Below are 115,343 nucleotides of genomic sequence, written 5' to 3'. Positions count from 1 at the left end.
CATGAAATCTATAGTATGCTTCAGGGATTCCAAGGTGCTATACTTTGTGTAACTCATGATCGTTCCTTGATTGAGAACGTATTTGATACGGTCATTGTTATGACCGAAGATGGCTTTGAACCGGTGAGCGAGTAAGGATTTAAAGCTCTGCGAGGAAAGGATATCCAAACCTATGAAAAAGAAACTTAGTCTCTACGGATGTTACTTAGTATTGGTCGGGATTCTCTATGGCATCGAGCATGGCCTTGGATGGTTTGTTTTCAGTAATTATATTGGAATCGGGATTGGATTGGCACTACTTATAACATTGTTTACATCCGTACCGTTATTCCACAATCATTTTGAGACTGTAGGAAGCATCGCTGATCGAGCAAAAGAAAGTACACCCATTATGTCGATAGGAACTGCGATTGCACTTATCATGCCGCTGGTAATCTACATATATTTATCGTAAAGAACCGACTCAGATCGGTTCTTTTTCTGATTGCAATGCAGAAGTTATGATTAGACTCGTTTTAAGCGTTCAAAACGACAACATAATCACTGTGAGTCGTCTTATAGAAATTAAACGGTGTAATAAAAATAGGTAGAAAGGGAGGGGTTTGAAATGAATGGGACACTTATGGTGTATCATTCGCTTCTTGAATTTATACGAAATATAGATCCGGTTATTGTATTTACAATCAAAATACTGATAATCATCATTTTGATACAAACTGTTATCCTTCTTCTAAAAATGAGTAAGAAAATGCATGAATCATAGAAGCGAAAGACACGACAAAACGTGTCTTTTTATTACAAACTAATGAAAAGTGGTTACGAAGCCTTCGTGTTACGGGACTGTTATCCAATGAGACAGGTTCGTCGTATTCACAATGTGGCTGAAGATTTGGTATAATTACATAAAGGTGGTATGGCTTATGTGGGAAATTCTAGGAATCGATGCAACAACAGATATAGAACAAATATTTGAGGCGTATGCTTCGAAAGTCGCAGCAAATGGAGAGTCGGATGAACTAACAAAGGCTTATGAAGATGCGCTTGTTTATGCGGAAGGTACATCCGATACGCGGTTTGACGATCTAATGCAAGAACTATCCTTGATGGATGTTAAAGAGCGCTTTGTCTGGCAAAAATGGTTTGATGCCTTAGATCGGTTAGAAGTGTATGAGCGTTTTGAGGATGTTGAAATGCTCAATGCATCGCTACAACGGGTGGATGTTCGCTTGATTCCAAGTGGTGTCATGTTTGAAATTATCTTACCGCATTTGCGAAAAATAGCACATTATAATAATGATAATGAAACCGAATTAAAAATGACGATGGACCACTTTGAATCCTACGTCCGTTTCCGTGAAGAAAGTCGTATCGGGTGGCGCGATCAGGGGAAATCAAAACGCAAGAATCAGTCGAATGCGAAACAAGTATGGTCCGTTGTTCAGATGATTGTGCAGTTTATCGGATGGGTGACTGTATTCTTGTTGATATTCCAATTGTTAGGTGTTTTTAATATCTTTGGCACACGTCAAGATACACGGAAACCAGAGCAAGAAATTACGCCACCAACCAGTGAGTTTGTGCATTATGACGCGCAGTTTTCTGATGCGTTGGTTGACGCAGTTCAAGAGGGAGTCCGTGATCAGTCACTTCAAGCGTATCTTGATTTTGATTCTTTGAGTCGGTTAGAGACGAGTTCATGCTTCGATCAAGGTGTCGCTTTCGATGCTTGCGAAGGGGCATTTTTGTTAGATCTAACAGAGCGACAATATAAACGAATGATGACAGAATCGTATCTTCAAGAAGGGTTAAATGATGCCTTGTACGATGCTTATCCGGCTGAAAGTATCTTCTATTATGAGACGTATTATGATGCTTTTGCAGCGCATCTTAAGAATAATAAATCCTATACTGTAAATGAAATTACACAGGAGTTGCATCTCAATGAAGCACTCTACGAGGAAGCATACCAGGCACATTCTAATGATGTTTATGACATCTTCTTCAAGCAGCTTGTGCAGGAGAATCACAATATAAACTTGCAAAGATTTACCAAGGATGCATTATAATCATTGACGTTAGGAATATAAAACGTATAATGAAGGCGTACAATTGAATCCATAAATACAAGGGGTGCCCGCATTAGCGGCTGAGACTAAACGCACGTTTTAAACCCTTAAACAGGAAGTCCTGTTTAGCACTTGATCCAGATAATACTGGCGGAAGGATGTATATCGTAGTCGTTTATTAACGTATATACATATACCTCTTTTCGAAATGAAAAGAGGTTTTTTTTATGAAAGATGGAGGATTTGCTATGAATGCAAGTATCGCAATACAAGTATTACCCCACGTAGATGGGAACCAAGAAGTCGTTCGCATTGTTGATGAAGTTATTGACTATATTAAAGGAACAGGACTACATTACACGGTTGGTGCATTTGAAACTGCAGTCGAAGGTGATTATGATACCTTAATGGAAATCGTGAAACAATCGCAAATTATTGCACATCGTGCAGGTGCTGATAAAGTTTCAGCATACGTAAAAATCGTGTATGCACCTCAAGGTGAGATGCTCACAATTGATGAAAAAATTACGAAGCACCAACAATAAGCGTTATGCGCTTATGTCGGTTGGTCTTGTCATAGTACTGTGGCAACTCATAGTATGGAGTGGTATTGTGCCCCAATTCATGCTTCCAGGTCCCGCATCAGTTATTATGGCATTATATGAAGACCGTGCATTGTTATGGATGCATGCTCAAACAACACTTCTAGAAGCCTTTCTTGGGCTTTTAGGCGGTGTTGGGTTGGGAATCACGTTAGCGCTACTGATGGACCGTTACGATCGCGTTTACCGTATGGTTTATCCGCTGATGATTCTCACGCAGACAGTACCAACAGTCGCTATTGCACCACTTCTTGTATTATGGTTAGGATATGGAATCTTACCGAAAATTGTACTCATCGTTTTAACATCATTTTTTCCAATGGCCATTGGATGTTTCCAAGGTTTGCAGGCTGTCGATCGCGACAGTATTCAACTTTTACGAAGTATGGGTGCGAATACGGTACAACAGTACCAGCATGTTCGAATTCCAGAAAGTTTATCGCCATTTTTTGCCAGTCTAAAAATAGCCGTTTCGTATGCTGTTGTTGGTGCTGTTATTGCAGAATGGCTTGGGGGAACAAGTGGACTGGGAGTCTATATGACACGTGTTCGAAAAGCCTATGCCTTTGATAAAATGTTCGCAGTAATTGTACTTATTTCACTATTAAGCCTACTCTTAATGGGGTTGGTCAATATTTTGGAACATAAAACGATGCCATGGAAAGATGTGGAATAAAGGAGATATTATGAAACGAATGGTAGTGAGTTTATTAGCTTTGCTAGTTTTAGTGGGGTGCAGTACATCCAAAGATACTCAGAAAGTACGCTTCGTACTTGATTGGACACCCAATACGAACCACACAGGCCTCTACGTAGCGCTTGAAAAAGGGTACTTTGAAGAAGTGGGGATTGCCTTGGAAATCGTTCAGCCCCCTGAAGATGGTGCTGTAGGACTGGTTGCTGCCAATGGTGCAGAATTCGGTGTCGGATTTCAAGATACTTTAGCACCAGTATGGGCGCGTCCAGAACCTTTACCTGTGACAGCAGTCGCAGCAATGATTCAACATAACACATCTGGAATTGTCTCGTTGAAAGACAAAGGAATTGATCGCCCATCTAAAATGGAAAATCATACTTACGCAACATGGGATATTCCTGTTGAACAAGCAATCTTGAAGTATGTGATTGAACAAGACGGTGGCTCATTTGACAGTGTAGCGTTAATTCCAAATACTGTAACGGATGCTGTGAGTGCGCTCCAAAGTAATATCGATGCTATTTGGATTTATCGTGGTTGGGATGGTATTGCGCTCGAAGTAGCGCAACAGGAGATTAACTACTTTGCTTTTGCAGATTATGCGAAAGAATTGGATTTCTATAGCCCTGTAGTCATTGCAAATAATGAGTATCTTAAGGAGAATCCTGATCAAGCAAAAGCGTTCTTAGCAGCGTTGGGTAAGGGATATCAAGATGCAGTTGCGAATCCAGAAGAAGCTGCACAAATTCTTATGAAACATGTCCCTGAATTAAAAAGTAATGAAGCGTTAATCGTTGAAAGTCAAAAATACCTTGCAGGTGAGTATATGCGCGGTGAAGCGCAGTGGGGGAAATTTGATGCAAATCGCTGGAATGCATTCTACAATTGGCTCGGTGAGAAACAATTAATTGAGCAACCGATTCCTGCTGGATTTGGCTTTACTAATGAATTCCTTGCTTCATGAAACCGCTCTTAAAAATTCGTAATCTTAATAAATCATTTGGAAATCACGTAGTCATTGCGGACGTAAATTTTGAAGTGTATCCTGAAGAAACCGTAGCCATTTTGGGGCAAAGTGGTGTCGGAAAATCAACACTATTTCAGATTGTAGCGGGCTTAAGCCAACCAGATACTGGTGATGTGCTGCTTGAAAATGTGTCTATTGTGGATAAACCAGGATCACTTGCGTATATGCTGCAAAAAGATTTATTACTGAATCATAAAACTGTAATGGAAAACGCAGCACTTCCTTTGACCATTCAAGGTATGGATAAAGCCACACGACATGCGAAGGTTATGCCATACTTGGATACATTTGGTCTTGCGCAAACAGAAAATAAATACCCCCGTCAATTATCAGGTGGTATGCGTCAAAGGGTTGCATTTCTTCGTACTTACATGATGAATAAACCGATTATGTTACTGGATGAACCATTTAGTGCGTTGGATCCGATGACAAAGCACCAAATTCATCAATGGTATCAAAATCTAAGTCATCAATTTAAAATTACGACATTGTTTATTACTCATGATGTTGAGGAAGCTATTAAACTCTCTGATCGTATTCTCATTTTGAATGGGGCCCCTGGACGCATTCAGGAAACCATCGATGTTGCATCGATAAAGAAAAGTCATCCTGATTTTTTACAAACGGCTGCCTTCTTGGAATTGAAGGCATCAATTCAGGAAAACTTTATGATGAAACCTTAATAGCGTATTGAAACAAAAAGATGAGCCCTAGGGCTCATCTTTTTGTTAGATTATGACACGGTTATTGATGCTAAGATGTAAAATTTCAGCTTGCTCTGCTGAACCATTCCAGAGGAAAATCAACTTGGAAATGTTTGGGCGACCCCGTTGTACGGGTTCTTTAATAATGACAGCAATCTTGTTTGGTCCTTGGTTATCAAATTGCCATTGACTGCGTTCAGGAGCGGTAAAACCATAATTAGCAAACGTTTGAACGACAAATTCATCTTGTGTTAGACCGACAGGCGTTTCGAGTGGTACTTCTTGAGGTTCCTCAATGGGTGCTTCAACGACTTCAGGTTCTGTAACTTCTGGTTTCGTAGCGGGTTCTTGTACCGGTTCCTTGGGTGTCTCAACGATTTTTTCGACGGGAACTTCAGCAGGTGTCTTTGTACTGCATCCTGAGAGTAAAGCAGCTACGATAAAAAATACTATAATACGTTTCATATTCTATCCTCATTTCTTTCATCGCAAATCACAACCTTTAGGTTGCGCAAGAACATTTACTATACGTGTTTTAATATCAAAACACTCAAGGTGTGCCTAAAGTGCATGATTTGTGTTCCAAAATAAAAGGGCAGTTATTTGTAAGTGCCCTTTTGTCCTTTATTGATCTGAACCAAATTGAGTGGTGTTGTTTATCATAACATGAAGTAATTCGGCAGATTCAGCATCATCATTCCAAAGAAAAACAAGTTTTGAAATATTAGGTTTTCCTTGTCCGACGTTTTCTTTAATAATGACCGCAACTTTATGAGGTCCTTGTTGGTCCACAATCCACTGAGAACGCTCAGGTGCTGTGTAACCATACTGGGCAAAGGTGTCAATGATGTATGCATCTTGTGCAGTGCCATTCTTGGTGGCACCTTCACGTGTTTCTGTTTCTTTAGCAGGTGTATTATTGGGTGTTTCTTGCTGTGTAATTGGTTCTTTGGATTTCGAATCATCAGCAGGTACGTTCACACTAATACATCCCGTTAGCAAGATTGTAAACAGTGCTAAAGTGATTAGTTTTCGCATGATGTGTGTCCTTTCTAAGAAGCCCTGGACATAGTGATACTATGATTCGACTATTTATAGACTTTATCATATAATTAAGAATGATTAAAGGATAATCCTTAGGAGGCACTATGAAACGTTGTACTTGGTCGACACATACAGAAAATGAAATGGCATATCATGACACAGAGTGGGGTAAGCCAAATCACGATGACCGTTATCTCTTTGAAATGTTAAATTTGGAAGGCCAACAGGCGGGTTTGAGTTGGTCAACCATCTTAAGTAAACGCGATACGATGCGTGCGGCATACGCAAATTTTGAACCTTCAGAATTAGTTAAATTTACGGAAGCGGATGTTGACCGTCTACTCTTAGATGCTGGCATTATTCGTCACCGTCTCAAAATTCAAGCTGTAATCCATAATGCGCATGCATATCAAGATATAGTTGCGAAGCATGGAAGTTTGGATGCTTTTTTATGGGCATACGTTGATAATGCGCCACTTGAAAACAATGTACAACATTACACGGACGTACCTGCAGAAACAGATCTATCGAAACAAATTAGTAAAGACTTACGAAAACTAGGTTTCAAATTTGTAGGACCCACTACGGTGTATGCTTTTATGCAAGCCGTTGGTATGGTGAATGACCACGAGAACGATTGTGCTTTCCGCCACAAATAAAAAATAGGTCAAGCGACCTATTTTTTTTCGTTTTTATGTAATTGTTGTTTGTGAATGTATGCATCATATCGCGCATCTAATTTGTCCACATGCATTTTGAAGATATCCTCAAATGAAAGATCATAATGATTTGCAATAACCATGAGATTTCCAAGCACATCACCAATTTCTGATGCCAACTCAGCCTTTAAATCTGTATCCACACTTTCGTGATCTTCACGACCAAGTTCAATTGCTCGAACAGAACGGGCAACTTCACCTGCCTCTTCAAATAAAAAAGTAACCCGAATAAAAATATCAAGATCCGACCACCCACGTTTTTTGTAATAGGTATCAACCCATTGTTGGAATAATTCGACGTTCATATATACCCTCACATTCTTTCCGAAATTATACAATTATTTCCTTCATAAATAAATTAATTTAGTGGTATTTTCACGAGAAACTGATGTCTTCGGTGTTGTTACGGGTCTAAGTTTGATACAATATAATCATAACTTAGCAAAAGTCTAAGCATATAGGAGGTATTATGGATTTAAGAAAAAAAATTGACGACATCTTTGCAGACTATCAAAGAGATTTAGGGCGTCTGGTTTCAATCCCTAGTGTCCTAGAAGAGGGCGGCGATGCACCGTTTGGCGCAAATATCCAACGTGCATTAGAAGAAGTATTAAAAATTTCTGAAGAACTCGGATTTAGAACTTTCATTGATCCAAATGGATACTATGGTTACGCAGAAATTGGTGAGGGTGATGAAATGTTCGGTGTTCTTGGACACATGGACGTTGTGCCTGCTGGTGATGTGAAAGCCTGGGATTCAAACCCATTTGAGTTAGTGGAGAAAGATGGTTTCTTGGTAGGACGTGGATCGTCTGATGATAAGGGACCAACACTTGCAGCTATGTATGCTCTTAAGACTTTATTAAATGAAGGAAAAACACTTAACCAACGTGTTCGATTTATCTTCGGAACCGATGAGGAATCACTATGGCGTTGTATGAACGCATATGTTGAAAAAGAGGAATTGCCAACAAAAGGATTTACTCCTGATGCAGGATTCCCACTCATTTATGCAGAAAAAGGCTTAATCGAATTTATGTTATATTCGCATCAGATGTCTGATGTTCGTCTCGAAGGTGGTGGAGCACTTAATGCCGTTCCTTCACAAGCAACAACGGACTATGATGCTGATGTAGCAGCTGCCTTAGATGAATTAGGATATACCTATACAGTTGATGGTAATGATTTGACTGTTGAAGGGATGGCTATTCACGCTAAAGATGCAGACAAAGGTAAAAATGCTATCGTTTATCTTGCTGAGGCATTGCACAAAGCAGGTAAAACAAATGACATGATTCGCTTTATTGTTGAGAAAATGTCGAATCCAAATGGAACCCTTGTCTTTGGTGAAGTCGAAGATGAAGTTTCAGGTAAATTAATGTTGAATGTTGGTAAAGTCAGTTTCCGTGAAAATGTTCAACAAATTGGTATCGATATTCGTTTCCCAGTAACCTATCCAGTGGAAAACGTCAAAGAACTCTTAACTAAAGATGCACATAAATATGAAATTGTTGTTGAATTGTACGACTATCTTAAATCAATTTATGTTGAAAAAGAATCTGACTATATTCAGTCACTCATGAAAGCATACCAAGATATTACCGGTGATACGGTATCACAACCAATTACAAGTGGTGGGGCAACGTATGCTCGTGCGATGGATAATGTAGTGGCATTTGGTGCTTTACTTCCAACAGGATTAAAGACAGAACACCAAGTTAATGAACGTATTAGTATTGAAGATATGAAAGTCGCTATGCATGTTTATGCACAAGCATTCTTAAACATCGTCATCAAATAACACGTGAACGGGGGAAATATTGATGGAGAAGAAAAAGAAATTTTCGATGCCGAGTTCGTATACGATTGTGTTTATCGCATTAGTCATCACGGCAGCTTTGAGTTATTTTATTCCACAGTCAGTATTTGATAAACAGTCTGGTGAAATTGTCTTTGATGCAATTTTCGGACCACAAGGAGAAATTCTTCAAGGACAAGGAATGCAACCTTTTGGACTGTGGGATGTCTTAATGGCACCAATCAAAGGATTTCAATCAGCAAGTGATGTTGCTATAGGAATTCTATCAGCAGGTGGGTTCTTAGCCGTCTTAAATCATGTTGGCGCGCTGGAAGCGGGAATTGGAAGTCTTCTTTCCAAATTTAAAGGAAATGTACTGATTGCGATTATGATGTTTGTTTTCGCAGTTCTTGGAACATCCTTTGGATTCTGGGAAGAAATTACAGCCTTTGCAGTTGTCATTATACCGATGTTTGTATTAGCTGGTTATGATGTTATGACTGGTCTGGCAGTCCTCTTTATTGGAGCATCAATTGGAAATATGGCAAGTTTGGTTAACCCATTTTCCACCGGAGCTGCTGTAGCAGCAATCGGAAATCCAGATCTTTCAATTGGATCAGGAATTGTGCTACGATCAATTATCTTTGCAGCACTGTATGTCGTTGGAACAATAATGGTCATTGGATATGCATCTAAAGTTAAAAAAGACCCAAGCAAGTCAATAACCGCAGACTTGGACAACGTCAATACACTGGTTGATGCAAAAGAAACCTTGCCTGAATTTACAACACGTCGAAAATGGTCAGCGTTTGTCTTGATCATGGTTGTTATTATTGTTATTTTAGGGTATTTCCCTTGGGCTGATCTCTTAGGTCAAGGTGTCTCGGATGCAATCAATGCACCGTTTACGATGCTCGCTAAAGTACCGGTTCTTGGAAATCTACTCGGAGCTGGAAACATTACACCCTTAGGAACATGGGGCTTTGATGAATTTGCCTTCCTATTCTTAATGGGAGCATTCTTACTCAAGGTAATCAATGGCTTGGGTGAAATGGAATTTATCAACAAATTTATCGAAGGAATGAAAGATCTCTTCGGAGTTGTTGTAGTTCTTGCGATTGCTCGTGGAATTGCAATCATCATGGGGAGCTCAACTGAGGGGATGTCAATTACCTTCATTTACTGGATTTCAAATGCACTATCAAGTGTACCGTTATGGGTATTTGGAATCTTCGCAATTGCAGCCTACGTCTTAATTGGAATTTTCTTGCAATCCACAAGTGGTGTTGCGGGAATCTCAATGCCAATCTTGGGAGCTGTTGCAGCTGCACTCTTTACTTCAAATGTCATCGGTGCCGAAGGGGGTCAAATTATTCTTATTTCAGCCTTTGTCGCAGGTGTTAACTTTATGTCCGGTGTTTATCCAGGAGCAACCTTGATGGGGACCTTGGAACTTGTTAACGTCCCGTATGACAAATATTTGAAGTTTACATTAAAAATATTAGGAACATTATTATTCGTCGCTGCAGTCATTATTGCAGTCGCACCATATATAGGAATCGTACGATAACATGAACATTACATATAAAAAATTTACACAAGAAGATATACCGTTTTACTACGCATGGCGTAATGATCCAGAAGTTGCACAATATGACCAAAGTGGATTCTTACGTCCAATGTCGTTTGAAGAAGTCGAAGAGTGGAGTCAAATCCTTGTTAATGGGATGACATATACTGTTCTTGCAGATGACAAACCCATCGGAACAGTTGCATTCATGAACCTTGATCAAAGAAATCGCCATGCAGAGCTTGCAATTGTCATTGGTGATAAGAATTATTGGGGACAAGGATTAGGTCCACAACTGATGAAACAACAACTTGAGTGGGGTTTCAATGGTTTAAACCTAAATCGCCTCTATCTTCATGTTTTTGCGTTCAATGAACGCGCCCAAAAACTTTACAAGAAAATGGGATTCAAACATGAAGGAACAAAACGTGAAATGCTATTCCGTGACGGAAAATACCAAGACGTTGAAGTCTATGGCCTCTTGCGTCGTGAGTGGGAAACTCAAAATTAGATTTATCCAAAAGCACATTCGAATGAGAATGTGCTTTTTCTTTTCCCTAAAAATAGGTGTTCTGGGTTATCTGGGGCATCGAAACGTCATCTTGGAACATTATGTGCCTTATATGAAGATGCGCTTGATAACATTAACGTATAGTTGTGTGCGAGCACAAAGAGAGGAAAAGAATATGAGGAAACATATAAAAAGTATAATTGCGGCGTCACTTGTTGTGGGAGTCACATTGGGGTCACTTCGAATTCACGCTGATGATATTACAACGTCACCAGTTACTCAAACAGAAGTTGCAGATGAAGCATCTGTAATTGATCCTACATTTGATGACATCGTGGATGTTCAAGAGCAAAAAGCAGAAGACAAAGAACGTGATAAAGCAATTTCAGTCGATGCTGATAATCATGAAGTTGCACAACGTAACCTTGATTTAAATAATGAAGACAAAGAGGTAACAACAACTGATGAGTCAGAGCAGGAAAATCAAGTTGCGGTTCCAACGGAAGTTGTGAAGCATACTGCACGGCTTCAAGTACTTGCTGAGGATACAACCTTAGAGGTTGGGAAGACAGTTTCTTATCGTATTGTGTTTGGCGTCGATGGCGGTAATAACGTGATACCTAATCTTGATTTGACACTGCAGTTACCATCAATTGTTGGGGAGCAAGGCGTCATCTTTAACCAGGACCTTGAAACACTCGCAATTCGCGGTGTTGTTCCAGAATATGATGCGGTTACCAAACAAATTACCTATCATTTCCAAAACATAAGTGGTGGATTTGATACATCAATGATTCTAAAACTTGAAACAGAAAACGGATCTGCACTTAACTTAGAAAATTTGACAGTTACGGCATCCGTTGCGGGTTCAACGATTTCAGAAGTTACAAGTGAGGCAACGACTACTTTGATTGCCAATCAAAACGCTTCAATTAGTAACAAACTTCGTGGAATTATTGTTAATGGAGTTCCAGTAGACCGATCAAGCATTCGCTATTTAGATGATGCAGTATTTGCGGTTGGTTTTTCCATCAGTAGATTTGAAACAGGAACTGTTGCTCCAAGTACTGAGGGTACCATGCGCTTCGATTACACACTCCCTGAGGGTGTAGATTATGTTAGTGATACAAGTGGTGTGACACCAGAAATTAATGGTAAAACAATCACATGGCATTTTGACGCAAATCAAAATGCTGACGAAGAGTATTACTTTAATGTGAACTTTAATATTGTCACTAAAGTGTCTGGTAATTTAGCGCTTTTTAGTACAGTCGATACTGTTGCATCATCTAATGTATCATTCATAGACGGCAGTTCAAAAGCATTCGAAACGAAAGCAAGTGTTATGATTTCACCAAACTTTGAATATGCACCAGATGCACTATTTGGTGGTGGTCCTTTAACATCTGTATTTAGTGGACCTGCGGATGGAATCGGTGGTGTTGGCTGGATTAATAATGATGATCCAAGTGTTACTGATGGTGCTACGCTTGGATGGCGTCTCTATCTAAGTTCGCTTGATGCAACAAGCCCAATTCATGGTATTAATAGTTACGACGCGTTTTTCATGCCTGATGAAGCACTCAACGTCACACAAATCTATACCGGAACATTCTACCAACGTCCATCCAGCGCTTTCCCAGCAGGAATCCCAGTTGAAGAAGATGTCTTCTTTTCATTGAGCTACCGTTATGTTGGTGAAACAGAATGGCAACGTTCTGTTGCTGCCTTACAACCAGAAAGCTACTACCATGCTGAAGATATTGGCATTGATCCAAACAAAAAAATATCTGAGGTTTGGTTTCACTTTTACGACGGTGAGCACAATGTATTTGCCGATACGGTAGATTTTGATCGAGATTCAATCTTTAAACTACCTAAAGGTCTAACGAACATGAACTTAACAATTTTTACATCGGTTGACCAAGGGTATGTGGGTCCGATTCAATCCAATGCAGGTATTGCATATTCAGGGTGGTATCCACAAAAAGATGACTTAACGAACTCGTACCGTACCGACCAACAATCAAAATATGTACCTGAAGACGTAAAAGTGAGTTGGTACTCCGACGTGAATAGTCAGTATGAATCACGATTGGCACCGAAGACGGCTCAAGTTGTAACGGCACCTGAAGGCATCAGTCGATACATCAAATCCAATATTTCACTCAGCGATTCAAAATATAATTTGATCAATAGTGGTGATAACTATTTACGCTTGGATATCAACAATGATGTTGCTTCAACACAGGCATTAAGTGGACCATTTACAATGTATGCTCTCATAGACCATGGCGTAACCGTAAAAGATTTGGAAGCAATTCCAAATGCGACTGTCACGGTTGTTGATGAGAACTATCACGATGCAAATAAAACACTGTTAAAAATTGAAATGGCTGTCGATCGTCTAGAAATAAACCGCCGTGCAGTGGTTCGTATTCCGGTTCATATTGCGGAGAATGCGCCAAATAGAATCAACGTTGAACTCTTTGGTTATTTAAATGAAGATTTCTCGGTATCGGATGTTTCAAATGTTGACGGATCATTCACGATTCGTGAATCAGACCGTCACGATTTTAATGGAAACGGAAATGTTGAGGAACTTATCTATACGACCAAAAATACATATACATATCGAAATGCGTATGACTTTGTCGCTACCAATACTGTAGACAGCAACGTTGTAACATCCGTCAATCCGAATTCGACCCAAGTCGTTGATCTCACAGTATTTAACGAGAAAGATACACCGTTTACGAGTTTAGAACTTATTGGTGTCTTACCAAGTATTGAAGATACATTTGTACTCAGTGATACTGAACGTTCATCGAAGTTTGATCTCTCATTATCAGGTCCGATCATCTTACCTGAAGGTTATGAAGATGCTTTCGATGTTACTTATTCAACATCAAAAGAACCGAACATCGTTAATGTACTAGATCGTCATACTGATGCCGATTTAAAACCAATTGATTACCCATCACAAGTAGATGATCAGCCATGGGTCGATGCATCGGAAGTATCAGACTTTAGTACCATTAAGTCTTTCAGAATAAGTTTGAAAGCGGGTGCTGGACCGATATCACAAGACGCACTTAATTTTAAACTACCAACGCAAGTGCAAACACCGCAACTTACGGGTGATGAAGCACTGAACGACCGTACGGCTTTCTTAAGCTTTGCAGTTGGTGCAAACCAAGCCAATGTCTTTGAAACCCAAGCATTGTCCTTTGTTTATGAAAAAACGCCGATTTATACGATTGAGGGTGACAATGTCACGATGTATTTAAAAGATGTGCAAGCACATGTGGATTCAGGAAACTTGATTTCAAAAATCATTGAATTTGCGAATCCTTTAGTTCAAAAAAATGATATTACGATTCTCAACCCGAATGTCGGTGCAGTCATTATCAATGCACCAGAAGTTTATACGGCAGGAGTTTATGAAGTGCAATTAAGTTATTACGATACTGCACGTGCAGCACGCGTTCAGACTACGATTACCTTAACAGTTCTTGCGGATCCTACTGCTCCGATTGAACCTATCGACCCAACAGATCCAACCAATCCAACAGACCCAGTTGCACCAACGCAACCGGAAGTTGGTGAAGATGTGTTACCAAATACCGGTGTCGCATCAAACAATGTGGGTTACATATTGGTTACGCTTGGTTTGGGAATGATTGCTTTCACACTCATTAAACGAAAATATCAGTATCGTCGATTTCAAGCTTAACGATAATAGGAGTTAATTATGAAGAAAAAAATAATGTGTATCGTCGCCGTGGCGATGCTAGTTTTAGCGGGTTGTACCTCGAAAAATATCGGATACGCGATTGCGGAATCGATGAATACAGAAGATTTAGAAACAATCTTAAGGAATTCTTCCGTGACCCCAAATGTTGGAATTTTGGATACCGATTCTTTGAAAGATGTCTACGAAGAACTTGCATTTGAATTGGATATGTTTCAAGACGAACTCCAACTGTTGGATCCTGAAGATATGGAAGCATTGGATGGTGAACTTCTAATCGATGTTTTTTCATCATTGGGAGACTATACAGACCATGTTATTCATCTTATGGATTTGGATCCAAGTTTTAAAGCATTTTATCTGGGTGATGATCGTGATATGGATGCAATCTATGGTATTTCAGTCTTTATCTTTTCAGAAGCTATTTCATTCGATAATGACCTTATTGATTTTATGAATGAATTAGCCAAAGAAGAAATCGGTGAAGCTGTATTAGTTAAAGATAACGTTATGGTTATTGCTGAGTCAGATTACATTACGGATGTAGATCAATTTCTGACGCTTGCAGAGAAAGCAGTAACCAAGCATTTGAAATCCTAGTTTAGATACGTAGGTGTTACTAAGAGTGTCGGCATGTATTGTTGTGTCGACGCTCTTTTGCGTCATTTTTGGATATGCTATACTTTATGAGAGTGTGATGTCTGCATGTAAATGCATAGGAGGACATCAAGTCGAGACCTACTAAAGATTTAGGGGAAAATGGGGGAGTTATTAATGGCGTTTTTAATGAGTATTGGTGCATTACTTTTGGCCATGAGTGTGGTTACTTTGTTTTTCTATGGTGTCGTCAATGGCTGCTTATATTTCATGAAAAAGAATACGTCAATGGACCCATCAAATCGCAAAGTCAAAATCCGACAATCTTCGAGTATAAAATGTCTAACGAGTTTCGTTTTATTCGTCTTAATCGCGTTTGGGATCCATCAAACGATGACTTATTACTTGAAATCAGGAGTATATTTTTGGTTTGTTATTTTTACCTTTGGCTTGCTCTTAATCATGTATTATGCGCCGTTAGGAGCAATCTTGATGCCGTTTGTAAAAAAAGAATACAAGACTTGGCACCGTGTGTCCAAGTTCTTTTGGTATTATGTCGGAGGGACGTCGTTGTTTTGGGGAATCTTACTGATTATGGATACAAGCACTAAAATCTATAGTGACGAAAGTGGATCAAATTTTTATTATGGAAACCTTCCATTAAAAGTCATGGGCGGCATCAGCCTAATCATTGTCGCACTCTATATGGCATTAACCTTGGCATCCAAGAAATATACAGTCGACACAAGGGACAACATTTAATAAGTAGCACCTACATAAAAAAAGCCGAACTCGAAAGTCGGCTTTTTTTGATAGAATTCTAAGATTGCGTTTATTCGGCTTTAGTGAAGATTGCTTCAAGGAGTGTCATGAGCAGAGCAACGACGGGAAACATAATCCATCCAATCGCAAAGAAGTCACGATTGACAATACCGATACCTACATAGACCATGGCTGTAAGACCCATAAGAGCACCCGTGATCTTGCCGAATTTTTTTTCTTGTGCCGTTGTGTGCATCGTATCACCGTGATTCTCAGGATTTAAGAATCGGCTTGGCATTTCTGCTTTAATAGGTACTGAGATTAGGAAGAAGACGCCAAGGGCAACAAACAATAGTAGTGCTACGCCCGATATATCATCCTTGATACCAAGTTCTTCCATTACGACGGCGATAAGAACTCCCAGTAAGATCAATGCGATACCGCTTGGAATTGCGATAATCATTTGTTTCTTGTAGGGTTCTTTAAAAGCGTTCACACGGTCTCTGTCTTGTGGCGTAAGTTCAGAACCAATGATTTCAATATTTGCTAAACGAAGTCCGTAAACGATAAACAACGAGACGCCAATAATCACAGCGGTTAAGAAAACCACATAACCGATAATTTCAAGATGCAAATACTCGAAAAGTGGAAAGAGTGCCGTTCCAGCGATAATCGTTGAGACCCCACCTGCGACTGCTGTTGCAAATTTCGGAATATAATTTAAATATGTTTCAACAGTTCTTGAATCAAACGCATCAACAGCTGGTTCTTCTAGGTTTAATGCTTCTTTTAAGTCATCGATTGAACCAAATTCTCCAATAACTCTACCGATAGCTGTTGCTTCATTCATCCCTTCTTGGCGGTATTGCTCATATTTAGTCTCCATGGAATCTAAGATGTTAGCTTTAATGCTGAGGACCTCTTGTGTTTGCGGTAACGATTTAAACATTACGTCCACATAATCTCTAATTTGTTGCATAATCCTTCTCCTTTGTATCTGTAAAGATATCAATGACTTCTTTTACCAGTTCCCATTCCGCTTGTTTTTCTTTGAAGTATTGGCGACCTGCATCTGTAATACGATAGTAAGTACGAATGCGCCCCTTTGTTTCATCGCCTTCGTACGATGCGATATAGTCATTTTTTTCCAATCGCGTAAATGTTGAGTAAAGTGTTGTCTCTTTGATAACGTATTTCCCTTGACTCATGGTTGCGATACTTTGTCCTATTTCATATCCGTAAGAATCGTTGTTGAGTAAGATGTAGAGCACGATGGTATCGTTGTAACCACGAATAACGTCACTACTGATCATGATTGCCTCCTTTACTTCATCTGTCGTAGTAATCGTAGCACAAAGTACTACGACAGGTAAAGTGCTTTTTTTAAAATAGTGATAAAAGGTGCAAAAAGTGAATGTTTACGATAGAATATAAATGGGAAAAGGGGAAGAATATGAAAAAATCTATTATAAGTGTCCTACTTGTGACACTCCTATTATTTGTAAGTGGTTGTACTCAAGCTGGAGATGGTTATAAAGTTGCACGGACAATGAATACTGATGCTTATTCTGCAATTGTTGTGGATGATGCAAAACAAAATGTAGGGATTCTTGATAGTCAATCGGTCATTGATGCCTATAAAGAAGCATCGTCAAACCTTGATGATATTTACATGGAATTGGATGACGAAATGATTGAAGAAGGACTTGATTATGTTTTTGCGGCCATGGGCTACTATTATGAGACAGTCTATCAACTACTCATCGGGGATTCCAATTTTGAGGCAGTGTATTTAGGTGATGATTCAAACCAAAATTCAATCGACGGTGTCACCGTGCTTAAATTTACAGAAGCACCAGAAATTGAAGTAGAACTTATCGAAATCATGAATGACATCGCGCGTGAAGAAATTGGCGAAGCTGTTTATGTCCAAGATAACTTCATGGTAGTTGTTAACGCGGAATACATTAATGATGTTGATGCATTTTTAGCATTAGCGAAAACGGGCGTTGCAAGCGTCATAAAAAAATAACCTCATTGAGGTTATTTTTTCAATCAAACGTTGGATAATTAAGAATCCGAATGGAAAGTTCTACGACAAAATCATCGACACTTGAGACGGTAATCTCGTTTAGAAGTAAATCTTCATAGAAATAAGCATCCAATTTGAATTGTCGACTTTGAGCATATTCCAAAATTGCATCATAGCCCACATAGAGCGTATCGAAATCTCCGTGGTGATAATAGGTGATGTAGTGGCCTTCAGGTTTTGAAGTGATGTTTGGTGTTGATTCAGGATCAAGCGCGATAAAATAGAAATACGAGTGATTGCGATAGTTACCATTGGTAATATCTTCGAGACTGGTCATTGTTCCGATAGAGTTTACAAAAGTAATATTCTGTTCTTGGGCAAACTGCGTGTACTCAGAAACAAAACTACGATGACTTCGTGTTGGAGACGGGTCACTTTGGACAAGCCATTCCTCATGAAGATAGGTGACACACGGTGTATTCGCTGGCGCATTCGCTGCCACATCAAGATTCGCTAAGGTTTGATCAATATAACGTTGACTTAAAAGAAGATGATGAATTTGATCTTGAAGTGACTGGCGTCGTTGGGCAAGAAGATCGGTAAGATGTTGTGGTGATCGATGATCAAGATAATTTTGAATATCACTCAATGACATACCCATCTCTTTAAAAAAAGAAATAACTGAAAAAGCATAATATTGGTGATATGCGTAGTAGCGATAGCCATTTTCAGCAATGACTTCAGGCTGAAAAAGTCCGATTTCATCATAATAAAATAAAACATGTTTTGGGACCCCGGCAAGCTTTGCAAATTGTCCGGTTGTTAATTTATCATTAATTCTATTCATAATGCATTAATCTCCTTGACTATAAGGTTACCTTATACTTTATTATAATGCAGTTATGAGTTTTCGTACAGGAGGAAAAATATGAAATTAATCATTAAATATTTAAAAAAGTATAAACTACTATTTATCCTCAATCTTATTGCGATTATTGCTTTCTCTATCACAGAGTTAGGGATGCCGACAATCATGGGAAACATGATTGATGAAGGTGTCGGAAGCGGTAATCTTGATATCATCAGAAATCAAGGTTTGATACTGCTCGGTGTCGCATTTATTGGGGGATTGGGTAATATCTTACTTGGATTTACGTCGAGTCGTATCGCGACATGGATGACACGTGATATCCGTAATGACTTGTTTAAAAAAGTTCAAGAGTTATCTCATTCTGAATATAATGAAATTGGAGTATCATCATTAATTACACGTATCTCAAATGATGTTTATCAACTTCAATTGTTTGTACAAATGTTTTTAAGAATGGGTTTAAATAGCCCAATTATGATCGCTGCTTCAGCGTGGATGATCTATGATACCAACCATGCACTTGCATTGATCGTTGCAGCAAGTATTCCGTTTATTCTTATTGTTGTGACCTATACAGGACTGAAATCAGGTCCGATCAGTCGCGCCCAACAAAAACTAATGGACGTTCTAAACCGAATTACGCGTGAGAATATTACGGGTGTTCGTGTTATTCGCGCATTTAGAAAAGATAAGCATGAAACAGAACGTTTTGAAGCGAAAAATGATGACTATACCCGTACCTCGAAGAAACTATTCTTTATGATGTCACGTGTTGAACCAATTTTCTTCTTCATTCTAAACGTTGCCGTACTCTTTACAATTTTTGTGGCCGCACAAATGATCGATATCGGTGCGCTTGAAGTCGGTAGTTTGGTTGCATTCTTGGAGTATCAATTCCATGCATTGTTCTCCTTATTACTCTTCTCAATCGTATTCGTAATGTATCCACGTGCAGCAGTTAGTGCTCGTCGTATTCAAGAAGTTCTCGACAAAGAACCCCTCATTGTGAATCCAGAAAATGGAGTTACTGAAGGAACTGAAGACACAAGTATTGTCTTCGAAAATGTTGACTTTGCGTATCCTGATGGTGAAGCAAACGTTCTAACAGATATTTCATTTACAGCCAAAAAAGGTGAGACAATTGCTTTTATTGGATCAACTGGATCGGGAAAATCGACACTGATAAACCTAATCGTTCGTTTCTATGATGTGACCAAGGGTCGTGTCTTAGTGAATGGTGTCGATGTGCGTGATTATGATATGTATGCACTTCGTGACAAAATTGGCTTTATCCGTCAAAAAGCATTGCTCTTTAGTGGTAGTATCAATGAAAACATTCGCTATGGAAAAAAAGATGCCGATTCAACGGAAATTATGGCCAGTGCTGAAATGGCAGCAGCCCGTGACTTTATTGAAAAGAAACCTGATCAATATGAAGAATGGTTAAGCGAGGGTGGAAGCAACGTTTCTGGAGGACAGAAACAACGTCTATCCATTGCACGTGCATTAGTCCGTAAACCAGAAATCTATATCTTTGATGATAGTTTCTCAGCCCTAGATTATAAAACCGATGCACTCATTCGTAAAAACTTACGAGAAGAAGTGCAAGATTCTGTAATGTTGGTTGTCGCACAACGTGTTAGTTCAATCGTTGATGCCGACCAAATCATTGTTCTTAATGAAGGAAAAATTGTAGGAAAAGGAACACACCTTGAGCTTATGAAATCTTCCCCAATCTATGTTCAGATTGCAGAATCTCAACTCAGTGAAAAGGAGATGGCAAAATATGAGCAGCTTGCGTAAAATGTGGCGTTTTTTAAAGCCCTATAAAATTAAATTAATCCTTGCAATCACATTCATCTTCATTGCCGCTATCTTAACTGCAGCAGCACCAGCGATTGAAGGTTTCGCAACAACCCAACTTGCAAAGGACGTCGCAGCAATCAATGCTGGCGTTGCAGGTGCACATATCCAATACGATATCATTTGGAAAATCATTTTTATCTTACTTGGAATTTACATTGCGAATGCAGGTTCGCGAATGCTTTATCAATATCTTATTACAGAGTCTATTCAATCTTCAGTTTATGATTTACGAATGGCTGTCAAAGAAAAAATGGTTCGACTCCCAATTCGTTATTTTGATGAACATGCGGCTGGAGATTTAATGGCACGTATGACGACCGATATCGAAGCATTATCAGCAGCCTTGCAACAAGCCTTTGCGCAAGTTGTAATGGCAGCCTTAAGTCTAACCATGGCTGTCATCATGATGTTTGTGATTGACTGGCAAATGGCTCTTGTAGGGTCCTTAATTATTCCAATTAGTTACTTCTTTGCACGCTATATTATTAAGCAGTCACAATCACTGTTTGATGTACAACAAAAAACATTGGGAGATATGTTTGCGGTGGTTCAAGAGAAACTCACTGGGTTCAATGAAATTAAACTGTATAACTATCAAGAAAATGCAATTGAAGAATTTAAAGAAACCAATAGCAATCTCTCTGAAGCAGGTTTCAGAGCCAACTTCATCTCAGGACTGATGAGTCCTGGTGTAACACTCGTAACGTATATTGTTATTGCGATTTCTGTCTTCATGGGTGCAATGAAAGTGGCTCAAGGCGTCATGGCTGTTGGGGCACTCCAATCGTTTGTTCGCTATATTTGGCAAGTAAACCAACCTTTAGCACAAATTACACAATTAGCACCAACCATTCAGTCAAGTATTGCTGCAATGGACCGTGTCTTCGAGTATCTTGAAGAAAATGATGACGTCGCTGACGTTGCGAATCCCGTTGTTATTGATTCCTATCAAGGAGCAGTTTCGTTTGATCATATTAACTTTGGTTACGGCGAACGTCCGATTATTCAAGATGTTAGTGTTGAAATTAAACCGGGTGAAATGGTTGCGATTGTTGGTCCAACAGGAGCTGGTAAAACGACCATTATTAACTTACTCATGCGTTTTTACGATGTTGATTCAGGATCAATTCGTATTGATGGCGTCGATATTCGTGATATGAAACGTGATGATTTACGTTCCTTGTTTGGAATGGTACTTCAAGACACATGGTTGTTCAGTGGTAAGATTAAAGAAAATATTGCTTATGGAAAACCGAATGCTAGTGATGAAGAAATCATTGATGCAGCAAAACGCACGAACGTTCACCACTTTATTACAACATTACCTAATGGTTATGATATGGAACTCAACGAAGAGTCATCAAACATTTCCAATGGTGAAAAACAATTGATAACGATTGCTCGTGCCTTATTGAGTGATCCTCGTATATTAATTCTTGATGAAGCAACAAGTTCAGTCGATACACGATTGGATGCGATGATTCAAGAAGCGATGGCGGAACTTATGAAAGGTCGTACATCATTCGTAATTGCCCACCGTTTATCAACAATTCGGAATGCTGACAAGATTCTTGTCATGCGTGATGGTAATATTATTGAAACAGGAAACCATGATGAACTTATGGAACAAGAAGGCTTTTACGCTGATCTTTACAACAGTCAATTTGCAGAAAACTAAACCAGCTTCGGCTGGTTTTTTTCTATTAAGATTTGAAAAAAGCCAGAGGATTCTCTGGCTTTATATGTTGATGTCACGCGTTTTAAAGTGATGAAGACCGAAACTAAAGATTCCTATTGTAAGGATTGTCCAAAGACCAATTGAGAGACTGTTAAAAGTTCCGGCATAGATTTGATCAGGCATGGTAGTATGCAAGATGGAAATAAACTTAAAGGATGAAAGTGCATCGACCATTTGTGCCATCATACCGAGTACATAGGGGATAAAGACAATTCCCATGGCAATACCCATTGTTGATAATGATGTGGGAAGGATTAAGGAGAGTCCGGTTCCAAGTACTAAGAACAATAATGCAAGCAACCAAAAGGATGCGAAGACAGGTAGCGATCGGATTAGTAAATCACTGAATACTGTTCCAGCAGGAAGAAAAACCCCCAATGCGAAACAACTGACAAGAATCATGACACACGACACGCCGGTTAGAATCAAGATATTTGCGCTCAATTTTTGTACGATAAGCTCTGTTCGTGTTATAGGCTGAGCGTAAAGGAATTCAATGGTTCCATCAGTAACTTCTTTGCTAAATGTATTCAAACCTAAGACAATCGCATAAACTGCGATACCCATCATGATATACTGCATGATGTAGCCGTAAAAAACATCAATTCTACTGAAATCTGGAAAATGCTCAAAACCAAGGACTTGCAGCATCGAGTCAGGAACACCTTGAATTAACGCTTGCATTGATGTGTCGGCCATAGTTGGGTAGAAGGCCATGAAGCCAATAATCATTGTCGATAATGTAACCATCCATACGATCATACTCTTATAATTAAGCTTAACGTGTAGTTTCATGAACATCCTCCTTATAGTACTCAATAAACTGGTGTTCAATGGATACATCTTCGATGACTAAATCATCAATCGTACGATTTTGAAGAATCTGGATGAGATCGGGTAGTGGTATCGTGAAAATCGCTGCAATGCTATCTTCAGTTAGTGATAGAACTTGGGATGCGAGGTGTTCAAGCCCATGAATATCGCCCTTAAGCTTCACAAATTTTCCCGAGAGTTGCAACGTGTTTAAATCTATTGATTGAATGATTCTTCCTTGTTTAATAAAAATAACACGGTCACAATGTTCTTGGATCTCTCTCAAGTTATGACTTGAAATAAGAATGGTCGTTTTGTTTAGGGCTGCTTGCTTTGTATATTGAAACAACACTTTTTGGATCAGTGGATCAAGTCCATTGGTAGGTTCATCCATAATAAGGACTCGAGGTTCAATCACCAAGGCACTGACAATAGCCACTTTCTTTTTGTTGCCAAGAGATAGTTCTTTCATTTTCTTATGTTGATCTACGTGGAAGTCTGCACATAAGGTGTCTCGAAATGCAGTATTGGTGCAGCTGTGCATTTGCATCGTGTAGTTAATGACTTCTAATGCGGTGAGTTCTGGGTAGAAATTAACTTCGCTTGGGATATAGCCTAAAGTTTGTTTGATGTCTTTGGCATGCGTGATGCAAGACATGCCTTGTATTGAAGCTTCTCCCTGATCGGCGAAAATGTAATTGAGTAAAATTTTAATAGTTGTTGATTTACCAGCCCCATTAGGCCCTATGAAACCAACGATTTCGACAGGTTTTACATCAAACGATACATTATCTACTGCTTTCACTGACTGGTACGACTTGGTAATGTTTTGAATTGAAATCATGCGCGTTCCTCCTGATATTTTCATTATAGTCCTACGTCCATTTTTTACAATCAATTTCGTGTTTTGAGGCATAACGGAAATGATGGATTTTTATTAAGAAAACGTATACAAAGATGTAGTTTATGCAGTTAAATACAATTACCTAAGAATAATGTGATATTTATGTGAAATTAGATGTGATTTACTGTGAATCATAAGGGTTTGGGTTTATGATAGACATATATAAAAGGGGGAAAACAAAATGGAATATACAAATGAAAAAGATAACAAATTGAAAAGTGTTATTGTTGGTATCTTATATGTAATCTTCGGAATCATCGTCGTGATGAACCCAATGACAACACTCTTATCAATTTCACTTATTATCGGGTGGGGAATGCTTGCAGTTGGAGCAGTCCTAGTATTAAACGGAATTCGCTTACGTGCGTTCCCACAGATTTCAACAATGAATACAATTGAAGGAATCTTGTTATTACTCTTGGGGGTTATGTTCTTATTTACAGACTTCATTAAGAGTACACAAATTCTTGCATACCTTATGATGTTCTGGATTATTACAGATGCTGCTTTACAATTACAGTTTGCATCCATGATCCGCACAGCATGGGCACGCTATGTTGTAATTATTGTGGATATCATCGTGATTGTTTATGCCGTTTCAATGTTATTCAATCCATCAGCAGTTGAGAGCTTCATGGTTCTAATGCTTGGATTTGGATTTATTGTTCAAGGTGTGAACCGCGCATTATCATCACTTTAATCGATAAATAAAAGAGGAAGTACATTCGTACTTCCTTTTTTTTGTGGATTCATTCAAAGAATTTCTGGAACTTCAGCTGTTTCTTATTAGAAAGATAACCATTGTGCTGATAAAAACCGTGTGCGTTAATCCGGTTTTCTGACGATAACAAACGGACGCCTTGCGTATGTTGTTCTTGTGCCCATTGCTCTGCAGCATCAAGTAGTATCTTCCCGATACCTTGGCCTTGGTAGTTATGATTAATCGCAATAGCCATGATATTAGTCATTGCAGGACCAAGCAATGAGTCATAGCGGTTCACATGAAGATAACCGACCACCTCATTTTCAAGTGTTACGACCTGAATCTTATGGTTTGAATCATTTCGTAGCATTTGGAAGGTAGACTGAAGGGTATCAAAATCGTGGTCGTATCCGAGTTCAACTCGCGAGAGATTGTGAATGGCTGCAAGATCTTCCGGGGTTGCAGGCCGTAGAAGTACTGTATTATTCATTGATAAGCCTCCATATTATGTATTACTATTGTAACCCAATTTGGTGTGAATCGCGACCCTAACAAAACGGTAACTTTCTGAAATCATTTCACGCAATACTCACATAAAGCGGTTACAATTGAACTTGCAGAACAAACTTGTTAAAATGTATGAGCATTAAATACACAGTTTAATACAGAAGCGATTTACGCAGAGCTCAAGTAGTTCTTTTTCAGTCATAAAAGGAGAAAAATATGATTAGACAAGCAACGAAGCAAGATGCAGAAGCCGTTAAGCTTATTGTCATGCTCGGATGGGAACAAGCGTACAGCGACCTCATTCCCCAAGATGTGCAAGAAAAATTTATGGAACGATTCTATACAATCGAAGCCATCAAAGAGCGCATTGAAACTCAAGAATTTATCGTAGCGACCCAAGACGACTATGTTGTGGGATTTGCGAACTATGATATTCGTGAGGAAGACACCCGTCTTTTATCCCTTTATGTGTTACCGACCCACCAAAAAGATGGCATTGGAACACAACTTATGAACTATGTTGAAAATGACCCCCGCGTTCAACATCGAATCCTTGTAGTAGAACTCGAAAATGGTAATTTTATCGGTGAAACGTTCTATAAACGTAAAGGCTTTGAAGAACTTGAATATTTAGCAGATGATGTTTTCGGACATCCTGTTAAAACGATTATTCTCAAGAAAACAATTAAATAACTAGAAACTAGAGGAAACTATGAACAAATTGGTTCGATATGGGTGGCTCGCTTTAGGGGCCTTTTTGTCTGGATGTGGTATTGCGATTGCAATGAATACAGGTTTGGGTGCGGATCCAATTACTGTATTCTTTGATGGTTTATCCAAAACGTTTGGGATAACGGTTGGCATGGCCAGCAATTTTACGATGATGGGTATGGCACTGATTGCGCTTATCCTTGATCGTAAACAAGTAGGGCTAGGGACCCTGATGACCCCATTCTTTGTTCAAGCGGGTATTGATCTTACCATGCCTCGTTTTCCTCAAGTTCAAATGTTACCGTGGAATTATGTCATGATGTTTACAGGGTTGGCGGTATGTGCATTTGGAATTGCGATGGCCATCTATGCAAATGTCGGACAACAAGGGACAGATGCGATGATTTTGTCTTTGAGTCATCGCCTCAATCAACCGTATCATCGGATTCGATGGGGAACTGATTCGAGTCTTTTGCTTATTGGTGTGTTGTTAGGTGGGCATTTTAACCTTGCAACCGTGTTAGCGACGTTAAGTCTTGGAAAAATGATCAGTTTCATCTATTCTAAAGTTTTTGATCGAAATCATACAATTTAAGCACGTCCACGATAAGGTCGTGCTTTTTTATGTGTGGAAACGCAACAAACGTTAACGCAGAATTATCAATGTTTTTTCTTTGTATTCTTTGACTATACAAGGTTCATTTGATAGAATTATAGACATAAAGGGAGTAGAAGCCTGTCATACAGGTCGCGTTGTCGTCAATACGACTGAGAAGTCCGGGAGCGCGTTCAATTCGAGACTTTATCCATGTATTAAGGGCGCGGATAGAGTTTTTTTTATTGCTATCCAAGTTGAAAGAAGGAGGTTGCCCATGGAAGATAAAAAACTATATACGAAATCCTTAGACGAATTGTCAAAAGAGATGGATCTCGTAAACGGTTTGACTGAACAACAAGTCATTGAATCCCGCGAAAAAAACGGTGAGAACAAACTTGTTGAGCCAAAACGTCGTTCACTAGCAATGCGTTTTATAGATCAGTTTAAAGATGTAATGATTATCATCTTACTTGTTGCTGCTGTAATTAGTGGTATTGCAGGTGAAGGTGCTGATGCAATCATTATCATCGCAATTGTTGTGCTAAATGCAATTATTGGTTTGGTACAAGAGGATAAAGCAGAAAAATCATTGAAGGCACTACAAGATATGTCGACACCACATGCGAAAGTCATTCGCGGTGGACACGAACAAACGATTAGCTCACCAGAATTAGTGGTTGGTGATATACTCGTTCTCGATGCAGGGGATTTAGTTGCAGCAGATGTTCGCGTCATTGAATCGAACTCATTACAGGTGCAAGAAGCATCCCTTACAGGAGAAAGTGTTCCTGTAGAAAAAGAAGAAGATATTGTACTTCCAGAAGATGCCGTTTTAGGAGATCGCAAGAATATGGCGTACTCATCAGGAACGGTAACTTATGGTCGCGGTCGTGGTGTTGTATCCGCCGTTGGAATGAATACCGAAGTTGGTAAAATTGCGACACTTCTAAACGAAACAAAAAATGATCCAACACCGTTACAAGTTCAACTGAACCAATTAGGTAAAGTACTGGGTATTGGTGCTGTGATTGCATGTAGTGTTATTTTAGTTGTTGGGGTGTTGAATAATCATGACCTACTCGAAATGTTCCTTACAGCTGTTTCCTTAGCGGTCGCGGTTGTTCCTGAAAGTTTACCAGCTGTTGCGACAGTTGTCTTAGCTTTAGGTGTTAACCGTTTGGTTGAACGTAATGCTATTGTTCGTAACTTACCATCTGTTGAAACACTAGGATCTGCAACAGTTATCTGTAGTGATAAAACAGGAACGTTGACACAAAATGTCATGACCGTTCAAGAGTTTTGGACTGAGAACACGCAAGAAGAACTATCGCGTGGATTACTCCTTTGCAATGACTCACGCAAAATTGATGGAAACTGGGTCGGAGATCCAACTGAAACTGCACTTTCTGTATGGGCAGAAGTAGTTGGTCTTGATGCTACTGGACTTCTTGCAAAACATACACGTTTAAATGAAGTACCGTTTGACTCAGGACGTAAACGTATGAGTACCATTAACGATATTGACGGTGTTAAAACAGTCTTCGTTAAAGGTGGAGTAGATGAAATTTTAAGTGTTGTGAAGTACATGGAAGTGAACGGAGAAGTTCTTCCAATTTCTGATGACTACATTGCACGTATTCAAGAAAATAATAAAGCAATGGGTAGCAAAGCACTCCGTGTTCTTGCACTCGCTAAAAAAGTTGTGAATGATTCAGACCTTGAAGCATCCGCAATCGAGTCTGACCTTATCTTTGTAGGGATTGTGGGAATGATTGACCCTCCACGTCCAGAAGTTACAGAAGCTATCGCATTAAGTAAAAAAGCTGGAATTCGTGTTGTCATGATTACCGGAGACCACGCAACGACTGCGGAAGCAATTGGTCGTGACATAGGCTTATTAGAAGATGGCCAAATGGTTGTGACAGGTAAAGAAGTTGATGAAATGTCAGACGATGACTTATTCAATCAAGTACAACACATTGGTGTTTATGCTCGTGTTTCACCAGAACATAAAATGCGTATTATCTCAGCATGGAAACGTCATGGCGATATCGTTGCGATGACCGGAGATGGTGTTAACGATGCACCTGCATTGAAACGTGCTGATATTGGTGCGGCAATGGGCGTTGTTGGAACTGAAGTTGCGAAAAGTGCAGCTGATATGGTCTTAACAGATGATAACTTTGCAACCGTTGTTGTTGCAGTTGAAGAAGGTCGTCGTATTAAAGACAATATTATCAAATCAATCGCTTATCTCTTATCATGTAACATGGGTGAATTAATCTTACTCATGGTTGCAATCTTAATGAACTGGGATTCACCATTATTACCAATTCACTTATTGTGGATTAACTTAGTAACCGATAGTCTTCCAGCATTAGCACTTGGTGTCGATGAAGCTGAAGATGATATTATGGATCGTGCACCTGACCGTAGTAATTCAATTATGTCAAAAGAGTTAATGTGGCGTGTTGCATACCAAGGTATCGTAGTCGGTGGTGCAGCATTGTTTGCATACATGTACGGTGCTGGCTTACTTTGGGAAGCAGGTAATACGGAAATGGGACGTACAATGGCATTTATCACATTGGGATTCTCTCAATTAATTCATGCATTTAGTGTCCACTCAAAATCAAAATCAGTATTTACATCATTCTGGAAAAACAAATACCTCATTGGTGCAGTTATCTTAAATGCCGCAATGATGTTAGGTGTTCTCTTTATTCCAGCAGTTAATGATATCTTCTCATTGGGTTACTTAGATGGCCATCACTGGCAAGTCGTTCTTACAATTATGTTTACACCACTCGTAATTGTTGAGATCATGAAGTTACTCAAATTAAACGGAAACAAATAATCAAACCAAAAACACCGCATAAAGCGGTGTTTTTATCATATTTAAGAGACTTACACGGATTGTTCATTCCAAAATATGTGATTCTATAGTATAGTGTATGTTCATATAGAATCCTGGGGGGGAAACAACATGAAAAAAATATTACGCAATTTTCTGTCATTTTTTCTTGTAACGTTGATTGCTGTCTCATCACTGAGTGGTGTTGCAGCAGAGTCAGCAGCAACAAAAGATACAACTGTTAATGTTCGATTTACAATACCATCGGACATTGCAAAGAAAAAAGCAAATTATACATTCTCAATAAGAGAAAAAGGTACAGCAACATGGACAAACCATGGCTTGTATGATATTGAAGGTGGCATTCAAGTTAACTTGAAACTAACACCAAAGACTGATTATGAATATGTTGTAAACTATTTCGATAACCGAACCTACTACAAAGTTATTGGTGACAGTTTAAGCATCAACAGTAGTAACGAACTCACGCATGAAACCCAAGAGGCTTCGCTTGTGACATCAGAGTATGTGACCAATCAAAATGAGTCTTACTGGAATCTGACGCAAGTCAAACATCCTGAAATGAATCAGTTTGATGCAAAGAGTACAGTGTTCTTTGGGGTCGATCCAGATAATGTCCAATCATACTTCAATCTATTTGATTATGATGGTACTTTAATGCCACTTGAAAAAGAATTCCGATACACTTTCTATAAACCACTATATCCAAATATGACGGATGGTGTCGATTTCAAGTATGAAATAAAAGCACCGGGATATACCGAAGCTACGGGTACATTACACTACGATAAAGGCAGTGACGGCAATGGTTCATTCATTGATGTCGTTGGCCATGAAGCAAAACTCATGGGACCTTTCGCAACATTAACATTGCAAAGAGGTCATGAGAGCGTGGATGTTATTGTGCCAAACTTGATAAATAATACAACAGTAGCTACAGCGACCGGTAAAGATACCACAACAGTTATTTTTGAACAAGACCGCTTTAATATTGATTTAGGTGGTGAAGCTGAAGATCGGATTACGATGCGCTTTACACTTGAAGGGTATGTTCCGGTTGAGGTGGTTGTGGATGTAACAGCGGACGGAACCGTTACCGTTGTCAATCAAACACTCTTAGAGACAATGGTCAAAAATCTAACTATTGACGCAAATACCATCACCTTTAATCAATTACGTCAAAGTCCAATTACGCAACATGAAGATGGATCAGGGTATGCAGATTTTGGGAGTCTGAAAGAAATGTTTGGACATCTTGGAAGCGTTACTCCTGGTGAAATTCGCTCACATCAATTCCGTATTACGAATCCAACTGAATATCGTTACCGCATCATAGGCGCTGAATTGATTCCAAGCATTGAAAGCATTAATGCAAACGGTATGTATCGTACCGGTTCTGAAGTCATCAAGTCATACTATGAACATTTTAATCCATCGTATGAAATAAAAGCAGGAAGTGCAGCCTATCTCTTTGACTTTGAAGCCGTGAATGGGATATCGCTCTATGATGGAATTTTGAAAGAATACCAACGTACGATGCCTGAATTAAAACGTCTCGAAGACTTACCAGCTTCAGAAATGCTCAAAATATTTACCATGGAAGATGGTTTCAATACGGAAAGTTGGGAAGGGGATCCTAATGCTGACTATGCCGTTCAATTATCGCCAAGTCGTTTCGCGATTCGTGAACAAGATCCCAAAATGTTAGCGCTTGGTCAACACCACCTCTTCAATAATGCGTTATACCTTTCATTTGATAAAGATGCCTATCCATTAAGTCCAGTAGGTGAAAACATGTCACGCGCATTACAATTTACATCCTATGTTGAACGAACATCTGAAAATACCGCCATGCTGCAGTCAATTTTTGATGAAGTGGGTATTATTGATGGGGAATCATATATTGATTTTGATGCCTTTGGATATGTACTTGATGGAAACATGGTACCGAATGCTTATAAGCCAACATTTAATGCCTTTGACTTTGGTTTTAAACTTAAATTAGGCATTGTTGGTATCGACGGTTATGCGTTCCATGACCTTGATCGTGATGGATACCATGATGATGTTGAAACAGTTATGGCGGGTGTCGATCTTGAGTTACTTGCGAACGATACCGTCATTGCAACAACTCGAACATCTGAGAATGGTTATTATGCATTCCCAAATGTTGATCCAGGAACGTATCAAATTCGTGTTAAAATTCCAGCAAATTATGCAGTGACGACTCAGGTGAATGATTTACTTGGGAACCGTTTTGATGCTTCTGGGCTAACACAAGCGTTTACAGTCACGGATGATGGAAATTATCATTACCGCGTTGGGTTTGTGCAATCTGAAGCAGCGGTAGAAAGTAATGTCGTAGCCAAACATGTTCTCGTGGATCAAGAGGGGACTGTTACTATGACATTGGATACTGAAACCATAACGGGTAAAGTAGGAAGTAACTATACACTTTCTGCAAAAACGTATCCATTGTTTGAATATGTACGCCATGAAGGAGCACCTGCTTCGGGAACGTTCATTGAAACAGACCAAAGCATGACGTTCATCTATCGTACAAAAGACGCAGTCCTAAAGGTTAATTATGTTGACCGTGATGGGTATGCTGTTGCACCATCCACATCCAATGTATATCCATTAAATGAAGCTTACAATGTGACGCCATTAGCAATTGAAGGGTATACATACAAAGAACTTCAAGCTGGATCAGCGCCAATGAGTGGAACATTGAGTGTCTTGGAAACAAGTGTTACGCTTGTTTATGATAAGAATGAAGGTCCAGTTATTGCTGAAAAAGTCGTACTTGAAGTGAACTACGTTGACGAAGACGGTGCTGTGATTGCACCACAAAAAACAACGTCTCATGAGATTAACGCAGCATATACGGTAACACCAATTGAAATTAAGGGATATACCTATAAAACGGTTAATGTGTCGAACGATCCATTACAAGGAAATCTTACAAAACCGAAGACTGTCGTAACGTTAATTTATACAAAAAATTCAACGACCCCAGAGGGTGAACTTCCAAATACAGGAGTTGCCGCATCAACAATTGGGCATGGAATCCTACTCATAGGAGTGATGTCATTGGGGGCTGGCTACATTTTTAAACGTCGCCAACAATTCTAATCACTGGAAACAAGATTAAATCTATAATATACTTGCTCAAAAAAAGTGTATCGATGCGATACACTTTTTTATTTGAAAGCTGAATAAAGTCATAATACCAATCATAAATAAACCCGACACTTCATATATAAAGTCTTTATAAAATAGGAAATTTTGTTCAAATCATAATTTGTGGAATTCACCAAATTCGCATATAGTTTATATATAAAGGAACTGGTGAAAATATGAACATGCAAAGAAGTAAACATGCACGTCAATCTGGTTTACTGACTATCGTATTGGTTTGGGTTGTGCTTCTTACGTATCATTATTCATCAGTTTCGGCCAAAGGATCTGATTCGAGTAATGTTACGGTTTACACCATGAATAATCCCAATCAAGACGAGGACCCGCTTGAACTTGATCGCATTGTCATTATTGTGACGCTGGGTATTGCCATGATTGGCGTTGGTCAGTATCTCATTTCTCATGGGAAATATCGGATTCGATAAAAAAAACATAGCACTGCTATGTTTTTTTGTGCTCATGAAGAAATGTAGTGAGTGGTGTTTCAATGTCTTTGAAAGCGATCGTATCAATCTCATGAATGCGTTGGGTGCTGTGATGCAACTCGGCTTGGGGAGCATGGTCAACGATGTATTTGGATTCACGGAACGGTACATCGGGGTCGAAGATACTGTGCCAAAGAAAGGTTGGTGGCAAGTCTGTGGGGTCAATGGATGAGGGTGTAGTTTGGAGTTGTTGTAACCATGTGCCAGTTTGTCGGGCATTCACATACAACGCGTATCGCGATTCAATGGTTGATCGATAGGGCGGAATCGTTTGAACCATACGTGCTAATGATGCGGGGTTTAACGTTGGGTATTGACTGTAATGTTTGTTAGGCTCTAGGAGCCATTGACGATCACTAATCGTATAGCCGTAGAATGAGATAATAAATTCAGGGGCAAAATAACGGTGTAATTGAAAGGCGAGAAAGGCACCTGCGGAACGCCCAAAGAAACTATAATGCGTGAGGGCATAGGTATCGATACATAATTGGATCGTATTTCGTAATGATCGTATGATGTCATCGAGTGTTGCTTCAGGTGCAAGCGGATAATCTACTGCAAGAATGTTATATCCTTGATGATGCCAATAATCTCGAATCTCTTGGGGTAAATCATCGCGATTACCAAACATCAGTCCACCACCGTGAAAGTAAAACAGCGTTGCGTGTGCATGAGGTGCACGATCATATGTTGTGTGATTGAGTATCATAATCCAAAACCATCCTTATACCCGTTATCATAATCCTAATACGAGTGAATGTCCTTAGCCATTTAAGGGAAAATTTCGGGATATATTGCATATTATGAGCAATGACAGCATGATTTTTTAGCACTAGTGTATAATAAAGACTAAGGACAGGTGATTGTATGATTTATAGAGTCAAAGATGTACTTGATATTCCATCACTCAAAACCGCAACGTTACTCTCGGGTAAAGAAGGTTTATACAATGAAGTTAGTGATGTGATTGTCATGGAGGCGCATGATATTGATAACTGGCTAAAACCCGGGCAACTTGTGTTAAGCAGTTTGTATTCGTTGCAAGAAAGTACACGTCAGGAATATACTGATTTTGTTGCGGGATTGCGCAAACATGGTGCAAGTGGCATTATCGTTAAGATGGGTCGTTTTATCGATGAAATTCCTGCAGGGCTCATTGAAGGGTGTTCAGATCAAAACCTTCCATTAATTCAAATTGATGCAACCGTGTCATATCGCAACATTATTCTGGAAATCATGCAAAACTTGATAAATCAGAAAGCAGATATGCTTGATGTATACCAAAATGTCCATCATGAGTTCAAATCGCTCGCAATGAAAGAACCAGAATATGTTGATGTTATTAAAGTACTAAAGAAAATAATAGGGCGTGATGTTTCAATTTATGATGAAAACAATCATTGTCTTGCATCGACGGAACTTCACCCCATTGACTTCGAAATCACCAACGCTCGTGAACTATTCCCAGAAAAATACATGCATTACGATTACTCACGTGAATTGGTTATGGTATCGGATACCCTGCAATCACGTCTAATCTGTAAAGTACCGGGCATGGACGGGCATACTATCTTTTTAGCCATTCGAGAAGCTCAAACTTTTGTGGAAATGATTGATTATATGGCGATTGAAAATGCCGCAAGTACCCTTCAGTTTGAAAGTATCAAGCAGGTTGCGTTGTCACGAGAAAAAGAAAGCCATATTAACGATGTCGTTGATCATATCTTAAACGGTAAGTACAAAAATACTGAAGAATTGAATGAAAATGCACTAATTCTCAAATTATCGCTGGATAAAAAATATCGAGTTGTAACATGGCAACATTTCCAAGGGAAAGTTGCCAGTGGTAAACGTTCCTTCCAAGAGCATACCGATTATATGGCATGTACGACAGGACTCATTCATGCCATCAGTTCAATTTGGCCCAAAAATGCATATCGCATCTTCTCGAATCGGATTACGTTAATTGTCGAGGATAATTTTACGACTGACCAATCCTTCAAAGATTATGTTCAAGAAACGCTTAAACCTATTTATGAAAATCATAATAAGGGAGATCTTGTATTACGGGTTGGAATTAGTGATCAAGGACAACTGATAGATATTCCTAAGCTTGCAGCACAACCGTTGCGCGTCGTACAGTTATCAAACATGATTAAACAAGATGCCTTTGTCATGCTCTATAAAGATCTTGGGATTTATCGAATCCTACTGGAACTATCGAAAGAAAATGACCTGAACGATTATATTTCCGATAAGATTCGGATGCTTCAAGAATATGACCCAGAATACTTTGAGACGGTTCGTGTGTTCTTGGATTCGAATCAAAACTATAAACAAACATCAGACATTCTCTTTGTCCATCCCAAAACGGTACGTTATCGTATCGAGAAAATTAAAGAGTTAACCCAACTTGATTTTGATAATCCCGATGAAATGTTGCAAGTGATGATTGGTATTCGTATCTCTCAACTTTTAGGTAATTACAATAAAGACTGAACTGTTCATGATTGAACAGTTTTTTCACATTATCCATAATGGACAAAAAAGAGTTTTTTTTTATCTTAATACGGAAAAGCAATAGACCAGTACCTAGGATAGAATAAAAATACAGAACAAACACTATGTCTCTGTAGCGTTATGAACTCATAACAAAGGAGGAATTTATGAGACTCAAAGGGAGAAAGTTGTGGATGTCTTTAACTCTTGTCTTTGCATTAACTTTAATTTCGATGCAAAGTGTGCTCGCACTTGAAATTAGTGAAATCGGTGCACCTACAGGAATTCAAGCATTCCTAGTATTAATACCACTTATTCTGGTATTGGTGCTACTGTTTTTAAAAGTTGATATGGTACTTGCGGGTGCGATATCAGCAGGGGTAGCGATGCTAATTGGGGGAATTACAATAGCCCAAGTGAATAAAGAGGTATTGTCAGCGATTCCAACCATGATGACAATTACAGTTCCAATTATTAACTCTGCTGTCGCGATGGCAGTCTTTACAGCTGGTAGTTACACATCATCACTGGAACTTGTTAACCGTGCTACAAAAGGAAAAGTGGAATATGTTTCCGCATTCTTAGTTATCTTAGTCGCTGCCGCAACTTATATGTCAGGTATTGGTGGTGGTAGTGCAATGGTTATCGCACCGCTTGCTTTCGCAGCTGTTGGTGCTGTACCAGAGCTTATTGCTGCGATGTCTATCGCTGCTGCTGTATCGTTCACGACATCACCAGCGTCGCTCGAATCAAGTATTACATCACAATTAGGTGGTTTTGAAGTTTCGACATATGTTAGCACCATGATGCCATACTGGTTGCTCTTCTTAGGACTTGCTATTGTCTTAGCATTCTGGGGAGCAAAACGTCGCAAACTGGGATTCCGTAAATCTGAAGACGAAACGTATGCAAAAATGTCAAACGGTCAACTCTTCAAAAATACTATTCCTGCAATCTATTTACTCTTTGCCGTAATCTTTGGACCGCTCGTTGATAAAGCTACAGGGTTCCCACTATTCTCACCTGTAATGTATATGCTTGTCACTGTTATCCTAATCTTCGTATGTACGGATACAGGGATTAATAAAGCATTTAGCTCAATGATTGACGGATCAAACTATATTCTGACACGTCTTTTCCAAGTGGGTATCTTCTTAGGATTTATTAATGTTATTGCAAGTACTGGTACGTTTGCAGTTATTGCTAACGTTGCATCAGCAGCGCCTGCTGCATTGGTGGTTCCAGTTGCGGTACTCACAGGGATTCTTATTGGTATTCCTGCCGGTGCGTACGTTGGATCCATTCTAACCTTGGTGCTGCCAGTTGGTGTGGCATTAGGTTTCTCCCCACTTGCACTTGGATTTGTAACCATGGGTGTCGGAATGGGAAGTCAAATGAGTTTTGTTAATATTACGATGCAAGCCTTGTCATCAGGATTCCAAATTCCGATTCTTGATGTTGTTAAAGGAAACGTTAAATGGGTATCAATTGCTGCAGGGATACTCATGGTTATTTCATTTATTGCAGTTTAATTTAGAGGAGGACATGAAACATGGATTTAATTTTTAAACAAGTTCGTATTGATCAAGATGGTGCATTGAAAGATGTTGCAATTGAAAATGGTAAAATTGTTGCGATTGAAGATACAATCGATGCTAGCGCAACACGTGTGATTAATGGCGAAGGCCGCGTACTCGTTCCAGGATTTGTTGAAAGTCACATTCACTTAGACAAAGCCTTGATTGCAAACCGCAAACCCAATTTATCCGGTACCTTAAAAGAAGCTATCGAAGTAACAGCATCACTCAAGCCAACATTCTCAGCTGATGATATTTATACACGTGCTAAAACAGCACTTCAAGAGCTCATCATTCCGAATGGTGTAACATTTATGCGTACGCATGCAGAATTCGACCCATCCCAAGGATTTACAGGATTCGAAGTTATCATGAAACTCAAAGAAGAGTTTAAAGATTACATTGATATCCAAGTTGTTGCATTCCCACAAGAAGGTATTTTTAAAGCACCAGGAACAGAGGCAATGATGGTTGAAGCAATGGAACGTGGCGCAGATGTAGTCGGTGCAGTTCCTTACAACGATCGTGATGCAAAAGAGCATATTGACTATGTCTTTGAACTTGCGAAACGTTTTGATAAACCACTAGACTTACACCAAGACTTTGCTGATGATGCTGATAAAATTTCAATTGAATACCTTGCGAAGAAAACAATTGAAAATGGCTATCAGGGAAAAGTATCAGTTGGTCACTTAACCGCTATCGCAGCGTTACCACCTGAAGAACTACAACCGATTCTTGAATTAATGGCTGAAGCAGGGATTAGTGTTATGGCCCTTCCTGCAACAGATTTACACTTAGGTGCTCGTAATGATACTTACAATGTACGTCGTACCGTAACGCCAATGCGTAAACTTCGTGATGCAGGGGTCAATGTATGTATTGCCACAAACAATATTCGTAACGCCTTTACACCTTATGGAACTGGCGATATTGTCCAAACCGCAATGTTAGCAATTCCAGTTGCCCACCTAGGTGGTGCTGCCGACTTACCAACAGTCTTACCAATGATCACATCAAACCCAGCGAAAGCATTGGGTCTTGAAGGATATGGTATTGCAGTTGGCAATAATGCCGATATGGTGCTTCTTGATACAACATCATATGGTGATGCAATTATCGATTTACCCATTAAATCGGTCGTTGTTAAATCAGGTCGCGTCACAGTTGAAACAGAAAAAACTGTTCAATTCGGTCTTCAATAATCAAAAGAAAAAGACGTTCTCGGTTTCCGAATCTGAGCGTCTTTTTCTCATTTTAGATAGCCATATTTTCTAAACAAATCGTCGATTTCGGATAAGAATTGCCCATTTGTTTATCTAGATTGGATAATGACTCATGTGCATTGACCGATTAAGATTAAAGTACATAAAGCAGGAAAGGACATGTGCTATGTTAAAAACAATTATTAAAAAGAATGCATATAAAGATTCAGTTGTACTCATGTTGTTGACAAATGAAATTGCCGCACTTGAGGGTGTCAATCGTGTGTCAATCATGATGGCCACAGCTGCCAATAAAGATATCTTTGGCCAAGCTGATCTCTTAACAGAAGATGTTGCGAGTGCTGCAGCAGATGATATCGCAATTGTTATGGACGTCAATGAAGCAGAAACTGTGGGTGTTGTCATGGATGCAATTGAAGAATTTCTCAACAAAAGTGATAAAGAGGATGGCGCAACGCAAACGACTGTTGTTCGTAATTGGGACAATGCACTCAAAGCGTTACCGGATGCAAATTTAGCCGTATTCTCGATTCCAGGGATATATGCTGCTGACGAAGCGGATACAGCATTAGACAAAGGCCTTAATGTATTTTTGTTTAGTGACAACGTTTCGCTCGAAGATGAAGTGCGACTAAAAGAAAAAGCACACCAATTGGATCTGCTTGTTATGGGTCCAGATTGTGGAACGGGAATTATTGCTGGTGTTCCTATCGCCTTTACAAATAAAGTTCAACAAGGGACAATCGGCGTTGTTGGTGCATCAGGAACGGGAATTCAAGAAGTAACAACTCTTATCGATAAAGCGGGCGAAGGTATTTCAAGTGCTCTTGGAACCGGGGGTCGTGACCTTAATGAAGCTGTTCAAGGTATTACAATGCTGGATAGTATACACCATCTTCAAGCACAAGCTGATACAAAGGTGATTATGGTAGTATCCAAACCACCTTCAAAAGTCGTTCAAGAAAAAATTGAAAACTACTTACGTACGTTAGACAAACCGGTCGTCACACTATTCTTAGGGGCGAAACCAACGCATCATGAACGTAATATCTATCATGCGTATACCTTGGAAGAAGCTGCGAAAGCAGCAGTCGCTTTGTCTGAAGGTAAAAATCCACGTGAATTGGATATGAACCGTCCTGCTGTAGCACCGATCGCAAGCTTAGAAGGATCTGTCATCAAAGGTTACTATTCTGGCGGAACGTTAGCATCGGAAGCAGCAATGCTAATTGAAGAAGCACTCGAGTTACCAAAAGGTGGTAAAAAACCACACGGATTCATGTTGAACCATGATGGCTTTGAAGTTATCGACCTAGGGGATGATGAATATACCCAAGGGCGTCCGCATCCAATGATTGATCCAAGTAAACGGATTGAATTAATGAAAGAAGCGGCTAAAGATCCACGAACAGGTGTTGTATTGTTTGATGTGGTTTTAGGGTATGGATCTCATGCCGACATGGCTGGTTCACTTGCACCAACCATTCTTGAATTAATGCAAGAAGCACGTCAAGCAAACCGTGATTTACAGTTTGTTGCAACAATTTGCGGTACACAACGTGATCCTCAAGACCTTGCTGCCCAAACTCAAATTCTTCAAGATATCGGTGTTTTTGTCGCAGAAAGTAATGCTCATGCAGTCTTGACATCATTACAATATCTTGGCTTTAACGTTCAATACACACAATTACCAGTCGAAGAGAACGCAATTACCGAAAAGATTGAGTTACCATATTCAGAAGCTATCACTGACCTTATTTCAGCATCACCTAAAATTATTAATGTTGGACTAAAAAGCTTTGCAGATAATCTCGAAGATGCTGGCGCAACAACCATTCAATTTGATTGGAGACCGTTAGCTGGTGGTAATCCCAAAATGATTAAAGCACTAAAATTCTTAAATTCATATCACTTTAACTAAGGAGGCCTCACATGACATTTAAAACAATTGAAGATGCAAACCAGGCAGTTATCGATCGTATTAAAGCAGGAAGTCCTGTCTTAGTCGATGTTGTACCTGCTAAATCAGTAATTAATGAATTAAACGGAAAAGTACTCTTACATGCGGGTCCTCCAATTGAGTGGGCAAATATGCCTGACCCAATGCAAGGATCATGCGTTGGTGCTGTTCTCTTTGAAAAATGGGCAGAAACTGAAGCTGAAGCACGTGAGTTATTAGCAACAGGACGAATTGCCTTTATTCCATGTCACCATGTGAATGCAGTAGGTCCAATGGGTGGTATTACTTCAGCAAATATGCCAGTGCTTGTTGTTGAAGATCGAAAACATGAAACAACAGCATACTGCCAAATGAATGAAGGAATTGGTGCTGTCTTACGTTTTGGAGCGTATTCCGAAGAGGTTATCACACGTCTTGAATGGATGCGTGATGTTCTCGGGCCAGTTCTTGGTAAAACGATTCGTGCGATGGAAGATGGTCTCAGTGTAAACCCAATGGTTGCACGTGCGATTGCGATGGGTGATGAGTTCCACCAACGTAACATTGCAGCATCACTAATTTTCTTAAAAGAAGTAACACCTGTTATCGCAACACTTGATATTACAGAAACAGAACGTGCCCAAGTGCTCAAGTTCTTAGCCGATACCGATCAATTTTTCCTAAATATTATGATGGCATCTGCAAAAGCTGTAATGGACGGTGCCCGTCAAATTAAAGAAGGCACAATCGTTACAGCAATGTGCCGTAATGGCGAAAACTTTGGTATTCGTATTGCTGGAATGGGTGACGAATGGTTCACAGCACCAGTTAATACGCCACAAGGTCTATACTTTACAGGATATTCTGGTGATGATGCGAGCCCTGATATGGGAGATAGTGCGATCACAGAAACATTTGGTGTCGGTGGAATGGCGATGATTGCAGCCCCTGCAGTTACCCGTTTCGTAGGAACTGGTGGTTTTGATGATGCACTTCGTATTTCAAATGAAATGGATGAGATTGTCATGGATCATAATCCTAACTTTATTATTCCAACTTGGAATTTCAAGGGAACACATTTGGGTATTGACGCACGTAAAGTCGTTGCCACCGGTATTACACCAGTAATTAATACAGGAATTGCGAATAAGAAAGCAGGCCTTGGTCAAATCGGTGCGGGAACAGTACACCCACCAATCGAATGCTTTGAAAAGGCAATTGCTGCATATGCACAAAAATTAGGAATGGAAGGATAGTTATGATTCGCTTAAAGGCACAGTCAGTATCACAATCTGTGGCTATTTGGTTAACACCAATCCCACTCAAAATAACGGTACACAGTGTTTTTAAGCATGGTTTTAACCTTCTTGTGAATGAACGTTTAATCTTTATCAGTGAGGCATCCGTGCCTCATGGCATCACGCTCATGAAAGGGTCGATGTCAAAACTTGCAACGGTAGATCTTCAAACTGTGGTCCTTTATACCCACAACAGCCTTCACTTTCGTAACATGCTTACACCGATTGTGATTGACTTGCAAGATGTACCAATTGAAACCTATAATCCACAACCGCTTGTACCAGCGCGTGCCACGCTAAGACAGCGGTACCAACAAATCGTGCATTACCCATCAATGACCGGATTTGACCAAACAATAAACGATACATTACATATACCCAAACTCCAATCGATAGCTCCAGAAACTTTTGATGATGTTATTGCATGGCTCCTTGGTAGAGGGCGTGGTCTAACACCAACTGGAGACGATATTCTCTTAGGTCTATCCATAGTCCTACATACTTTCAATAATCCGTATCGTAACGCATTTGATGCAGCCTTAACATGCCAATTAAGTCCCTCTGCAACAACTGCTGTCTCGTTTGAATATTTAAGCCATGCGTCAGAAGATATGTTCAGTCATAGTCTCCTTAACTTTATATCAATCATGAACGATGATGATGACGCTGCGTTCCAACGTGGCCTTCTTAATCTCAAACATTATGGTCATACATCCGGCATTGATACACTTACAGGCATTGCAATAGGACTTGCAATGCTCTTATTTTAGAAGAGGTATTTATTGTGAAACAAAAAATAGTTATAGCATTAGGGGGAAACGCCCTCGGGGATAACCCTCAAGAACAAAAAGATGCGGTTGCAGTTGCAGCGCAAAGTATTGTTGATTTAATTGCAGGTGGTGACGAAGTCATGGTGGTTCACGGGAATGGACCACAGGTAGGAATGATTCATCTTGCATTTGATGAAGCACACCATGCAAACAATGCCGTACCAGAAATGCCATTTCCTGAAGCTGCTGCAATGTCGCAAGGTTATATCGGGTATCATCTTCAAAACGCGATTGCGAATGAGTTACGCCGTCGTGATATTCAAAAAGATGTTGCAACTGTATTAACACAAGTAGTTGTTGATGCAGACGATCAAGCGTTTACAAATCCAACCAAGCCAATCGGACCATTCTATACCGAAACACAAGCACAAGCATTAGCCACTGTGAATGGCTACACGTATGTAGAAGATTCAGGACGTGGATACCGTCGTGTTGTACCATCACCCCAACCAGTAACTGTTGTTGAGCGTGGTGCCATCAAAGCCTTGATGGATGCTGGAACACTAGTTATTTCGAATGGTGGTGGTGGAATTCCAGTCCTTGATCAAGATCGCAAATATGTCGGTGTAGATGCAGTGATTGATAAAGACAACTCAGCAGCTAAAGTTGCGGATGAAATTGACGCTGACATTCTTGTTATCTTAACTGGAGTTGACCAAGTAGCCATTAACTTTGGGACACCGGAACAAAAATGGTTAGAGACATTAAGTATTGCTGAAGCAAATCAATATATTGGAGAAGGGCATTTTGCGCCAGGCTCAATGCTTCCAAAAGTTGAGGCATCGGTCCGCTTTGCGGCATCGAAACCATCTCGTAAAGCAATCATCACATCTTTAGAAAATGCTCATCTTGCAGTTTCTGAAGGAAAAGGAACCATTATTCAATAAATATTTTAGGAAGCAATCACCCAGATGGTTGCTTTTTTTGTAACATTTCATATACTTGTTGCAAAAGTTCCGCAACAAGTATTGACAAAACCAGGGTGAATTTGTAATACTGTTGTTGCGAAACTTTTGCAACTAACTGAAGAATCGATAGGATAGAGCTCATTCTACCGATTTAAAGGAGTCACTATGAAACGATTATTTGCCCTTCTTGCAACAGCATCCCTCATGCTTATGACGGGTTGCCAAGCACAACAAAAGCCGGATATTACGGTCACATCTTTTATTGGATACGATATTGCACATGCAATTGTCGGTGACAAAATGACGGTTGAAAACATGATGCCATGGGGATCTGAAATGCATAACTTCGAACCCTCTGCACGAAATATCACAGCCATCAAAGACTCAAAACTCTTTATCTTTGTAGGAGAAGAACAAGAGCCATGGGTTAAAACACTTGGAACACAAGACCACGCCCTAGACTTATCAAAGTCCTATGAATTAGCAGCCCATAATCATGGTGCTGTTGAAGCTCATGAGGGTGAGGAACATCACCACGATGAAGAAAGTCACACACATGAAAAGGAAAATCACACCCATGAAACTACGGACGCTAACCATTCACACGAAGGAGACCATGCACATGATGACCACGATCATGACCATGGAAGTCTCCATTATTGGACCGACCCCACTACCTATGTCCAACTTATCGAAAGTGTTAAACAAGAAATCATAAAAATAGATCCTAGTAATGCGACGTATTATGAAACCCAAGCTGCTGCATACAGTACCCGAATTATGACACTACATACAGAGTTTGATCGTTACATGCAGAGTCAAGATCATCCTACGGTTTATTTTTCGGGACACAATGCAATGGATGCCTTTGCCGACCGCTACCATTTAACGATTGTCTCTTTAACTCAAGATTATCGACCTAATGCTGATTTAACCGCACAACAAATTCTTACGCTTAAAACAGCTTTAAAAGAAGCCAATGCGGAAACATTATTCATCGAAGAATTAGTAGAACCACGTGTTGCGAAAACAATTCAAGATTCTCTAAAACAAGACGGGATGGCACTTGAAATCAAAGAACTACACGGGTATCACAACATGAGTCAAGATCAATTCAAAGCGAATGTAAGCTACGCTGATCTCATGCAACAAAATATCGAGAACTTAAAACATGCTATCAATCATTGAAGTTGATAATGTTTCGTTCTCGTATGGCAAAACGTGTATTCTTCATAACGTAAGTTTTTCCATTCAACAGGGAGCGTATGTCTATATTGTTGGCGATAATGGTGCAGGGAAATCGACCTTAGTCAAACTATTTATGGGATTATTGGATGTGTCGAGTGGTCACATCAATCTCGGCTCGCGTACCGTAGCGTATGTACCACAACTTAATACAGAGACGAAAATACCATTAAGCGTTTATGATGTTATTGCATTGGGACTGAAACCAATGTCCTGGTTTCTGAGCAAAAATGCGAAACAACGGATTGTTGATGTTGCCCATCAGTTTGGGATAGAAAACTTATTGCATCGTAAAATTAGCGATTTATCGGGCGGTCAAAAACAACGCGTATATCTTTCCCGTGCTATGATTTCAAATCCTGATATTTTGATTCTTGATGAACCCTTATCGGGATTAGATAAAGCATCTCGGGCTCAGTTTGAAACGATAATCGATGGTCTTCACCAAGCGGGCACCACGATTCTCAATGTTACCCACCATTTAACCGATAATCCCCATAAACATCGGAGTATTTTAGATGTTGGAGAAGGCCATTGTGTCTTTAGAAAGGATACTTATGTTTCATGATCCATTTTTAATGAATGCGATGGTTGTAGGACTGCTGCTTGGAATTAGTGCAGCCCTTATGTCTCCATTTCTCGTTTTCAACAATAAATCGATGATAGCGGATGGACTGTCTCATGTTTCCTTTACTGCCATTATTTTAGGATATCTCTTTTCAAATCAACCATTACTCTTTTCGATTCCATGTGTCGTGATCGTCTCATTCCTCTTAACACTGCTTATAGAAAAAACAGCGATCGAAGCAGACGCTTCAATTGCAGCTGTCTCAGCAGTAGGTCTAGCGATTGGGTTAATTATTGCAACGGTCATGCCAGGCTTTAACCGATCCATCGAATCACTACTCGTGGGAAATATTCTTACCGCTAGTGCCGATGATTTGATTGTGAGTGTAATCATCGTGGCCGTAACCATAACGTTTGTGTACACCTACTATTGGCAACTTATTGCGACCGTCTTTGATACGTCGTATGCGAAATCACAGGGGATTCGTACCTTTCGAATGAATGCTTTGATTAACGCGATGATGGCGATTTTTATCGTTGTAGGAATTCGAATCGTTGGAACACTATTAATCTCATCGCTCGTTGTTTTTCCAGCATTGATTGCCTCTCGCGTTGCCCAAGATGGCAAGACGACACTCATGGTGAGTGTCATTGCATCAATCTTAGCTGTTATTACTGGAATGATTTTATCTTTTCAAATTGGGTGGCCAACGGGTCCAACGATTATTGTGGTTTTCGCAATGTTATTCATAATAGCAATGCTCTACAGTTAAAAACAAGGATTAGAATAAAGGGACTACAATCCCTTTATTTTTGATTTAAAGCCTTTAAAGACCCTTAATATGAGCATCTAAATATGATATAGTAAGAGAAACACATTTTGAGGTGAAGTATGAAAAAAACTAAGGTTCCACACGGATATCAATCAACATTAGGAATTTATGAAACACAAACGGCTATTGGATTTATTAAGCGTTGGTTCGAAGAAGCATTAACGGGTTCTTTAAAATTGAAGCGGGTCTCAGCACCATTATTCGTTGCAAACAATTCTGGTTTAAACGATGATTTAAGTGGTGTCGAACGAGCAGTTCGATTCGATATACCGGCTATTTCCGGTACAGAAGGTGAAGTTGTTCACTCTTTAGCGAAATGGAAACGCAAAGCATTGCACGATTATGATTTTCATGAAGGCAATGGATTGTACACCGATATGAATGCGATTCGTCGCGATGAAGTACTGGATAACTTGCACTCAATCTACGTTGACCAATGGGACTGGGAGCGTGTCATAAATCGCTCACAACGGACGGAAACTTATCTACGAGAAACAGTTCAAGGATTGGTGAATGCGATTGTAGAGACATCCAGTCGTATTCGTACGAAGTTTCCCGATGTTGACGTTATTATCTCGCCAGAGGTAACATTTGTGACCAGCCAGGAACTCGAGGATCTTTATCCAAATTTAAGCTCAAAAGAACGCGAAAATGCATTTGTTAAAGAACATCCAACAACCTTTATTATGCAAATTGGTGGTAAACTAAAAAGCGGACAACCGCATGATATGCGTGCTCCAGATTACGATGATTGGAGTATGAATGGGGATCTCATGTTCTGGCATGAACCACTTCAAATGGCAATGGAATTATCAAGTATGGGTATCCGTGTTGACCGCGAAGCTATGCTAGAACAACTCGAACTTGCAAATGCGATGCACCGTTTGGATTTTGATTTCCATAAAGGGGTCGTTGATGGCACATTACCACTCACAATAGGGGGTGGCTTGGGTCAATCAAGAATGTGTATGTTACTTCTTGGTAAAGCTCATATTGGTGAAGTTCAAGTATCTTTATGGGATGATGAAACCTACGAAACCTGCAAGGGAAACATTGAATTATTGTAAACAAAAAACACGACGGGAGCTCCCATCGTGTTTTTTTAGAGCTGAAATGTGGGAATACTGTAAATGCGAAAGTTTCTCATTTACATTTCACGTTGGTCTGTTATAAAGATACGGAAGGGAGTCAGATTATGACCAAACGAATCCGTTATCTCGTAATAATGGCATTGTTGATTGGAATTATTTCCATGATGGATAATCCTACAACCATCAATGCTGAGGGCGCCTATGCCGCTTACTGTGAAAGCAACAGTACTGATGCAAAGTGCCAAGATTTTGAATCCTTAAAAAATACGAAAGCCAGTCTTGCAGATATTACTGCGAAAATTGATGATTATGCATCATCTTTAAATGAGTACCATTTACTAGTTGCAGATTTAAATCATAAGATTGAACAGACAGCTACTGATATATCTACATTGGAAACAAAGGTAGCATCACTTCAAGTTAATATAAACGAGCAGGAGCATGCAATCACGAATAAACAAGATGATATGAAAAACTACATGCGTGCAAGTCATGCTACAATGCGACTTAATGGATATATTGATTTTATCGTCAATGCTAAAGACTTTTCCGATATTTTCCGCCGTGTTGAAGCGGTAAAGGTAATTCGTAAGTCCAATGAGAACACTATTAATGAATATCGTACCTTGGTAACACAGTTGAGTCAGGACAAAACTGAGATGGAACAAACATCACTTGATCTTAAATCAAAACAAGATACGTACCAAAAGGAACTTCATGAAGCTACAATTGCTCAAGACAATATCAATGCTATCATGAGCGTCCTCCAACAAGAAAAAGCACACCTAATGATTGAAGAAGAAATGGCGGTCCAAAAAGTTGCAATCGCCGAATCTAACTTCGCAGCAATTACACCCCCAAGCAATCCTGGAAGTTTAGGATATCCACTTGCCGCTAACTATTGGGTATCGGCAGGAACTTGGTCTTATCCTTGGGGTGGAACGCATCTTGGCGTAGACCTTGCCCCCACAAATGGAACGGTTGGAATGCCATTGCTTGCACCGCAAAATGGCCTGGTTGTCGCATATCAAGGGGGATGTCCCACATGGGGAGGATATGGTAGTGGCTGTAATGGCGGCTATGGAAATTATATGAATCTAATCGTGACAGATGGTACAACGGTTTATGGAATTCTTTATGCTCATCTACATCAAAATGGTGCGGTCGCATCAGTCGGTGATGTCGTAACAATGGGACAGACAGTCGCAATTCTCGGTTCATCGGGAAGTTCGACAGGACCTCATGTTCATGCGGAAGTCTACAATCTTGGAACTGGTACGATTCAGTCTGCCTATCAGCAATGGAACGGCAGTAACACCTTTGGTACGCTCAGTGCATCCAGTGGTGGCATTCAAGCCATATGCGAAGTTAAAGGCGTGCCTTGCCGTGAAAATCCCGCAACGATTTGGGGTTATCAATATGGAAATCGCTACTAAAAACAAGTATCAAATTTGTGCATACAGAAACGAATTTTTAGCCGATGTTTGTGAGAAATTATCCATCTCGTACAATATACGATAATATTCAGATATTATTAATGCAATGTTAGCATTGTTTGTTTGTGATGAAGACGAAAACCTCAAATACTAAAGATAACTTCTATAAAGTATAGGTATACGGGGGGAATACAGTATGAAAAAATTATTAGTTGTATTTGCAATGGGGATGCTACTCATCACAGGATGTACATCTACAGGTAAAGAAACAGTATATGAATGCAAAGGTGCTGATATGCTCGGACTACCAGCAAAAGTAACACAAACGATCACAACAAACGGTGATAAAGTTAAGACTCAAAAAATTGAAACAGTCTTAGACATTAAAGCTCTTTCGGAAGTTGCAGGATTACCAGTTGAGGATACAAGTGCATTAATGCTTGAACAAGTTAAGACTGTTCATAAAGAACTTGAAAAAATTGAAGGTCTTGAAGTTTCCGTTGATGTTAAAGATGCAACACTCACTGAAATCAATATCATTGACTACTCAAAAGCTGACTTGAAGAAACTTCAGGAACTACAATTGGTTGAAGGTCAAAAGGATAAAGAAGCAAAATTTGTAAGTTGGGAAGCAACGCAAAAAGTACTTACTTCAAATGGCTTTACATGTTCAGAGAGTAAATAAAATATAAAGCTCACGAAAGTGAGTTTTTTTTTCTAGGAGGAGACAGGAATGAAAAAATGTATTATCTTTGCAACGTTAGCACTCGTATTGTTGAGTGGTTGTACGAAAGAACCAGAAGTAAAACCTCAAGAGGTTGCAACGCAACAGGACAAGGTACCAGAAGAGAAAATTGAACCCGTCGAAATTATAGAAAACTATGTTTGTAAGATCGAAGTTCCCGTAGATGATATTCAAAGCCAAGTTACAACTGAATATGAAGTTAAGGGCGGTTTTGTAACGAAACAAAAGACCACAATATCAATGGATCTTTCACCAATTCAAGGGGATTCAGACATCCCTGTAGAAGATGTGATTGCTGGAATGAATTTGGAAGAGATTTATGATGATAATGAGTACCCAGGAATCACAACTACAGCTTTCTTTGAAGGAACGATTTTTACATACGTGATGTCAACTGATTTTGAAATTGCGAGTGCAGATGATTTAGTGGAAATTGGCCTGTTTAATGAAGGTGCTACTGATTTTGATCGAAAACAATCTTGGATTAGGACACTCATGTCCGAAAAGCAAGAAGGAGCGACTTGTGAAGCGGTTCAGTAGAAACTATAAAATATTCGCAATTGCAAACATGTTTGTAATCTTAATATTTTTACTTATAAATGCAATCCTTGATAATCGTCAGGTAGCGCTAAGAAGTACGTATGCTAAACTGCATATTGGTTTTATGTTTGTACCCCTTATGATTTTAGTTGGATGGACAATTTTTAGTCTGATCAACACGAGCCAGAAATTACCAAAAATGATGGGATGGCTTCTCAAAAGTTTCGGGGTTTTGGTTGTGCTCGGTTTCTTAAGTACTTTTAGCCTCTATTGTATTTATTCGATAGAGGACCCAGAAACGATTGACGGCGAGCTCTACGTCACTGACTACTATTCAATGTACGAACGTACCCAAGTCCCGCGTTTTTACACAAAAGTCATTAATACTTATCTAAAAGAAAACACGTATTCGTACTACTATTGGCCCGATCAACCGGAAAAGATTGATCAAGGGCAAACGCATGCGCCATCCGTACCCAACAATGAGTAGTTAACTCAAAAGGATACTCACAATCGGTTTATTAGTTAAATAAAATGCACCTTTTATAGAGGTGCATTTTAAATATTTCAAAGATACTAACAGTAAAAATTAGAGATTAAGATTGGAAACATAAAATCACCAATCGACGCTCGTAGAAATGGATGTTCAGTGTAAAACGAATCAATTCCCGAATAGATTTCAAGATTCTTAAAATTGTTGCAAATTATCATTGAGTTAGGCATTCGGCTATGGTATCATATGAGAGCAAATGGACCATTAGCTCAGTTGGGAGAGCGCATCCTTGACGTGGATGAGGTCAGCGGTTCGAGCCCGTTATGGTCCACCATTTATATGATAAACAAACACCTTGAAGTGATCTATTCACACATTTTGGTGTTTTTTTTATGGTCATAATAAGTTAGTCGAACTATTACCTGAAGTTCGCTTTATCGTAAAATGATAAACCAAACACTTTGAGACTTAACCAATGTTCTAGTCTTGATTAAATGTGTTGTATGCAATATTTTAAGTTACAGTTCTCAATTTAAATGGTTGTATAAACCTTAAGATTTTATAGATTTCTTTACGGCCGATAGATACGTCACGACAAAAAGTCGGTCTTTTTATTTATGATTCTAAGTTCACTATTGTAAATAAGGTGAATCTAGATTACTTTAAGTCGTTGTTTGAAGGACGTACAAATAACGATTACTCACTAAAGATACTGGTCGATTCTTTTGGAATACAACACTGCTTATAGCTTCTTATGTATTCAGTAACTGTTTGAATTTACCGTATAATACCAGTTAAAGTCAGATCTGTACATTAACAAATCAAATGTAAAAACCAATCAAATTTACTTTTTCTTAATCTAAAATGATTGGTGGTGAGTGATTAACTTGATGATAAAGATGCTAATAACTATTGATGAAAGTAATGTTATCAAATCTCACGATCAACAAATGTGTAACATTGTAAATAGCCTAAAATCTTGATACGATACAAATAATGACGCAACCGATATAAGGTATAAGACGATTACCCTAAAGTATTACTGTGTGTAAAATAAGGAGTATGTATGAAACCAAAACGAAAAAATATTATATTGATGATTTTATGTATTTTAGTAGTTATTGGTGCGTTCTATGTGTGGAGTCAGCAAGCTACACCAGCACGACAATTTACAGTGGAAGTTGTGGACAGCAATAGTGACGTAGGAAATAAAACTGATGAATGGCTAAAAGCTTATCTTAATCAGTATAAAAACCCAATGAATATGAATAATAGAATCAAGGATTACACTTTAGAACAAATGAACGATCCATTTTCATCCTTTTTGGACGATAAAGAGGATATTATCGTAGAGTATGAGATTCGTGTAGAAGCACAAAAAGAGCCAACTACGCTCTTTGATATAGCACCGACACACGACAATGGAATGTGGACTTATGATATGGTTTTAACATTTTCAAAACGAGAAAGCGTGCTAAAGTATATCAAATCAGAAACACAAGTGAAACGGGAAAAAGAATCGCTTGCTGCTTTTAAGGAAATTGAGAAGAGTGACGAATCAGACCCTCTCGAAGACTTATACAGTGTTGATGATATGAATTTAAAGATACGTGCAAATTCAAAAGAATCATGGATTCAAACACCAATTCCTTCATCCGGTTTTTCTACTCAATTCCAAAACCATTATACAAAAGATAAACGCATTGAGTTTGAAGGGCAAAATATCATTGTTTTTCACAAAAATCAAGGACCAGCCATAACAAGTTCTCAAGATGGAGGAGTGAGTTGGAATACGACATCCGTTATTCCAGACAATGATCTTGGGAATCAACTGCGAAAGTTTTCGGTGTCATTTGCAAATCTTAGTTTTGTGGGGGATGAAGGATACCTTGTGCTGGGAAGTCACGTCGCAATCAACTCGGATATTTTTACGTATCATCATACTACTGATGGAGGACTGAACTGGACTACTGGTGAGATACCCATGTACAGTGAGCATGTTATTGATGCTTCACATATCATTGCTGGTAAACTATTTGTTACATACGAAAAAGATCCAAGCTTATATATTAGTCAGGATGGTGGCGAGACATTTGATGAAGTAATTTTACCAATTGATGATATTGGTCTATATACCGATATTCCTAAAGCATCTGGAATTAGCTGGAATCAAATCTTTTTACAGGCAGAAGCACCGAAATTAGAAGATGGCATCCTAACCATGTTAGTGAATCAAGGTGAGCATGGTGATTTTAATAGAAATGTTGATGCAAAGTTTGTTAGTCAAGATGATGGATACACATGGCAGTTTGACTCATTTGTCGAGAAGCCATTGCCGAAATGGAAGACAGTCAATTAATTCCTAAAGACTAAGGTATGAAAGTGGATTAATAATTTAAGAAACAAATACATTTTTCTTATCATCAGAAACATAGTAAGGGTAAAAGTCTAGAGCAGAATAATCGTCCCTACGCTAGAGTCTATTGAATAAACTCTTTCAATAATCGAATAGATGTTGGCTTCGTATAAGTTATCGGTATCTTAGATAGCTTTATGATTTTGAAAAGAGTAGTAGAATCATTGTCACAGTATTTAAATGCGATAGAAATTAGACATCGAGTATGAATGAGGAACATACGTGCAAAATACGGAATCTATATTTGTGTATGCAATAGAACGCACAAAATCATAGTAGTTTGTAAACCTGTTGCTCACAAAAAGATAAAAGAAACTATATTATAAGTGATGGATTAAAATACAGGAGAAAACAATGGCAACAGAACTCAACACTGGCTTTCCTTTTTATGTTGTAATCTACTTATTTGTATGCGTAAAATTATGGAGAAGAAAAAATATTAGAGATTTTTTTTGGTTTTCGTCTTTCTTGATATATATATTTATGGTAATAGATATAACTATTTTTCCGATCCCAACATCTCTTGCACGAATTGAGAACAATTTTATAATTAGGCATGGTGAACCAATTTGGAACTCGGTCCATTTAATTCCCAATTTGACAATCCGGAATTTTTTGTCTCGAAACTTTGTTCTAAATATGATTATGTTTGCTCCTTTTGGTTTCCTTGCCAATATGGTTTTTATAGTAAAAAGAAGATTTCTTGAAACATTTTCTTATTCATTTGTATTTACAGTCTCAATTGAATTTACACAATTTGTATTCTTATATTTTTGTGGATCATTTAAAATTGTAGATATTGATGATGTTTTTGCGAATGTAATAGGTGCAATGATTGGTTTGCTAATCTATTTGCTAACAACATTTGTTCGAGGGAAACATATTAAACAAAAAGTTGAAATTTAACCATTACGTAGGAGCCAACTCGTTTGGTTAATATGCTTATCTTTTTCTGAAAAAAGTACTTAAAGATACTTATCTATGATTGTGTATAGATGAGTAAGAGATCGGCTGGTTTGTAAAAGAAACGCAAAGCGTTTCTTTTTTTTATAAACCTACCTAGAAACTCCAAAAGTGAACTTTTAAATATGAAAAATTGAGAATTAACAGGTATTTTTAACAATGAAATAACAATATTTTAGTTGTATTAAGGTGTGATCGGAATGTGGGTGAATTAGATTGGATTTTCGCTTGTCTAATCAAAGTTTCGTATATATGATTGAAAGGTACGAATAATAAATCTCTTTTTGGGGAAAGAAGATATATTGCTACACTCAAGAGAGTCATGACTTTTAAGACATTGTGTAGTGAAATAAACATAGATTTACTGCCAATTAAACTGATTGACTTAATTAGTTCGTGGCAACAATGAATATCTCATCAAGAGAAGTATCTACAATTGTGATGTGTGTGCGTAAGCAAGTAATCATCAATTTTAATCGTGGGAGAGGACGCTACGTGGAGAAACATAATCTGAAAGGAGTTATGTGAAATTTGGCGGACAATGCCAACATAAAAGTAAACACGTAAACGCTAATGCTATATGATCGATATCGACCATTTTTTTATTGTGGAAAAATAGTTTGAATTCTAAGAATACAGAAAGATAGCTTCTGTATTTTGGATTCAATGTCGTTAGGTATCAGAAGCTGTCCCATCCGCTTACATAATGTAGAAACTCCATTTTTGTACACAATAATTGCGGTTTACTGCATAGGGGGAAATATGAAGAACAAATTATCTGATAATCAGAAAAAGATAATTAAAATTATTCTTGGAATAATTATTATAGTTATCTTACTTCTATTATTAAAAGCATGTGTTCAGGATAAAAACGATGACACATCTCATCTACCAAAACAAGAGAAAGTTGAAATAGTAAATAAGAAAGAATACGAGACAAAAATAAGTGATATTGAAGGATTATACAGCAATTATGAAGGTAATTTTGGCGACTATCTGAAAACCACAGATCCATATATTTGTGACGAGAATACCGCACAAGCATTCGATTCGTTTGCTAAGTACTTTAAAAATCTCTCAAACAATTACTTTAACATTAAATATGTTGGTACAGAGCCATATGCCGACCAAGTGTATTTTGATGCCAAATACAAGTATACTTATGAATTTGGTGAAGAACTTGAGTTGATGGCAATAGCAATGAGAAGCAATGATACACAGTCTGTGTTAGAAGGCTTTGATGCCTTGTATTTGATAATTGAGGTAATTCAAAATGGGGAAAAATCATGAATATAATTCGTAAAGTAACTATACAAGTACTGACATTTTTAATACTATTGACACTTGTCGTCGTCAATCCAAAACAGAATATTCAAATTTATGCTGACGAATATGGTCCATACTATAACGTATCGTTGAATGAGAAAAGTAGCGCAGAAGAAAAGGATGAATTGTCTCATAGTAGTATCGCAATTCCAAAAAGAAACGTACCATCGAACGTGACTGAAACAACAATGGGCATAGAAGGTTTTTTTGAAGATGCTACACGTCGTGACGCATATACTAAAATTTATGTTAATCACGATACGGGAGAAGAAAAAATAATATATTATCTAGATCCTGTTCATGAATTGGTGAATGGAGTCTGGAGAGATATAGATTTAAAATTTGATGAAAATAAACAAAGAAGTGATGAACGAAAATATTCTAGTGAAACAACATATCGAAGCATTACGGTAGAAAATGACAAGGCTTCGTTGGATACGATTGGTACTGTTGAACTTCAAGAGAAAATAGTATCTGTAGAAGACCAAGTGTTGCTGGATAACACTGGGCCTAAGGTAATATCAACAAATTATGGTCTTGTTGTGCGGCAGGAGACAAACACAGAGTACATTCCTGTGGTAGTACAGCTTGAAGATGATGTAAGAGGTGAAATCTCTGAAACAGATAAGCAAGTTAATTTATTTGATAAGAACAATAAAATAATCGGAATAGTGTCACCTAGAGGATTAAGTGATGGAAAGAACAACCAAATTGATGAGTCTATACAAGTAGAAACTATCAATCAAGATGGTAATATTTTAGAAATAAAATTTAAAATTCCAGATAACATAAGTGAGGCATATAGTAAGCCATTCAATGTCGATGTTGAGATGGAAAAGACTGAGAACTATGGGAAAGGAGATGTTCTTCTTTTTGGTGTTCGAGGTGGAGAGTTATATAGAAATCATAGTTATAACCCTGGTAGCTCATGGGCAAGTGAAGATCGTGTAATAACAGGTAATGCGAACTACAATTACGGTGCAATGCTCGGAGGAACGAGTACGCAACCCCTTGAGAGTATTGATAACCGTGCGATTTTATACTTTCATAATGGAAAATCAATGACCGACATTATTGGATCGGGTCGTGTTGTGAAAAATGCAAGTTTTACCACAAAACATAATACAGGATCAACGGCCGTTAGTCCCAATGGTGTTAAATTCCATACATACATGCTTGATCCAGAGAAGCATTTTGATATAAACAATGTAGATGGAATTACTTATAATAATTATATGAATTATCTAAACAACTCAAACGCCGGTGTCAGAGGTACGGGTGAAGTAAATACACGAGGGGCTCAGGATACAACCCAATTTGTTGACATGACTTTTGATATTACAAATATTGTTCAGTCATGGCAAAATAGCGGTACGCATCATGGGATTGAAATTCGAGGGGTGTCCAATGCTAATGGTGGGCCTTTAGAATCATCAATTGCTATCTTCAATCATCGAAGTGACAATGCTGCTGGCGCTTGGCAAGAATTACGCCCTTCAGTAACTATTACAACGATAAAAGAAGAGCCGATATCCCCGATATTTCCACTCGAGGATTCAGTTTTATTTATGCGACCATTCACCAGTAATGATCGAAAAAATAATGTTGTTCATTTTGGGGCGCTTGGATTTGATGCAATGGTTAGACCAGGATCGACGCTAGAAGTCGAAATTCAGGATTCTGGAAATTCTACTGTATTTAATAGTAAAAATACAGCACTTACTGGTTATCGAAAGTTTTCTCAATACACTAAAGAACTGGGATACAATCTGGTGAGCAATGCACAAACATATTACCGATTAACCTCAAATGTGCAAGTGCCTGAATTCTTTTACAATTCTACGTCACTCAAGAAAACAACGCCCTATACAGTTAGATATCGAACAAGCGATGCCAGTGGAACTTCTAAATGGAAATCGGGTGATACCTTTATAATCTATAAATCAACAGGGTATGACCGTATCAGTCGCTTGCTTGCATTTTATGGTGTGAGTGATAAAGAGCAGTTTATGCGGGATAATAATCTTTCAGATGAGCTACTCGTTGCAGGTAACGAAGTCATCATTCGTAACCCAACTAAAAATCAAACAAAACAATATCAACCTTCAGCTTTAAGTGAAGCAGATAAGAGAATGATTGATGCAGATTTACTCGGTCGAAACCAGCATTGCGAGTATGGGTACGAACCTATTAATTTAAATACAGGTAATTTCATTTATGACAATCCGGATGTTGGATATATTGAAAATGACAAAGAGCATATATTATCGCGACATTACGATAGTATGGGTCTTGGCAAGGATGGGTTATTTGGTCGTAACTGGACGATGTCTATCAGTGAATCGCTCTACTTTTTAGAAAATGGCACCATTCAATATCAGGATAGTACTGGGCGAATTTATACATTTGTCCGTAATGAAGATGGCACCTATAAGACACCCTATGGATCGAGTTATCAACTAAATCGAAGTATATCCGAAACGCGAACATTTACTCGTGATAGTGATTATTATGACCAAGATGATGCTCCAATTAGAGAAAACTACGACGTTGATTATTATCAATATGAATTATCACAAAGTATTAATGATGAGAAAAAAGTATTCAATCACTATGGTGATATCACGGAACATATTTTAAATAAAGAAGGTTTAAAAAATACTTATACATATGATTCCAATAACAATTTGAGTATTTATACAAGTGCTTCTGGCAAGAAGTTCTCTTTCGAATACAACAATTCATACTATGTTTCAAAAATAACTGCACCAAATGGGACGAGTGTTCAATACGGATATGATAGTGACGGTAATTTGACTAAATATGTTGACCAACACGGATTCGTAATTGAGTATGAATACGATAACAATAATCGTATGCTTTCATTTACAAGTCGTGAAGATGGAACAAAAGTCGTTGAGAACGTCTATGACTCAGAAGGCAGAATTAAAAGTCAAAAAGATGCGTTAGGAAACAAATCAACATTTACCTATGGCAATGGATATACAGAGATTACCGACTATAAGGGAAATACAGAGCGTATTACCATTAACAGTCGTGGATATACAGAAAAAATAGAAGATAAAAACGGCTTGGTTATGCCAAAAGAATACGATGAACGTGGTAATTTAGTTTCAGAAACCAAAAAGGACGGCAAGATCTATACATACAGCTATAATTCAAGCAATCTTTTAACGAGCGAAAATAATGCGTTGGGTCAAACTAAATCATACAGTTATGATTCTCAAAACAACATTATTGAAGTCGTGGATTTTGACGGAAATACTATAAGCTATCAGTATGATGACAAGAATAATTTAATTCGCACAAATTTTGCAGATGGGACATTTTCAGAGAATAGATTTGAGAATAGTCTCAAAGTATACTCACGAGATATTTATGGACTGGAAAAGACATATGCCTATCTTGATGGTAATTTAACTCAAGTAGGTTACGCAGACGGAACAACCGAGACGTACTCTTATGATGCACTTGGTTTCTTAGTGTCGGAAACGAATCGTCAGGGTATCACAAAGTCATATACCTATGATCAACGTGGACTCTTAGTATCCGAAGGATCCGGTGATCGCCAGACAGTTTATCACTATGACGGTGATGGTCAAAAAATTGGTGTTACCGATCCAATGGGAAACAATACAGTGTTTGTTTATGATGCGTGGTCGCGCGTTATTTCTATAGAAAATAGTCTTGGTAAGACTTATAAAACATATGACGAAAATGGTAATCAACTGACCGAAACAAATGCTTTAAACGAAACCACTTCATCGGTATATAACCACCTTGACCAAAAGGTCAAAAGTATCGATGCGGCAGGGCGCGAAACAATTTATGAGTATGATACGTTGGGTCGTAATATTAAAACAACGAACTCTGACGGGAGTGAGGACTCTCAAGTATTCAATATGTTGGGTCAGTTAGAGTCATCTACGAAGAATGAGAGAACAACTTATTATGAATATGATACTTTAGGCCGCCAAAGTAAAGTTATCGATTATCTAGGTCGTGAATCAGTCAATAGCTATGATGGTGAAAATCGACTTATAGAAACTATCGATAGTAATGGGGATAAAACGCAGTATCAATACCAGGGTTCTCGCATTACAGCTAAGATACAGCAGGATAGAAAAGAATTATACAACTATGATACAGAAGGAAATAAGACATCAAGTCTAAATTCATTGAATCATGGTAGTTCAAATATATTTGAAGCGGGTGTCATTAAGGAAACAACGCTTGCGAATGGAATAAAACAATATTATGAATACAACGCGTATGGAGAGATTGAGGCCATCCTAAATGAACGCGGTGAAGGAATAACGTATGAATATGACAATAACGGAAATGTCATAAGGGAAACAGATGCGAATGGCAACATCACTCAAAAATTTTACAATGCGGCTAATCTTTTAGTTGAAGAAATCAGTCCGATTGGAATAAAAAAAACCTATGCTTATGATGCGTTAGGCAGACGTGTCGAAACTACACTCTATGACAATGTTAACAACGGTGAATACGTTGAAACAAAAGTATATAATGTGCTCGGACAAATTCAAGAAGAAATCGATGCGCTGGGTCGAAGTATTAAATATACCTATGATGAGGCAGGTCGAGTAATTGTTACTGATACGTATGGACGCAAAACATACAATGAATACGATAAGTATGGCCGTAAAACTAAAGAGGCAATGATTTCGAAAACATTGTCCTATGAGTATAATGAAAAAGATCAAATGATTGTCGAATCTGACTCGAATGGATATAGAAAAACATATGTCTATAATGAAAAAGGTCAGTTGATTGAAAGCCACGATAATCGTGGTAAATCTACTGTACATGAACTGGACTCATTTGGAAATATCTTGTCAACAACGGATGAACGCGGATTAAAAATAGCGCGAAGTTACGATTCTGAAAATCAACTAATTTCAGAAACTGATATTTATGGTAATGTCACCACATATGATGTCAATAAAATTGGGCAAATTACTCGAGTACAATCAGATACAAAATTTGATGAAACATTCTTTGATGAGATTGGTAAGGTAAGCGGTTTAAGCGACATAGTTAATGGTGAGAGCAAAATAAAACATGACTTAAACGGTAATGTTTTAAGTGTCACAAACGAACTCGGAGAAGCAATCCAATTTGAATATGATGGTGAAAATCGTGAAACAAAAAGAATCGATGCCTTGGGTAATGTGACTACATACGAATACGACGCTCGAAATAATCAAATTGAAATTGTATATCCAGATGGTTCAACTGTACAAAATATCTACGATGCCGGAAACCGGCATATTGGAAGTATTGATCAACTGGGATTCAAAACAGAATATGAATATGATGTATATGATCAAAAAATTAAGGAAATAGATGCTTTAGGTAATTCCTCAAAGATAATTTATGATGAAAAGGGTAATGTAATTGAGCAAATAGACAGTAAAGGAAACACTACGCGTTCAAATTATAATGAGAAAAACCAACTTATTGAATCCGTAGATGCCATTGGAAATAAATTACAATATTTTTACGATTCAATGGATAGAAAAGTCAAAGAGATTAAACCAAATGGACTCGAAGTGATTACAGAGTATAATGAATTCGGTGATGTGTTGAGCCAAGGAACTGGTCCGGAGCGGAATCATGATTTTGTTCAAGACTATGATGAATATGGCCGCATTGTATCGAAAAGAGATTTAGCGGGTATTGAAACGCGATATGAATATGACCAGCGAGGAAATGTGATTAAAACGTATGTCAATGGCCAACTTATCTTAGAATCAAAATATAATGAGGCTAATCTAGTTTATGAAGAGATTGACGAGCATGGCTTGAAATCTACGATATCTTATGACGAACTTAGTCGGCAAAAACGCATTGAAGTATCGAATGGAAGATTTAGCGAGAATGAATTTGATGCAAATGGAAACATTATTAGTGTTACTGATAATTTAGGCACAATTTACTATGAGTATGATAGTAATTCACGTCTAATTTCAGAAACAGATCGTTTGGGTAGAAAAAATCTTCAGGTGTATAATGAACGGTCTGAAGTAGTTGAAAATGTTGACTACAGGGGAGTCAAAACCTTTACAAAGTATGATGAACTTGGTCGCCAAATTCTTGAAATTGATGAACTTGGCCGTGAAACACGATATAAGTACGACTCGCAGAATTTAGTAGCGATGGAAGACACTTACGGTCGTTATTTGGAGTTTGAATACGATGAACTTGGTCGTGAAACTAAAGTGAAACTTCATAAAACAGTTGTTCGAGACACATCATATGATGAAATGGGTAATGTAATTTCTATCCGGACACAAGAGAATGAAAAAGATTCATATATATACGATAAGTATGGAAAACTATTAGAAAGCAATGAGTCTGGGGCGCTCGTTAAATACGAGTATGATTCAAAGGGCCGAATCGTATCCAAACAATCTGATGATAAGATCAATTATAGTTATGACCATGAAGGAAACTTGACATCCGTCAAGAATTCGCAAGGTGAAACTACGATGTCATATAACCAATTGGGTGATGTCTTATCTGTAACAGATGAAAACAATAAAACAATCAAATATGGTTACGATGAAAATGGTCATCAAAATTTAATTGAATATCCGAGTGGAAAACAAGTCTATAAAGAAATCGACTCATTTGGGAGAATTCTAAGCATTTTTGATGGTACAGAAACAATTAAGTATAAATATGACGCAGAAAATCAGCTACTAACTTCGACTAATCCATTTTCGAAGACAAACTATTCATATTCTGAACGCCATGAACTTGCCTCTCAAATCACGACATCGACCCAAGACGAAACCATTATTGATGAAATCTACTATAATTATGATGACGCAGGCAACATTACGAATATCAGCTACCCAAAACGCGACATAACTCAGGAATACAAGTATGACAAGCTTGATCAGATTATCGAAGTAAATGAGCTGAAACAGGGTTCTGAAACAATTCGTGAGTTTACATATGATGATCGGGGTAATCGAACGCTTGAAGTAATCAAAGATACAGATGGCCTAAGAACTAAGAGATATGTCATAGGTCAAAATGAACAATTATTAGCTGTTGAAGATACACAAGACTACGATATCACGTACAGATATGATAAGAATGGTAACGTTACTGAAAAAGAATATGATAATGGATTCCGAGAACAATATATTTATAATTCTGAAAACCAAATGATTAGAATTGAAAATAGTGATGCGCGTATCATAGAATACTCGTATGACCAGTTTGGTAATCGAAATGGAAAAAAAGATACTTACTCATATGATTCAGTTGTAAGCAGTAACCGCCCAAGCTGGGATGGTGAATCGCTTAATCTAGCCGACTCAATCAAACATGCTAAGGATTCCTACCGAGATTCACTTACAAATGAAAAATCCTGTACCTTCACAAATCTTAAAGAAAACGAAGTAACAGTTGAGGAATTATATGTGCTGGATTTAAGTATGGAGTATCCATCTGTAGTAGAAAGCTATAAGAATGGAAAGCTTGTAAATAGTACATTGTATAGTTTTGAAGCTGCTATGCATGATACAATTGACGAAACTGAATATTTAGTGTCAAATATAAAAGATGATATAGTTTTAAGTGTTGCAAGCCAGCAAAAAATACAAATGTTTGATTATGACTTCTTTGGAAAGCCGACATCACTGTCGACTCAAAATCTAGGATATAGTGGAGAAATTCACGATGGTGCAATTCAGTACCTACGTGCCCGTTATTATGATACTGAAACAGGAGTATTCTTAACGAGAGATACTTATCATGGAGATTCGGAAGATATTGGATCTCAAAACCGATATATTTATGTACAAAACAACCCGATTAATCGAGTTGATCCAAGTGGTCACTTCTTTAAAAATCTATGGAATTCGCTTAAAACGGCAAATAGTGGGTCGGTATCGGCGCCGATAATAAGTAAAGGTATTTTAGAAGGCGTTTCAAATTTGACGGGGTCGCCAATTAAGAAATCGTATGAGAGTGCCAAGTGGTCATCGGTGGTATATGGCTCAATCGGTCTAACGTTCGGATCTAAGATAACCGAGAAAATTAGTAAGAAATCTGTTAATGCGCCGGCACCGAAAATTATTACAAAGACTAGCCTTCAGTTAGCAATAGAGGCGAAGCAAAAATCTGCGAATGCTCAACTAACTTTAGATCAGAAAATAAACTTAGAAATCGATGAGTGGAGAGCACGAGGCTTAACTGAAGAACAGATTAAGAAAAAGAAGATTGAGTTTATAAAAAAATATTGTGAACAATTGGGTATGGAAGGAATTAGTTTTATTAGAGCAAATTCTCAACTTACGAAACTTAGGGCAGAAAATGATGCAAATGATAAAAAAGAATACTCTTTCTTAGATTATATGTCTCGTTTTATAAATGCCGCAGGGGACAGAGTAGTTGGCTTTGGAGATTACTTATATAAAGCAATGCTAAATAATGCTGCAAATGATTTAATTAAAATTTCTGAGTATTCTGAAAAATATGGTTATTATGGTGTACAGTACTATATGGATGATAAAACGAGAAAAACTGGTAATGCAATCTTAATTAGTATTGTTGAAACACCTTTTAGAGTAGTAAATGACGCGGGATCTGGACTTGAAAATTTTGCATCCGCAGTGGATAACGCACTTAATGGAGAATGGGGTAAAGCAGGTAAACATGTTATTCAAGGTACGATAGACCTTTCAAAAGCTGGATCTGATGTGTTATTTTTGATCTCTGCAATCGGAAGCGGTGGGAGTAGTACAATCATTAAATCTGGATTAACACTTGCACTTACGCAAGCTACTAGCTCAACGTTATCATTCACAGTTCATATCGTTGAAGAGGATTATGATTCTGCATATAATGAAATAGGTAATATCGTGAGCGGGTTCATTAAAGCAAAGTTCTTTAAATCACAATTACAGGGGACGGGGAATGTTAGTGATGATATAAAATTTGGAAGTGATACTAAATCAACGACAAAATTGAATAATCAGATGAACCAAAGAGGATGGTCAGAACAATCTGTTAAGAATACTGTGGATAATCCGTATACAACAAGAACTTCCACAAATCTATCTACTGGAAATGCTTCTACGGTTTATTACACCAAGGATGGAGCATATGTAATTATTGATAATATTACAAAAGAAGTAGTACAGATTAGTGATGCATTAAATCCTGCAAGTTGGATACCCGATGCCAATATCATTGACCCATTTTTACCATAAGAGTTAAGGAGGAACTATCATGAAAGAAATGATACAAGATATAATGAAAAAAAAATCGAATGTTAGTTTAAATGGTAGTACTTATATTTCGCCCAAAAACATTTGCGGACTGTTGGATATAATTGAAGAAAATAAAACGGTTCCTAGTATTCTTATTACTCCATATTTGATAAACGTGGAGGATTTAAGAGTTTATGAGTTACATGATTATGAGTTTGACATTGATGTTACTGAAGGAGAAACAATAGTTTTAAAATACAATAAAAATAATAGTTTACCAGATGAGTTGACAAAAAGAATAAATCCTGGAATTAGAGTATCTAAAGATAATTATTCGTTTGCCATTAACGAGTTAAGGAAATATTTAGATGCTATGGAAACAATGACATTTAATGATGTGACAAATACCTATTCATTTCTAACAAAAGAAAACTTGTACTATCAAATTTTTTAATAGAGGACAAGTAGTCTGTAATATGACTGCTTGTTTTTTATTTTGGATTCAAGTGTTATAAGCGGCTTAAATCCGTTGAATAAGTATTTGTGATGAAAAATAATTAAAATCGCACACAAGCGATTTATGCTATGATATATGCGAAATTAGTCGATGGTACGAGGTGTTGAAATGGCAAAAAGAAAAGGACGCTCAACAGTTAAGCGTCTTAGAATGTATAAGTTTGATATTGGACATAAGTTTGAATCCATAGAAGAAGCCAATAAAGTAGTAGAAAATCTTGTAGGGTTTATGAACTACCAATGCAAAGAACGAAAGTACTTCTGTCAAGCAGTCATTGGCATTAGTGAACTGGATGCAGAAAATACAATAGGGATAAAGACGGAGATTACAAATAAGCGCGGAAGACCTAAAACGCTACCCGTATTCACCAGTACGGAATTCAATGATTGGGAGAGTGGAGTACTAGACCACGTTGAACCGAGAGAAATCAAAGTAAAACCACATATTCACATGTTGATATTATGTTGCCCGGGAGAATCATTTGCGAAGCGGATAAGAAAATATCTATTAGGTGTATTAGCACCACTTGACGCAGAAGGCAATGAAACATCAGTCTACAAAAAGCCAAGTAACATAGACCACGCAATGTACATCTTCAAACAATCATCAATACGATATACGCCCAACTACAACTACTCACCAATGTATCAAGACTTCCCAGAAGAAATGACAATGGGAAACCTATTCACTTCGTACCGTCGATTATCAGATATGAAATTGAATACTGACAAGCAATTACCAACTTACAAAAAGCAGAAGAAAACACATTATGAGTTTCTAGCCATACGTAATTTTTACGCTACGATTGTACCCTATAAAACCACGAAAAAGGATTTAGTTCCAGAATATAAAGTGATAAAACCACTCAAAAGACAATACAATAAGCCTTTTAAACAGCGGAAATATTGAAATATAGGCGGGAATAACAGATTTACTCTAAAATAATAGTATTTTTGTTTAAATACTCATAAAACTGTAATATGGACAATAATACCAAAATAGAGCATACACTCATAAATAATCATAAAAAAATACCCAAAAAAGTCATAACCTTTCTTGAGTACTTATTAGTGTTCTTCGTTTCGTCAATCAATGTATTCCTAGTAAACAAAAATGATTAACGTTACGTAAAGAGGTTGCGTGTACCTTCAATGGCATAAGTAATCGTTTTTACGTTTCATGGTGATCCGAATATATTCTTGTTTCTATTCCGCGCTTGAAAAAGATTTCGATTAGTAAGACCTTACTTCTTCATAAAGTTTATCCACGAATGAATCCGTAAAACTGTTGATATTTAAATCAAGTTCTTTTTGACTAAATGATTCAAGTAAGGAATCTGTAACTCTTAGAGTTGAGAACTTATTTGGTTCTTCTTCAATGGCTGTGAATAACTTATCTTGTACTCTAGTGCATACTTCGCCTACAATCACTGCTTTTAATGCTTGATGTCATAAGTGTTCACTCCAATCTGTAAACACAGTGTAAGACAGCGTAACGTGGTTTGTAGAGTGACAAATATTGACTGTTGATAAATGTATACTTAAACCAACACATGATATCTCACGATATTGTGTGTTTTTTTGTGTTGGTAATTGTGATGAATCAGTTTAATCAATGTTGGTTATGTATCCCTGAGATAAACAAACACTTTTATGGGTTCCCTTTACAACCATGGTGAATGAATCATACAGTACGTTAAACGAAGGAGGTACCCCATATGAAAAAACGCACCTATGGTTATGCACGAGTCAGTTCGCAAGACCAAAGAAGTGATAGACAAGTATCACAGTTTCTAGAGTATGGCATTGATGAACCCCTTATCTTTGTGGATAAAGAAAGTGGAAAAGATTTCAATCGAAAGGAATATCAGTTATTAAAGCATTTACTCAATGAGGGTGATGTGTTAGTGATTGCAAGTATTGATAGATTGGGTCGTAACTACGACATGATACTTGAAGAATGGCAAGCCATCACTAAAGGCATCAAAGCAGATATCATTGTCCTAGATATGCCACTGCTGGATACAACACAAAACAAGGATTTGTTGGGTTCATTCATCAGTGATTTAATCTTACAAATCTTGTCCTATGTTGCAGAACAAGAAAGGTCAGATATTAAGAAACGACAACGAGAAGGAATACAAATCGCAAAGTCACAAGGCGTTCAGTTTGGACGTCCACAAATAGAAAAACCAGAAAACTTTGAAGAAATATTTAATGAGTGGCAAAGTGGTCGAATAACCGCTAAACAAGCCATGATTGAGACAGGTCTCAAACGTAATACATTCTATAAAATGGCTCGTTTAGCACTCTGATTGGTAAGTGCTATCGACGAATTCCGTATAATAATTGTGAAGACCCAAAAATCTTAAACTTAGAGACGTGAAAACTTGAAGACTTTCGTCCCCTTGCGGGCTGGTGAAATATCCAGTTATCGCTATATACTTGAGGCTGTCACGGGGTGTCCGTCATAAGAAAAGGAGGCATAAGATTATGACAACAAGAGCAGAGTACTATGTAGGAATTGATACACACAAATTTTCCCATACTGTAAGTGTCATAAACTATGACACCGATAAGATATTAACGTTTTCATTTGAGAATACACCTGAACACTTTGAAAGTGCATTGGGTCGTATCTTAGAAGTTACAGAGAATGAGCCATTAATATTTGGATTGGAAGATGTGAAGTCATTTGGCTTTATGTTTTCAGAGTTTTTAGATGCGCGAGACTATACCGTTCATCATGTCAATCCAGCACTTGCAGACTATTTACGACGTTCTTCGCCCAACTATAAGAAGAGTGATGATTATGATGCGTATTGCGTAGCACGTGTATTGAAAGATAGTCATAAAGAATTACCATTATTCAAACATAAAGAAGAACAAGAGTTGTTTTCTAATATTCGTTTACTCACCAATCTTAGAAACATGCTTTCAAATCAGAAATCAATCAATTATAGAGTTTTACATCAACAGTTAGAAAAAGTATATCCAGGGTATGAGAAGTATTTTTGTAATCTGCAAACAAAGAGTGCACAAGCCTTTTACAAACAGTTTCCATCACCACGTCATTTAGACGGATATACAACAGATCAACTAGTACAAGAAATAAAACAATACACACGTATCTTTAGAGCAACAACTGCCGATAAGATACTAACGAGTATCAAAGCGAATATAACCGCACACAGAAGCATTTATATTGAGGAGAGCATTGTAACGCTGATTGAAACGATACAGCGCACAAGCGAGGAAATAACCAGCATAGAATCGAAATTAGATGTATTGATTCATGAAACTGGTCTGAAGTTACAAACAATACCCAATATAAATACTGCTACAGCAGGAAGACTCATTAGTGAGATTGGTGATATCAATCGATTTAAGAATGAAAAGCAGTTAGCAAAGTTTTGTGGCATTGCACCAGTATCATTAGGTAGTGGTGGTAAAGATAGAGATTTTGTTTCTAAAACAGGTAACCGTAAGTTGCGTTCTACATTTTATTTCCTAGCAGTAGGTATGATATCGACGGATATTCATAGCAATGCGAAACAACCACAGTTTAGAACGTTTTATGAAAAGAAATTGAAAGAGGGCAAGAGTAAGTCTCAAGCCTTAGTTTGCATTATGAGACAACTTGTACGAATTGTATTCATAATGATGCGAGATAAGACAGAGTGGCGTCCTTTAGAATCAAATAATTAGGTTTTAATGAAGTATCAAATGTGTACATAGTAACTAATTCTAGGAAAACTTAGAATTGGTTAAGTACCTGTGGTAAAATTAAACATAAGGGGACGGGGAATACAAGTTGGTATAACGAAGATGGAAGTATAAACTATCCGCCCAATGATGGTGCTGTACCTGGAAGTGAAAAGACTGTAACGCTTAACACTGGAGAAAGTGTTGGAAGATATGGTGGAATTGGTGAAAATAGTAAATTTGTTACACAATCTGGTGCTTCATCAGACTCACTTTCGCTACCACCAAATACGGATCCTTCTACTTATCAAAATATAAAGATACTTAAACCAATTGAGGGGGTTACTCAATCAATTGTAGCTCCATGGGGTGATTCAAGTGGAGGCGGATTACAATACGTTTTACCTAAACCAATACAATGGTACATAATAAATGGTTATATGGAATAGGAGGATAGCATGCTTTTGACAACTAAAGATATTAAAAGGAAAGTTCAAAATTTAATTTTAACTAGTCCTTACTCATCACAACTAAATAGTTACTTGGATAATATGTATCACTTTACAAATCAAATCACTTTTCCAGGAGAATATATTTACTCAGATTCAGAGGGTTATCATCATGTATCAGTTCAAGAACGTGGTAACAAAGTAAATATCCAGAACACGTTAGATTTAGATTCGATAATTTCAGAAATTTTGTGGAATTTATCGTTCAATGTTTCATTGGTAATTTCAAAAAGAGACACTGAGAATTTTAGAAGTAATCTTCTTAACAATATAGTCAGTATTATTGAACCTCTCGGAGATATTTATGTTGACTTTGCCAGGAAAAAAATATTGGATTCTCTAGAGTAAGTTGTAATAGTCTGTCCTTTTTGGTGATTTCTTACTTGAGTTTAATTGAAATTAACATAAGGGGACGGGGAGTCATGGATACAATGGAAGTCGAGATGCCAGTGCTGACTTCAAAAATGGAAGTTCACTTGATAAACATTTCGGAGACCATGGTTCAGATTTCGGTTCACAAACTAGTCAAGACTATTTAAACAGTGCTAGAGATTTCTTAGATAATCCACCAAATGGATCAGAGAGTTTTACATCAAATGGTGGAACATACTTCCAATATGATGCATCTACTAACACTTTTGGAATCATCAACGAATACGGCGGAATATCTACATACTTCAAACCAGATACAGGAATAAACTACTGGTTAGAACAGATATCAAAATTTAAACCATAAAACCTATGAAGGGAGAAAGCTAATGAAAAAAATAGAATGTCCGTGCTGTTTTAATTATACAATTGAAGATTGGGGAGAAGAGATAATTGTTGACATTTGTCCAGTCTGTTTTTGGCAATATGACATTGTTGGTCAAGAACAAGTAGATATTGCAATTGGACCAAACAAAGTATCACTTGTAGAAGCGAGGAAAAACTATAAAGAATTTGGTGCTTCCTCAAAGAGATTACTACCAAACGTAAGAAAAGCCTTTAAAGAAGAGCTACCAGAGAATAATCGATGATGTGATTAAGCGATGTACTATCGCTTTTTCTTTGTTGGCGAATTTCAAGCAATTTAAACAAGGTACTTCATCAGAAGCAATAACTGATTCGAAAAACAATTAAAGTTGCACACAAATGATTTATGCTATGATATGTGCGAAATTCACATAAGGGGACGGGGAATGTTAATAGTAGTGATGTGACATATAATGATAGTTCGGTTGATAAGGCATTTAGTAAACATAGCGGAGATTTTGGAAGTTATCCAGATGGTAGTAGCAATAGTGTAAATAGTTTCAAAAATGATTTATCTAGTTTCATAGATAATCCTGATAATATTCAAAAACCAGGTACATGGTGGGGGAGCGAAGGAACTCATATTTTTAATCCCAATACAAATCAATGGGTATTTATAAATTCAGATGGAACTTTTAATACTGCATTTAAACTGTCAATTGAACAAATGAAACATTTATTAGAAACTGGAGTGGTTAAATAATGGGAACGTATATTTTTTCTGTTTTAAGTAAAGATGAAATCGAAAAAAAATCAATAAATCTTATAGTGGACAAACTACATAGTGAGTATTCGGATTTCGTAATTAAACATGAGAGATATAAATATTCAGAAAGAAGTTATATTGAAAATGATTTCGATATTGTTGGCATAGATTTTGACAAAGAACTTATAACACAGCAATTAGATGAGTTGATTGAAATAATAGTATTCATATTTAATAATATTTCGACGGAAATAGAAATTATTGGTGGATTTAATGACACTGAAAATGCTATTAGTCAGTATGAAACAGATAGATTAAAGAATTACCGAAATTGGAATCTTTTTGCATCAAAAAGTATTACTTCAGAAAATGATGCTTATAAAGTAAATGATGACATCTACATTTATCAAAGTTTTAAATATGATGGAATGGGAATCATTTTTGACTAACAATTGAAATTGTCAATTGAGATGAAAACGATGAAATTGCAACCTGAAATATGGTTGCTTTTCTTTTGGTTTGATTTCGGACTTTTAAACAATAGGATTTCTTTAGAAGAGTATTTGTATTGAAAAACAATTAAAGTCGCACACAAGCGAATTATGCTATGATTTAGATAGTTCAAAGGGTTTCCGTAGTGAACATAAGGGGACGGGGAATCTTGATACTCCAGTCAATGAAAATGATTTAAAACACGTCTTTGAAAACCCATCCCATGACCATAAATTAGATGGTTTTTTAGAATCATTTAAAGGCAATCAAACTCAAGCTTATAATGCTGTACAGCAAGCTATGCAAAAAATGGTTGATGCAGAAGGCTTAGCTGGAATGATAAGTGATATGGTTATAGATGTGAATGGATTTGACATTACTGTACGGGGGATGATTGTTGATGGGATATTTAAAATTGGAACATTCTTTATCACATAGAAAATTAGAAGGAGGATATATGAAAAAACTAGTTTACAAAGCAATCGAGATGTTACTTGATGGAAATAATGATGTATTGGATTGTCTGAGAAAACAATGGAAACAAGTTGAAAAGTTGGAGTATACAGATACTGGTGTAGGGATGTTTGTTTCATTTAGTATTTCTACCCAAGTAAATATATTAAATAATAAACATGTAAAGGATACGTTTCCATTTGGTGATGTATTCGGGACTGTTGATGGATTGTTTGGAGCAATAGGATTCATTATTTTTGTTGAACACGGATTTTTAAAAACACTAGAAATATATTCAATTGGTCAAGAATTTTGGGAGAAAGTTACTGATGAAACTGAACTATCATATGACAGTACACCTAGAGATATAAAATTACTTGAGAACTCTTGGAAAAAGTAATATGAATAACTAAGCAGTTCGAAAAATGAACTGTTTTTCTTTTGTTTTGATTTAAGCAATTTAATCAACATTCTTGCCTAACCCGAGTATTTGTATTAAACGAAATTAATGTCGCACACAAACGAATTATGCTATGATTTAGATAGTTCAAAGAGTTTCTGTAGTGAACATAAGGGGACAGGGAATGTCTCCGCCGATGACACTGAATTTTCTGACAAGTTCAGTAAACCTGGTTATGAAAACCAAGTTTCCGATAGAGGGTGGAGTAATCAAAAAATTGTTGATATAATTAATAATCCTTATAAGACATCGGATTCTATAAATACATACACTGGAAATCCAGTAAAGGTATACTATGTTGATGAAATGCACTATGTTGCAGTTGACACTGTTACCAACAAAGTAATTCGAGTTTCAGATTTATTTAGATCCGACTGGGTATTTGATTTATTTAGATAGGAGAAATAATGGCTGAAATTAATGAAAAAATGAACCACATTATCTATCGATTCACAATGTTAGATGGTGGAAAAATACGAAGATATATATCATTCAATGAATTGATTACTTTAGTTGAATGGCTTAAAAAATCAAATCAAACGAGTAAGTATATTAAGATAAATCCTTTTTACGTTAATGGCAAGATCCAAAGGCAGATTGAGTTCGATGACTTTATGTTCTATCTTGAATTTCGCGAACATCTAAGCGAAGAAGAACTAATGAAACATTGGAGTAATGTTTTAGGAACTAATTTTAATGATGCTCAATTAAGCGAACAATATAGAATAAAAACATCTTTTCCTCTTTGTTTAGAGGGAGATATAGCCGCGTTTAAAGAAGCGATTGATAAGTATATGGATTATCTTGTGGCAGAAATTCCTCAACTACTTCATAGAGCAATTAACTACTTAAACATTGCCCCTGACGATTGTGCGTTTGGGAATTTTTGCTTCGAAATACAGAGCAAATAGGAATAAAAAAGTGATTGCTGTTTAAGAAATCTAACTCTTATAGAGAACAAGAAAATACGGTATGAGGTTCCTTTTGTACCCAATATATCTGTGTTGAACGAGTAGTTTATATTGAAAAACAATTAAAGTCGCACATAAACAATTTATGCTATAATACATGCGAAATTAACATAAGGGAACGGGGAATGTTAACACAGATGGTCTACCAGAAAACGACAAAATTACAGGGTATACCAAACATGGAACTGAGCAAGCCTTGGGTAGAGATGGAGGAATTGGAGTGTCTAATGAAGCAATTTTGGATGCAGTTAATAACCCAGTAGAAATTGTGAACCAAACGAGTGACTTAGGACCTACAATAAAGTACATTGGTGAAAATGCGACAGTAGTACTAAATGAGCTTGGAAAAGTCGACAGTAGTACTAAATGAGCTTGGAAAAGTCATTACTACATGGGCAAATGGAAGTGGAGGAGTTAGACCGTGATTAGACTGAATGAAAAATCGCTGATGCTTTTAGAAGACTGTCTTAATGAATGTAATCCAAAGTTAATTTCAGTTGTGAGAGATAATTCTATACATTCTTATACTGATGAGTTTTATAATGAATTAAGACAGTGTGTAGGAAGCATTCTAGTACAAAAAGGGTTTAATAAGGACTACTCTGTAAATTCTTACGGTCAGCAATTGGAAGATTTGATTGATGAAATAGGTAGACTTTTTATGTAGTATCTATCTCTTAGAATTTAATTTTCATTGCTTGATTTATTATCGAGATAGTTCAACAGAATTGCAGTTTTTAACAGAACTGCTTTTCTTTTGGTTTGATTTCTGGGTTTTAAACTACAGAATTTCTTTAGACGAATATTTGTGTTGAAAAACAATTAAAGCCGCAGACAAGTGCTTTATGCTATGATATATGCGAAATTAATAAGTGTCGGAGTAACATGTATGTCTGCTTGAGAACTTAAAATGGTTAATATTCATATAACCCATAAATTCGCTAGTATTGAGGACGCTCAAAGTATTGAAAACAGTCTTATTGATCATATTAGCGATACATATATAAAGCATGAGCCTTTCCGATTGAGGCTTATTGGTGCTAGTGAAATTAAAAGTCGTTTCGTAGAAACAGCAGATACTGAGATTACTAAAAAGATTGGTTCCAGGGAACCAATCTTTCTTTTTTATACGTAACACAATGTAAAACTGCTAAGACTATTCATTCGTAATCGCTTCATAAGAAGCAATTGCAATGGCAACGTCAAGGACACATGACCCGACGCTTTCGTACAATGTTATTTCTTCATCGTTTTCACGTGCGATAACATTACCAGCAAGAACATCACCGACGGATCCGACGACTTTTTCTTTACTTATGAGTCCTTTTTCGACAGGAATGATGACATCCCCAGCGGCGGCCCACAATCCATCAACATGTTCAGTAATAATGCGGCTTGCTTTGACAACAACATCTTCCTCAATCTCTTGCATGTATGGTGTAAATGATCCGATTGCATTTACATGAGCACCTTCACGAAGCGCTTGTGCGCTGAATACTGGTGTATGTGAGGTTGTACATGTACAAATAATATCAGATGCTGCGACACAAGCATCGGCACTTTCTGCAGCGATAATTTGGTAGGGTCTGTTCTGAACAGTACGAATGCGCTCAATGAAGGCATTGATATATTCTTCCTTAATGTCATAAACATAGACTGCTTCAAGTTCACGAACTTCTTGAATAGCAAGGACTTGCGTAAATGCTTGTAATCCAGAGCCGATGATTCCCAATGTTCGAGCATCTTTACGAGCCATTACATCAGTAGCAACACCAGCGCTTCCGCCAGTCTTAATTGCAGTGAGATAGTTAGCTTCAAGTAATGCTTCCAATTCCCCCGTTTGATTGGAATAAAGACTTATCGTAGAAATTACACTAGGTAATCCCTTATTCAAGTTTGCTGGAAAGACTGAAGAAAACTTAGAGCCAAAGTAGGGTTTTGTTTTGCTAATAGCTGTGAGCCATTGTGCACTGTTTTCAACATCAATAATCGGCATAACAATACGATCCCCCGTATAAATAAGACCTTGTACATTTTCTAAATAGGCTTGACGAAAGATATCAAGCGCCATCGGCATTGTAACAATTTCTTTAATTTGAGCTTCTGTGATATATTTCATGTTAGTTCTCCTTAGCATTGTTTTCTAATGCGTCTAATCGTTCGTTACGTTCCATATATTCATCCCATTTCTTACCGTCATGTTTAAAGAAGGCAATGAAGATTATCACAATAATAACCATCGTTAAGATTCCGGTAGAGAGACTGATAGTTTGAATAGGTCCCAAACCACCAATGAAAATAAGAACAAGTCCTAAGGCCCCAAGTGCAATTGCCCAGAATATTCGGTTGGTACGTCCAGGTTCCTCATTGGCAGGAAGATCGTTCGTTGATACGATTGCGAGTGTATAGGCAGCACTGTTAATAACTGTGACGGTTGATACGGCCATAACTGCGAGCATCACTACGAGAACGACCGTTGCTAGTGGCATTGTTTTAATAATGGCGATAATAGCATCAGTAATTCCTTGGGTTTGGAAAATTTCAATGACATTTACAAGTCCTGTTTCATAAGCATTCATGCCATAGTAACCAAGAATAATGAAATGCAACCAGCAACCAACGCAAGAAGCACCAGTCGCACCAAGAACAAGTTGTTTGATCGTACGGCCACGTGAGATGCGAGCTAAGAAAATACCTGTGTTTAAGGCATATGCTGACCACCATGCAAAGAAGAAAATGGTCCATGATTGCGGGAATGTACCAGCAGAGTGTGGCTCAGTGGTCATCATCATGCGGAAATAATCACTGACAAAGGTTCCCATACTATCTGTAAAGTTGTTTAACATGTATGATTTTGGACCTATTAAGAATACAAAAGCTAGGAGTCCGATGACCATTGCAAGTTTGATATTACTGATCAATTTCATTGATTTTTGTAACCCACCATAAACTCCAAATACAAAGAAAATAGTAAAGAAAATTAGAATTCCGGCATCAATCCACAACGTATATTGAATGTTGAAGAGATCAACAATGATTGCACTGATTAAAGGTGTTGAAAGTCCAATCGCTGCCGATACAGCACCAATGATCCCCATCATATAGACGATATCAATTACTTTTCCGAGTAATCCTTTAGCGTTTTTCTCTCCGATAACGGATGCACAAGCAGTACTCGGACGGTTTGTGTTTTCGCGTTTAACAAAGAAGAAAAAACCAAATACAACTGCTACAGTTGCATATAGACCATATGCTGAAGGTCCCCAGTGGAAAAAGCTGTAGGTTGACGCATAGGTCATTGCTTCACGTGACAGTGGCACAATGTCGAAAGGTGGTGCCGTTGCGTATTGGAACCATTCGCTAAATCCCCAATAGATAGCGACCCCCGAAGTTCCAGCAGCAAAGAGCATTCCGAGCCAAACTGGTGTGCTAAACTCTGGTTTTTCGTTTCCGAGTTTCTTGTTGCCATATTGGCTGAATGCAAGGTAAACCATAATAAAAGTATTGGCTAGGAAGAACCATTGCAGTGCCCAACCAAAATTACCCGTAATGACTCCAAATATTCCGTTAAAAGCATTTTCGGATGCTTTTGGGAATAGTGCAACTAATGCACAAAATACAATGACGATAGATAAAGGTATGAAAAATAGACCTTTATCGATACTCGCCTTTTTCTTGGATTGTGTATCCATATCTTCCTCCTTGATAGTTTTCTCTCAAACTAATCACATGACCATTATATAATCAAGTGATTATAATATGAGACAATATTCAAAAAATAGTGAAATATATCACATGTTTTTTGGAAAAACGGCGATTTAGGAGGGCGTTTGTTTGAAAACCATAAGATTTCACACTGTTTTTGTGTTTGCATGCATTCAACTGCTATAATTAAACAAAGAAAGAGGCTGATTTATGAATCCGAAAATTACAGTGAGTAAGCAAAAGTATCGAACGATGCGCTATTTCATTGATGCCACAAAAGAAATTGCGGCCGTCGAAGGAATTGATAAACTTACAATTCGCAATATAGCCGACCGGGCTGGCTACAACAGTGCCACAATATATAATTATTTTGAAAACCTGGATAGCTTGGTTGCACTTGCAATGATTGATAGTGTGACTGACTATCTCTATGGATTTGATCGAATTCTTAATAGCGATTATGATCCGATTATGGCACTTTTATTATCGTGGCGAGTCTATGCTGAGTGCTCATTTCCAAATCCAGAGATCTATGAGTATGTCTTTGCTTCAAAACACTCCGATTATGTATTATCAAAACTGGAATTGTATTTTGATACTTTCCCAATTGAAACGCATCATGTTAATACAATCGTCACGAATCAAGATATGCTGACGCGAAATCGTTTGCTTTATGCACCATGCTTTGAATTGGGTTATTTTAATCCGGAAAAAGAAGATTATATCATCGATTTTTGTTATATTCTCCATGGTGGATTTTCCAAGCGTATTTTTACAAAAAATCAAAGCATTGAGCAAGCGGTGATGCTTATGCTAGAATATTTAATTGAGTTTCTAGCAAACCACATTGAACGAGACGACATCCAATGCCCGACGCTTGATGAAGTTTTAGCGATTGAATACTAATCCCATTTTTAGTTAAGAGCTCGCACGTTACTCTGAACGAGCGATGCATTATTATACTGTGCAATATGTACACAAACAGAGGAGGAACTTTATCATGATTAAAGTAATTTCGATTTACGATTTGTTCAAAGATTATAGGGGTGGCTCATTTGAGTCAGAACTCATTGATTTTGGTGAGGACGTTGGCAATGAAATCATTGATTTTGGAAGCGATGCCAACAATGAAATCACAAAAGATCAGGTTGATAAGAAGAAAGACTGCTAATATTCTTGGCAGTTTTTTTCTTGCTTAAGAGTTCAAAATAGTTGCAGTATTATTTAAAATGCATAATTTTTCGATCAAGGTTCTATTCTCCCATGTCTGTATTTCAGTATGTACGAAGTGATAACATAAGCACAACTAAAACTAGAATAACAGAGAAAGAAAAAGAATGGATATAAGCTTAGTCACAATGACGAAGAATGCAGTTCAATGTTTATATTGAAAAGGGCACAATTCGATGATGTCGCAATTATCAAGTTGGAGTGAATGCCGATGATGAGTGAGTTGCGAATTATAGCTGTGCAACTCCCTTACAAATAGATTGGTGGACATCATAAAGATAACCATAAGGGGTAGACTAACTTAATTCGTGTTAATTTTTCTATGATTAGGATATTTCATAGTTTTTATATAGCGAATATGAGGTTTAACCTAATAACTGAGAGAACTTCAAAATTAGTGTGCATATCCAACCAAGACTGCTACGTTATGTAGCGTTTTTTTTATCATATAAATAAATACGAAATATGCAGCTGAATTTATGGAACGCCATTCTATGTATTTTAATAAAACATCCATATTTTAATTCTCTGGTACACTGTTTCATTCTTCTGTAACACTGACGAGATCTCATTCTTTGCTACATTTTATAATTTAGGTAGATTCATAAAGAACATTGAAAGGAGATTATGATGAAAAACGTCAAACGAAATACATTTATTGCTGTTGTTATGTCATTCTTATTGGTATTTGGATTAACACCAATTCATGCGAATGAGAAAAGTACAATTCAGACTGTGGATGCTTTGAAAGAAGCAATTGCAAATGCAGACGATGGCACGATATTGCAACTTGATACTGCATTCGTTTCAAGTGATGTAGATATCGTTCTTAATGGTAAAACAGTAACAATCGATGGTAATCACGTCGTATGGGATACGGGAGGTATTACTATAAGTGGGAATGGCTCACTAACAATTACTGACCTAGATATGGAGGGGAGCGCAATTCCTAACCGACTTATTACAAATAAGTTAACCAGTGGAACGTTAACACTTCAAGGATTAACCCTTCAAAATGCAACACAAGGTGCATTAAACATAGACACCCAAGCAGATGCAAAGACAGAAATTGTGGATACCCATATATTTAATAATACTGCCGGAAGTGGACCTGCGATGTACTTAGGAACAAACTCCAATGTCTTGATTTCATATTCGACGATTGAGAATAACTCAGGAACTGCAGGTGGATATGAAGCAGGAGCGATTGCTTCAAAAGGATACAATGCAAACCTTCAAATTCAAAATACAATATTCCGCAACAACATTAACAAAGCTGCCTTTACAGGAGTGTTTGGCGGTGGTGGCGGGGCAATGTCGTTACACTACCTAACAGGTAATGTCTCAATTGATCAGTCATATTTTATTGGTAATGAAACAAATGGAAATGGTATAACCCCTCAGAAGACATTTGACGGTGGTGCTATTTATGTTTTTGATGGCCGTGATGGCGCTGAGTTTACGATCTCGAATTCTACGTTTGCCTATAATATCGCCTATGATGATGGTGGTGCAATCATGTTTCAAGGAACAGGTAATCCTGGTCTGACAACAACAATTTCCAACAGTACGTTCTACGAAAACAAAGCATATGGATTAGATGGTGCTGGTTATAGTGGTGGAGCGATCCAGTATTTTAAAAATGGTGGTTCATCTCGAATGACGAATACGATTCATGCGTCAACGTTTGTTGGTAATCAAGGGGGAGACGAAAACTCGTCACTTGAACAACGTGGTGGTGCAATTGGCTTAAGTGGTGCGGGGACATTTGCGACAGCAACCGTTTCAAGAAACAATAGTTTATTCCTTGGTAATAGAGTCTACAATAATGATGGAGTTTTAAATCATTCTAGTAATTACAAAGATATTTCAAACAATCAAACTACTCAAAAAGGCACTGATAACATTATAAATGTGGATAAAGGAGTAGACTCAACCCAACTCCTTCAAGACATTTTGGGTATTAACGGGAGTTTACTTGTACTAAACCAAACAGAAATAACTGCAGGAGTAGAGCGTAGTGCAGTTCCTACAGTGCCGTATAAACCAGAAGGAATGGCGGATAATACGTATACCGGTAAAGGTGAACTCTTATTAAACGATCAACGTCTTAATAATCGGTATAAAGCACATGGTGCGGTTCAAGCATCATGGATTAAATACGATGCGAATGGCGGAGCTTTTGGATTAATGGCGATGGATTCCTTTGATGGTACAACGTACTATGAGGCAAATGATTCATCTGTCGTATCAAGCTATTATAAACTAGGGTTCATTCATAAATTGGGATCAATCATTGATGATGAATCTGTGAACCTTAGTCGTGAAGGCTATACCTTTAGAGGTTGGTCAACTGATGAGAATGCCACGGAAGCGGATGTGATATATGATCCGTTTAATGAAATTATCTATCCCCAACAAGGGGTAACCTTGTATGCGGTCTGGGATGAAGTTGTGCCTATTGAATCGTATACAGTTACGTATACCGACGGAGTTGCTGAAGCGGAGATATTTGAAGATCAAAGCTATACAGTCGATGCCGGGACCACAACACCTGCCTATCAAGGAACATTTGAACGTGAGGGCTATACCTTTACAGGATGGTCCCCACTTCCAGAAGATACAGTTACGCAAGACCAAGTCTATACAGCTCAATGGGCAATTAATAAGTACACGATTTCATATGAAGCAAATGGTGGAACGCCAGTTAATGAAGAAACCGTTTCTTATATGGATGTGTTCAAGGAACCCGTAAACCCAACCTTATCAGGGTATATGTTCGAAGGGTGGTATCGTGACGAAGCCTTAACGCAACGTTACAATTTTACGACCCCAGCGATTTCTGATGTTCACCTTTATGCCCAATGGATTGCGAAAGAAGAACCAATCACTGTTTATACCATTATTTATGAAGATGGTAGTGCTGACGCATCAATATTTGAGCGTCAGCAATTCAAGGCAGCAATGGGTGATCCTATGCCACAGTTTGTCGGTACACCCATCCGCGAAGGTTACACATTTATTGGATGGGATCCAGTGCAAACAGAAACCGTACAAGGGAACGTAACGTATCGTGCACAGTGGAAAGCGGACGTACTTCCAATCGATCCAACTGACCCTGTGAATCCATCCGAACCCCCTAAACCAGAGAGTCCGCACGAATCAGAAGATGCGTTACCATCTACTGGCGTTGCAAACAATCCAATAGGACTTGTTTTGATGATAAGTGGTCTTGCATTATGTGGTGTAGCGATTCTTATCTGGTTTAAATCAAAGCATGAGAGATGACGCCTTTTTATCTTAGGATTATAATAAGAAAAAAGGAGGCCTATTATGCCAACAATGGTATTTGTTAATTTTCCCGTAACACAACTGGACCGTTCTATACACTTTTATACATCCCTTGGTTTTAAGCAAAATTTGGAATTTTCAAATGATCAATCTGCCGCAATGATGTGGGATGATAATTTTTGGATCATGCTTTTGACGCATGAATTCTATAGCAAATTTATTGGTTCGCGTGCGATAGCGAATACCCAAACTCATAGCGGTGCCCTCATTGCTTTTAGCCTTGAAAGTGCCAATGCGGTCAAAGAATTCGGTAAGTTAGCAGAAACCAATGGTGGAACGGTATATCAAGTTGATATGGGCATTCCGGAATCAGTCATGTTTGGATTAGAAGTTCAAGATCCTGATGGTAATATGCTCGAACCATCTTGGATGGACATCAACGCTTAAACTAAGCAACAAGAGTTATTGCAAAAACACCCTACTCAGATTTAAGGCACAATGAGTTAGGGTGTTTTTGCTTTACTTACTAAATGTACCTTCGATGTGAGTACCGATAAGCAAGTGTCTTCAAATTATAGGTCTTCTCTACTTTCTATAGCACTTTACCTGAAACCGTTTACAGTGTTCAGGGAGGGGTGTACGATTATGATAAACAATAGGAGGTAGTTATGAAAAAACTAGTAAAAAAATTTTCATTGATTATGTTTATTGTACTGATGGGGATGGGGAGTTTAATTCCAATACATGCACAAACCCGTGGGGTGGGTCCAGAAATGAATTACGACGAACCGATCATGATGGCTTACTATCGAACATGGCGTGATGCTGCAATGCCACACGACTCTAACTCTAACTTACCAGACGCAAATGTCATCAAAATGACAGACTTGCCTGCAGAAATTGATATCGTATCGGTCTTTCACTACGTTAATCCAGGAACAGACCAAGACCTTTTTTGGGAAACATTAAAGAATGAATATGTACCAACACTACATGAGCGAGGTCAGCGTGTCGTCCGTACATTAGATTATAAAGAATTACTGAAAATCAAGACGACAACGGGAAAAGACAGTACAACCTTAACTGATGCAGATTATCATGCATTTGCCCAATCGTTAATCGATACCTATATGACACCATGGAATCTTGATGGGCTTGATGTTGATATGGAAACAAATCTTAACAGCGAAGAGGTTGCGGTTATATCCAACGTCTTTATCCAACTCTCAGATATCCTTCAAATTAAAGAAGGCAGTGATAAACTTTTGATTTATGATACAAATAAAGATAACCATGACCTTTTTAGAGAGATTGCACCGCATATTTCTTATTTGTTCATTCAAGCATATGGTCGTAATCCTCAAAGTCTAGATCGTACATGGGAAACCTACCAGTCTGACATTAGTTCGACGCGTGTTCTCTTTGGAGTTTCGTTTTACGAAGAACAAGATAATACCAATTGGAATGATGCTCTGGGTAAGTTTAGCGAAGAAAAATATCTAGCAAGCCGTGCATATCAATATGCAAAATGGCAACCTAAAAATGGCGAAAAAGGTGGTATGTTTGTCTACGCAGTTGATCGTGATGGTAAAGACTACCGAGAAAATACAATCAGCGAAACAGATTTTGCATGGACCAAGCGTATGATGCAAACACTCGACGAAAGTCGTGTTGAGAAAATTGAAGACATTACAATCGAATTTAGAAATTCACGAAATGAACTTCTTAAATCGGAAACATTAAAAGCGGTTTACAATTCAGAGATATCAATCGAGATTCCGACCCTAACAGGATATGTATTCAACGGGGATTTGGCTTCCTTGAAATACACTGTTAAACAAGGTCCACAAACGGTTGTAGTCAGTTTATCACAACTATTTGATGTAACGTTTGAGGTTAATGGCGGTTCAACTGTATCAAGTCAAAAAATAGTTGAAGATGGCGTGGTGACAATTCCAACAGAACCAACACGTCTGGGATACACTTTCGATGGATGGTATACCGATATGGCATTCACCAATCGTTTTGATTTTGATCAAAAAATGAATCAAAATACGACGCTATATGCGAAATGGAACAAACAAGCAGTTTCCTACACATTGTCATTTGAAACGGGTGAAGGAAGCAAAGTTTCACCACAAACAGTTTTAGAAAATACAACTGCATTAGTACCAGCGAATCCAACACGTGAAGGATATACATTTGACGGTTGGTATACAAGTGCGCAATTTACAACTAAGTTTGACTTTGGAACGCACCTGACTGCGGATACTACAGTCTATGCGAAATGGCAAAAAGTCACCCCAATTGGTCCAGTGACTCCAACGAAACCAAAAGAAGTGCTTCCAGCAACAGGAGCATCAAATACATTGATGAATTTCGCCGTTGCAACGAGTATCATTGGTGGGTCGTTACTAGCGATCAATATGTTATTAAAACGTAAATCAGAAAATTAAAAACTAAAAGCCAGACAAATGCAAAGGTGTCTGGCTTTCTAACGATGTATACGTTTGCTTCCAAACTTGAGTAAAGAAGTATAACTTTAGAATTTTAAAAATAGAAGAGTATATCACATAAAATGTACACATCATCTAATTTAATTGTCAATTCTTATATAAATACATGTTTAGAGGATAAGTTAGTGTATAGATTCACATTAATTTGCTACAATGCAATTACTAATACATTTTGGGGGTGTATAAATTGAGAATGAAAGTAAGAAAGTCCTTACTTTTTTTATGTATGATTGTGATTCTGGTTGGATGTGGTGCGGTAACCAAATATAAAGTTACAGTGGAGCCAGAATCAAAAGAAATTGTACTCGCTGTTGAAGTGGAAGTGGCACATGATGACTACAAATATTTAACAGGTGGGAAAGAGTCATTGTTATCTATTATTTCATCAGAAATGCCTTTAAACTACACGTTTGCACAGGTAGATGAAACGAGTAAGGATATTTATAAATTTACCGTAAAGTATTCGACTTATGCAGAATACATCAGTACATACGAAGCGTTAAGCAATAAGAAATCGCAAAATGAAGCAGTTGTAGAACCATATTCAAATAAACATCCTTTTCATTCGTATTTTAATATAAAATTTAAAGATAATCCGGATGTATTTATGTCTTGGTTAAAAGATGGCGTCGTTAAATCAGGAAAGTTAATCAATACTACAGAGTCATCCTTGATTTCGTCATCTTCCACCTCTTATTCTATCTCGGGAAGTAATAAACAATCGTTTGATACTCGAATCGATATTGATCAAGTTCAGAACATCGACGCTGTAGTTTTTGAAGTGACTGCCAAAAGGGATAATCGAGTCGATTTGAGTTTGGCATTTAAAACTACTGATCAATACACTGATTTCGATGAAAATCTGAATGGATTTCTTAAGGACAAACTAAAATTGGTTACATTCCAACATCAAAGCAATGGGGAAAACCACTCAATTTACATAGAAGATGTTGATTTGTTAAATCCAGAGATGATGTCGGAAGTAATGTCTGTATATGGATCATCATTTATGACAGTTGATCATAAAAGTAATTTCGAATCATCGTTCTTTTTTGACGAACATTACCAATCTACCATTATAAAGTTGAACTCTGATTCGTTATTTAATTTAGAAGGTACGATGCCAATTAAAACTGAGGCCAATTATGAAGGTGTTGAGCGCGGGTTAGAAAATTCTAAAAATGAGAAAAACTCTAATGATAATTTCAACTCAATTACACTTACATCTTCCTATAAATCATTTAAGGTTGTAGCACTCGCTTTGATTGTTGTTGCCGGAATATCACTAATTGGTCTAACTGTCGCAATATGGTTAGTAATTCGCAAATATCCGGAAGAATCTAAAGCGTTGTGGAAAAAGGCGAAAGAACAAGCAATCAGGAGCTTTAGATGGTTGAAGATGAAAATTGTTGAGGGACTTAACAGACTCGAATCAAAGCAACAACAGAACTATAATCCAATTTTCTCGTACGACAGTTCATGTTTATCAGTTCAGGGTCAGCTAATTCATAGCAAAACAATAACATGTACATCAATGACAAGACGTGGTTTGGTATGGTCAGAAATATTTGAAAGCATCCTAGTTATGCTCATAGCGCTTGTGTTTATGCAAAGAGGCAATATGATTGCGTATGGCGCATTATTGCTGGGTATAATCGGATTATTTAAGACGATTAGAGAAAGGACCCTTGTGGTTATTATGATTGAAACGACTTGTGCAACAAGGAGTTTTTATTCATTTACCAATGATAAGGTTGATGGCGAATACCGTAGACTTGTAGAACACATCAAAGGAGAAGATTATGAAATCAAACATAAAACGACTAAAACAGTCTAAATTTTTAATTAACGAAGGTGTAATTGAGTACAACAATCATCTGATTCAAATTCGTAATATAACCCGGATAGCTTGCGGTAAACTAGATATTTCCATCCCATACTTCCGAATTATTTTAGGGGTGATTTTAGGAATCGCATTGGTAAAAATGCCAACACCTTTTAGTGTTGCTGGATTCATGCTAATGGTAGTATCCAGTATGATTGCTGGATACTATGCTTATATGAGGTCATTCTCGTCCTTAAATTTCCAGCTTGCCTCAGGTGATATAGTAGCATTTGAATCTCAAGATTTAAATTTCCTGGAAAAAAGCTATAATACAGTGAAAAAAATTATTGAAGAAGGGGGTAGGTCAGTTCAAAAAGTAGAATTCGACTTTACTAATGCAACAATAACGAATTCGAATATTGCAGCGGGAGATGTAACAGAGTATCGTGACATTAAAGGTTCAACAATAAACTCAACAGTTAAGGATAGCGTCGTATCGAATGTGGGCGGTGATGATAAATCTAACCACGGTACTATCATCACGGAATCAAGTATTGGCAGTATGGGAGACATATCCAATATAAATATAGATTATGTGCAAGTGACACATGATTTAGAGTTATCATTAGAGCAAATAACGGATTCTGAAGAAAAAAAGAAAATTGAAAAAGCAATTGCGTTCTCAAAAGCAAATGATCAGAAAGGTTTATTAAATGCAATGAAAAATCTTGCAAAACCAACAATAGAAGTATTGAATGGTTTGGCTTCGCTAGCTACAATTTTATCATTCACAATGTAGCTATCTAATCAATAAAAAAGTGATACATGGGGGATGTATCACTTTTTTTTTGTAAGGGCTATGGGGGATAACTCTTACAATGAGGAAATAATATCTCGAGGCTCGTGAAATGTATTGGTAGTGTAGATATGGGGTTCATTTCAATTAATTTGAGGTTTCGGATTACAGGGGTATGCTCCGATGTGTTAATAAGCTGAGTGCTGAAACAGTGTGTAAGCAAAGTTCCAACATATTATTGAGCCGAAGATAAATCTATAAGTATAGATATTATAGCCGAGATATTATTAGGAGTTATAAATGCTGAAGCAAGCGAATACATGAAATGTTTGGGGCATCTAAATGTAATGATAAATTTAAGTGCTTGCTTCAACAAGGACATCATACCAATCCAATCGGATGCTGTGGTTGATTTGTCATGAACCAAGCCCATTTTGTCATGAAATAAAGATGTTATAAATATATGAAGTGTATATGTATTCAAATTAAGAATTATTAATTAAATCTTAATAAACACGTCGAGAATACTTGTTTTAGCTCGTAAATCGATATTTATGAAATGTGAAAGTGTCGTAAAAATCTTGTGTTATCACAGGTGAGTTTATGCATGTGTTCGAGAAAAGTGTTAAGATTAAATCACAAGGAGGGTAATCATGAAAAAATTAGGATACGTAGTTTTGGGTGCAGTTGCGGGTGTCGCAATTTATGAAACACTACGCCAAGCAGGTTATTTAGATGAAATAACCGGTGCAGTGAAACGCACAGCAGGAGAATACCTTGATGATCCAATGATGCAAGTTGATGGTTGGATTGACACAGGAAAAGGAAATATCAAGAATGCAATTCACAAAGCGGATGATGCCATCTCTGACTTTGTAGAGGACGTTAAAGATACAACTGAAACCGTTCAAGAAACAGTTGAAGACGCTGTTGAAGAAACTGTTGAAGAAACATCGGATGCTGCATAATTGCATTTCAAAAGTTGGCGCTAAATTTATGAGTCGCCAACTTTTTTTGTGCCTAAATTGTAGTGAGGTTAATGATTCTTTTGGCGTATTGCTTCATCAAAGCATCATTGTGAGAGATAAAAATGATTGTAATTCCAGTATCATTTAATGCTTTTAAGTGATCCATAAAGGATACAGCACGAGCCTCATCAAGAGCACTCGTAGCTTCATCAACGAGTAGCAAAGTTGGATGAAGCATTAAAGCGCGCACAATCGCAACACGTTGTTTTTCACCACCACTCAAGGTTTGAGGGAATTTATCAGATAGATTAGCAATTGCATAGTGATCCATCAATGAACGTGCTTGTATTTCAATTTCTTGGATGTTTCGGTCCTTCTTATGTGATGGCGCTAAGATAATGTTTTGCCAGACATTCAAGTGTGGAAAGAGTTGATAATCTTGAAAAATCATACCTGTGTGTTCAAAAGAATTAGTATAGGATCCGGAGGTGGGGGTCTGTAGCGATGCAATAATCCGTAAAAGTGTTGATTTTCCAACGCCACTTGGACCTGCTAAAGCTACAAAGTCCCCTGGTTGGACCGTCAGATTTAGCCCTTCGATCACTTTATTTTGGTGATACGAAACACTGAGATTTTTTATTTGAATCATTGTTTAGACCTCGACCTTCCATTTTTGAGAGAGTGATTTTACCGTAACTACGACGATTAAAGTAAATAATAAATAGAACACACCACTGAAGACAAGAGCATCTACACGTGTATCACGGGAGAGTGCTTCTTTGGATACCATGAGTAAATCAGGTAAGGCAACGGTGGCAAGGAGTGCGGTATCTTTCACCAGTGTGATGGCTTCATTTCCGATGACATAAATTGTATTTGCAAATACTTGCGGAATAATGACTGATTTTAATGTTGTCCATCGCGAAAGCTCAAGCATCAAAGAGACATCCCATTGCCCAGGGTCAATACTTGCGAAGCCGCCTTTAAAAATTTCGATAAAATAAGCCGCATAATTAATCGTAAACGTTAAAATAGCGAAGAGAAGACGTTTGTCTCGAATGGTAATTTGAAAAAGAATGGGTAATCCATAAAACACAAAATAAAGTTGAAGCAATAAAGGTGTACCTCGAATTATCCAGGTAAAGACATCGATAATTCGGGTTAGACCCTTAATTTTCGATTGTGTCAGTAATGCACCAAGAAAGCCAAGTGGAATCGAAAGCAAAAGCGTTACGACATAAACAATCAGTGTTAATTGGATGCCGGACAAAAGTATAGGCAGCAAATTTGAAAGGTATGCCATCATAGGCTAAGGTCCTCGCCAAACCACTTTATACTTAAATCACGCAACGTCCCATTTTGACGTAATGTTTCGATTGCTGTATTCAAAGATGTCTGAAGTTCGGTGTCGTCCATTCGTAATCCGATACCATATTGTTCGGCTGTGAGTTTTATGCCTTCGACAATCCTGTAATCATCACTTTGGTTCATGACATAGTTAGCGTAAATAGCATCAGTTACAACAACATCAATGCTTTGTGCCTTTAAATCCAATAATGCTTCATTAATCGATGTGAACCGGCGAATGTTTAAAGTATTGATATCAAACAAAGACTCTAACGTGTGATAACCACTGCTTTCTGATTCGACACCTATGGCGACTGTAGATAAATCATCAAGAGATTGAAGTGTCGTGTTATTTTTGTTGGTGATGAGAACGATCGCATTATCAATGTAGGGTTGTGTAAATAACACTTCTTTTTGTCGTGACGGTGTGATGCTAAAGCCATTCCAAATTGCATCAATATTACCGCTGTTTAATTCTAAAATTTTAGTGTCCCAGTTAATGTATTGGAATTCAATAGTGAACTCCATTTCATGCGCTACAGCACGTGCTAAGTCGATATCAAATCCGACAGCTTGCCCCGATTCATCACGGTACCCCAAGGGTGGAAAATTTGTATAACCAATCGTTAGGGTATCGCTTTTTGTCTTAGCACAACCGGATAAGACTATTAAGACTGAAATCATCAGTAGTAGTTTTTTCATAAGTAGTATCTCCTTGCAGCTATCATACACTAACACTTTATTTCAGTAAAGTGTTAAAGTGAAAAAAGCAAAATAAAACGTCGCAAAGGACGTTTTTTCCATGTTTTATTTCGAACTGTTTGATTTCGGATTGAGGACTTTTTGGTATCCACCTGTACCATAGTTTAGGGCTTTGTTGACACGTGCGATGGTTGCGGTACTCATTTTGGTTTGTTTGCTGATGGCATCATAGGTTTGATTTTCATGTAACAATTTCGCAACAAACAAGCGTTCCGAAAAATCTAATAATTCTTTGATGGTGCATAAATCAATAAGAAAATTGCGGACATCGGTCTCATTATCCAGTGATGCCAATACGTTTACCAATTCATTAAATTTTTCGTTATCCTCAAATACCATACTATTGACCTACCTTCATTTATAGTCAAATTGTACTGAATCCAGCTTGAATAATCAATAGAATCCCTTGGTTGCCTCCTAAAGTAAGCGTTCTTAAGAAAATCTTAAGAATTGTCATAGCCGATTCCTAAGAATCCTTTGCGATAATAACAATCGAAAGGGGAATGGTATGGATACACTATTTTTAGTTCTATGCTTAGCGCTTACTGTATTTGGCGCAATTGTACATTCTGATCAATAATAACTATAATATTTATAATGGAGGCAACAGTAATGACACATACTTTATTGGTGGTTGAAGATGATTTGGGAATTCGCGAGGCCATCGCAATTAATTTAGAGAAACAAGGGTACACGGTACTGCAAGCATGCAATGGTAAAGAGGCATTAGACATCGTTACCAAAGAAACCATTCATCTAGCAATCGTAGATATTATGATGCCAGAAATGGATGGTAGTACGTTTACGATGCATGTTCGCATGAAGCATAACTTTCCCATCATCTTCTTAAGTGCAAAGTCAGAAGAAGTTGATAAAGTTCAAGGGCTCAATCTTGGGGCCGATGACTACATGACAAAACCATTCAGTAGTATAGAGTTACTTGCCCGGGTGCGCTCGCACTTGCGTCGGTATGAGCAGACACTGGATTTACATGCACAACTAAGTCGTAAGACAAATCCGAAATTTTACCAAGTTGGTGGTCTGGTACTCATGCCTGAATTGAAGCATGTCGAGGTGGATGGAGAGTCGGTTCACTTAACTCCAAAGGAATACCAAATCTTAGAACATCTTATAAAGCATCCAGGACATGTTTTTTCAAGTGATGCGCTGTATGAAGCAGTATGGCAAGAAACCGCAATTTCAAGTGAGACCATCATGGTTCACATCCGCAAGATACGCGAAAAAATTGAAATTGATCCGAAAAATCCACGCTATCTCAAAGTAGTTTGGGGTGTAGGCTACAAAATAGAAAAAGATACCGAGTAAACTTATGAAAAAGAAACTATTATTTACAACATTGTTATTAATTTTAATCGGAGCGTTGGGATACGGTTCAAACGTCTTAATCCAACCCAATGCCACCATCCGTCCGATTGCGACCAATGAGTTGATGAGTCGTTATCCACATTCAATGACGATAGTAGCGGCGACCTATTCACATGCAAATGATACACAGACTGAGGTGCTTCATGATGTGAAGGCCGCGAGCCAAGATTCCAATTTTGAACGTATTGTCTATAAGAGTATGGAAGATGTATCCAAACAGTTTGTGAATGACCCTGCCATCCGTTTTTGGCTGGTAGATAAAAACACACAAGAAGTGGTTGCAGGTTCAAATGCGGCTGATTTTGCGAAAAGAGATGATAAGGATTTGTTTCAGTGGTCATTGACGGTCTATGCACCTGAAGATTTCCAACCGTATATGGATACGGCACGGTTTCCATACGAACGTTTAGGTGTTCGATATCCAGATAATCCAGAATTTCAGGGTTCCTATACATTCAGTGATAAATTCGATTATGTATTCGCATTATCTGCTAATCAGACAGAACTTAAAGAGTCCGAAATCGCAACTACTATAGCGTCCAATTACCGAATGTATCAAAACACTGCAGCAACGATTTTGGTTGCTGGCATCATGATTTTGGCGGTGTTCTTTCTAATTTACCCAATTAGCATCTCCAGTTCAGTTTCGCCATTCAAGAATTTGTGGAATCTCAAGCTTGAACTTGTGGTAATATTCTTGGGAATATTGGTGAGTTATGCGACAGTTTTCATATTATCAATAGGTTCTATCTATGCGTATCGTATGGATGACATATTTTTAACACTTTCTATGGGTAAGGCGATTTCATATGGTCTTATTGCATCACACCTGTACCTCGCATGGGCGGCTGTCTATGCTATATATGCGCTCTTACTATTTTATGTGAAACGCGTTCTAACATTCGGAATATTTAGAACCTTAAAAGAAAAATCCTATACAGGTCGTATCTTATGTCGGTTAAAACAAAATTCGGATGAGATTTTAACATCGCCTCTTACACCAAAATTCAAAAATCGAATTATGGCTTTAGTGGCAATTAATACTCTAATTATTCTAATTCTAATTGGTATGGGTTCGGTAGGAGTCGTGTTTGCACTCATCTATGGCGTCGTCTTGGCGTATTACAGTATACGTTTGTTGAATGGTGTGAAACGTGATTATTTAGCACTGCAAGCACAAGCTGCGCATATTGCACGTGGTGATTTCGATACCGTCGAACCAATGCAAACAACGATATTTAGGCCAATTCTGGATGAATTATCAACCATTAATAAAGGCTTCGATCACGCCGTTAAAGAAGCAATGCAATCACAGTTAACGAAAACAGAATTAATTACAAATGTCTCGCATGATCTAAAAACACCACTAACAGGCATTCGTAATTATAGTGAACTCTTGCAGGACGATACATTGGATAATGCCACACGTTTGGAGTACACAATGCGCCTTAACAGTTATACCGAACGTCTTACAAAACTGATTGAAGATTTGTTCGATATCAGTAAAGCAAGCTCAGGAGAAATTCGATTGGAATTTCAAGAACTGGATATCGTGTCTCTGGTTGAACAAGCACTTATTGAGCATCAAGATACACTCGAAAATCGTGATATTCAAGTTGTAACGGAAATCGCGGATCAACCATTAATGGTTAATTTGGATGCCGACAAAACATTTAGGATTTTCGATAACATTATTCAAAATGTTGTGAAATATGGAATGGAGCATACGCGTTTCTATGTCGATGTATCAGTCCATGAATCAAATGTACGCGTTTCAATGAAGAACATCTCTGCATCACCTCTTAACTTGAAACCAGATGAAGTTGTTGCACGGTTTGTCCGTGGTGATAAGTCTCGAACGGAAACGGGAAGCGGGCTTGGACTAGCAATCGCACAGAGCTTTACACAAATTCAAGCAGGACAATTTACCATTGAAATTGATGGCGACCTGTTCAAGGTTATTATTGAATTCCCATGTAACCACTAGAAACCGCCATAAGGTGGTTTTCTTTTGCTATCTTGACGAGGGCGTCATTTATGACTAAACTGAAAGCAATTGGAGGAAGTACTCATGATTGAAAAAAAATACTTTGGATTGGATCAAGTTGCTGATGAAATTCGCTATTTGGAAGCTAAAGAAGGGTATATCCTCAAAACATTTGATGGTGAACGCTATACGTTTGATCCGACCGATAAAGGCCCATTAACGTATGCGGTCCATTTCTCGGTAGAACCTGCGTCACTTCAGGATTATACTGATGCTGGATTCGTGATGTGTTGTGAATATTTGGGGAGTCAAGGAGGCTATTACTACTTCTTTGCTCGCCCACAAACGATAACACTGCCAGTTCCCCAAAATTATGATGATCGCAAAGATGCGATTCAACTTAAAGTGAATCGTGTTGACCGATTCGTAGGTGTTGTGTTGATTGCAGTCATCTTTCTATATGCCTATTTCTTTATGAAAGATTTGAATGGCTTGTATCTGCTAGTCCTGATTCCAACACTGGGATTGGCTGCATATGTCTACATTGTACGCCAACGTTATCAACGTTTCATTAAAAACAACTAGATATTTTACTAAAAATTTACTATAGTGATATCAGGAGGCATAATTTATGGCTACATTAAAAGATATCGCAAAATTAGCGAAGGTAAGTACATCAACCGTTTCACGAATTTTAAATGATGATCCAACGCTAAATGTAAAAGAAGAAACACGAGAAGCAGTTTTACTTGCTGCACAATCTCTAGAATATAATACAAAGTCAAACATGATCAACAATTCGATCGCTATTATTCAATGGATATCGAGTGAAGAGGAAGAGGAAGATCCGTACTATTATGCATTGCGGAAAAGTGTGGAGAGCTTTTGGATTAAAGAACGCTATCGCGTACATCGATTTTATAAAGATAATATGGAAGATGTCTTTACCCAACAATTTGATGGCTTAATTTGTCTTGGAAAGTTCTCGATGGAGCAAGTAGAGTCGCTATCACAAGCTAATTCAAACCTTATCTTTGTTGATTCGAATCCAGACGAAACACGATTCACCTCGGTGGTCCAAGATTTGGAAATGGCTTCAAAACTGGCTCTACAACACCTGTGGTCGCTTGGACATACAACAATTGGATATATCGGCGGGAAAGAGTTTATGGGGCCAGAACAAGCACCATATCAGGATAAACGAGAAAAACATTATATCGAAATGATGGACCAAAAGGGACCATCCAATTATAAAGAACACATTCATTTTGGAACATTCAATGCGCGTACAGGATATGACGCAATTATTGATGCAGCTAAAACCAACCGGTTAGCGACTGCATATTTTTGTGCATCTGATACGATTGCGATGGGTGCCATTCGCGCGCTGGGCGAACTAAAAAAATTGGATGTGGTATCGATTGTTGGTTGCAATGATATCGCAACATCACGCTATTTGAATCCACCACTTACCACCGTTCGCTTAAATACAAAGTTGATGGGAGATATCGCGTCATCACTTCTGTTAATCCAAATAAACACTGGACATAACACCCCAAGTAAAACCCAAATAGTTCCGAAACTCATTAAACGTGAATCTGCGAAATTGGTAAACGTTTAGTAAACTTCGTTGACAAAAGCGCTTACATTGCATATTATGAACGTACACAAGCAATATACTTTTGTCAAAGGGAGGACAATAGAATGAAGCAATTGAAAAAAGTACTCGTCATATTATTTGCGTCTGTACTGCTCGTAGCGTGTGGTGCAAACAATGCCAAGACCGATGGGTCTACAGGTTCTGGAAAAACATATAATGTTGGTGTTGCGATTTATCGATTTGATGACAACTTCATGACACTCTACCGCCAAGAGCTAGAAAAATACTTTGGTGAGTTGGGTGCTAAAGATGGTAATACTTATAAATTAGACATCCAAGATGGTAAACAAGACCAGTCAACACAGACCGAGCAAATCAATAATTTTATTGCTCAAGGAAAAGATGTCATTATTGCTAACTTAGTTGATCCAACTGCGGCAGCATCTGTAATTAATGCAGCCAAAGCTAAAGAAATACCTGTTGTCTTAATTAACCGTGAGCCAACCCCTCAAGACTTAGAAATTTGGCCAGGTAAAACAACCTATGTTGGCGCTGATGCAACACAATCAGGAACAATTCAAGGTGAAATGATTGCAGGTCTTCCAAACAAGGGAGATATCAACGGTGATGGTAAAATCTCATATATTACATTAATGGGTGACCCTGCAAACGTTGATGCACAGCAACGTACTGAATATTCAATTAAAGGATATGAGGCAAAAGGTGGAACTGTAAACCTACTCGCACAACCTTACCAAGCAAACTGGGACTCCGCTAAAGGACAAGAATTCACAGCGAGTGCGTTGGAACAATTTGGTAAAGATCTTGAAGTAATCTTTGCAAACAACGATGGTATGGCAGTTGGTGCGGTTACTGCAATTAACGCTGCTGGACGTAAAGTTGGCGAAGATATCTATATTGTCGGTGTTGATGCAATTCCTGATGCACTTGAATTGCTGAAAAATGGACAATTGACAGGAACAGTCCTCAATGACCACTTTAACCAATCACACACCGCTGCAGATGTTGCTGTTGAATTAATGCAAGGTAAAGATATTGAAGCATACTACTGGCATGATTACGTTGGTGTAACGAAACCTGAAGATGCAGAATTGAAACGTGTGGATGCACGTAAAGAAACGATTGCAGAAATTAAAGTACGTTACGCGGAGCGCGGATAGAAACATTAAAGTGTGCTTCGGCACACTTTTTTAATAGGTAGGTAAATTATGGAAACAAACATACTCGAAATATCAAACTTAACAAAATCATTTCCTGGTGTTAAAGCTCTAGATAACGTTCAACTGGCACTTAAGCCTGGGACCGTGCATGCCTTAATGGGTGAAAACGGAGCCGGTAAATCAACGTTGATGAAATGTCTCTTCGGGATTTACCATCGCGACGCTGGAACGGTTATCTATAATGGCCAAGAAGTTGAGTTCAAAAATGCTAAAGAGGCCATGGATGCAGGATTAGCAATGATTCATCAAGAACTTCAACCGATTCGTAAAATGACGATTGCAGAAAATATATTTCTTGGGAAATATCCATTGAATCGTTTTGGCTTAGTTGACCATAAAAAAATCAATGCTTGGACTAAAGATTTACTTGAAGAGGTTGGTTTAGACAAAAAGCCAACGGCACTTTTAGAGACGTTAACTGTTTCGCAGATGCAGTCGGTTGAGATTGCAAAAGCGATATCGCACAATGCCAAAATTGTCATTATGGATGAGCCCACATCATCGCTAACAACATCAGAAGTTGAAATGCTCTTTAGTATTATTGATCGTTTAAAGAAAAAGAATATTGCGATCATCTATATTTCTCATAAGATGGATGAAATCTTACGTATTTCCGATGAAATTACCATTATGCGTGATGGACAATATGTTAACACATGGTCCAGTTCTGAAATGAGTGTTCAATCCATCATTAAAAATATGGTTGGTCGTGAACTGACAAGCATGTTTCCCGAAAAAACCAATGTGCCACATGAGAATGTCATTCTACGGGTTGAAAACCTTACATCAACTGATCCTTTATCCTTCAAAGAATGCTTCTTTGAACTACAACAGGGTGAGGTACTGGGAGTTGGTGGACTTGTTGGGGCACAACGGACTGAGCTGATGGAAGCGATCTTTGGCATCCGTCCTATTGAGCAAGGCTTAATCAAAATTAATGGAACCCAAACGATTATTAAACATCCAAATGATGCCATTGCCAATAAAATAGCGCTGGTAACTGAAGATCGCCGCAGTACTGGAATATTTGGGGTTTTGTCTGTTGAAGATAACATCGCAATTACATCCATTGATGATCATATTAAATACGGAATAATTAATGATAAGAGTGTGAATACGATGGTTACGGATTCAATTGAAAAACTCAGAATCAAAACCGCATCGAAACGTACTAAAATCGAAAACTTGTCTGGGGGAAATCAACAGAAAGTTATTTTAGCCCGATGGCTTGCAAATAATCCAGACATCTTAATTCTGGATGAACCAACTCGAGGGATTGATGTTGGCGCTAAATTTGAAATCTATCAAATAATCAACGATTTAGCAAACCAAGGAAAAAGCATCATTATGATTACATCTGAAATGGCGGAGTTACTGAACGTATCCGATCGAATTATGGTTATGTGCGAAGGCCGTATATCTGGATTCCTTGATAGCAAAGATGCTACGCAAGAATCTGTGATGACACTCGCAACCAAATTTATGCAGGGAGAATAGTATGACAACTAAATTATTTAAAAAAGATAAAAAAATAGATATTCAAAAAATACTTACCGATTACTCAATGTTCATCGTGGTAGCGGTTATGATTATTTTCACGGGGACTACCCAAAGTAATTTCTTTACCATTGGAAATGCATCAAACATTCTCGCTAATACGTCAGTACGGTTTATCATTGCGCTTGGTATCTCGGGAACATTGATTATCCGTGGAACCGATTTGTCTGCAGGTCGAATTGTTGGATTCTCCGCAATTTTAGCAGGAACATTAGTACAGCAACCTGATTTTGTTGGCAAGTTTTTTCCGAATTTACCAGATTTACCAATCTTTGTGCCACTGCTAATCGTTATCGCAGCATGTGCATTGTTAGGATTAATGAATGGTATCATTATTGCGTATTTCCACGTTCCACCATTCTTGGCAACTTTGGGAACACAAATTATGATTTATGGATTCAATATGCTCTATAGTGGTAACCAACCAATTGGGACATTTAAAGACTCGTACATTCAAGTTGGTCAAGGGAAACTGTTTGGGACCATCCCATACTTGGTAATTATTGCAGCGATTGTCGGTATCGTCATGTGGGTTCTTTATAATAAAACCCGTTACGGAAAAAATATGTACGCAATTGGTGGTAACGAACAAGCAGCTGAAGTTTCAGGAGTTAACGTGCCACGCACTAAAATCAAAATCTTTGTACTTGCAGGGGCACTTTATGGACTGGCTGGTTACTTACTATCCGCAAAAACAGGATCCGTAGGACCTTCATCAGGTACAAGTTATGAATTAGAAGCAATTGCTTCTGCTACTATTGGTGGGGTATCAACAACAGGAGGACAAGGGACCGTTCCTGGAATCTTACTTGGGGTCTTTGTCTTTGAGCTATTGAAAGTGTGTTTAGCATATTTAGGGGTTAAACCAGATATGACAAACGTTATCCAAGGGATTGTGATTGTTATTGCAGTAGCGTTAGATATTCGTAAATCAATGCGTAAAAAATAAGCTTAGGGAGTCTTTTTAGGAGGGGCATTATGGAATTATTAGAGAATAAATTTGAGTCGGTTTTTGGGAAAGAATATGATTACGCATTTTTTGCACCAGGTCGGATTAACTTGATTGGTGAACATATTGATTACAGTGGCGGTAACGTATTTCCATGTGCAATTACAAATGGTACCTACGCTTTGGTGCGTATCCGCGATGATCATAAATTTCGCTTTGTATCACTCAATGTTTCGGATACAGAGGTCTTAGAAATTGACGCATCAGACTTAGCATATGATGAAAATCATGGTTGGGTAAACTATGCTAAAGGGATCATTGCAACCATTGCACAAAAAGGACTATCTATCGATACGGGATTTGAAGTACTTTACTATGGTAATATTCCAAATGGTGCGGGATTGTCCAGTAGTGCGTCGCTTGGGATTGTGACGGCAGAATTTATTCGTAAAATTAATCAATTGCCATTAAGTGATCTCGATCTTGTGGTTGTTACCAAAGATTCTGAGAATCAGTATATTGGGGTAAATACGGGAATTATGGACCAATTTACGGTTATGTTTGGACAAAAGGATACAGCATTGCGTCTTAACACCGAAACACTTGATTATGAACGCGTACCGGTGCAATTGGAAGGTCATAAAATCGTAATTATGAACACGAATAAACAACGGGCACTCGCTGATTCAAAATATAATGAACGTTTGGAGGAATGTGCACGCGCTTTATCAATCATTCAGAATCATTACGATGTCAGTGAACTATGCCAACTCAACCGCGAACAATTAGAAGCTATTGTGGATGCCTTTAGAGATGATATGGTTGCATACCGACGTGCCCGTCATGCCATCAGTGAAAATGATCGTGTTCATCGTGCGGTTCGTAAACTGCGTCATGGTGAACTTCTTGCATTCGGTAAACTGCTCAATGCAAGTCACAAAAGTCTTAAAGATGATTATGAAGTTACAGGTAAAGAGCTTGATACCATTGTTGAAGCAGCATGGGACGAAGCATCATGTATTGGTGCCCGCGTAACAGGCGCTGGTTTTGGCGGGTGTGCAATAGCAATTGTTACTACCGATGCCATTCCAACATTTATCAAAAACGTTGGAAACAAATACAAAGAAGTTATTGGTTATGAAGCAAACTTTTATGTCGCAGAAATCGGTGACGGTTCTCATGAAATTAAACGTTGAAGTTTTACATGAGGCATTTACGGATGTTATTGCATTATCCAATGGTATCATCGATATTCGTGTGTTAACGTACGGTGCAACACTAATTCATTTTGGATTTGTGAATGAGCCTAACTGTGTTGTTCGCTACCAAGACCTCGATTTGTATGAATCCAATCCAGTGTATCTTGGTAGTGTTGTTGGTCCAACCGCTGGACGCATCAAAGACGGTCACTTATGTGTGGATAAAAAAGAATATGCACTTTCAATCAACAATCATCCGAACCACCTTCACGGTGGTTACCAATCACATGCTTTTAAAACATTCTCATACACAATAATAGAGGATGGCATTCGGTTTGAGTTGGAGGATACACCACATGATGGTTATACATTAACATTCAAGACGACAATAACCTACCAACTCCAAGATGCACAACTCATTGTTACAACATCTGCCCTTCCGAGCGAACCGTTTCCAGTCAACATTACGACACACAATTACTTTAATTTAGATGGAAGCAATTCTCTCGCAAACCATTCTTTAAAAGTTGAAGCTAATGAAATTTACACGGTTGATGCGAGTTTAGCGAATGATGGTGTTACGCTCAATGTTGCGCATACCGCATTTGATTTTAGAGCTTGGAAATCAATCGAAGAAGCATTAACACAGAAGCATCCAGAATTTAAAAAAACACGCTTTATTGATCACGATTATCGCCTTGATGGAAAACTCTATCTAAAAACGCAAACGCGGATGTTGGTGTGTGAAACATCACTACCAGTTTTACGTCTTTACTTTGCGAATTATTTTGATGAAACCTTTAAACAGGAACATGGTGAGGACGCACACAATTTTAGTGCCCTTGCAATCGAGCCGCAGTTCCCTGCGAATGCGATCAACTTTGGACAAGGCGACATTTTTTCCGCAGACACTCCTTATACCTCACGGTCGTCTTATACGTTGTATCGCCTTTAAAAGTCACTTTGTGACTTTTTTTTATTTGGTAGGTTAAACAGACTGTGCTATAATATCGATAGATGATATCGTTGGTCGATATTGGAGGTGTACATGACAGAAACAATGATTTATGTTCTTATGGCACTGCAACATCGTGATATGTTTGGGAAAGAAATTGTAGACTGGGTAGCAGAGAAAACGAACCGTCGTGTTGTCTTGGGACCAGGAACGCTGTATACAATACTTGCGAAGTTCGAGAGTGATGGCTATATTTATGAAACGAACCGCGAAGGTCGTGCTCGTACCTATACAATGACAACTAGAGGAACCTCTGCGCTCCATAATGCGATTGATAATTACAAGCAAATAATACTTGATGCCCAAGAGGTGCTCAAAGAAAATTAGAAAGGAGGGTTGAAATGCTTGAATTTCGAAATGTAAGTCCTTCTGCATACGTAGCGTATGAGGCATACTTGAATGAGATGGTTACGAGAGGGTATCATCTCAAAAGTTTCTATTCACTCTATCAACGATTTGAAAAAAATAGTGACATTAACGTTCGATATGAAATCATTCCCAAAGCCCACCGAAGGTATAAAGGATTTCTAGAAAATAATCGTGAGTTTAAAGCATTCATTGAATCATTTGATCGTAAATTTATCGCTTGGTTCGGTCCTTTTGCTATTTTTGAAACATCGATATCAAACATTTCAACACGCGACATCTCGACGGACTTAGACCTTGAACCACTTCAAAGACACATTCGCCAAATGCGATGGAATGGAAGAGTGCAGATCGGAGTCGTTGTACTTATATTGATTCAAATTGTACTTGCGACAGATCTCAACATTCTCACCAATTCCCTAAAAGTTTGGTCGCTATTTCTATTCTCGTATACATCCATTACTGGTTTTAAAACGCTAAAAGATACGCGACACGATCTCGAACGGCTTCAAAATCGGCAATTTGTTCGCTTTGTACCTGGTTATCGTTATGAAGGCATTGCTTCAGTACTATCTTTTATTACTTTTGTAGGACTCTTGGTTATTGGAATGTTCAACTTAGCCAATCAGTGGGAACTAGTATTGGGTCTTTGGCTTTTGATAGGTGTGCATACTTTCGACACTATTTACCGTTTAAAATCTTCGTCCCAACAAACAACGTCAAAACGCACCAAGTTTATTGGTGTCAGTTGTATTGGTTTTATACTTGCAATCGGAATACTCTTGGGGATGCAACCCTATAAAGAAAAAGTTGTTCATGCACACCCAAGCTATTATGAAACGGAATCAGTCGTTGCTACGTATAGTGAATCGGTGTTCGCATCACGATACACATTGCGCGACATGCAATCTAGAGAGGGTGGGGAAGCAATACTTGAACCAACTTCAACGGTTATCGTGATGCGGTTGCATGCGCCGATGATGCGTCCGTTATTAGATTATGAGATGTTGCGCTATTCAACGGAGCATGATTTCACCATCATTGAAGCATCGACGGATGTCTATGTGCTTCACAACAGCACTGAACCAAATCAAGAAATGATAACAATGTTAGCCCAAGAGGGAATCTCAATGGAGGAAAGTTATGATTGAATTCAGACGTATCAAATTGTCCCAGTATAAGCATTACGAAGCCTATCTTAATGAAAAAGTACAAGAAGGGTATCATTTAAAACGTTTCACGCTCTTCTTTCAACAGTTCGAATCTAGTGATGATAAGACCCTTCGATACGAATTGATTCCGATGCCATCACGTAATTCTAAAGGTTGGGGTAATAATGAATATGCATTTCGTGAATTTATGAAGACGTTTGGCCGAACTATCGTGGGCTGGATTGAACCCATTGCGATCCTCAAAACGCACGAACCAGCATTCGATGAGGCTCATAATATTCAGGAGTTAGAGCTTGAACCGATTAAAAAGCGCTTAAAACGGAACGCACTATTTTACTTAATGTTAATTGGAATGTGGATGTATACGATGTATACCTCAACCCAAGCAAAGTACATGACGATAACAAGTCAGGCAAGTCTTGGAACATTTATACTCTATCCATATTTGATTTTGACGTATTCAATCTATACCTATTCTTATTTTAAGGAGTATCAAAATTTGAAACATGGTCGATACTCTGATTTCAAACCAGGTAAAAAATATACGAACTTGATCAACGTATTCGCAGCACTTACCATCTCATTGTTAATTATTAGATGGAGTGGCCTGTTTGAGAATATAGTCAGCATTAAAGGAATCTTATGGGTAATCATCATTTCCGCAGTCGTTTTAGGAGTTGTGAAGATTATCAAACATACTAAGATTCATAAATACCTGAAATATCTAGCGGTTGCTGTCTCTGTATATTTGATATTCGTGATTTCGTTTAACGTGTTGTTTATGAGCACCTTGACATCACTTGGAAACCCACGTGAACCCAATCCAGAGCATTCTGAAAATATCGGAAGTTGGTTCGAGGAATCTGTAATTGCCTCGGAATATCGGGTTTACGATATTCTAGAAAAACCGAGCCCAGATGATAGATCATATAGTGCCGTTGTCCTTCATTTGAAAACACCATGGATGCGTCCGATTTTTGACTACCAAGCGAATCGTTATGCAGAATACTTCAACTATAATCTGAAGAAAGTCGACGATACGCACTATCTTCTTGAGAGTGGTGAGAATCCAACACCCGAGATTCGAGCGCTCATTGGTAAGAAACTTTCAATAGACTAAACAAAGTATCTCTTGATAATTGCTATCGCATTTTTCGTTCGAATTGATAAGTACCTTGTTGGAAGTACGGACTCTGAGGTAAGGGTTCGTATGTAGCGTATAAGAATTGTTGATTCTAAATAAAGGAGTTCGTAATGGTTTACAGTAAATTACAAAAAAAAGAGGGTCTTTCACCGGTACAAAGCCACATTGCCGATTATGTCTTAGAACATACAGACCGCGTATTAACAATATCAATGCATGAGCTTGCTGAAAGTACGAATACATCGACAGCTACAATAACTCGTTTCTGCAAAAAACTTGGTGTAGAAGGGTATAAGGAATTTCAAATCAGTTTATTGCGATCTGTGAATGTTCACATGATGATGACAGAAGAGCAGATAATTATTAATGAGAAGAGCAATGAAGTGGAACTTGTGGATAGTATTGGAACACTTCAAAAAAGAGCCATTACCGCGACCCAAATGTTATTAACGAAAGAATTAGTAAGTGAGACAATCGCGGAAATAAACAAGGCAGAAAATTTATATGGCGTTGGAATTAGCGATAGCTTTATCAGCGTGCATGACTTTCAAAATAAACTTTTGAAAGTATCGAAGTTTGTACGGATAGCATTTCTTCAGCCAGAGCAGACATTTCTTTGTGCACAAGCAACACCCAAGGATGCAGCAATCATAATATCTTATAGTGGCAAAAGTGCAGAAGTCGTGAATGCATGTCAAATTCTAAAAAAACGAGGAGCTAAAATTATCGCTATGACGTCCGACGAATCAAGTCCCGTGGGTCGTCTTGCAACCCATATTATTCCATTGCCACCGCTGCGTGAAGAAGATGAATTGGTTCGAACTGTATTCTCGTATGCCGCAATATCTTATGCCATCAATCTCATATTTGCGAGTATGTATCGTTTTGAGTACAGCAAAAATCAGGATTACATTGTTAAAATAAAAGATGAATATTTAAACAAATAGTCGAAAATTACCGCAATTTAAGCACAAATTCTTAAAAGAGCGGTAATTTTTTTCTCTTTACGAACAAATTGTTGTTAAGTAAGCGGTTACTTGGTACGGTTTATGTAGTTCAGAGCGAGGTTGAAATGATTATGATAAAAGATAGATTGATTAAAACATGTTTAGCGGTGATTCCGGATGAACAATCGCACTACGCAATTTCTCCTGAGATTGCGATGACATCCTCTTTCTATTCAAAGAGCTATGAAGCATATGTTGCTGCAAGCAAGGATGAATTTAACAACTATGTTTATACACGTGGTTCTAATCCTACAACGCATAAACTTGAAGTGCTCCTTGCAGAGCTAGAAGGCGCACAGCGATGTAAAGTTTTTGCATCGGGAATGGGCGCAATAAGTGCAACATTGCAGTCCTATGTTATGAATGGCAGTCATATTGTTGTTGTTAACTCTATTTACTCGACTGCCATGAAGTTTATCAAAAGTCTCGAAAAATTTGGAGTATCTCATACTGTTGTTATGTCAGTTGATACCCAAGAAATTGTAAGCGCAATTCAAGACAATACCGACGTAATCTATCTAGAAAGTCCTTCAAGTCAGAAATTTGAGATTGTTGATTTAAAAGCAATCGCAGATATCGCGAAATCGAGACAGATTACTACAATGATAGACAATACGTGGGCAACACCTATGTTTCAAAGACCTCTAGAGAGTGGGATTGATCTGATTCTACACTCTTGTTCAAAATATATCGGTGGGCATTCTGACATTGTTGCAGGTGCAGTATTGGGAACAACTGAGGGTGTAGGCAGAGTGGAACAAAATGGATACCTAATGATGGGATCAACATGTAGTCCTATGAATAGTTTTCTAGCAATACGTGGAATCCGAACACTCCCCATTCGTATGGAAAAACATAACAGTAACGTCAAAGCGGTAATTGATGCACTCAAGGATGACCCTCGTATTGAGAAAATATATCATCCATACATTCAACAAGCTGAACGCAGTGAAAAATATTTAGATGGGTATGGAAGCCTACTTGCAATAACCTTTACGGATAAAGATACTACCAAACTTCAAACCTTTATTAATACATTGGAAACATTTTTAATAGGCGTGAGTTGGGGTGGTTATGAAAGTATGGTTCTTCCAGGATACAAGTTTGATAATCTTGAGACAATGAAGGCCAGGGGATTGGATATCACCCATACGCGATTGTTTATCGGGTTGTTGGAAGCTCAGATGACAATCACAGATCTTAAGCAGGCACTATCAATTGCATATGATTAAAGTATTGGAATACCATTTAAACTTAATATAGAAGGGGTGATTTAAGTGGGAAGTAAGATTAGTAATTTTATGGATAATAAGGTTTTACCGTTGGGGATCAAAATAGGTGGTCAAAGACACCTTCTCGCTATTCGGGATGGTATGGCCGCTTCAATTCCATTGATAATTGTTGGATCAATATTCTTAATTATAGGTAATCTACCAATTCCAGGGTATACAGAATTTGTGTCTGGAATATTCGGTCCGGATTGGGTTACGAAACTAAATTATGCTGTGGATGCTACATTTAGTATTATGGCCTTGATTTGTGTGTTTGCAATTTCTAACAGCCTTGCGAATAAATATGCAGTGGATGGTGTGTCAGCAGGATTCATCTCACTCGCAGCTTTCTTGGTGGTAACACCCTTAACAGGAGACGGTGGAATTCCACTTGGTTATTTAGGAAGTAAGGGACTCTTTGTAGCGATTATCGTTTCATTAATCAGTACGGAAATATTCCGTATTATGGTCCAAAAAGATATCGTCATAAAAATGCCGGAGAATGTTCCGCCAGCAGTCAGTAAATCATTTGTTGCCCTAATTCCGTCGATTCTGACGATTACGTTATTTTGGGTGCTGAGATTGGTAATCGAATTTGCTGGTTTTGGAAACATGCATGAAATCATAGCGGTAATCCTTGGGAAGCCATTGTCTTATCTCGGGGGTGGATATGTTGGTGGTTTAGTCGCAATATTGATTACATCGTTATTTTGGACAGTAGGTATTCACGGTTGGGATCTTGTCTTAAGTGTGATGCAACCAACTTATATGCTCATGCTTGATCAGAACAGAATTGCATTCCAAGCAGGCCAAGAAATTCCAAACATCATTAACTATTCATTCTTCAATGTCTTTGTTTGGATGGGAGGAAGTGGTGTGTTAATTGCAGTCGCCATCTTGCTGGTACTTCGTAGTCGCAGTAAGCAAATGAAAGAGCTGGCGAAAATTGCCGTTCCACCAACTATTTTCGGTGTCAACGAGCCGGTTATGTTTGGGTTCCCGATTGTTATGAACCCAATCATGCTTATTCCATATGTACTTGCTCCACTTGTTGTTTTCACTGTTTCGTATGCAGCGATGTACTTCAAGATTGTTCCAATGACAAACGGTGTCATGGTTCCATGGACAATGCCACCACTTATTGGTGGGTATCTTGCCACAGGTAGTATCATGGGATCTATTTTGCAACTCGTAAATATAATTATCTCAGTCGCAATCTACTATCCGTTCTTCAAGGCAGCAGATGATAATGCTTATCGTGGAGAAAATCCCGACAAGACGACCTCATAATCAAAACTACAAAGCGGTGTCTTATTAAGATATCGCTTTTATGTTAATTTGATATTTTTAAACTTTTTAGAATGTCCTGTGTAGCGCTAAAAACGGCATAAAAAAATGGGGTCAATGTGATAGGATAAGTGTATAAGTGAGGTACATTATGACAGAAAAAGAAAAAATGATTCAAGGTATGCTTTACGATGCAGGTGACCCTGAGTTGCAACGCGATACAACGCGTGCACGCGAGATTGTGATTGCTGCTGCACAGATTGCAGATAATCACAAACGCAGTGATTTATACAAACAGATCATCAATGCAAAAGGATATGCCAGCTTTGGCGTTGGACTCAAATTAGACTATGGCTACAACGTAACTGTAGGCGATAACTTCTACTGTAATTATGATTGCGTGATGTTGGACGTGTGTCCGATTACGTTTGGTGATAATTGTATGCTAGGACCTGCTGTTCAGATTTACACGGCAACGCATCCACTCGACGCAACCGAACGCAACAGTGGTCTTGAATTAGGTAAACCAATTACGATTGGTGACAATGTTTGGATTGGTGGTGCTGCGGTTATTTATCCTGGAGTGACACTTGGAGATAATGTTGTCGTTGCTGGGGGAAGTGTCGTCACCAAGTCATTCCCTAATAATGTGTTAATTGGAGGAAACCCTGCCAAAGTGCTTAAAGAGGGTATCTAAGCATATAAGTTGAGAACAAAAATCATAAAATATATAATAACATGGTAAGGAGGTAGGTTATACTATGGAAAGAATTTTAGGACTACATCATGTTTCTTCAGTCGTTAAAAACGCACAAGAAAACGTTGATTTTTATGCAGGAATGCTCGGAATGCGTTTAGTTAAAAAGACATTAAACTATGACGATATTGAAGAGTACCATTTCTATTATGGTAATCATGATGGCAGTACAGGCTTATCCACCTATTTCCCAATTTCAGATTCTAAAGAAGGCGATATTGGAGATGGTCAGGTTGGATACGTTACTTATGCAGTGAATACAGGAGCACTCGACTTCTGGAAAGAAAGACTTGATCACTTCGATATTTTCAATTATTCCTATGAAAGATTTGGTGAGCGTTATTTAGCATTCTCAGATCGTCATGGATTGGATATTGAGTTGGTAGAAACACCGTTAGGTCCAAACAGTCAATGGGCATTCAATGGTGTACAACCAGAGACAGCGATTAAAGGTTTGTATAATGCAGCACTCTTCTCAGAAAGACCTGCTCAAACGCTTTCGTTGTTTACCGATCTCTTCGGATACTCGGTTGTTGCGGAAGACGATGAATATTATCGACTCCGAATCCACGAGGGATTAGGCGGGTTAATTGACATCCGTAAACATACAACAACAATCGGCACCAAAGGACACGGAACGGTTCATCATATTGCATTTGCAATTGAACGTGGAACCGAAGAGGCATGGCGTGAAAAATTGCTCAGTGCAGGATACTTCCCAACAGAAGTTAAAAATCGCAAGTACTTTAATGCCATTTACTTCCGTGAGCGTGGTGGGATTCTAATTGAATTATCAACTGTTACACCAGGAGTCACTGTTGACGAACCTGTAGAAACATTAGGTGAAGCGTTCATTATCCCAGAACATTTTGAGGCACAACGACTCATTATCGAAAGTAAGTTTATGCCAGTATTCGTTAAAGAAATAGATACCCTTGAAACATATGGATATCGAAACCGATACGAGTACGATATGATTACCAAACGAAATGAAATCCGTGAATCGATTAATGCGATAAAAGCATTTGAAAAAGAACGACCATTGACAGATGATGAGCAAGAGCAACTCAAAGCACTTCGCAAAGCATTTATCAAAGTACGTTAAGATTTAGAAAGAGGACAATTATGATAGTACATGCAAAACATGATGGTTCTACCGATCGCGTTATCTTTATGCTCCATGGAACTGGTGGTAATGAAAACGATTTGGTAAACCTTGCACGATATATTGATGAAACAGCAACACTGATTGGTATCCGCGGTGCTGTGGAAGAACAAGGAATGCTTCGTTATTTTAAACGCTATGCGGATGGAAGCTTTGATTTAAAAGACTTAGCGAAACAAACAACAGCACTTCACGAAGGAATGCTTCAACTCTTGGAGTACTATAAACTCGGTGATGCTGTAGTATCCGTTATTGGTTATTCTAATGGATCGAATATTGCGATCAATCTTTTCAAAGAGTTTGAGACTGACTTTACGAGTGCAATGCTTTTTCACCCCTCATCAGTAAGACCGGGTGTTCCATTCAAAACACAACCGAGTCTTAATGTCTATACAACAGGTGGTAAAATTGATCCATTCATCGCGTTTGAAAAGTTCGAAGAAGCTGTTAAGGAGTTTGAAGATGCAGGGATTCCTGTAACAACAAATATACAACCCGGTGGACATCAACTTGTTGATGCGGAAGTCATTGAAGCAAAAAAATTCTACGATACTATTACTCAATAAGGTTTAAGAAAGAAGTAGCGACAATTACACGTTTCTATTTCTTTTTTATCGATGTAAAGACTTAGGTTAATATATATGCGTATACATGCATAATGTGGTAAAATGAAAATAAATTAATAAAGGGTGGGGAATTATGAAAAAAATTAAGAAAATAGTAACGGGACTCATAGTCGTTGTGTTACTTAGTGTGAGTGTAAACTTACCGATATATGCTGAGCAAGGACTCAGTCAACAAGAGAATGAGACGTCACTACTTCGTGCAAGCACAGAGTCCACATTGCTTTTTAAATATGTGAATAAATATGGTGAAGAACTCGGTCAACAACAAGTGACAGGCAAAAAAGGAACATCTAAGTTAGTATTACATTTATATTTTGATGGATACATGTTTATCAATCCAGAAAACTATACATTGCCAGATGAAGACAAAACGGTCGAAATTTTGCTTGAATATGATACAAGTTATCTATCGTGGCTTAGTATAATTCCTGTTGATGAATCCGGGAAGCAATTAACAAGACCGGTATTGATTAGCGGCGAAAATGGATCGACTACGGATATTCAATATCCTAAGATAAAAGGCTATAAAGCACCCCAAGAGTCATTTACGCATCGATTTAAATATGCACCTTACGAATATCAACCTGATGAAATGAAAGTTGTTTATGAACAAATTCCATCGACAGTGACCATCGATTTTTACGATGAGATTTCTAATGAAAGCATCATCACCGTAACGAAACAATTCTTTGCAGATCCGTCTAAAGTCATTCAAATCCCATTTCCGGAAGTACCAGGTTATGGGCGATACAGTGATAGCATTTCTTTGATTATAGCTGGCGATCACTTTGTGCGTATTCCATACTATCGAAAAGATATCAATATTAATGTAAATTATGTTTTAGAGAATGGTGTTCCAATCCAAACTCAGATGATGACATTACTATACTTGGATCCTTATGAGATTGAATTAGAAACATTTGATGCATACGATGTAGTTTCTGTTGATACCAACGGTTTTGGGCTCGTCGGTACGACGCCACCAGAAAATCAAACATTCACGGTCACACTGAAACTCAAAACGATTACCAATACTGTAGTGTTTCACGATGATCAAGGTAATGAAATCTATACAACAGAAGTAACCGGTAATTATGGTGAGACTGTTGAGGTTAAGGCTCCAGAAATTGCTGGGTATGACACTTCATCATTAATTGAAACAGTAACGTTTAAGGAACAAGGAAAAGTTATTCAAGCATCTTCGGTTGCACAGCGGAAACCATTTACGATTCTAGTTGAATATATTACAAAAGCAGGAAACGTTATTCAAAGTAGAAGCTTTACGACGACATTCCTAGATGCATATGCAATTAACATTGAATCTGTCGTAGGGTACAAGTTTGATAAAATTTTAGGTGATCGTTTATTAAGTGGAACGATGCCTGCAGAAGATTTCAAGATTCAAATACTATTAGAAGAGGTACTTCCCGACACCTATCAAGTCGTGTTTGATACGCAAGAAGGATCTGCTGTAGAAACGCAAAGTGTTGAGGTACATCAAAAAGTAGTGAAGCCTCAGGATCCTGTTAAAGATCAGTATCAATTTGCTGGTTGGTATCGCGACCCTGAATTGAGTGAAGCATGGAACTTTGATACACCTGTAACGCAGGATACAATCCTTTACGCAAAATGGATCAAACACAATATTGAAAAACCCATCGAACCTGCGAATCCAACGGAACCAACGAGTCCAGTTACATCAGATAAAACAGACACACTACCAAAGTCAGAAAGTCAAACACTTCCTGCAACGGGATTGTCAAATAACAATAGTTTTATGATCGTGGCAGTTGCTTTAGTAAGCGTGGGTCTCTCATTCATGTTTATTGATGTACGAAGACTGTTCAACAAGCTCATTAAAAAATAACATCCGTTTTCAAAAAGAAGAAGATGGCGCCAAAAATCAATCGATAATTAAAACCGCAAATTTTGCGGTTTTTTTATGTATTGCTGAAGAATAACCAAAAGGTTAATAAAAACAATAAAGTTCGATTGAACTTTAATGGCAGCTTAAACATCAAGAAACACCATCTAAACCCAAAAGAACGAAATTAGCCCTAGATATGGTATTTTAGAATAAAAGGGAGCTATTATGAAACAAAAAGAAAGTATACAGAATTTCTTAATTATTTTCGCAGGGAATTTACTGATGTTTTTAATCTTGTTTTATAGAAGTATGTCTTTATCAGAAATACTCATCAATGCATTGATTATCACCGTCGTTTATATGATACTAAAAAAAATATATTTATTCTAAAAAGAGATAATACTTTTGAAAATACAGACAATCTATGAAATCAAAACTTAAATTAGTGATGTGGCATCTGATATTTTAAGGGTGCAATAAAATATGCACTATAGGTTCATGTTCTGAAATTCTTAAATATTATGGAAATCACGATCAGGTTTTCCATTAATAAAGATGATATGAAATAAGCAAATTTCTTATAAATTCAGTCATGAATGCTTCCTTACTACAAGAAGCGAGTGACGCTTAAATTTTGAGATAATCAGTAAAATATCTGAGTGAAAAAGCCAACCTTATAGAAGTGTTGAGTCTAAATATTCTTAAACGAAATTGTATTGTGTGTGAAATGAAAACTATAGTATGTGGATAATGTACTATAGTTTTTACCTTAAAAAATAAATCATATCCTCTATAATAATATTGTAAGCGTTTACCAATTTATTGTTTATTGAGGAGAAAATATGAAGAAAAATGAAAATACACGATTTGTAAAATCGCTTTTTCGTAGTGCCTGCATTGGTCTAACAGCAACAACACTTGCCTTCACAATGTTCGCAAGCAATATGACAATTCAAGCTGCAATTACCGGTGATGGTACCGATGCAGTGAATGAAAACTATGAAAATGGAAAATCACTACAACCACTCGCACCAGCGTTTCGTCTGGAAACATTATTAAAATGGTCACCCGAAACAGACCCGGATGCAAAACTTAACCGTTCAACAGTACCTTTAGAATCACGTCGATTCCAAGGTCAACAAATCAATAAATTGGCAAATCCTGAGGCAAAGATTACATCTGCAGCAATCTCGAATGCAAATCATGATCAATCGCCTTCAACAGGAGGGGAAGACTTTAATATTTATGCATTTGATAACTGGCAATATCTTGATTCCATGATCTATTGGGCAAGTTCAGAAGAAGGTGTTATTGCGGTACCTTCACCAGATATCGTTGATGCAGCACACCGAAATGGTGTTCCTGTCTATGCAACACTTCATTTCCCATGGGGAACGGGTCATTATGATTCACTTGAAGAACTTAAAAATATGTCTGTTCAAGATGAGGAAGGTAATTACCCTGTTGCGGATAAACTCATTGAAATCGCACAATACTTTGGTTTTGATGGCTACTTCTTTAATCAAGAATCATATGGCTCTACCGAAAAAGTAGCCCAAAGTACGCACGACATGCTTGTCTATGCACGTCAAAAATCACGCGAAATGGGATATCCAATTAATATTGGATGGTATGACGCGATGGCTAACAATGGATCAGTGTCACACCAAGACGCCGTTAATAGCAAAAATGACATTTGGTTAAAACGTGGCGCAGATAATGACTATGCCGTGGATGAGTTCTTTATGAACTTTAACTGGAGTGCACAAAAAATAAAAGGTACGAACGATTATATGCGCAATACATTAGATCGTAATCCTTTTGATGCATATGCAGGATTCGAAATTCAACAAAATAGTTATAAAACTAACATCAATACGAAAGCATTGGTAGACGAGAATGGTCAAGCATTGAGCTCTATCGCACTTTATGCACCAAACTCGACTATGGGATTCGCGGCCAGTGCCGAAGAATTCAACAAGCATGAGCAAATTCTTTATACTGGTCCTCAAGGTGATCCAAGTTTAGCGGATGATTCAGCGGATTGGAAAGGAATGTCTCGTTTTGTAACGGATAAATCAGTCATTGAAGGAACATCCTTTGGAACAAGCTTTAATGCAGGTCATGGTAAAAAATGGTTTGTTGATGGTACAGAAGTTCGTGATCGTACATGGAACTACCGCTCAGCACAAGACATTATGCCAACCTGGAGATGGTGGATTAAAGATCAAGTTGGAACACGTTTAGACGTAGATTACGACTTTAACGATGCCTATAATGGTGGTAACTCTTTGAAATTATCAGGCAATTTAGCTGGCGGAAGTACCAACAATGTCATGTTATATAGCACAAAACTAGACGTGACTCAAGATACCGAACTTGCGGTTACTCTAAAAGGAAATACAACAGCTAAAATTGAACTCGGCGTTTCGTTTAACGAAAACTATGTAGACAATGATTTGACGTATTTCCCAGTTACAAGCAATGACGCGTGGAGTACTCAAACGGTAGATTTAGGTGCCCATGCAGGCAAAACAATCTATGCAGTAAGTGTGCGAGTAACGAATACGGATGCAGAAACCCTTAATCTAAATATTGGACAACTTACAATTGATCGTAAGAATGCAGGTGTCCTTGCGAATACCGCTAATGCCCGTGTGGATGAAACGCTCGTTAAAGACGCACGAGAAGCAAGTGCACGATTATCATGGGACGCAGTTGAAGGAACAGACGTATACGAAGTTTACCAAGTTAACAACGATGGTAAAGAAGTATTGTTAGGGGCAACACCAAATACAGCTTTCTATGCTGACAAGATTACCCGTACCGATGCCAACGCGAAATCCGATGATACAACTACAATTCGAATTCGTACACTTGATGCAAGCAACAATCGTTCAGAAGGTAAAGACATCACATTTGAATGGGGTGTTTCACTGGACGGAAGTGATGAAAATAACGAAGTTGCACCCGTTAACGTTGCCTTGAACGCACAAGTTACAGCTGTATCATTTGAAAACGATGCAGAACCAGCATCTAAAGCATTGGATGGAACAGCAACTGGAAATAGTAAGTGGGCCGCAACTAATAAAAAATCTGGATACATGGATATCAAATTAAGCGAACCGCAACGTGTTTCCAGATGGCGTGTTGAACATGCTGAATATGGTGGTGAAGCAAACAACATGAATACGGTTGATTTCTCATTGCAATATAAAGATGAAAACGGTCAATGGCAAATAGCAAAAGCAATCAAAGGAAATACTAAAGCAGTAACAGATGTATTATTGGATACACCAATTACAGCTCAAGAATGGAAATTAGATATCACCAATTCAGGTACATCACCTTGGGGTGCTATTCGTATTTATGAATGGCAAATGTTTGATGGTGGTTTCACCAAAACTCCTATGGTATCCCAATATCAAATTAAAGCCGATTTTGAAGGCAAAAAAGTAACAGTATCAGAAGTTGAACCCAAAGCAACAGTACGTCTATACGATGCAATTGCTGCAACTGAAGCAGTTTTAACAGGTGTCGCAAATGATAATGGGGTAGTGACCTTTGAAGATGTAGACTTTACTAAATTTGGCGAACGCATCTATGTTACAACCCAAAATGAAGGTATTGAAGAAAGTCTGAAAAATAGTATTCAAAACTATGTTAGCCGTAAATCAGAAAACATGTACATCCATGCTTATGTTGGTGAAATGGGCTTGAACACAACTTTTGATGTAATTGACGCAATGGGTAAAGTTAGAAATCTCGGTGGAACATCCGATTCAGGACTTAACACACAATTACCGGTCGGTACATATGATCTTGTTCTAACATCAATCCCAGTGGGTGTTAAATATGATGGTCTACCTATTCCATTCACAGTCGTGGAAGGCGAAACAAATGAATTAATAATTCGCTTAAACTACTTCGACAATTATGAAGCACTCGGATTACGTATCTATCAAGCAGGTTCATTGAAAGAGGCAGATTACTCAGCATCATCCTTTGCAACCTTAAAAGCAGCAATCGAAACTGCAAAAGTAGTTCATCAAAATCAAGCGATTGAAGATAATACGTATACCGATGCATTGAGTGCATTGAATGAAGCTATTGATGGGCTTGTACCAACTGTCGATAAAGCAAAACGTGACTTGGATGCTGCTGTAAAAAATGCAGAAAAACTCAAAGAAAAAGATTATTCAAAAGCAACATATGCAAATCTTGTAGCAGCAATTACAGATGCTAAAGCAGTACTTGCTGATGAAAATGCAACACTTGAAATGATTCAAAACGCACATACTGCACTCGATCATGCCATCGATGCTTTAGAAGCAA

The 115,343-nt window shown here is 37.9% G+C and carries 102 protein-coding genes, 1 tRNA gene and 1 riboswitch (2 of these 104 only partly in view); of the genes, 87 read left to right on the top strand and 16 right to left on the bottom strand.

The window, feature by feature from the left end:
- The 8 genes from G7061_RS09555 to G7061_RS09520 form a co-directional block, all read left to right on the top strand.
- Positions 1–135, top strand: the 3' end of a protein-coding gene (locus G7061_RS09555; protein WP_159639295.1) for an ATP-binding cassette domain-containing protein. 1,350 nt of this gene lie to the left of the window's left edge; only the last 135 of its 1,485 coding nucleotides appear in the window; the start codon falls outside the window, past its left edge; the stop codon is at positions 133–135.
- Positions 136–172: 37 nt separating this feature from the next.
- Positions 173–454: a hypothetical protein gene (locus G7061_RS09550; protein ID WP_166120908.1), complete on the top strand. Its 282-nt coding sequence runs from the start codon at positions 173–175 to the stop codon at positions 452–454.
- A 153-nt stretch (positions 455–607) separates the two neighbouring features.
- Positions 608–763 carry a hypothetical protein gene (locus G7061_RS09545; RefSeq protein WP_159639293.1) on the top strand — a complete coding sequence of 52 codons (156 nt, stop codon included), beginning with the start codon at positions 608–610 and terminating at the stop codon, positions 761–763.
- A 157-nt stretch (positions 764–920) separates the two neighbouring features.
- Positions 921–2,066, top strand: a complete 1,146-nt coding sequence (locus G7061_RS09540) for a hypothetical protein (RefSeq protein WP_166120903.1) — start codon at positions 921–923, stop codon at positions 2,064–2,066.
- Between the two features lie 50 nt (positions 2,067–2,116).
- Positions 2,117–2,242: riboswitch (TPP riboswitch) on the top strand.
- A gap of 51 nt (positions 2,243–2,293) precedes the next feature.
- Positions 2,294–2,611, top strand: coding sequence for a thiamine-binding protein (locus G7061_RS09535; RefSeq protein WP_236261755.1), 318 nt, complete (start codon positions 2,294–2,296; stop codon positions 2,609–2,611).
- Positions 2,583–3,344, top strand: a complete 762-nt coding sequence (locus tag G7061_RS09530) for an ABC transporter permease (protein WP_201288171.1) — start codon at positions 2,583–2,585, stop codon at positions 3,342–3,344. Before G7061_RS09535 ends, G7061_RS09530 begins: the two co-directional genes overlap by 29 nt.
- Positions 3,345–3,354: 10 nt before the next feature.
- Positions 3,355–4,329 (top strand): ABC transporter substrate-binding protein, encoded by a 975-nt coding sequence (locus tag G7061_RS09525; RefSeq protein ID WP_166120900.1) that lies wholly within the window; start codon positions 3,355–3,357, stop codon positions 4,327–4,329.
- Positions 4,326–5,075 (top strand): ABC transporter ATP-binding protein, encoded by a 750-nt coding sequence (locus G7061_RS09520; RefSeq protein WP_166082331.1) that lies wholly within the window; start codon positions 4,326–4,328, stop codon positions 5,073–5,075. The genes G7061_RS09525 and G7061_RS09520 overlap by 4 nt, the downstream gene beginning before the upstream one ends.
- 45 nt (positions 5,076–5,120) lie before the next feature.
- Here the strand turns inward: G7061_RS09520 and G7061_RS09515 are convergent, their stop codons facing one another.
- Both G7061_RS09515 and G7061_RS09510 read right to left on the bottom strand, forming a co-directional pair.
- Positions 5,121–5,561 carry a membrane lipoprotein lipid attachment site-containing protein gene (locus tag G7061_RS09515; protein WP_166120897.1) on the bottom strand — a complete coding sequence of 147 codons (441 nt, stop codon included), beginning with the start codon at positions 5,559–5,561 and terminating at the stop codon, positions 5,121–5,123.
- A gap of 159 nt (positions 5,562–5,720) precedes the next feature.
- Positions 5,721–6,134 (bottom strand): hypothetical protein, encoded by a 414-nt coding sequence (locus G7061_RS09510; protein WP_166120894.1) that lies wholly within the window; start codon positions 6,132–6,134, stop codon positions 5,721–5,723.
- Positions 6,135–6,244: 110 nt separating this feature from the next.
- Here G7061_RS09510 and G7061_RS09505 point away from each other — a divergent pair, with 110 nt between their 5' ends.
- On the top strand, positions 6,245–6,799 hold the full coding sequence (locus G7061_RS09505) for a DNA-3-methyladenine glycosylase I (protein ID WP_159639286.1): 555 nt from the start codon (positions 6,245–6,247) through the stop codon (positions 6,797–6,799).
- 17 nt (positions 6,800–6,816) lie between these two features.
- Here G7061_RS09505 and G7061_RS09500 read toward each other — a convergent pair whose 3' ends face one another.
- The gene (locus tag G7061_RS09500; RefSeq protein ID WP_159633901.1) at positions 6,817–7,164 is read right to left on the bottom strand and encodes a MazG nucleotide pyrophosphohydrolase domain-containing protein; all 348 of its coding nucleotides are present in this window, start codon (positions 7,162–7,164) and stop codon (positions 6,817–6,819) included.
- Between the two features lie 164 nt (positions 7,165–7,328).
- Between G7061_RS09500 and G7061_RS09495 the strand changes: the two genes are divergently transcribed.
- From G7061_RS09495 to G7061_RS09470, 6 genes are all read left to right on the top strand, one after another.
- A complete protein-coding gene (locus G7061_RS09495; RefSeq protein WP_159633898.1) occupies positions 7,329–8,660 on the top strand; it encodes a Sapep family Mn(2+)-dependent dipeptidase in 1,332 nt (443 codons plus the stop codon).
- 22 nt (positions 8,661–8,682) lie between these two features.
- Positions 8,683–10,227, top strand: a complete 1,545-nt coding sequence (locus G7061_RS09490) for a YfcC family protein (protein ID WP_236262170.1) — start codon at positions 8,683–8,685, stop codon at positions 10,225–10,227.
- Between the two features lies 1 nt (position 10,228).
- On the top strand, positions 10,229–10,738 hold the full coding sequence (locus tag G7061_RS09485) for a GNAT family N-acetyltransferase (RefSeq protein WP_159633892.1): 510 nt from the start codon (positions 10,229–10,231) through the stop codon (positions 10,736–10,738).
- Between the two features lie 175 nt (positions 10,739–10,913).
- Positions 10,914–14,474: a hypothetical protein gene (locus tag G7061_RS09480; RefSeq protein WP_166120891.1), complete on the top strand. Its 3,561-nt coding sequence runs from the start codon at positions 10,914–10,916 to the stop codon at positions 14,472–14,474.
- A gap of 18 nt (positions 14,475–14,492) precedes the next feature.
- Complete coding sequence (locus G7061_RS09475; RefSeq protein WP_166120888.1) at positions 14,493–15,092, top strand: hypothetical protein; 600 nt, start codon at positions 14,493–14,495, stop codon at positions 15,090–15,092.
- Positions 15,093–15,266: 174 nt separating this feature from the next.
- Positions 15,267–15,851 carry a hypothetical protein gene (locus G7061_RS09470; protein WP_166120885.1) on the top strand — a complete coding sequence of 195 codons (585 nt, stop codon included), beginning with the start codon at positions 15,267–15,269 and terminating at the stop codon, positions 15,849–15,851.
- Between the two features lie 70 nt (positions 15,852–15,921).
- Here the strand turns inward: G7061_RS09470 and G7061_RS09465 are convergent, their stop codons facing one another.
- On the bottom strand, positions 15,922–16,830 hold the full coding sequence (locus tag G7061_RS09465) for a permease prefix domain 1-containing protein (RefSeq protein ID WP_166120882.1): 909 nt from the start codon (positions 16,828–16,830) through the stop codon (positions 15,922–15,924).
- Positions 16,817–17,164, bottom strand: a complete 348-nt coding sequence (locus G7061_RS09460) for a PadR family transcriptional regulator (protein WP_159644794.1) — start codon at positions 17,162–17,164, stop codon at positions 16,817–16,819. The genes G7061_RS09465 and G7061_RS09460 overlap by 14 nt, the downstream gene beginning before the upstream one ends.
- A 140-nt stretch (positions 17,165–17,304) precedes the next feature.
- Here G7061_RS09460 and G7061_RS09455 point away from each other — a divergent pair, with 140 nt between their 5' ends.
- Complete coding sequence (locus tag G7061_RS09455) at positions 17,305–17,883, top strand: hypothetical protein (protein ID WP_166120879.1); 579 nt, start codon at positions 17,305–17,307, stop codon at positions 17,881–17,883.
- Between the two features lie 19 nt (positions 17,884–17,902).
- Here the strand turns inward: G7061_RS09455 and G7061_RS09450 are convergent, their stop codons facing one another.
- The gene (locus G7061_RS09450; protein WP_159633872.1) at positions 17,903–18,730 is read right to left on the bottom strand and encodes a MerR family transcriptional regulator; all 828 of its coding nucleotides are present in this window, start codon (positions 18,728–18,730) and stop codon (positions 17,903–17,905) included.
- A gap of 81 nt (positions 18,731–18,811) precedes the next feature.
- Between G7061_RS09450 and G7061_RS09445 the strand changes: the two genes are divergently transcribed.
- Together G7061_RS09445 and G7061_RS09440 are read left to right on the top strand one after the other, a co-directional pair.
- A complete protein-coding gene (locus tag G7061_RS09445; protein ID WP_159633869.1) occupies positions 18,812–20,557 on the top strand; it encodes an ABC transporter ATP-binding protein in 1,746 nt (581 codons plus the stop codon).
- Positions 20,541–22,298 (top strand): ABC transporter ATP-binding protein, encoded by a 1,758-nt coding sequence (locus tag G7061_RS09440; protein ID WP_159633866.1) that lies wholly within the window; start codon positions 20,541–20,543, stop codon positions 22,296–22,298. The genes G7061_RS09445 and G7061_RS09440 overlap by 17 nt, the downstream gene beginning before the upstream one ends.
- A 60-nt stretch (positions 22,299–22,358) precedes the next feature.
- Here G7061_RS09440 and G7061_RS09435 read toward each other — a convergent pair whose 3' ends face one another.
- Positions 22,359–23,153, bottom strand: coding sequence for an ABC transporter permease subunit (locus tag G7061_RS09435; protein ID WP_159633863.1), 795 nt, complete (start codon positions 23,151–23,153; stop codon positions 22,359–22,361).
- Complete coding sequence (locus G7061_RS09430) at positions 23,137–24,015, bottom strand: ABC transporter ATP-binding protein (protein ID WP_166120876.1); 879 nt, start codon at positions 24,013–24,015, stop codon at positions 23,137–23,139. Before G7061_RS09430 ends, G7061_RS09435 begins: the two co-directional genes overlap by 17 nt.
- A 241-nt stretch (positions 24,016–24,256) precedes the next feature.
- On the opposite strand from G7061_RS09430, the gene G7061_RS09425 reads away from it, so the two are divergent.
- Positions 24,257–24,775, top strand: coding sequence for a DUF308 domain-containing protein (locus G7061_RS09425; RefSeq protein ID WP_159633857.1), 519 nt, complete (start codon positions 24,257–24,259; stop codon positions 24,773–24,775).
- A gap of 49 nt (positions 24,776–24,824) precedes the next feature.
- On the opposite strand, the gene G7061_RS09420 is transcribed toward G7061_RS09425, so the two are convergent.
- Positions 24,825–25,268: a GNAT family N-acetyltransferase gene (locus tag G7061_RS09420; RefSeq protein WP_166120873.1), complete on the bottom strand. Its 444-nt coding sequence runs from the start codon at positions 25,266–25,268 to the stop codon at positions 24,825–24,827.
- A gap of 233 nt (positions 25,269–25,501) precedes the next feature.
- Here G7061_RS09420 and G7061_RS09415 point away from each other — a divergent pair, with 233 nt between their 5' ends.
- From G7061_RS09415 to G7061_RS09395, 5 genes are all read left to right on the top strand, one after another.
- On the top strand, positions 25,502–25,978 hold the full coding sequence (locus tag G7061_RS09415) for a GNAT family N-acetyltransferase (RefSeq protein ID WP_159644783.1): 477 nt from the start codon (positions 25,502–25,504) through the stop codon (positions 25,976–25,978).
- 19 nt (positions 25,979–25,997) lie between these two features.
- Positions 25,998–26,591, top strand: a complete 594-nt coding sequence (locus G7061_RS09410) for a YitT family protein (RefSeq protein ID WP_159639273.1) — start codon at positions 25,998–26,000, stop codon at positions 26,589–26,591.
- A 277-nt stretch (positions 26,592–26,868) separates the two neighbouring features.
- Positions 26,869–29,451 carry a cation-translocating P-type ATPase gene (locus tag G7061_RS09405; RefSeq protein ID WP_166120869.1) on the top strand — a complete coding sequence of 861 codons (2,583 nt, stop codon included), beginning with the start codon at positions 26,869–26,871 and terminating at the stop codon, positions 29,449–29,451.
- A gap of 129 nt (positions 29,452–29,580) precedes the next feature.
- On the top strand, positions 29,581–32,604 hold the full coding sequence (locus G7061_RS09400) for a MucBP domain-containing protein (protein WP_166120865.1): 3,024 nt from the start codon (positions 29,581–29,583) through the stop codon (positions 32,602–32,604).
- A gap of 224 nt (positions 32,605–32,828) precedes the next feature.
- Complete coding sequence (locus G7061_RS09395) at positions 32,829–33,095, top strand: hypothetical protein (protein WP_159633839.1); 267 nt, start codon at positions 32,829–32,831, stop codon at positions 33,093–33,095.
- A gap of 16 nt (positions 33,096–33,111) precedes the next feature.
- On the opposite strand, the gene G7061_RS09390 is transcribed toward G7061_RS09395, so the two are convergent.
- Entirely contained in the window at positions 33,112–33,864 is a 753-nt protein-coding gene (locus tag G7061_RS09390; protein WP_159644773.1) for an alpha/beta hydrolase, read from the bottom strand.
- A 158-nt stretch (positions 33,865–34,022) separates the two neighbouring features.
- Here G7061_RS09390 and G7061_RS09385 point away from each other — a divergent pair, with 158 nt between their 5' ends.
- The 35 genes from G7061_RS09385 to G7061_RS09215 all read left to right on the top strand — a co-directional run bounded on the left by G7061_RS09385 (position 34,023) and on the right by G7061_RS09215 (position 73,639).
- Positions 34,023–35,654: a PucR family transcriptional regulator gene (locus tag G7061_RS09385; protein WP_159644771.1), complete on the top strand. Its 1,632-nt coding sequence runs from the start codon at positions 34,023–34,025 to the stop codon at positions 35,652–35,654.
- Between the two features lie 167 nt (positions 35,655–35,821).
- On the top strand, positions 35,822–37,186 hold the full coding sequence (locus G7061_RS09380; RefSeq protein ID WP_159639267.1) for a citrate transporter: 1,365 nt from the start codon (positions 35,822–35,824) through the stop codon (positions 37,184–37,186).
- 20 nt (positions 37,187–37,206) lie between these two features.
- Positions 37,207–38,436 (top strand): amidohydrolase family protein, encoded by a 1,230-nt coding sequence (locus tag G7061_RS09375; protein WP_166120862.1) that lies wholly within the window; start codon positions 37,207–37,209, stop codon positions 38,434–38,436.
- Between the two features lie 187 nt (positions 38,437–38,623).
- Positions 38,624–40,378, top strand: coding sequence for an acyl-CoA synthetase FdrA (fdrA, locus tag G7061_RS09370; RefSeq protein WP_166120859.1), 1,755 nt, complete (start codon positions 38,624–38,626; stop codon positions 40,376–40,378).
- Positions 40,379–40,389: 11 nt separating this feature from the next.
- Entirely contained in the window at positions 40,390–41,652 is a 1,263-nt protein-coding gene (locus G7061_RS09365) for a DUF1116 domain-containing protein (protein WP_159633821.1), read from the top strand.
- 2 nt (positions 41,653–41,654) lie between these two features.
- Positions 41,655–42,464 carry a DUF2877 domain-containing protein gene (locus tag G7061_RS09360; RefSeq protein ID WP_166120856.1) on the top strand — a complete coding sequence of 270 codons (810 nt, stop codon included), beginning with the start codon at positions 41,655–41,657 and terminating at the stop codon, positions 42,462–42,464.
- A 14-nt stretch (positions 42,465–42,478) separates the two neighbouring features.
- Positions 42,479–43,411: a carbamate kinase gene (gene arcC / locus G7061_RS09355; RefSeq protein WP_159644760.1), complete on the top strand. Its 933-nt coding sequence runs from the start codon at positions 42,479–42,481 to the stop codon at positions 43,409–43,411.
- 186 nt (positions 43,412–43,597) lie between these two features.
- Entirely contained in the window at positions 43,598–44,620 is a 1,023-nt protein-coding gene (locus G7061_RS09350; protein WP_166120853.1) for a metal ABC transporter substrate-binding protein, read from the top strand.
- Entirely contained in the window at positions 44,604–45,245 is a 642-nt protein-coding gene (locus G7061_RS09345) for a metal ABC transporter ATP-binding protein (RefSeq protein ID WP_166120850.1), read from the top strand. Before G7061_RS09350 ends, G7061_RS09345 begins: the two co-directional genes overlap by 17 nt.
- Positions 45,235–46,017, top strand: coding sequence for a metal ABC transporter permease (locus G7061_RS09340; protein WP_166120847.1), 783 nt, complete (start codon positions 45,235–45,237; stop codon positions 46,015–46,017). The genes G7061_RS09345 and G7061_RS09340 overlap by 11 nt, the downstream gene beginning before the upstream one ends.
- Before the next feature lie 119 nt (positions 46,018–46,136).
- Positions 46,137–47,144, top strand: coding sequence for an aspartate--ammonia ligase (gene asnA / locus G7061_RS09335; protein WP_159639259.1), 1,008 nt, complete (start codon positions 46,137–46,139; stop codon positions 47,142–47,144).
- A 128-nt stretch (positions 47,145–47,272) separates the two neighbouring features.
- Positions 47,273–48,604 carry a murein hydrolase activator EnvC gene (locus G7061_RS09330; protein WP_166082310.1) on the top strand — a complete coding sequence of 444 codons (1,332 nt, stop codon included), beginning with the start codon at positions 47,273–47,275 and terminating at the stop codon, positions 48,602–48,604.
- A 196-nt stretch (positions 48,605–48,800) separates the two neighbouring features.
- Complete coding sequence (locus G7061_RS09325) at positions 48,801–49,289, top strand: DUF1307 domain-containing protein (RefSeq protein ID WP_166082309.1); 489 nt, start codon at positions 48,801–48,803, stop codon at positions 49,287–49,289.
- A gap of 48 nt (positions 49,290–49,337) precedes the next feature.
- Complete coding sequence (locus G7061_RS09320) at positions 49,338–49,889, top strand: hypothetical protein (RefSeq protein ID WP_166120843.1); 552 nt, start codon at positions 49,338–49,340, stop codon at positions 49,887–49,889.
- On the top strand, positions 49,873–50,379 hold the full coding sequence (locus G7061_RS09315; RefSeq protein WP_166120840.1) for a hypothetical protein: 507 nt from the start codon (positions 49,873–49,875) through the stop codon (positions 50,377–50,379). The genes G7061_RS09320 and G7061_RS09315 overlap by 17 nt, the downstream gene beginning before the upstream one ends.
- 261 nt (positions 50,380–50,640) lie before the next feature.
- Positions 50,641–50,716: transfer RNA gene (locus G7061_RS09310), tRNA-Val, on the top strand.
- Positions 50,717–51,448: 732 nt separating this feature from the next.
- Positions 51,449–52,741, top strand: coding sequence for a hypothetical protein (locus G7061_RS09305; protein ID WP_166120837.1), 1,293 nt, complete (start codon positions 51,449–51,451; stop codon positions 52,739–52,741).
- 411 nt (positions 52,742–53,152) lie between these two features.
- Positions 53,153–53,704, top strand: coding sequence for a VanZ family protein (locus G7061_RS09300; RefSeq protein WP_166120834.1), 552 nt, complete (start codon positions 53,153–53,155; stop codon positions 53,702–53,704).
- A gap of 819 nt (positions 53,705–54,523) precedes the next feature.
- Positions 54,524–55,051, top strand: a complete 528-nt coding sequence (locus tag G7061_RS09295) for a hypothetical protein (RefSeq protein ID WP_166120831.1) — start codon at positions 54,524–54,526, stop codon at positions 55,049–55,051.
- Positions 55,048–64,365 carry a colicin E5-related ribonuclease gene (locus tag G7061_RS09290; protein ID WP_166120828.1) on the top strand — a complete coding sequence of 3,106 codons (9,318 nt, stop codon included), beginning with the start codon at positions 55,048–55,050 and terminating at the stop codon, positions 64,363–64,365. Before G7061_RS09295 ends, G7061_RS09290 begins: the two co-directional genes overlap by 4 nt.
- Before the next feature lie 19 nt (positions 64,366–64,384).
- The gene (locus G7061_RS09285) at positions 64,385–64,819 is read left to right on the top strand and encodes a hypothetical protein (protein ID WP_166120825.1); all 435 of its coding nucleotides are present in this window, start codon (positions 64,385–64,387) and stop codon (positions 64,817–64,819) included.
- Between the two features lie 171 nt (positions 64,820–64,990).
- On the top strand, positions 64,991–65,791 hold the full coding sequence (locus tag G7061_RS09280) for a hypothetical protein (RefSeq protein WP_166120822.1): 801 nt from the start codon (positions 64,991–64,993) through the stop codon (positions 65,789–65,791).
- Between the two features lie 808 nt (positions 65,792–66,599).
- The gene (locus tag G7061_RS09275) at positions 66,600–67,196 is read left to right on the top strand and encodes a recombinase family protein (RefSeq protein ID WP_166120817.1); all 597 of its coding nucleotides are present in this window, start codon (positions 66,600–66,602) and stop codon (positions 67,194–67,196) included.
- A 178-nt stretch (positions 67,197–67,374) separates the two neighbouring features.
- Positions 67,375–68,589 (top strand): IS110 family transposase, encoded by a 1,215-nt coding sequence (locus G7061_RS09270; RefSeq protein WP_166120814.1) that lies wholly within the window; start codon positions 67,375–67,377, stop codon positions 68,587–68,589.
- 77 nt (positions 68,590–68,666) lie between these two features.
- On the top strand, positions 68,667–69,035 hold the full coding sequence (locus G7061_RS11030; RefSeq protein WP_166121349.1) for a TNT domain-containing protein: 369 nt from the start codon (positions 68,667–68,669) through the stop codon (positions 69,033–69,035).
- A 9-nt stretch (positions 69,036–69,044) separates the two neighbouring features.
- Complete coding sequence (locus tag G7061_RS09260; protein ID WP_159639251.1) at positions 69,045–69,443, top strand: hypothetical protein; 399 nt, start codon at positions 69,045–69,047, stop codon at positions 69,441–69,443.
- A 410-nt stretch (positions 69,444–69,853) separates the two neighbouring features.
- A complete protein-coding gene (locus tag G7061_RS09255) occupies positions 69,854–70,114 on the top strand; it encodes a CPCC family cysteine-rich protein (RefSeq protein WP_166120811.1) in 261 nt (86 codons plus the stop codon).
- Positions 70,115–70,293: 179 nt separating this feature from the next.
- Positions 70,294–70,593, top strand: a complete 300-nt coding sequence (locus G7061_RS09250; protein WP_166120808.1) for a colicin D domain-containing protein — start codon at positions 70,294–70,296, stop codon at positions 70,591–70,593.
- Entirely contained in the window at positions 70,593–71,045 is a 453-nt protein-coding gene (locus G7061_RS09245; RefSeq protein WP_166120805.1) for a hypothetical protein, read from the top strand. The genes G7061_RS09250 and G7061_RS09245 overlap by 1 nt, the downstream gene beginning before the upstream one ends.
- A 343-nt stretch (positions 71,046–71,388) precedes the next feature.
- Positions 71,389–71,526 (top strand): hypothetical protein, encoded by a 138-nt coding sequence (locus G7061_RS09240; protein WP_166120802.1) that lies wholly within the window; start codon positions 71,389–71,391, stop codon positions 71,524–71,526.
- 19 nt (positions 71,527–71,545) lie between these two features.
- Complete coding sequence (locus tag G7061_RS09235) at positions 71,546–71,941, top strand: hypothetical protein (protein WP_166120799.1); 396 nt, start codon at positions 71,546–71,548, stop codon at positions 71,939–71,941.
- 108 nt (positions 71,942–72,049) lie between these two features.
- Positions 72,050–72,400, top strand: coding sequence for a colicin E5-related ribonuclease (locus G7061_RS09230; RefSeq protein ID WP_166120796.1), 351 nt, complete (start codon positions 72,050–72,052; stop codon positions 72,398–72,400).
- 8 nt (positions 72,401–72,408) lie between these two features.
- Complete coding sequence (locus G7061_RS09225; RefSeq protein WP_166120793.1) at positions 72,409–72,912, top strand: hypothetical protein; 504 nt, start codon at positions 72,409–72,411, stop codon at positions 72,910–72,912.
- Positions 72,913–73,192: 280 nt separating this feature from the next.
- Entirely contained in the window at positions 73,193–73,342 is a 150-nt protein-coding gene (locus G7061_RS09220) for a hypothetical protein (protein ID WP_166120790.1), read from the top strand.
- Between the two features lie 51 nt (positions 73,343–73,393).
- Positions 73,394–73,639, top strand: coding sequence for a hypothetical protein (locus G7061_RS09215; protein ID WP_166120787.1), 246 nt, complete (start codon positions 73,394–73,396; stop codon positions 73,637–73,639).
- Positions 73,640–74,128: 489 nt separating this feature from the next.
- On the opposite strand, the gene G7061_RS09210 is transcribed toward G7061_RS09215, so the two are convergent.
- Positions 74,129–75,091: an ornithine cyclodeaminase family protein gene (locus tag G7061_RS09210; RefSeq protein WP_166120783.1), complete on the bottom strand. Its 963-nt coding sequence runs from the start codon at positions 75,089–75,091 to the stop codon at positions 74,129–74,131.
- Position 75,092: 1 nt separating this feature from the next.
- Positions 75,093–76,664 carry a BCCT family transporter gene (locus G7061_RS09205; RefSeq protein WP_159644731.1) on the bottom strand — a complete coding sequence of 524 codons (1,572 nt, stop codon included), beginning with the start codon at positions 76,662–76,664 and terminating at the stop codon, positions 75,093–75,095.
- A gap of 223 nt (positions 76,665–76,887) precedes the next feature.
- On the opposite strand from G7061_RS09205, the gene G7061_RS09200 reads away from it, so the two are divergent.
- The 8 genes from G7061_RS09200 to G7061_RS09165 all read left to right on the top strand — a co-directional run bounded on the left by G7061_RS09200 (position 76,888) and on the right by G7061_RS09165 (position 87,303).
- Complete coding sequence (locus tag G7061_RS09200; RefSeq protein ID WP_166120780.1) at positions 76,888–77,583, top strand: TetR/AcrR family transcriptional regulator; 696 nt, start codon at positions 76,888–76,890, stop codon at positions 77,581–77,583.
- A gap of 94 nt (positions 77,584–77,677) precedes the next feature.
- Complete coding sequence (locus tag G7061_RS09195) at positions 77,678–77,848, top strand: hypothetical protein (protein ID WP_166082258.1); 171 nt, start codon at positions 77,678–77,680, stop codon at positions 77,846–77,848.
- A gap of 689 nt (positions 77,849–78,537) precedes the next feature.
- Complete coding sequence (locus G7061_RS09190) at positions 78,538–81,195, top strand: InlB B-repeat-containing protein (protein ID WP_166120777.1); 2,658 nt, start codon at positions 78,538–78,540, stop codon at positions 81,193–81,195.
- A 45-nt stretch (positions 81,196–81,240) separates the two neighbouring features.
- Positions 81,241–81,645: a VOC family protein gene (locus G7061_RS09185; protein ID WP_159639244.1), complete on the top strand. Its 405-nt coding sequence runs from the start codon at positions 81,241–81,243 to the stop codon at positions 81,643–81,645.
- 221 nt (positions 81,646–81,866) lie between these two features.
- Entirely contained in the window at positions 81,867–83,654 is a 1,788-nt protein-coding gene (locus G7061_RS09180) for an InlB B-repeat-containing protein (protein WP_166120773.1), read from the top strand.
- A gap of 253 nt (positions 83,655–83,907) precedes the next feature.
- Positions 83,908–85,551, top strand: a complete 1,644-nt coding sequence (locus G7061_RS09175) for a hypothetical protein (protein ID WP_166120770.1) — start codon at positions 83,908–83,910, stop codon at positions 85,549–85,551.
- On the top strand, positions 85,517–86,338 hold the full coding sequence (locus tag G7061_RS09170) for a hypothetical protein (RefSeq protein WP_159644718.1): 822 nt from the start codon (positions 85,517–85,519) through the stop codon (positions 86,336–86,338). Before G7061_RS09175 ends, G7061_RS09170 begins: the two co-directional genes overlap by 35 nt.
- A 650-nt stretch (positions 86,339–86,988) precedes the next feature.
- Positions 86,989–87,303 carry a hypothetical protein gene (locus G7061_RS09165; RefSeq protein ID WP_159639242.1) on the top strand — a complete coding sequence of 105 codons (315 nt, stop codon included), beginning with the start codon at positions 86,989–86,991 and terminating at the stop codon, positions 87,301–87,303.
- A gap of 52 nt (positions 87,304–87,355) precedes the next feature.
- Here G7061_RS09165 and G7061_RS09160 read toward each other — a convergent pair whose 3' ends face one another.
- The 4 genes from G7061_RS09160 to G7061_RS09145 form a co-directional block, all read right to left on the bottom strand.
- Complete coding sequence (locus G7061_RS09160; protein WP_166120766.1) at positions 87,356–87,952, bottom strand: ABC transporter ATP-binding protein; 597 nt, start codon at positions 87,950–87,952, stop codon at positions 87,356–87,358.
- A 3-nt stretch (positions 87,953–87,955) separates the two neighbouring features.
- The gene (locus G7061_RS09155) at positions 87,956–88,609 is read right to left on the bottom strand and encodes an amino acid ABC transporter permease (protein ID WP_166120764.1); all 654 of its coding nucleotides are present in this window, start codon (positions 88,607–88,609) and stop codon (positions 87,956–87,958) included.
- Positions 88,606–89,352: an amino acid ABC transporter substrate-binding protein gene (locus G7061_RS09150; RefSeq protein WP_166120762.1), complete on the bottom strand. Its 747-nt coding sequence runs from the start codon at positions 89,350–89,352 to the stop codon at positions 88,606–88,608. Before G7061_RS09150 ends, G7061_RS09155 begins: the two co-directional genes overlap by 4 nt.
- A gap of 105 nt (positions 89,353–89,457) precedes the next feature.
- Positions 89,458–89,751 carry a YerC/YecD family TrpR-related protein gene (locus G7061_RS09145; protein WP_159633727.1) on the bottom strand — a complete coding sequence of 98 codons (294 nt, stop codon included), beginning with the start codon at positions 89,749–89,751 and terminating at the stop codon, positions 89,458–89,460.
- Positions 89,752–90,024: 273 nt separating this feature from the next.
- Here G7061_RS09145 and G7061_RS09140 point away from each other — a divergent pair, with 273 nt between their 5' ends.
- From G7061_RS09140 to G7061_RS09045, 20 genes are all read left to right on the top strand, one after another.
- Complete coding sequence (locus G7061_RS09140; protein WP_159644705.1) at positions 90,025–90,738, top strand: response regulator transcription factor; 714 nt, start codon at positions 90,025–90,027, stop codon at positions 90,736–90,738.
- 4 nt (positions 90,739–90,742) lie between these two features.
- The gene (locus G7061_RS09135) at positions 90,743–92,785 is read left to right on the top strand and encodes a HAMP domain-containing sensor histidine kinase (protein ID WP_159639236.1); all 2,043 of its coding nucleotides are present in this window, start codon (positions 90,743–90,745) and stop codon (positions 92,783–92,785) included.
- Positions 92,786–92,869: 84 nt separating this feature from the next.
- Positions 92,870–93,370, top strand: coding sequence for a DUF2812 domain-containing protein (locus G7061_RS09130; RefSeq protein ID WP_166120759.1), 501 nt, complete (start codon positions 92,870–92,872; stop codon positions 93,368–93,370).
- 46 nt (positions 93,371–93,416) lie between these two features.
- Positions 93,417–94,406 (top strand): LacI family DNA-binding transcriptional regulator, encoded by a 990-nt coding sequence (locus G7061_RS09125; protein ID WP_159639234.1) that lies wholly within the window; start codon positions 93,417–93,419, stop codon positions 94,404–94,406.
- Positions 94,407–94,489: 83 nt separating this feature from the next.
- Positions 94,490–95,566, top strand: a complete 1,077-nt coding sequence (locus tag G7061_RS09120) for a galactose ABC transporter substrate-binding protein (protein WP_166120757.1) — start codon at positions 94,490–94,492, stop codon at positions 95,564–95,566.
- A 48-nt stretch (positions 95,567–95,614) separates the two neighbouring features.
- Positions 95,615–97,123, top strand: coding sequence for a sugar ABC transporter ATP-binding protein (locus G7061_RS09115; protein ID WP_159639232.1), 1,509 nt, complete (start codon positions 95,615–95,617; stop codon positions 97,121–97,123).
- Position 97,124: 1 nt separating this feature from the next.
- Entirely contained in the window at positions 97,125–98,132 is a 1,008-nt protein-coding gene (locus G7061_RS09110; RefSeq protein ID WP_159639231.1) for a beta-methylgalactoside transporter, read from the top strand.
- Positions 98,133–98,161: 29 nt separating this feature from the next.
- Positions 98,162–99,328, top strand: a complete 1,167-nt coding sequence (locus G7061_RS09105) for a galactokinase (RefSeq protein ID WP_166120755.1) — start codon at positions 98,162–98,164, stop codon at positions 99,326–99,328.
- Complete coding sequence (locus G7061_RS09100; protein WP_166120751.1) at positions 99,312–100,286, top strand: hypothetical protein; 975 nt, start codon at positions 99,312–99,314, stop codon at positions 100,284–100,286. Before G7061_RS09105 ends, G7061_RS09100 begins: the two co-directional genes overlap by 17 nt.
- 93 nt (positions 100,287–100,379) lie before the next feature.
- Positions 100,380–100,673: a PadR family transcriptional regulator gene (locus G7061_RS09095; RefSeq protein ID WP_159633698.1), complete on the top strand. Its 294-nt coding sequence runs from the start codon at positions 100,380–100,382 to the stop codon at positions 100,671–100,673.
- Between the two features lie 14 nt (positions 100,674–100,687).
- A complete protein-coding gene (locus G7061_RS09090) occupies positions 100,688–101,863 on the top strand; it encodes a DUF2812 domain-containing protein (RefSeq protein ID WP_166120747.1) in 1,176 nt (391 codons plus the stop codon).
- On the top strand, positions 101,856–103,004 hold the full coding sequence (locus G7061_RS09085; RefSeq protein WP_166120744.1) for a DUF2812 domain-containing protein: 1,149 nt from the start codon (positions 101,856–101,858) through the stop codon (positions 103,002–103,004). Before G7061_RS09090 ends, G7061_RS09085 begins: the two co-directional genes overlap by 8 nt.
- Before the next feature lie 134 nt (positions 103,005–103,138).
- Positions 103,139–103,975: a MurR/RpiR family transcriptional regulator gene (locus G7061_RS09080; RefSeq protein ID WP_166120741.1), complete on the top strand. Its 837-nt coding sequence runs from the start codon at positions 103,139–103,141 to the stop codon at positions 103,973–103,975.
- 125 nt (positions 103,976–104,100) lie between these two features.
- Positions 104,101–105,267 carry a PLP-dependent aspartate aminotransferase family protein gene (locus tag G7061_RS09075; RefSeq protein ID WP_240914417.1) on the top strand — a complete coding sequence of 389 codons (1,167 nt, stop codon included), beginning with the start codon at positions 104,101–104,103 and terminating at the stop codon, positions 105,265–105,267.
- 45 nt (positions 105,268–105,312) lie between these two features.
- The gene (celB, locus tag G7061_RS09070) at positions 105,313–106,596 is read left to right on the top strand and encodes a PTS cellobiose transporter subunit IIC (protein ID WP_201288170.1); all 1,284 of its coding nucleotides are present in this window, start codon (positions 105,313–105,315) and stop codon (positions 106,594–106,596) included.
- A gap of 148 nt (positions 106,597–106,744) precedes the next feature.
- The gene (locus G7061_RS09065; RefSeq protein WP_207948883.1) at positions 106,745–107,290 is read left to right on the top strand and encodes a DapH/DapD/GlmU-related protein; all 546 of its coding nucleotides are present in this window, start codon (positions 106,745–106,747) and stop codon (positions 107,288–107,290) included.
- Positions 107,291–107,354: 64 nt separating this feature from the next.
- On the top strand, positions 107,355–108,455 hold the full coding sequence (locus G7061_RS09060) for a VOC family protein (protein WP_159639226.1): 1,101 nt from the start codon (positions 107,355–107,357) through the stop codon (positions 108,453–108,455).
- Positions 108,456–108,475: 20 nt separating this feature from the next.
- Positions 108,476–109,081: an alpha/beta hydrolase gene (locus tag G7061_RS09055; protein ID WP_159639225.1), complete on the top strand. Its 606-nt coding sequence runs from the start codon at positions 108,476–108,478 to the stop codon at positions 109,079–109,081.
- 133 nt (positions 109,082–109,214) lie between these two features.
- Positions 109,215–111,008, top strand: a complete 1,794-nt coding sequence (locus tag G7061_RS09050; RefSeq protein ID WP_166120737.1) for an InlB B-repeat-containing protein — start codon at positions 109,215–109,217, stop codon at positions 111,006–111,008.
- Positions 111,009–111,850: 842 nt separating this feature from the next.
- Positions 111,851–115,343: the 5' portion of an LPXTG cell wall anchor domain-containing protein gene (locus G7061_RS09045; RefSeq protein WP_166120734.1), read on the top strand. Its footprint extends 905 nt past the window's final position; 3,493 of the gene's 4,398 nt are visible here — the first part of the coding sequence; it begins with the start codon at positions 111,851–111,853; its stop codon lies off the right edge, out of view.

It is taken from the genome of Erysipelothrix sp. HDW6B, assembly GCF_011301115.1.
Lineage (GTDB): Bacteria > Bacillota_I > Bacilli_A > Erysipelotrichales > Erysipelotrichaceae > Erysipelothrix > Erysipelothrix anatis.
The sequence above is the reverse complement of the archived record's forward strand: the minus strand, read 5'-3'. Positions and strand labels throughout refer to the sequence as shown.

Bases quoted from the DNA above. Each gene is read 5' to 3' on its own strand.
- G7061_RS09085 (WP_166120744.1), top strand. From the start codon at position 101,856: ATGATTGAATTCAGACGTATCAAATTGTCCCAGTATAAGCATTACGAA.
- G7061_RS09325 (WP_166082309.1), top strand. From the start codon at position 48,801: ATGAAAAAATTATTAGTTGTATTTGCAATGGGGATGCTACTCATCACA.
- G7061_RS09305 (WP_166120837.1), top strand. From the start codon at position 51,449: ATGAAACCAAAACGAAAAAATATTATATTGATGATTTTATGTATTTTA.
- G7061_RS09200 (WP_166120780.1), top strand. From the start codon at position 76,888: ATGAATCCGAAAATTACAGTGAGTAAGCAAAAGTATCGAACGATGCGC.
- G7061_RS09280 (WP_166120822.1), top strand. From the start codon at position 64,991: ATGGCAAAAAGAAAAGGACGCTCAACAGTTAAGCGTCTTAGAATGTAT.
- G7061_RS09135 (WP_159639236.1), top strand. From the start codon at position 90,743: ATGAAAAAGAAACTATTATTTACAACATTGTTATTAATTTTAATCGGA.
- G7061_RS09520 (WP_166082331.1), top strand. From the start codon at position 4,326: ATGAAACCGCTCTTAAAAATTCGTAATCTTAATAAATCATTTGGAAAT.
- G7061_RS09360 (WP_166120856.1), top strand. From the start codon at position 41,655: ATGATTCGCTTAAAGGCACAGTCAGTATCACAATCTGTGGCTATTTGG.
- G7061_RS09155 (WP_166120764.1), bottom strand. From the start codon at position 88,609: ATGATGGCATACCTTTCAAATTTGCTGCCTATACTTTTGTCCGGCATC.
- G7061_RS09485 (WP_159633892.1), top strand. From the start codon at position 10,229: ATGAACATTACATATAAAAAATTTACACAAGAAGATATACCGTTTTAC.
- G7061_RS09195 (WP_166082258.1), top strand. From the start codon at position 77,678: ATGATTAAAGTAATTTCGATTTACGATTTGTTCAAAGATTATAGGGGT.
- G7061_RS09495 (WP_159633898.1), top strand. From the start codon at position 7,329: ATGGATTTAAGAAAAAAAATTGACGACATCTTTGCAGACTATCAAAGA.
- G7061_RS09120 (WP_166120757.1), top strand. From the start codon at position 94,490: ATGAAGCAATTGAAAAAAGTACTCGTCATATTATTTGCGTCTGTACTG.
- G7061_RS09235 (WP_166120799.1), top strand. From the start codon at position 71,546: ATGAAAAAACTAGTTTACAAAGCAATCGAGATGTTACTTGATGGAAAT.
- G7061_RS09540 (WP_166120903.1), top strand. From the start codon at position 921: ATGTGGGAAATTCTAGGAATCGATGCAACAACAGATATAGAACAAATA.
- G7061_RS09410 (WP_159639273.1), top strand. From the start codon at position 25,998: ATGAACAAATTGGTTCGATATGGGTGGCTCGCTTTAGGGGCCTTTTTG.
- G7061_RS09115 (WP_159639232.1), top strand. From the start codon at position 95,615: ATGGAAACAAACATACTCGAAATATCAAACTTAACAAAATCATTTCCT.
- G7061_RS09100 (WP_166120751.1), top strand. From the start codon at position 99,312: ATGAAATTAAACGTTGAAGTTTTACATGAGGCATTTACGGATGTTATT.
- asnA (WP_159639259.1), top strand. From the start codon at position 46,137: ATGAAAAAAACTAAGGTTCCACACGGATATCAATCAACATTAGGAATT.
- G7061_RS09285 (WP_166120825.1), top strand. From the start codon at position 64,385: ATGAAAGAAATGATACAAGATATAATGAAAAAAAAATCGAATGTTAGT.
- G7061_RS09365 (WP_159633821.1), top strand. From the start codon at position 40,390: ATGACATTTAAAACAATTGAAGATGCAAACCAGGCAGTTATCGATCGT.
- G7061_RS09330 (WP_166082310.1), top strand. From the start codon at position 47,273: ATGACCAAACGAATCCGTTATCTCGTAATAATGGCATTGTTGATTGGA.
- G7061_RS09260 (WP_159639251.1), top strand. From the start codon at position 69,045: ATGCTTTTGACAACTAAAGATATTAAAAGGAAAGTTCAAAATTTAATT.
- G7061_RS09490 (WP_236262170.1), top strand. From the start codon at position 8,683: ATGGAGAAGAAAAAGAAATTTTCGATGCCGAGTTCGTATACGATTGTG.
- G7061_RS09505 (WP_159639286.1), top strand. From the start codon at position 6,245: ATGAAACGTTGTACTTGGTCGACACATACAGAAAATGAAATGGCATAT.
- G7061_RS09445 (WP_159633869.1), top strand. From the start codon at position 18,812: ATGAAATTAATCATTAAATATTTAAAAAAGTATAAACTACTATTTATC.
- G7061_RS09450 (WP_159633872.1), bottom strand. From the start codon at position 18,730: ATGAATAGAATTAATGATAAATTAACAACCGGACAATTTGCAAAGCTT.
- G7061_RS09255 (WP_166120811.1), top strand. From the start codon at position 69,854: ATGAAAAAAATAGAATGTCCGTGCTGTTTTAATTATACAATTGAAGAT.
- G7061_RS09515 (WP_166120897.1), bottom strand. From the start codon at position 5,561: ATGAAACGTATTATAGTATTTTTTATCGTAGCTGCTTTACTCTCAGGA.
- G7061_RS09125 (WP_159639234.1), top strand. From the start codon at position 93,417: ATGGCTACATTAAAAGATATCGCAAAATTAGCGAAGGTAAGTACATCA.
- G7061_RS09420 (WP_166120873.1), bottom strand. From the start codon at position 25,268: ATGAATAATACAGTACTTCTACGGCCTGCAACCCCGGAAGATCTTGCA.
- G7061_RS09160 (WP_166120766.1), bottom strand. From the start codon at position 87,952: ATGATTCAAATAAAAAATCTCAGTGTTTCGTATCACCAAAATAAAGTG.
- G7061_RS09270 (WP_166120814.1), top strand. From the start codon at position 67,375: ATGACAACAAGAGCAGAGTACTATGTAGGAATTGATACACACAAATTT.
- G7061_RS09550 (WP_166120908.1), top strand. From the start codon at position 173: ATGAAAAAGAAACTTAGTCTCTACGGATGTTACTTAGTATTGGTCGGG.
- G7061_RS09415 (WP_159644783.1), top strand. From the start codon at position 25,502: ATGATTAGACAAGCAACGAAGCAAGATGCAGAAGCCGTTAAGCTTATT.
- G7061_RS09165 (WP_159639242.1), top strand. From the start codon at position 86,989: ATGAAAAAATTAGGATACGTAGTTTTGGGTGCAGTTGCGGGTGTCGCA.
- G7061_RS09190 (WP_166120777.1), top strand. From the start codon at position 78,538: ATGAAAAACGTCAAACGAAATACATTTATTGCTGTTGTTATGTCATTC.
- G7061_RS09530 (WP_201288171.1), top strand. From the start codon at position 2,583: ATGAAAAAATTACGAAGCACCAACAATAAGCGTTATGCGCTTATGTCG.
- G7061_RS09240 (WP_166120802.1), top strand. From the start codon at position 71,389: ATGCAAAAAATGGTTGATGCAGAAGGCTTAGCTGGAATGATAAGTGAT.
- G7061_RS09275 (WP_166120817.1), top strand. From the start codon at position 66,600: ATGAAAAAACGCACCTATGGTTATGCACGAGTCAGTTCGCAAGACCAA.
- G7061_RS09150 (WP_166120762.1), bottom strand. From the start codon at position 89,352: ATGAAAAAACTACTACTGATGATTTCAGTCTTAATAGTCTTATCCGGT.
- G7061_RS09295 (WP_166120831.1), top strand. From the start codon at position 54,524: ATGAAGAACAAATTATCTGATAATCAGAAAAAGATAATTAAAATTATT.
- G7061_RS09380 (WP_159639267.1), top strand. From the start codon at position 35,822: ATGAGACTCAAAGGGAGAAAGTTGTGGATGTCTTTAACTCTTGTCTTT.
- G7061_RS09525 (WP_166120900.1), top strand. From the start codon at position 3,355: ATGAAACGAATGGTAGTGAGTTTATTAGCTTTGCTAGTTTTAGTGGGG.
- G7061_RS09500 (WP_159633901.1), bottom strand. From the start codon at position 7,164: ATGAACGTCGAATTATTCCAACAATGGGTTGATACCTATTACAAAAAA.
- G7061_RS09440 (WP_159633866.1), top strand. From the start codon at position 20,541: ATGAGCAGCTTGCGTAAAATGTGGCGTTTTTTAAAGCCCTATAAAATT.
- G7061_RS09425 (WP_159633857.1), top strand. From the start codon at position 24,257: ATGGAATATACAAATGAAAAAGATAACAAATTGAAAAGTGTTATTGTT.
- G7061_RS09095 (WP_159633698.1), top strand. From the start codon at position 100,380: ATGACAGAAACAATGATTTATGTTCTTATGGCACTGCAACATCGTGAT.
- G7061_RS09345 (WP_166120850.1), top strand. From the start codon at position 44,604: ATGCTATCAATCATTGAAGTTGATAATGTTTCGTTCTCGTATGGCAAA.
- G7061_RS09175 (WP_166120770.1), top strand. From the start codon at position 83,908: ATGAAAGTAAGAAAGTCCTTACTTTTTTTATGTATGATTGTGATTCTG.
- G7061_RS09340 (WP_166120847.1), top strand. From the start codon at position 45,235: ATGTTTCATGATCCATTTTTAATGAATGCGATGGTTGTAGGACTGCTG.
- G7061_RS09470 (WP_166120885.1), top strand. From the start codon at position 15,267: ATGGCGTTTTTAATGAGTATTGGTGCATTACTTTTGGCCATGAGTGTG.
- G7061_RS09455 (WP_166120879.1), top strand. From the start codon at position 17,305: ATGAAAAAATCTATTATAAGTGTCCTACTTGTGACACTCCTATTATTT.
- G7061_RS09110 (WP_159639231.1), top strand. From the start codon at position 97,125: ATGACAACTAAATTATTTAAAAAAGATAAAAAAATAGATATTCAAAAA.
- G7061_RS09480 (WP_166120891.1), top strand. From the start codon at position 10,914: ATGAGGAAACATATAAAAAGTATAATTGCGGCGTCACTTGTTGTGGGA.
- G7061_RS09510 (WP_166120894.1), bottom strand. From the start codon at position 6,134: ATGCGAAAACTAATCACTTTAGCACTGTTTACAATCTTGCTAACGGGA.
- G7061_RS09405 (WP_166120869.1), top strand. From the start codon at position 26,869: ATGGAAGATAAAAAACTATATACGAAATCCTTAGACGAATTGTCAAAA.
- G7061_RS09535 (WP_236261755.1), top strand. From the start codon at position 2,294: ATGAAAGATGGAGGATTTGCTATGAATGCAAGTATCGCAATACAAGTA.
- G7061_RS09090 (WP_166120747.1), top strand. From the start codon at position 100,688: ATGCTTGAATTTCGAAATGTAAGTCCTTCTGCATACGTAGCGTATGAG.
- G7061_RS09080 (WP_166120741.1), top strand. From the start codon at position 103,139: ATGGTTTACAGTAAATTACAAAAAAAAGAGGGTCTTTCACCGGTACAA.
- G7061_RS09545 (WP_159639293.1), top strand. From the start codon at position 608: ATGAATGGGACACTTATGGTGTATCATTCGCTTCTTGAATTTATACGA.
- G7061_RS09050 (WP_166120737.1), top strand. From the start codon at position 109,215: ATGAAAAAAATTAAGAAAATAGTAACGGGACTCATAGTCGTTGTGTTA.
- G7061_RS09390 (WP_159644773.1), bottom strand. From the start codon at position 33,864: ATGATACTCAATCACACAACATATGATCGTGCACCTCATGCACACGCA.
- G7061_RS09130 (WP_166120759.1), top strand. From the start codon at position 92,870: ATGATTGAAAAAAAATACTTTGGATTGGATCAAGTTGCTGATGAAATT.
- G7061_RS09210 (WP_166120783.1), bottom strand. From the start codon at position 75,091: ATGAAATATATCACAGAAGCTCAAATTAAAGAAATTGTTACAATGCCG.
- G7061_RS09475 (WP_166120888.1), top strand. From the start codon at position 14,493: ATGAAGAAAAAAATAATGTGTATCGTCGCCGTGGCGATGCTAGTTTTA.
- G7061_RS09290 (WP_166120828.1), top strand. From the start codon at position 55,048: ATGAATATAATTCGTAAAGTAACTATACAAGTACTGACATTTTTAATA.
- G7061_RS09185 (WP_159639244.1), top strand. From the start codon at position 81,241: ATGCCAACAATGGTATTTGTTAATTTTCCCGTAACACAACTGGACCGT.
- G7061_RS09350 (WP_166120853.1), top strand. From the start codon at position 43,598: ATGAAACGATTATTTGCCCTTCTTGCAACAGCATCCCTCATGCTTATG.
- G7061_RS09385 (WP_159644771.1), top strand. From the start codon at position 34,023: ATGATTTATAGAGTCAAAGATGTACTTGATATTCCATCACTCAAAACC.
- G7061_RS09320 (WP_166120843.1), top strand. From the start codon at position 49,338: ATGAAAAAATGTATTATCTTTGCAACGTTAGCACTCGTATTGTTGAGT.
- G7061_RS09140 (WP_159644705.1), top strand. From the start codon at position 90,025: ATGACACATACTTTATTGGTGGTTGAAGATGATTTGGGAATTCGCGAG.
- G7061_RS09375 (WP_166120862.1), top strand. From the start codon at position 37,207: ATGGATTTAATTTTTAAACAAGTTCGTATTGATCAAGATGGTGCATTG.
- G7061_RS09465 (WP_166120882.1), bottom strand. From the start codon at position 16,830: ATGCAACAAATTAGAGATTATGTGGACGTAATGTTTAAATCGTTACCG.
- G7061_RS09145 (WP_159633727.1), bottom strand. From the start codon at position 89,751: ATGGTATTTGAGGATAACGAAAAATTTAATGAATTGGTAAACGTATTG.
- fdrA (WP_166120859.1), top strand. From the start codon at position 38,624: ATGTTAAAAACAATTATTAAAAAGAATGCATATAAAGATTCAGTTGTA.
- G7061_RS09055 (WP_159639225.1), top strand. From the start codon at position 108,476: ATGATAGTACATGCAAAACATGATGGTTCTACCGATCGCGTTATCTTT.
- G7061_RS09245 (WP_166120805.1), top strand. From the start codon at position 70,593: ATGGGAACGTATATTTTTTCTGTTTTAAGTAAAGATGAAATCGAAAAA.
- G7061_RS09300 (WP_166120834.1), top strand. From the start codon at position 53,153: ATGGCAACAGAACTCAACACTGGCTTTCCTTTTTATGTTGTAATCTAC.
- G7061_RS09400 (WP_166120865.1), top strand. From the start codon at position 29,581: ATGAAAAAAATATTACGCAATTTTCTGTCATTTTTTCTTGTAACGTTG.
- G7061_RS09430 (WP_166120876.1), bottom strand. From the start codon at position 24,015: ATGATTTCAATTCAAAACATTACCAAGTCGTACCAGTCAGTGAAAGCA.
- G7061_RS09105 (WP_166120755.1), top strand. From the start codon at position 98,162: ATGGAATTATTAGAGAATAAATTTGAGTCGGTTTTTGGGAAAGAATAT.
- G7061_RS09075 (WP_240914417.1), top strand. From the start codon at position 104,101: ATGATTATGATAAAAGATAGATTGATTAAAACATGTTTAGCGGTGATT.
- G7061_RS09180 (WP_166120773.1), top strand. From the start codon at position 81,867: ATGAAAAAACTAGTAAAAAAATTTTCATTGATTATGTTTATTGTACTG.
- G7061_RS09065 (WP_207948883.1), top strand. From the start codon at position 106,745: ATGACAGAAAAAGAAAAAATGATTCAAGGTATGCTTTACGATGCAGGT.
- G7061_RS09170 (WP_159644718.1), top strand. From the start codon at position 85,517: ATGAAATCAAACATAAAACGACTAAAACAGTCTAAATTTTTAATTAAC.
- G7061_RS09435 (WP_159633863.1), bottom strand. From the start codon at position 23,153: ATGAAACTACACGTTAAGCTTAATTATAAGAGTATGATCGTATGGATG.
- G7061_RS09205 (WP_159644731.1), bottom strand. From the start codon at position 76,664: ATGGATACACAATCCAAGAAAAAGGCGAGTATCGATAAAGGTCTATTT.
- G7061_RS09230 (WP_166120796.1), top strand. From the start codon at position 72,050: ATGTCGCACACAAACGAATTATGCTATGATTTAGATAGTTCAAAGAGT.
- G7061_RS09225 (WP_166120793.1), top strand. From the start codon at position 72,409: ATGGCTGAAATTAATGAAAAAATGAACCACATTATCTATCGATTCACA.
- G7061_RS09395 (WP_159633839.1), top strand. From the start codon at position 32,829: ATGAACATGCAAAGAAGTAAACATGCACGTCAATCTGGTTTACTGACT.
- G7061_RS09060 (WP_159639226.1), top strand. From the start codon at position 107,355: ATGGAAAGAATTTTAGGACTACATCATGTTTCTTCAGTCGTTAAAAAC.
- G7061_RS09460 (WP_159644794.1), bottom strand. From the start codon at position 17,164: ATGATCAGTAGTGACGTTATTCGTGGTTACAACGATACCATCGTGCTC.